This window comes from Belliella aquatica (assembly GCF_014637795.1).
Classification (GTDB): Bacteria; Bacteroidota; Bacteroidia; order Cytophagales; family Cyclobacteriaceae; genus Belliella; species Belliella aquatica.
This window is the reverse complement of record NZ_BMFD01000004.1, coordinates 142,356-229,820: the sequence shown is the minus strand read 5'-3', so window position 1 is coordinate 229,820 and position 87,465 is coordinate 142,356. Positions and strand designations below refer to the sequence as shown.

General features: G+C 36.4%; 71 protein-coding genes (1 of these 71 cut by a window edge). 21 read left to right on the top strand and 50 right to left on the bottom strand.

Annotated elements, in window-relative coordinates:
- Window positions 1-275: hypothetical protein (locus IEV57_RS07685; RefSeq protein ID WP_188441328.1), on the bottom strand; the 275-nt coding region annotated here is incomplete at its 3' end.
- Between the two features lie 302 nt (window positions 276-577).
- On the opposite strand from IEV57_RS07685, the gene IEV57_RS07680 reads away from it, so the two are divergent.
- Window positions 578-982 carry a helix-turn-helix domain-containing protein gene (locus tag IEV57_RS07680; RefSeq protein WP_188441326.1) on the top strand — a complete coding sequence of 135 codons (405 nt, stop codon included), beginning with the start codon at window positions 578-580 and terminating at the stop codon, window positions 980-982.
- A gap of 2,895 nt (window positions 983-3,877) precedes the next feature.
- Here IEV57_RS07680 and IEV57_RS07675 read toward each other — a convergent pair.
- The 24 genes from IEV57_RS07675 to IEV57_RS07560 all read right to left on the bottom strand — a co-directional run bounded on the left by IEV57_RS07675 (window position 3,878) and on the right by IEV57_RS07560 (window position 33,317).
- The gene (locus IEV57_RS07675; RefSeq protein ID WP_188441324.1) at window positions 3,878-4,177 is read right to left on the bottom strand and encodes a helix-turn-helix domain-containing protein; all 300 of its coding nucleotides are present in this window, start codon (window positions 4,175-4,177) and stop codon (window positions 3,878-3,880) included.
- A 122-nt stretch (window positions 4,178-4,299) separates the two neighbouring features.
- On the bottom strand, window positions 4,300-4,680 hold the full coding sequence (locus IEV57_RS07670) for a four helix bundle protein (RefSeq protein ID WP_188441322.1): 381 nt from the start codon (window positions 4,678-4,680) through the stop codon (window positions 4,300-4,302).
- Window positions 4,681-5,020: 340 nt separating this feature from the next.
- On the bottom strand, window positions 5,021-6,337 hold the full coding sequence (locus tag IEV57_RS07665; protein WP_188441320.1) for a UDP-glucose dehydrogenase family protein: 1,317 nt from the start codon (window positions 6,335-6,337) through the stop codon (window positions 5,021-5,023).
- Window positions 6,338-6,380: 43 nt separating this feature from the next.
- The gene (locus tag IEV57_RS07660; RefSeq protein WP_229744264.1) at window positions 6,381-7,994 is read right to left on the bottom strand and encodes a capsule assembly Wzi family protein; all 1,614 of its coding nucleotides are present in this window, start codon (window positions 7,992-7,994) and stop codon (window positions 6,381-6,383) included.
- Between the two features lie 70 nt (window positions 7,995-8,064).
- A complete protein-coding gene (locus tag IEV57_RS07655; RefSeq protein ID WP_188441316.1) occupies window positions 8,065-8,484 on the bottom strand; it encodes a hypothetical protein in 420 nt (139 codons plus the stop codon).
- Entirely contained in the window at window positions 8,481-9,137 is a 657-nt protein-coding gene (locus tag IEV57_RS07650; RefSeq protein WP_188441314.1) for a sugar transferase, read from the bottom strand. The genes IEV57_RS07655 and IEV57_RS07650 overlap by 4 nt, the downstream gene beginning before the upstream one ends.
- Before the next feature lie 6 nt (window positions 9,138-9,143).
- The gene (locus IEV57_RS07645; RefSeq protein ID WP_188441312.1) at window positions 9,144-10,343 is read right to left on the bottom strand and encodes a polysaccharide biosynthesis protein; all 1,200 of its coding nucleotides are present in this window, start codon (window positions 10,341-10,343) and stop codon (window positions 9,144-9,146) included.
- Between the two features lie 7 nt (window positions 10,344-10,350).
- Window positions 10,351-11,268, bottom strand: coding sequence for an NAD-dependent epimerase/dehydratase family protein (locus IEV57_RS07640; RefSeq protein ID WP_188441310.1), 918 nt, complete (start codon window positions 11,266-11,268; stop codon window positions 10,351-10,353).
- A gap of 14 nt (window positions 11,269-11,282) precedes the next feature.
- Window positions 11,283-12,356, bottom strand: a complete 1,074-nt coding sequence (locus IEV57_RS07635) for a glycosyltransferase (protein ID WP_188441308.1) — start codon at window positions 12,354-12,356, stop codon at window positions 11,283-11,285.
- 194 nt (window positions 12,357-12,550) lie between these two features.
- The gene (locus IEV57_RS07630; protein WP_188441306.1) at window positions 12,551-13,336 is read right to left on the bottom strand and encodes an O-antigen ligase family protein; all 786 of its coding nucleotides are present in this window, start codon (window positions 13,334-13,336) and stop codon (window positions 12,551-12,553) included.
- A gap of 505 nt (window positions 13,337-13,841) precedes the next feature.
- Window positions 13,842-14,891 carry a glycosyltransferase gene (locus tag IEV57_RS07625; RefSeq protein WP_188441305.1) on the bottom strand — a complete coding sequence of 350 codons (1,050 nt, stop codon included), beginning with the start codon at window positions 14,889-14,891 and terminating at the stop codon, window positions 13,842-13,844.
- A gap of 87 nt (window positions 14,892-14,978) precedes the next feature.
- Window positions 14,979-15,914, bottom strand: coding sequence for a glycosyltransferase family 2 protein (locus tag IEV57_RS07620; RefSeq protein ID WP_188441302.1), 936 nt, complete (start codon window positions 15,912-15,914; stop codon window positions 14,979-14,981).
- 1 nt (window position 15,915) lies between these two features.
- A complete protein-coding gene (locus IEV57_RS07615; protein ID WP_188441300.1) occupies window positions 15,916-17,055 on the bottom strand; it encodes a polysaccharide pyruvyl transferase family protein in 1,140 nt (379 codons plus the stop codon).
- Window positions 17,055-18,059 carry a nitroreductase family protein gene (locus tag IEV57_RS07610; RefSeq protein WP_188441298.1) on the bottom strand — a complete coding sequence of 335 codons (1,005 nt, stop codon included), beginning with the start codon at window positions 18,057-18,059 and terminating at the stop codon, window positions 17,055-17,057. Before IEV57_RS07610 ends, IEV57_RS07615 begins: the two co-directional genes overlap by 1 nt.
- Window positions 18,060-18,104: 45 nt before the next feature.
- Window positions 18,105-19,109 carry a glycosyltransferase family 2 protein gene (locus IEV57_RS07605; protein WP_188441295.1) on the bottom strand — a complete coding sequence of 335 codons (1,005 nt, stop codon included), beginning with the start codon at window positions 19,107-19,109 and terminating at the stop codon, window positions 18,105-18,107.
- Window positions 19,110-19,307: 198 nt separating this feature from the next.
- The gene (locus tag IEV57_RS07600; protein ID WP_188441293.1) at window positions 19,308-20,741 is read right to left on the bottom strand and encodes a lipopolysaccharide biosynthesis protein; all 1,434 of its coding nucleotides are present in this window, start codon (window positions 20,739-20,741) and stop codon (window positions 19,308-19,310) included.
- A 183-nt stretch (window positions 20,742-20,924) separates the two neighbouring features.
- Window positions 20,925-21,866, bottom strand: a complete 942-nt coding sequence (locus IEV57_RS07595) for a UDP-glucuronic acid decarboxylase family protein (RefSeq protein WP_188441291.1) — start codon at window positions 21,864-21,866, stop codon at window positions 20,925-20,927.
- A 66-nt stretch (window positions 21,867-21,932) separates the two neighbouring features.
- Complete coding sequence (locus IEV57_RS07590; protein ID WP_188441289.1) at window positions 21,933-23,243, bottom strand: nucleotide sugar dehydrogenase; 1,311 nt, start codon at window positions 23,241-23,243, stop codon at window positions 21,933-21,935.
- A 2,259-nt stretch (window positions 23,244-25,502) separates the two neighbouring features.
- Entirely contained in the window at window positions 25,503-25,940 is a 438-nt protein-coding gene (locus tag IEV57_RS07585) for a PIN domain-containing protein (RefSeq protein ID WP_188441286.1), read from the bottom strand.
- Window positions 25,940-26,143 carry a hypothetical protein gene (locus tag IEV57_RS07580; protein ID WP_188441285.1) on the bottom strand — a complete coding sequence of 68 codons (204 nt, stop codon included), beginning with the start codon at window positions 26,141-26,143 and terminating at the stop codon, window positions 25,940-25,942. The genes IEV57_RS07585 and IEV57_RS07580 overlap by 1 nt, the downstream gene beginning before the upstream one ends.
- A 1,475-nt stretch (window positions 26,144-27,618) precedes the next feature.
- The gene (locus IEV57_RS07575) at window positions 27,619-28,698 is read right to left on the bottom strand and encodes a Wzz/FepE/Etk N-terminal domain-containing protein (RefSeq protein WP_188441284.1); all 1,080 of its coding nucleotides are present in this window, start codon (window positions 28,696-28,698) and stop codon (window positions 27,619-27,621) included.
- Window positions 28,699-29,215: 517 nt separating this feature from the next.
- Window positions 29,216-31,810: an SLBB domain-containing protein gene (locus tag IEV57_RS07570; RefSeq protein WP_188441282.1), complete on the bottom strand. Its 2,595-nt coding sequence runs from the start codon at window positions 31,808-31,810 to the stop codon at window positions 29,216-29,218.
- Between the two features lie 350 nt (window positions 31,811-32,160).
- Window positions 32,161-32,532 carry a GxxExxY protein gene (locus IEV57_RS07565; RefSeq protein ID WP_188441280.1) on the bottom strand — a complete coding sequence of 124 codons (372 nt, stop codon included), beginning with the start codon at window positions 32,530-32,532 and terminating at the stop codon, window positions 32,161-32,163.
- A 272-nt stretch (window positions 32,533-32,804) separates the two neighbouring features.
- Window positions 32,805-33,317 carry a helix-turn-helix domain-containing protein gene (locus tag IEV57_RS07560; protein WP_188441278.1) on the bottom strand — a complete coding sequence of 171 codons (513 nt, stop codon included), beginning with the start codon at window positions 33,315-33,317 and terminating at the stop codon, window positions 32,805-32,807.
- 1,163 nt (window positions 33,318-34,480) lie between these two features.
- Here IEV57_RS07560 and IEV57_RS19355 point away from each other — a divergent pair.
- The 3 genes from IEV57_RS19355 to IEV57_RS07545 all read left to right on the top strand — a co-directional run bounded on the left by IEV57_RS19355 (window position 34,481) and on the right by IEV57_RS07545 (window position 38,525).
- On the top strand, window positions 34,481-34,633 hold the full coding sequence (locus IEV57_RS19355; protein WP_188441276.1) for a hypothetical protein: 153 nt from the start codon (window positions 34,481-34,483) through the stop codon (window positions 34,631-34,633).
- Window positions 34,634-34,812: 179 nt separating this feature from the next.
- A complete protein-coding gene (locus tag IEV57_RS07550; protein WP_229744263.1) occupies window positions 34,813-38,028 on the top strand; it encodes a S41 family peptidase in 3,216 nt (1,071 codons plus the stop codon).
- Window positions 38,029-38,297: 269 nt separating this feature from the next.
- Window positions 38,298-38,525, top strand: coding sequence for a hypothetical protein (locus tag IEV57_RS07545; protein ID WP_188441272.1), 228 nt, complete (start codon window positions 38,298-38,300; stop codon window positions 38,523-38,525).
- A gap of 847 nt (window positions 38,526-39,372) precedes the next feature.
- Here IEV57_RS07545 and pgi read toward each other — a convergent pair.
- The 5 genes from pgi to acnA form a co-directional block, all read right to left on the bottom strand.
- Window positions 39,373-41,019, bottom strand: a complete 1,647-nt coding sequence (gene pgi, locus IEV57_RS07540) for a glucose-6-phosphate isomerase (protein ID WP_188441270.1) — start codon at window positions 41,017-41,019, stop codon at window positions 39,373-39,375.
- Window positions 41,020-41,622: 603 nt separating this feature from the next.
- Window positions 41,623-42,000 (bottom strand): hypothetical protein, encoded by a 378-nt coding sequence (locus IEV57_RS07535; RefSeq protein WP_188441267.1) that lies wholly within the window; start codon window positions 41,998-42,000, stop codon window positions 41,623-41,625.
- Between the two features lie 2 nt (window positions 42,001-42,002).
- On the bottom strand, window positions 42,003-44,426 hold the full coding sequence (locus IEV57_RS07530; protein ID WP_188441265.1) for a penicillin acylase family protein: 2,424 nt from the start codon (window positions 44,424-44,426) through the stop codon (window positions 42,003-42,005).
- A 705-nt stretch (window positions 44,427-45,131) separates the two neighbouring features.
- Complete coding sequence (locus IEV57_RS07525) at window positions 45,132-45,503, bottom strand: GxxExxY protein (protein ID WP_188441263.1); 372 nt, start codon at window positions 45,501-45,503, stop codon at window positions 45,132-45,134.
- Between the two features lie 233 nt (window positions 45,504-45,736).
- Complete coding sequence (gene acnA / locus IEV57_RS07520; protein ID WP_188441261.1) at window positions 45,737-48,520, bottom strand: aconitate hydratase AcnA; 2,784 nt, start codon at window positions 48,518-48,520, stop codon at window positions 45,737-45,739.
- Between the two features lie 168 nt (window positions 48,521-48,688).
- Here acnA and IEV57_RS07515 point away from each other — a divergent pair, with 168 nt between their 5' ends.
- Window positions 48,689-49,732, top strand: coding sequence for an endonuclease/exonuclease/phosphatase family protein (locus tag IEV57_RS07515; protein ID WP_188441259.1), 1,044 nt, complete (start codon window positions 48,689-48,691; stop codon window positions 49,730-49,732).
- 3 nt (window positions 49,733-49,735) lie between these two features.
- Here IEV57_RS07515 and IEV57_RS07510 read toward each other — a convergent pair whose 3' ends face one another.
- The 5 genes from IEV57_RS07510 to IEV57_RS07490 all read right to left on the bottom strand — a co-directional run bounded on the left by IEV57_RS07510 (window position 49,736) and on the right by IEV57_RS07490 (window position 54,655).
- Window positions 49,736-51,562, bottom strand: a complete 1,827-nt coding sequence (locus IEV57_RS07510; protein ID WP_188441257.1) for a hypothetical protein — start codon at window positions 51,560-51,562, stop codon at window positions 49,736-49,738.
- A 153-nt stretch (window positions 51,563-51,715) separates the two neighbouring features.
- Window positions 51,716-52,684: an MlaD family protein gene (locus IEV57_RS07505; protein ID WP_188441254.1), complete on the bottom strand. Its 969-nt coding sequence runs from the start codon at window positions 52,682-52,684 to the stop codon at window positions 51,716-51,718.
- Complete coding sequence (locus IEV57_RS07500; protein ID WP_188441252.1) at window positions 52,684-53,445, bottom strand: ABC transporter ATP-binding protein; 762 nt, start codon at window positions 53,443-53,445, stop codon at window positions 52,684-52,686. Before IEV57_RS07500 ends, IEV57_RS07505 begins: the two co-directional genes overlap by 1 nt.
- Complete coding sequence (locus IEV57_RS07495) at window positions 53,438-54,235, bottom strand: MlaE family ABC transporter permease (protein ID WP_188441250.1); 798 nt, start codon at window positions 54,233-54,235, stop codon at window positions 53,438-53,440. The genes IEV57_RS07500 and IEV57_RS07495 overlap by 8 nt, the downstream gene beginning before the upstream one ends.
- 51 nt (window positions 54,236-54,286) lie before the next feature.
- On the bottom strand, window positions 54,287-54,655 hold the full coding sequence (locus IEV57_RS07490; RefSeq protein ID WP_188441248.1) for a response regulator: 369 nt from the start codon (window positions 54,653-54,655) through the stop codon (window positions 54,287-54,289).
- Window positions 54,656-55,206: 551 nt separating this feature from the next.
- Between IEV57_RS07490 and IEV57_RS07485 the strand changes: the two genes are divergently transcribed.
- The 3 genes from IEV57_RS07485 to IEV57_RS07475 all read left to right on the top strand — a co-directional run bounded on the left by IEV57_RS07485 (window position 55,207) and on the right by IEV57_RS07475 (window position 59,600).
- Complete coding sequence (locus IEV57_RS07485) at window positions 55,207-56,589, top strand: TIGR00341 family protein (RefSeq protein ID WP_188441246.1); 1,383 nt, start codon at window positions 55,207-55,209, stop codon at window positions 56,587-56,589.
- A 67-nt stretch (window positions 56,590-56,656) separates the two neighbouring features.
- Window positions 56,657-57,121 carry a YciI family protein gene (locus IEV57_RS07480; RefSeq protein ID WP_188441244.1) on the top strand — a complete coding sequence of 155 codons (465 nt, stop codon included), beginning with the start codon at window positions 56,657-56,659 and terminating at the stop codon, window positions 57,119-57,121.
- A 337-nt stretch (window positions 57,122-57,458) separates the two neighbouring features.
- Window positions 57,459-59,600 (top strand): glycoside hydrolase family 97 protein, encoded by a 2,142-nt coding sequence (locus tag IEV57_RS07475; protein WP_188441242.1) that lies wholly within the window; start codon window positions 57,459-57,461, stop codon window positions 59,598-59,600.
- 180 nt (window positions 59,601-59,780) lie between these two features.
- Here the strand turns inward: IEV57_RS07475 and IEV57_RS07470 are convergent, their stop codons facing one another.
- Both IEV57_RS07470 and IEV57_RS19515 read right to left on the bottom strand, forming a co-directional pair.
- The gene (locus IEV57_RS07470) at window positions 59,781-60,263 is read right to left on the bottom strand and encodes a CPBP family glutamic-type intramembrane protease (protein WP_308419872.1); all 483 of its coding nucleotides are present in this window, start codon (window positions 60,261-60,263) and stop codon (window positions 59,781-59,783) included.
- Window positions 60,264-60,559: 296 nt separating this feature from the next.
- Complete coding sequence (locus tag IEV57_RS19515) at window positions 60,560-61,120, bottom strand: CPBP family glutamic-type intramembrane protease (protein ID WP_373282248.1); 561 nt, start codon at window positions 61,118-61,120, stop codon at window positions 60,560-60,562.
- 338 nt (window positions 61,121-61,458) lie between these two features.
- Between IEV57_RS19515 and IEV57_RS07460 the strand changes: the two genes are divergently transcribed.
- From IEV57_RS07460 to IEV57_RS07445, 4 genes are all read left to right on the top strand, one after another.
- On the top strand, window positions 61,459-62,313 hold the full coding sequence (locus IEV57_RS07460) for an alpha/beta hydrolase (protein WP_188441235.1): 855 nt from the start codon (window positions 61,459-61,461) through the stop codon (window positions 62,311-62,313).
- 166 nt (window positions 62,314-62,479) lie between these two features.
- A complete protein-coding gene (locus IEV57_RS07455) occupies window positions 62,480-64,654 on the top strand; it encodes a penicillin acylase family protein (protein ID WP_188441233.1) in 2,175 nt (724 codons plus the stop codon).
- A gap of 343 nt (window positions 64,655-64,997) precedes the next feature.
- A complete protein-coding gene (locus tag IEV57_RS07450) occupies window positions 64,998-66,194 on the top strand; it encodes a hypothetical protein (protein WP_229744262.1) in 1,197 nt (398 codons plus the stop codon).
- Between the two features lie 6 nt (window positions 66,195-66,200).
- Complete coding sequence (locus tag IEV57_RS07445) at window positions 66,201-67,844, top strand: DUF8832 domain-containing protein (protein WP_188441231.1); 1,644 nt, start codon at window positions 66,201-66,203, stop codon at window positions 67,842-67,844.
- A gap of 142 nt (window positions 67,845-67,986) precedes the next feature.
- Here the strand turns inward: IEV57_RS07445 and IEV57_RS07440 are convergent, their stop codons facing one another.
- Genes IEV57_RS07440 through IEV57_RS07430 form a run of 3 tightly spaced genes read right to left on the bottom strand, consistent with a single transcriptional unit; the run spans window position 67,987 to window position 70,192 of the window.
- Window positions 67,987-68,418: a type II toxin-antitoxin system VapC family toxin gene (locus tag IEV57_RS07440; protein ID WP_188441229.1), complete on the bottom strand. Its 432-nt coding sequence runs from the start codon at window positions 68,416-68,418 to the stop codon at window positions 67,987-67,989.
- Window positions 68,419-68,420: 2 nt separating this feature from the next.
- On the bottom strand, window positions 68,421-68,663 hold the full coding sequence (locus IEV57_RS07435) for a DUF6364 family protein (RefSeq protein ID WP_188441227.1): 243 nt from the start codon (window positions 68,661-68,663) through the stop codon (window positions 68,421-68,423).
- A 59-nt stretch (window positions 68,664-68,722) separates the two neighbouring features.
- Entirely contained in the window at window positions 68,723-70,192 is a 1,470-nt protein-coding gene (locus tag IEV57_RS07430) for a cryptochrome/deoxyribodipyrimidine photo-lyase family protein (protein ID WP_188441225.1), read from the bottom strand.
- A gap of 39 nt (window positions 70,193-70,231) precedes the next feature.
- On the opposite strand from IEV57_RS07430, the gene IEV57_RS07425 reads away from it, so the two are divergent.
- On the top strand, window positions 70,232-70,525 hold the full coding sequence (locus IEV57_RS07425) for a TIGR03643 family protein (RefSeq protein WP_188441223.1): 294 nt from the start codon (window positions 70,232-70,234) through the stop codon (window positions 70,523-70,525).
- A gap of 52 nt (window positions 70,526-70,577) precedes the next feature.
- On the opposite strand, the gene IEV57_RS07420 is transcribed toward IEV57_RS07425, so the two are convergent.
- The 4 genes from IEV57_RS07420 to IEV57_RS07405 form a co-directional block, all read right to left on the bottom strand.
- On the bottom strand, window positions 70,578-70,913 hold the full coding sequence (locus IEV57_RS07420; protein ID WP_188441221.1) for a rhodanese-like domain-containing protein: 336 nt from the start codon (window positions 70,911-70,913) through the stop codon (window positions 70,578-70,580).
- A 65-nt stretch (window positions 70,914-70,978) separates the two neighbouring features.
- Entirely contained in the window at window positions 70,979-71,230 is a 252-nt protein-coding gene (locus IEV57_RS07415) for a hypothetical protein (protein WP_188441219.1), read from the bottom strand.
- Window positions 71,227-72,102, bottom strand: a complete 876-nt coding sequence (locus tag IEV57_RS07410) for a sterol desaturase family protein (protein ID WP_188441217.1) — start codon at window positions 72,100-72,102, stop codon at window positions 71,227-71,229. The genes IEV57_RS07415 and IEV57_RS07410 overlap by 4 nt, the downstream gene beginning before the upstream one ends.
- A 78-nt stretch (window positions 72,103-72,180) precedes the next feature.
- Window positions 72,181-73,626 carry an MBL fold metallo-hydrolase gene (locus IEV57_RS07405; RefSeq protein WP_188441215.1) on the bottom strand — a complete coding sequence of 482 codons (1,446 nt, stop codon included), beginning with the start codon at window positions 73,624-73,626 and terminating at the stop codon, window positions 72,181-72,183.
- 236 nt (window positions 73,627-73,862) lie between these two features.
- On the opposite strand from IEV57_RS07405, the gene IEV57_RS07400 reads away from it, so the two are divergent.
- Both IEV57_RS07400 and IEV57_RS07395 read left to right on the top strand, forming a co-directional pair.
- A complete protein-coding gene (locus IEV57_RS07400; RefSeq protein WP_188441213.1) occupies window positions 73,863-74,669 on the top strand; it encodes a universal stress protein in 807 nt (268 codons plus the stop codon).
- A gap of 189 nt (window positions 74,670-74,858) precedes the next feature.
- Entirely contained in the window at window positions 74,859-76,196 is a 1,338-nt protein-coding gene (locus IEV57_RS07395) for a PAS domain S-box protein (RefSeq protein ID WP_188441211.1), read from the top strand.
- 119 nt (window positions 76,197-76,315) lie between these two features.
- Here the strand turns inward: IEV57_RS07395 and IEV57_RS07390 are convergent, their stop codons facing one another.
- Complete coding sequence (locus IEV57_RS07390; protein WP_188441209.1) at window positions 76,316-77,152, bottom strand: alpha/beta hydrolase; 837 nt, start codon at window positions 77,150-77,152, stop codon at window positions 76,316-76,318.
- Between the two features lie 257 nt (window positions 77,153-77,409).
- Complete coding sequence (locus IEV57_RS07385) at window positions 77,410-78,249, bottom strand: 1,4-dihydroxy-2-naphthoyl-CoA synthase (RefSeq protein ID WP_188441207.1); 840 nt, start codon at window positions 78,247-78,249, stop codon at window positions 77,410-77,412.
- 94 nt (window positions 78,250-78,343) lie between these two features.
- Between IEV57_RS07385 and IEV57_RS07380 the strand changes: the two genes are divergently transcribed.
- From IEV57_RS07380 to IEV57_RS07370, 3 genes are read left to right on the top strand one after another with little or no spacing between them, the layout of a single operon-like run.
- Window positions 78,344-79,420: an AMP-binding protein gene (locus IEV57_RS07380; protein WP_188441205.1), complete on the top strand. Its 1,077-nt coding sequence runs from the start codon at window positions 78,344-78,346 to the stop codon at window positions 79,418-79,420.
- 23 nt (window positions 79,421-79,443) lie between these two features.
- Entirely contained in the window at window positions 79,444-79,836 is a 393-nt protein-coding gene (locus IEV57_RS07375) for a DUF2141 domain-containing protein (RefSeq protein WP_229744261.1), read from the top strand.
- A 28-nt stretch (window positions 79,837-79,864) separates the two neighbouring features.
- The gene (locus IEV57_RS07370; protein WP_188441200.1) at window positions 79,865-81,055 is read left to right on the top strand and encodes an ATP-grasp domain-containing protein; all 1,191 of its coding nucleotides are present in this window, start codon (window positions 79,865-79,867) and stop codon (window positions 81,053-81,055) included.
- Between the two features lie 74 nt (window positions 81,056-81,129).
- Here IEV57_RS07370 and IEV57_RS07365 read toward each other — a convergent pair whose 3' ends face one another.
- Window positions 81,130-81,561: a hypothetical protein gene (locus IEV57_RS07365; RefSeq protein WP_188441198.1), complete on the bottom strand. Its 432-nt coding sequence runs from the start codon at window positions 81,559-81,561 to the stop codon at window positions 81,130-81,132.
- A gap of 196 nt (window positions 81,562-81,757) precedes the next feature.
- Between IEV57_RS07365 and rluF the strand changes: the two genes are divergently transcribed.
- The 3 genes from rluF (at window position 81,758) to IEV57_RS07350 (ending at window position 84,106) form a co-directional block, all read left to right on the top strand.
- The gene (gene rluF / locus IEV57_RS07360) at window positions 81,758-82,495 is read left to right on the top strand and encodes a 23S rRNA pseudouridine(2604) synthase RluF (RefSeq protein WP_188441196.1); all 738 of its coding nucleotides are present in this window, start codon (window positions 81,758-81,760) and stop codon (window positions 82,493-82,495) included.
- Between the two features lie 155 nt (window positions 82,496-82,650).
- Window positions 82,651-83,409, top strand: a complete 759-nt coding sequence (locus IEV57_RS07355; RefSeq protein ID WP_188441193.1) for a hypothetical protein — start codon at window positions 82,651-82,653, stop codon at window positions 83,407-83,409.
- A 16-nt stretch (window positions 83,410-83,425) separates the two neighbouring features.
- Window positions 83,426-84,106, top strand: a complete 681-nt coding sequence (locus IEV57_RS07350) for a YiaD family glycine zipper/OmpA-like lipoprotein (RefSeq protein WP_188441191.1) — start codon at window positions 83,426-83,428, stop codon at window positions 84,104-84,106.
- Between the two features lie 1,011 nt (window positions 84,107-85,117).
- Here IEV57_RS07350 and IEV57_RS07345 read toward each other — a convergent pair.
- The 3 genes from IEV57_RS07345 to IEV57_RS07335 form a co-directional block, all read right to left on the bottom strand.
- Window positions 85,118-85,897 (bottom strand): XRE family transcriptional regulator, encoded by a 780-nt coding sequence (locus IEV57_RS07345; protein WP_188441189.1) that lies wholly within the window; start codon window positions 85,895-85,897, stop codon window positions 85,118-85,120.
- Window positions 85,898-85,908: 11 nt separating this feature from the next.
- Complete coding sequence (locus tag IEV57_RS07340) at window positions 85,909-86,154, bottom strand: hypothetical protein (RefSeq protein WP_014772841.1); 246 nt, start codon at window positions 86,152-86,154, stop codon at window positions 85,909-85,911.
- 562 nt (window positions 86,155-86,716) lie between these two features.
- Window positions 86,717-87,465: the 3' end of a Tex family protein gene (locus tag IEV57_RS07335; protein ID WP_188441187.1), read on the bottom strand. It continues 1,495 nt past the right edge of the window; the window shows 749 of its 2,244 coding nt (coding positions 1,496-2,244); the start codon falls outside the window, past its right edge; the stop codon is at window positions 86,717-86,719.

Below are 87,465 nucleotides of genomic sequence, written 5' to 3'. Positions count from 1 at the left end.
TGAGCAATGATGGTTATCTGTCCGTTTTGGTAATGATTGTTGACGAATTCCTGAATTTCGTAATCAACTCTGGTACAGCTTTCCGTACAGATCAAGAGGCAAAAGTGTTGTTCTACTATCTTCTTGCTGGCAAAACAACCCTTTAGCTTATTTTGAAGGGATAGCTTTCCAAAGGAAATAATTCTGGTAGGTTGAAATCTTTCCACCAAAAGTTGCAGAAATGCATTGAGATGTGCTTTTCTATCTTGGTCAGTATTTTTGAGTTGAATTTCCATGACTTTCTCTGTTTATTGCGAAAGCCAAATTGGGCTAAAGGACTGGGATAAAATATTCTAAATCAGCATATTCTAGTTGATATTAGGGATAAATTATTCAGTCTCACTTCACCCTTTCATTATAGCTGTGATGGCCTCAAATTATTCAGGTTAAGCTTGTTTTAGGTGGTCAAGGACCTAGATTAAGTATGGTTGGAAAGTGGTAAGTGTTTATTTTTCTTTGTTTAAATAAGTATTTAAAAATAAATTTGAGAAAGACATTCGTCAGAAATCATTAAATTAGCTTTATATAAAATTATACTATGAAGGAAAGCATTCATCACGGCAGAAACATCAAGCGCTTTAGAGAGATGATGGGTATCAAGCAAGAGGTTTTGGCTTTTGAGCTTGGTGAAGACTGGACTCAAAAAAAGGTAAGCCTGCTTGAGCAAAAAGAAGAAATTGAAGAGGATTTGCTTCGTCAGGTGGCTGAGGTTTTGAAGGTTCCTGCAGAGGCGATTAAAAGCTTCAACGAAGAAACTGCAATTAACTTCTTTAACTCTTCCTTTAATGGGCAGTTTAGCGGAGTAAATTATCATACTACTTTTAATGTTAATCCTGTAGAGAAATGGGTTGAAGCCTTGGAGGAAAACAAAAAGTTATACGAACGCTTACTGGAATCTGAAAAGGAGAAAGTTGAGCTTTTGAAAAAGATGCTTGAAAAATAAGTTAATTGACCTTTCTGTAAATCAGGAAGGTTTTTTATTTCAAAAGGAGATTTGAGGAATGGATATTCTTTAAATATACTTTTTTGCGTATCAAAGCTATTTTTGAACTGTATTGTATCTGAGAACATATATCAATATCCGCAATTACATCAGAATTTGAAAATTTCAATTGTAATCATGCGGAATCGGCAGTCGACAGTCAACTACGCCGTGGCGCACAACTGTCCTTTGCTGCTTATAATGAACAAGGAGAAAGACTGACCACTCCTGCCAACTGCAGGTAAAAATTAATCGAATTATCAGGATTATGATTTGTGGAATTTAGAAGCTGATTTTGGTTTTAAATTGCTTGATATCTTTTTAACAACTTTTTGAATTATGCGCTAGGGCGCTTCAAATTATTCGAAATGGTAAAAAAGTTAAAAGGTTAATTTGGTGAATAGTTAATTGGTAGAAAAAATCATTGGAGAGTTCCTGTATGGCGGATGAGTGCTGAGGAAGGAAACAAGCCGAAAGGAAAAAGAGGAAAGGAAAAAGGGGGGGCACGAATTTTATGACAATCTTGTGCAAGTCAGCGTTAAATTCAACCCTTTCAGGGTTGGTGGAGAATATCCTATTTTCTTTCTAACCCCGGGTTGCCACCCGCGGTTAATAACCTTCGGTATTAAATCCTTTCAGGATTCATGCTCTACAAACAAGTAGCCTCTACCCCATTTGGAGGAAGAGATCTATAATCTTTTGTTACACCGAGTGGCACAGAGGAGATTTGAAGGGAGAAAAAAGGGAAAAGGTTCCCGCCACGGCGGGCAAGAAAGGAGAAAAGAGAAAAAAAATATCGAACGCTGAATGTCGAATTTAAAATGTTGAATTGGATAAAGGATGACCACGCCTGCCTACTGCAGGTAAAAATTAAGCGAATTGAACGATCCCGATAGTTATCGGGAGACTTAAAGAATTTGGAAGACAGGGTAAGGAACTGATGAATTGAAATTTGATTTATGGGGATTATTAATTTCTGGCGCTGAAGCGCTAATGATTGACATGAAGAGTTTGAAGTATGACAGTTAAAATTTGGAAAATGAGGTAAAAAATGTACTTGTCAGGGAAAATAGCCCCCCGAAATACTTCGGGGCAGGCTCAGGGGGGCTAAATCATTATTAGCCCTCCCTAAAGGGAGGCAGGCATGTACTAGGCGCTAATATATGATTTGTAGTCACAATATTCGATATGCGCCGCCGTGCATGGTAAAGAAGGGTGCACACGTGACCCAGAGTCCCGGATGTGGATATTTTTAGAAATGTTAGTGTCTTTTGGGACGATAGGGTTCTTGTAAAATTAGACGGGAGATGAGATTGATTTTTAGTAGTGAGAGAATCTGTTTTGAGATGCATATATTATTTTCTCTTACTTTTTCTCCCGCAATTCTGCGGGACAGGCTATTGATGAAAAAGTAACAATCCCGAAAGCTTTCGGGACTAGGCCTGAGCTGATGCTTTTAAATTGGGATAACGGATGTTTTGATAATTTCAGTTATTGACCCAATTTAATTTTAAGTCAATTGTTCCAACCTAAAAATGGGTGGATCTCGCTGCAAGCTTCGCGAGCTAACCCATTTTCTTAACGGTTTTCACAATTACCTTAAAACACCAAGGGCCGTCCTTAAAGAAACCAGGAATCACGAGAGAAGGTGAAGTGTAAATATAAAAATCGGGTTGAAATTGTATTAAATGAAGGGTTTAATATTATTTTTTAAAGAATTGAAATTACGGGGTCTAGTCACGGGGTCTACGTATCCCCTACGTTACCCTAACGTTGATACTAGACTGCTACTACGCTGGTACTAGGGAGAAGGGGGAAAGAAAGCAGGAAGCAGGAGGGATTGATTAAGAGTCAAAAAATAAAGAATGTCTTTGAAATAAAACTAGTCGGGGAAAGTAGCCCCCCGCAATTCTGCGGGGCAGGCTCAGGGGGGCTGTATACCTTATAGCCCTCCCAAAGGGAGGGAGGCATGTACTAGGCGCTAATATATGATTTGTAGTCACAACATTCGATATGCGCCGCCGTGCATGGTAAAGGAATGTGCACACGTGACCGGGAGTCCCGGATGTGGATGTTTTTAGAAATATACGTGTCTTTCGGGACGATAGGGGGATGAGTAAATTTAGAAAGGAAGAAGGGTTGATTTTGATTAGTGAGAGAATTTGTTTTTGAGATGAATATATTGTTTTCTCTTACTTTTTGTCTTAACACAAAAAGTAACAAAAAAGTCAAGACGGAGATATCCTATCCACGCTCAAGGCCAGCGCCGGCCCGGATCTCCGTCGTCCCACCCGCATCAGACGGTTTGAGTGAAATTAAAAGGTTTTTCTTTAAACAAGATTAGGGCTTTCCTTTGAAAATCTAGGGGTAAAAGAAAGGATGAAGGAGAAGGGAGAAAGGGAAAAAAAATGTCGAACGCTGAATGTCGAATTTAAATTGTTGAATTGGAAAAAATATGGGAGCGTGGATGCGATCTAGACTTAGAGGAGAATCTAGTCAGGGATAGTAGCCCCCGCAATTCTGCGGGGCAGGCTCTGAAAAGGCTGAACTTTGAATAGCCCTGTATAAGGCGCTGATTGAAAATTTATAGTCACTACAGCCGTTATGCGCCGCAATGCAGGGTTAAGGGATGTTCACGTGTGACCCAGAGTCCCAGCGGTAGCTGTATTAGAAATATAAGTGTCTGATGGGACGATAGAAGGATGAGTAAATTTATAAAGGGAAAGGAAGCGTCTAATTGTATATTACACTCAGGTCCAAGTTAGAAGACTTGAACCAATCAGAGCTTATCTTGGTAACTTGTACTTCGTACTAAAAGAAAAGATGAAAAAGATGATGAATTTTGAATATCGAGTATTAAAAATCTTCCACCTGCCAATAGCCTCCTTTCGTAGAACCAATACGCTTGATTTTACCTTTTTCTTTCAGCTTTTCTATATCACGAATTATTGTGCGTCTATTAGCATTCAACATTGCTGCAAGTTGATCAATTGTCATCGTTCTATTCTTTTTAAGCTCAACTAGAATCAATCCATTTCTATTTTCAGTGACATTTTCAGTGACATTTTCAGTGACATTTTCAGTGACATTTTCAGTTATTCTTTGGTTTTCATATTCAAAACCACACCTAAACCCATCCTCCGCCTCTGAAAACACGCTAAATGGTGAGTATGTTAAGCGTTAAGGCTGGCTGTCGCCGAGCGTTAAAGCCGTTAAGCGTGAGATATTGCGTAAATGATGGTTTTTCTTACGTTTTAACGATTAACGCTGAACGAATTTTACTTATATCCTTTTCCTCCGCTATTCTTTAGCTTTGTTATTAATCCGTTAATTTTATATTTTAATTTTTCAGTCATTTTTAAAACTGTATCAAAAGTTTCATTTTCTATAAAACCAGCATCATATGCTCTATAAGATTGAGACCTTACTTCTCCGCAGGAACCCTTGGCAATATAAAGAAACTGAATAAACTCTCTATTCCCATCTCTTTCAAAACCTTCAGCAATATTATCCATTATTGAACCTGCCGCACTGTTTATTTGAGATACAAACCTAAAGTCATTGTTAAATGTCTGATTTGTTGCATTTAATCTGACATACTTTGCCAACTCTCTTGCCAACTTCCAAATTTCCAGATCTTCAAAGGAATTGATTACCATAGTGGTAGGATTGGTATGTTAAGCGTTAATGCTGGCTGTCGCCGAGCGTTAAGGACGTAAAGCGTGGAGTATTGTGTAATTGATGGTTTCTCTTTGTTTTAACGATTAACACTTAACGTTTAACCTTATTATCGTTAATGCTAGCTATTGCTGTGCGTTAAAGACGTTAAGCGTAGAGGATTCCATAAATGATATTTTAACTACGGTTTAACCATTAACACTTAACGTTAATATTGTTAATACTAGCTAGCGTTGCGCATTAAAGCCGTTAAGCGTGGAGTATTGTGTAATTGATTGTTTACTTACGTTTTAACGATTAACACTGAACGTTTAACATCCATCAAACCCCTATTCCGTAATGCACGAAACCCAAGTCTTCTAGGTATTTTTTGTCGTAGATGTTTCGGCCGTCGAAAATGACTTTGTTGGTGAGGAGTTTGCCGAGGGCTTCCCAGGAAGGGATGCGGAATTCGGACCATTCGGTCACTAAAAGCAAGGCATCTGCATCTACGCAGGCATCATAGGCGTCTTTGGCATAGGTGATTTTATCACCGATGTAGATGTGCTGGGCTTCTTTCATGGCGATGGGGTCATAACCTTTGACTTTGGCACCTGCAGCGATCAATTCATCGATGATGACAATGGCTGGGGCTTCGCGTAGATCATCTGTATTCGGCTTGAAACTCAATCCCCAGATGGCGAAAGTCATCCCTGAGAGGTCTTCACCAAAATGCGCTTTGATTTTCTTTACGAGTACATGTTTTTGGGCATCATTTACGTCCTCTACTGCTTGCAGGACTTTCAAGTCATAGCCATATTGCTTGCCTGTTTTAATGATGGCTTTGACGTCTTTAGGGAAACAAGAACCTCCATAGCCCACACCCGGATAGATGAATTTGGTACCGATACGAGGATCTGAACCAATCCCCTTTCTGACCATATTGGCATTGGCACCAACCAATTCACAAAGGTTGGCAATGTCATTCATAAAAGAAATTTTAGTGGCCAACATCGCATTCGCTGTATATTTGGTCATCTCTGCAGATGGGATGTCCATAAAAATGATTCGGTCGCCATTCAGCTGAAAGGGTTTATAGAGTCTTTTCATCATCTCCTCTGCCCTTTCGTCATCCACGCCGATAACGATTCTGTCAGGCTTCATAAAGTCTTCCACCGCTGCGCCTTCTTTTAGGAATTCAGGATTAGAGGCTACTGCGAAAGGCAAGTCTGAGTTTCTTTTCTCCAAAGCTGCTTTGATGGCTGCACGTACTTTTTCTCCTGTGGTAACAGGAACAGTACTCTTGGTAGCGACGACGATATAATCAGACATGGTGTTTCCGATTTCATCGGCAACTGCCAGGACATATTTCAAGTCCGCAGAGCCATCTTCACCTGGAGGGGTACCAACAGCGATAAAAGCCACTTCAGAACCTTGAATGGCTGCACCCAAGTCCGTGGTAAACTCTAACCTGCCTGAGGCATAATTTCTTTTGACGATTTCTTCAAGTCCGGGTTCGTAGATGGGCATGATCCCCTTTTTAAGTCCCTCGATCTTTTTCTGATCAACGTCAACACATACTACATGGATCCCTACTTCTGCAAAGCAAGCTCCTGAAACTAAACCGACGTAACCGGTACCTATAACTGTGATTTTCATAATTCTATAAACTTATTATTATGGATCTTTTAAAATTTTGATTCTACTTTTTCTTATCAAAAAGATAAATCAGACTCACTTGGGAGTGGACTGAAAATAGATTTTCTCCTTTGGGGTATTCAGGGGTGCTGTCAGGGGCGAGTTGCCATTGGTAATTGATTCCATTGATCAGCTGAAGTTTGGAGCTGAGAAGGAGGTTGTTCCACTGCTTATCAAAGAGGAAACCTACACTCAAGTCTACCCATGGCTGATGTTCTTTTTGCTGACCAAAAGCACGATAGTAAAAATCCTGATGGTTTTCAAGCCTTTCAAATAATATCCCCATTTTATTGAATTTTTCAACTAATGAGATTTCTAGAGTTTGGACATTTGAGCCTGTTCCTATCCCAACACCTAGAGGCTGACCATAATGAGTAAAGCCTCTCACTTGATAGTGAGTATGCCATGAAGTTCCTCCAGCTAATCCTGCGTATCTTATAAATCTATTCACAGATTCTTGCTGATGGGTTATTTCTCCACGAACTTGAATCATTTGATTTTCCTTTGGAAGGTCAAAAAGTTTTTTAAATCCAAATAAATAGGCTCGAGCATGTTCGGGGTTAATTATTGCTTCCCTCCAGTTAAAAGCATGATCTCTTCTCCCAAATTCAAAATAGACCTCAGCTTTCGCTTTTTGAGCTACATATCTAGCGAAAACACTCGCTTGTTGATCTCTAGCTTCACCATCTCTATCAAATCCAAATTCAACTTTTTGAAAAGGGTCAAAAATTGGGAAATAATCGCCAAAAGAATTCCCCATGTTTTTACTATACTGTTGATAGGTTCTTGATAAACCAACAAATAATCCTGGAACCCATTTCGGATTGTAGGAGATGGTTATCCCATTTAAATATCTCCAATCTCCAGTGAACCTTCTAAAAAACCTATTATTTAAATCATCAAATTGTGTAGGTGCAATACCAGAATTTTCAAGTCGACCTACTATGATTTGCCCTTCAAAATTCCCTAGAAAAGTCTTTGCAGGTTTGGTAGTATTGAAAGTCAGATGTGGAAACCCTTGCGCATTGTTAGAAAAAATCAAGGAGTTAAACTGCCCCGGACCCCACCAAATATTTTGGGTACTAATACCTGCTTCAAAAGCACCTACTTCAATACTAATTTTTGATTGACCCCAATTGAAAGATTGATAAACTCCTTCACCAAAACGCTCAGGTGCATCATCAAAATTTAAAATTCTAAAACGGTCTATAATTTCACTTTCAGTCCTATTATTTCCGAAACCATTATAAGATATATTTTGAGCAAAGACTGTTTCTGGTTGAATTTGAATTTTTAAAATGGAAAACTTAGCAAAAAACCCAGTGGATGTGTAGGATTGCAAACCCGCAGAAGGGATCATAGCTCCATCTCCCCATCCATAGGGTCTGTTAGTGTTATATTGAATCGTTTGAAATACAGGTAAAACTGAAACTTGTATTTGTTTAAATCCCTTATCTTGATTATTATTTACTAAGGAATAGCTGAATCCATTTAATGGATCGTTTTCAAACGGACGAAAGTTGAAGGAAGCATTAACAGAGTCAAAACCATTAGCAAGCTGATCTCTACGCAGGTACTCTTGTAATGGCCTGTTATTAGAGATTATATTTTGAGCCACTAAAGTTTGAACATTTAATGAACTTAAAACCAAAATTAAAAAAAGCAGACTTTTGCTCATATTTAGAACATTAGTTTAACCATTGATTGGCATCAAACTTAAAGTTATCACTTTTAGCTTCCTCCAAAATCAAATCAGAAAAAATAATTATTATCGAACCTGGTTCTAAGGATTTCAAACCATTTGGATATCCTTTAGGTATATGGACAACTACTTTATCCTTGGATTTAATCACTTTAAAATTTGCTAAAGTATAAGGTACTGGATTATTAAAATTATCAATTCTAGCATATTCTATTGAAAAACAACCTTTGATAAGATAAAACCATTTATTCTCTAACTTATGTCCTTGCCAATCACTTACCATACCACTATCTGGATGCTCTATTTGATACATTCTCTTAATTCCTTCTAGTGATAAGTCATTTAAAGCCAATATCTTACCTCTATCATCAATAAAAGATCTACTTTCAAAACTTATTCGATTCATAATAGATCAGTTTTTTTTGGCAAATCTTGATATAATGATTCATAGACCTTGGATTCTGGTGATAAAATCACCCATATCGTTAAGAAAGTTAACTGAAGATCAAGGAAAAAACTTTGATTATTTTTGTACCAAACTTCTAGCGAACCTTTGTAAGGAGCAATATCTTCCTCATAACATTGAAGATGTGGTTTCGGAGAACTTGCTAGAATACTTTCTTCATCTCTAAATACAATTGACCCTATTCCCGTTAAGCCAGGTTTAAGGTGCTTGATTTCTTCTTGGATATGTTTTGGATAGAAAGCAAATGTTTTCGGAGTAAGAGGTCTTGGTCCTACCACACTGATATCCCCTTTAAAAATATTAAGAAGTTGAGGCAATTCATTTATTTTAGTCTTTCTTAGAAATTTCCCTACCGGTAATACTCTTGGGTCATTCCCCATAGTCACATCACCTCCTGGTAGACTTTGACTATTTTCAAGCATGGTAGCAAACTTTAAAAGTCCAAATTGTTTCCCTCCTTTACCAATCCTTTGCTGTACATAGAATATTTTTCCTTCTCCGGTAAACCTTAATAAAATCATTAAAGGTATTAATAGAGGAGAAATGATGATTATAAATATTCCTGATGAAACGATGTCAAATATTCTTTTCATATTATACTACATTTTTTTATCTAACCCTAAACCTGTTTCAATATGCTCGAATTCAGGAATATATTTTTTTAACCAAGCCACGATCTGACTTTTTTCAAGCTTGGGATCATCTAATAAATTATATAATTCCTTAAATATAGCATCAAACTCTTTTGTTTTATATGTAGCAGATTTTGATATCACTCCTAAGGCTTTGAATTTATCAAGGTTAAAATCCTCCTCATCCGTATAAAACTCTTCATAAAGCTTCTCGCCAGAAGTATTCGTTTCAAAAACATATACGGGATATTTCCCTTCTTTGATTAAATTTATGTTTTTTCTTGCTTCAGCATCTGAATTAAAAACTATACCTTCAAATCCTAGCTTTTTCAAAAGCACAGGGAAAATATCAGCAAACTTGATTAGATCCCTTTCCATATCTAATTTAGGGAAAAAGATTTCTCTATTTTCCCCTAAAACACATGCCATCAAACAAATCTCTCCTGACTCTTGTGGTGAGACGAAGAATCTTTTGACGTCACTAGGGCAAGAAAGTGGTTGCTCTTTCTCTATTCTCTTTAAAAAACCTTCCAATAAAGATCCATTTGAGAAAGCTACATTGGCAAAACGAGCTGTGGAAACTTTCAATTTGTCACCGTAAGATAAAATCAATTCCTCCATCATCTTTTTACTTGCTCCCATAATATTCACCGGATTTGCAGCCTTGTCTGTGGAGACGCAGAAAAAGTGTTTCGGAGGATATTCTACTAATAAATCAAGTAATCCTTTGGCCTTGACCAAATTGTTTTCAATTAGCGCTTCAATAGAATAAATATCTTTCTCACTCCTAACGTGCTTATGTGCTGCAAAATTAGCCACAATGTCAAAAGGACCATGTGCTATAAATAATTTTCTAAAAGCAGGACTATCAAATGATAGTGGATAAGTAACAAAATCATCAGGAATATATTGACCTTCTACACTTCTTAAATCACGAACAAGTTCTGTAAGCCCATTTTCATTTATATCAACGACCACTAATTTCGCTGGCTTAAATTTCAACGCTGCTTTGATAAAAGAGGACCCAATAGTCCCTGCTCCTCCTATAATTATAAGGCTCTTACTTCGAATATTACTTTTAAGCTTTTCATTATTTAATTCTAGGTCTTTTGCGAAAAGACTTTCAGTTCTTTTAAGATAGTTTAAAACAAATTGATCTATATTCATATTAAAATTAGAGTTTTTTCAAAACTTGAGTTGGATTCCATTCAGTGGAAAGCATTGCTTTTTGAGTACTGAAAGTTAATGTAGATGTAATTTTTTTTAATTTCTCACTATTTAGAGGAAATTTATCTCCAAATAGGTCTCCAAATAGTGCTACTATTTTAGCTAATACTAATGGAATTCTAAGTGGTTTTGATTTGCTTAGATTTTTTGAAATTAGTAATTCTAATTCTCCAAATGTAGGATGATAATTATCAGTGAGATTAAATATTCCGCCTTTATCTTTTATTTTCATTATAAATTGTGGAATATCTTCAACCCAAACCATACTTTTCCTTGCATCTGCTTTACCAATACTAGCATATCTACCTGTTTTTATTCCATCAATCATTGATCCAAGATTCCCAGGTGGATTGGGTCCAGCTATCAATGGTAGCCTTAAGATGGTCAATGTAATATTGCGTTTTTTCGTCCAATCAACTAAAAAAGATTCTGCTTCAATTTTACTCTTGGCATAAGGTGATGTTCCAAGAAGAGGATAGTTTTCATCAATATCGACTCCTTCATCTAATCCATATACAGCTACAGTACTTATAAATATAAATTCCTTAGGCATGCAATGAATCCTTTCTAAACCTTTGCAAAGATTTATTGTTCCTTGTAAATTAACACTAAAAAAATCTTTTTCTTCTTTTTGAGTTTTTGGGACAGTATGTGCCTTGCCAGCTGTATGAATTACAAAATCCAATTTAGGAAGTGATGGAATCTCTGTTGAAATATCACAGTTAATTTCACCTTTTCCATTTCTTCCAAGTGTAAAAATTCTGAAATTATTCTTTAAAATATTTTCTTTTATGTGACTTCCTAAAAACCCACATCCTCCTGTAATTAGAACATTTTGATTAATTTCCTTTGTATAGTTTATCATAAATACAAGAAAATCTATTGAAAAATATTTCTCTTCTTTAATTCCAAATTTAAATCTTCTACAACTTTATCGTAATTCATATTTAAAATTTCAGTATTAAATTCTGGAATATCATCAGTTAATGACTTTAAAATTTTATCAGAGATATCAATAACATTGTAAGGATTGCAGAGATAGAAATGATTTGAAAATTTATAAAAATAATCTATTTGGCCGCCTGAAAATGGTGCAACTATTTTACAGTTAGCAAACAACGCCTCTAAATAGGCAATTCCAAATGGTTCGTGAGGATTCATCGAAATAAAAACCTCTGCAATTTTTAATTCATTAAATACTTCTTCATTACTCAAGCTACCCCTTAAATTAATTTTTAGATCATATTTTTCAATCTCTTCTTTGACTTTTTCACTTATAGGACCGTTTCCAATAATATGAAAATCAATCCCATTTAAGTCCTTAATTTGATCAAACTTAAAAGCTTCTATAATTTTCAATACATTTTTTTCATTAGCTAAACGGCCAGCATAAACAATTCTTCCTTTAATCTTATCTTTTGAATTAGACAGGTCATTATTTAAGAAGTTTTTATTCAACCCAATTGGAATAATAACATCGGAGCGAATTCCGAATACCTCCTTATTTACTAAAGATGTTATAGAACTATTTGAAACGACTAAATCAGAAAAATCGCCAATTAATTTCATAACATGATTTAAAAGAAATCTTTTCAAAACACCTGCCATGGAGACTGCAGGAAAGGCATGTAAAAAATGAACTTTTTTAGTGTTAGAATTTTTGATAAAAACTGAAACTATCCCGAACTCTAAAGAAGTAATAATTAAATCAAAATTTTCTTTTTTTATTTTTTTATAAAGCAAAAAAGGAAGAATAATTGATCTTCTAATTGGAACAGCGCTTACGGCATTTATATTAATACCACTACTTGTTGATTTTTTATTTGAATAATCAGTAATAATCTTAACTTCATTTCCTAAAGCTCCATAAGAATCCGCAATAGCTTCTACAAAAGTTGCAACGCCACCAAAATACTTATCTGATTGGACTGGACCAATAATCCCTATTTTCATAAACTAAACACTTTTTACGTAATTGTAAACTTATCATCGATTTTTTCAAGTGAAATAAAAAAGCTATTTTTAATTTCATACTCTAAACGAAAAAATAAATATTTAAATAATAATTTCTTGTTTCTTGTTTGAAGTGAACAAATTATTAGAAATTGATAAGTTAATATTTTTTTCTTTGATATACTTATCACATCCTAATTGCTTTTTAATTTTCCTAAGTGACTTGAATCGTTTTGATGAATATGAAATGCTAAAATTAAATAAAAAATCCTAAAAGACTGAAGATCTAAAATAAATAGTGGTACAACAATTAGAATTAAAATAGAGAACTTATTCCAATCAATCAATAGTGCTTTAAAAACTAAAAAATAAAATAACAATCCAATAATCCCAACATCTAGAATGATAGATAAAAAAGTATTGTGAGGAGGCATATAGAAAAAACTATTCCAATAAAAAGGCTTCTCACCCATCCAATTTGCCGAATTAATCTTAATCAATGAATAACCCCAAGCCAAAACTCTACTTTCTTCAGTTAAGGTTGCTGAATAACGTAGGCTATCTTCACGACCAATTAAAACAGTAAAATACCCTACGAAATCATTATAAAAATCTTTCATTAAATGAAATGTAGAAATAAATAGTACTAAGGAAGTTGACACAAATATTTTTAATGCTTTTTCTGAATATTTACCAATTCTTTTTTCGAAAAACTTAAAAATTATATACAAAAAACATATCAACATAGCAACTCTCGAAAAAGAGAGTAATAATCCTAAAAGGCAAATAAACCTTAATTCGAATACCTTTTTATTTCTATCATTAATTTTATCAACTAAAAATAAAATTACAGTAAAAAACAAATAAAATTTATTAGGATCAGAATAAAAAGAAGCCATTCTCAATTCCTTTTGAATAGAAAATAAAGTAATATCAAAAAAAACTGATTGATATTTAATATCAATCAGTTGAAATTTCATAAGAGTAAAAATTAAAAATCCGCTCAACAGATTAGAATAACTAAGTGTCTTTAAGTCATACAAAAAGTCATTATTTAATTTTGGGGGGTATAAAAGAAAAACATAAAGCAAAACAACTGAAAAGAATATGCGGAAACTTTCCAGTGCTGATTCCTTAAACAAAACAATATCACTCGATTTAAACGAGTATAACAAATATACTAGGAAAAATAAAACTGAAGATAATAATGTAAAGCCATGATTTTTTTTTATATGAAAAAAACTACTTTTCAATGTATAAACACTATAAACCAAAAGTGAAATTAAACATATATCATATATCTTAAAACTAATAAAACTTACACCAAAAAATAAGAAAGAATATAAATATATAAACCAAGGGAAATTTGAGTCCTTTCTTTTAAAATAAAAAATAAAAAAAAATTGAACTAATATTAGTAATACTAAATTTTCTCTTAAAAAAATTAATAAGAAAGGATTTATGATAGAAAAAAACAATACAAGTTTACTGCTTTTCAACTGTGAAATTTTTTAAAATTAAAAACAATTTTTGAGATGATAGCTCCCAATCAAATTCTAACAATTTATGTTTTGAAGTATTGATAGTTTCATATGAATTTAAAAATTTTATTAACACAGAATATAAATCTTTGTAATTCCCCACTGGAGCTAAATATCCATTTACAAAATTATCAACAATTTCATTTGAACCACCAACGTTGTAACCTATCACAAAAAGATTATTGTGTAGCGCTTCGACTAATGATATTGAAAGATTTTCCATTTTTGATAAACTCATATAAACATCAAAATTACTGAATTCTATATACGGCTGGTACCCATGAAAATTAACAAAATTATAAGAGTTTAATTTTTTGTATAACTCCCTATCAATAATATTTCCATAAATATGGAAATTGATGTCATCTATACCTTTCAAATTAATTAATTTAAATAATTTGAGCGCATCATTATATTTTCTTCCATCAATATTACCTATCATTAATATATCACAAACTCTATTCTTATTTTTCATATTTATCCTAACCTTTTTATGATTAATACCATTTCTTACAACAGAACTACTTGAATTTATGAGCCTTGTAAACCTATCCATATAAAAAGAAACATTAACAACATAGCTAGCGAATTTTAATGTTAAAAGATATAGTGGAATAAATATTAAACCTTTGAAGAAAAATATCCAACTTAAAAAAATAGCATCAGGCCAATTACCATGATAAATATGCAAATATTTAATTTTAAAAAATTTAAATAAAAAACCAAAATGATCATCACTTAAACCAAAGATGTTTTCTTTTCGAATTAAAAAAATTAGATATGCAGCATGAAATACATTTTTAAACTTTATAATCTCAATATTTCCGCTTTGCTGAGATAATTGATCCATTGAATCACCTAAATTTTTTGTGATGATTATAATTTTCTCATACTCACTAAATATTCTTTTCAAATACTCAAAAGTCGAATAAGTTGCACCTGTGAACTCTTTACCAGTATTTTTAGACAATAAAACTAAACTCTTTTTTTTCATATGATAAAATAAGTAATAACACTTAATAACTTTCGACTTAATATCTTCAAAAGAAAAAGTTATGCATAGAGCCTTAGTTAAAACAGATTAAATTTTCAATTCTCCTTTATGTTTAATTTTGAAATATAAAGAGTAAAAAAAACGTGTAAAAATAACTGGTGAATAATAAAAAGCCTTCCACTTTAAGTTCCAATTATATTCTATTAACGATAATATATTTTTTACCTTCATATCGTCAATACCTGCCAAATGATAGACTTTCAGCTTTTGTAATCTTAAGAGATCTAAGAGTTTTTTGAAATCTTGATTGATTAACTCATATTTAGAAAACTTTTCTAAATCAAAAACAAAATCATTTTCAGGATTTAATTTAAGATTTATAGATCTATTTTCTGCATCAAAATTATAAAAAACTAAATTTTCATTTATGAATCCAAAGCATTTGTGTTTTAATATTAATTTGAACCATACATCTAAATCTTCACCTATTTTAAGTTTTTCGTTAAACAAATTACTATCACAAATACCTCTTTCAATAACAATTGATGAAGATGTTAATAAGGTTTCAGAAGTACTATGAAATAATTTAAAATAATTACAAATCAGACCACTTTTAAATTCTGAAGATATCCCTAAATTAGGTCTAACAATTTTCTTAGAAATAATTTTTGAATAACCAGATGCATAAATTTTCATCTTTGGGTAGGAAAAAATCAAATCATTTATTTTTAATAAATAATCTTCTGCCCAAGTGTCGTCTGCATCTAAAAAACATATATAATTATTTTTTGCAAGGCTTAAACCTTTATTTCGCGCACTTGAAACTCCATTATTGGGTGTATTAAAAAGGAAAAAATTACTTTTACCAAAAATGAATTCTTCAACAATTACCCTACTTTTATCTTTTGAACCATCATTAACTATAATTACTTCAAAATCTTTATATAATTGATTATATACTGAATTTAGAGTTCTTGTAATTGATTCTTCCTTATTATAAAGCGGGATTACTATTGAAAACATATTACTTGCTTAAATTAAATTGCAAAAATTCAATCGATCTTTCTCTCTCTTTATCAAGTAATTTATTAACTAATTTGTAATCAATCTCTTGATCTAATAGGTTTTTGTTAATTTGAGAAAAATCATGAATTAATCTGCTTTCTAAATTTAATTTATTCAATAATGATTCAAATCTTGAAATACCACGAGATTTATTAGCAAATACCAAAAACTTCTTGTTAAAAATAATTGAAAAAACCATTCCATGAAAAGAATCAGTTAGTATGAATTCACTATTCCTAAAATGTCCAATCCATTCAATCACCGAGGGAAAAGGAAGGTTACTGTTTTTAATAATTCCTAATTTAGATTTACGTAAGGTCATGTTCAAGGATGACTTTTCTAAATTAAAAATTTCACAAATTTCATTTATTTTTTTTTCACTATAGTACTTATCGTCTAAAATGTAAGTAAACAAATGAGGATTCTTTTTTTTTGGTATTTTGAAAAAGCTTGTGTAAAATTCAGCATTTAACAATAATGTTGGGTCTAACACATCTATTGAATCAATACCAGTATTCTCAAGTAACAATTGTGCACCTTGATTTTCACGAAGTGATATACCATTAAACTTTAGTAGTAATTTTTTTATTATATCTGTTTCTTTTTTATTGAACTGCCAGTAGTCCAAACCAAAGGAAGCTGCATAAGCAATTTTCAAGACTTTATCATTTTTAGATAAAAAGTTAAAAAAATAATTAAAAAAATCTATGGATTTAGAATATTCTTTTCTCCAAACTTGGTCACTACCAACCACAAACCCTTCTATTTTATAATTATCAATCAAATTATAATCACTTAATGTTCTCACTTCATTAGTTTTATTAAAATAATCATCAATAAAACGAATATTATTAGAATATAAATGCTCCGTTTGAGTAATACTTGGGTAAATAATTAGTTTCTCTTTTTGAAATAAAAAGTTAAAAAAAAATTTAACTATTAACTTTGGTATTTCGACAAATTTATTGGTTTTAAACTGAATATTAATTAATAATGGTTCAAACCCTAAAGAACCAACTACTTTATGTAACGCGAAGGCTTGCATAATACCTCCATAATTTGACTTTAAAGGAAGAGTTAGTATACCAATCTTTTTCATTAATCTATTATTTTAAAATATTCATTTATATCTCTTCTCTTAGACATTGTATAAACCACTTCACTATTTGGATTTCCAATGGCAACTAAGCAAATAACCTTTTCACTTTTAGAAATTTTTAATTTATCTAAAATAAGTTTCTCATCATTATATGTTTTTGCCCAATTAGCTGGACAACAAGCAATCTTGAAATAGTGTAAACAATAGAGTAAATTCATTAAAAAAATCCCACCATCAACATAATATTGGTTTCTTTCGCCAATAGAGTAAAAATATTTTCTATCCGAGGTAAGAATCAAAATTTGGTTTATTGTATCCATGTATCCAGTTAGACCACCCTGAACCTTAAGTACAGAACGAACTAAATTTTTATCTTCAATCAAATAGATTTTACAGGTTTGTCTATTACAAACAGAGGGACTAGTTGAAGCCAATTTGACTGCATCAAGGATTTTTTCTCTACTCACCATGACATCTGAAAAATCTCTTATGCTTTTCCTTGATTGTGAAAACTCTTGAAAATTAGAATTAACATTAGCGTAAAAATCATTTAATTGAGATTTTATAACAGCACTAGAATTAAAATTATTAAGATAATTATGTTTTAAAAAATTAAAATCATCTTCGTTAAAATAATCATTTATACTAACATTAAGGTCTGAATGGAAGGAGTAATATTCGGTAAGAACTAAAGCAGCCTGCTTAAGTTGCGATCTTTCTCTTTGCAATAAGACCAATTCCATTTTTAAAAATTTCAAAATTGCCTCAATTTTTGCTTTTCCGAATCTCACTCGGCGTTCATCGTGAAGCATCCCCTTTTCTAAAGAATGATAATAAATAATTATGTGACTTTCAATTCTATTGAATTCATTCATAGTACCGAAAACACTTGAAAATCTTAAATAGGCCATCATATCAAAAAAGTAATTTTGAAAGATTAATAAAATTTTATAAAAAGGTAAAAATACAAAACCTAATTTTTCTTTTACGAATGATTTAATCATAATTTATTGGTTATAGGAAATTAACTATTGTTGCGAATTATGTATTTAATTCAAAATATTAATTAATCTAACAAATAATTTGTTTAATAGTATAGATTTATTGTTTAAAATCCCTAAAACAAAATTGAGAAATCTAATTGGTCTATTATCTAAAAAGTTTGATTTAATCTCTTTATAAAATTTGTTTATTTCTTCTGTTTCACCATAAAGGCAACTTAAAGAATATCTCTTATATAAATACTTTTTCTTAATTTGTAAATTGTAAAATTCTAATTCATCCTTCTTAAAATTAATTCTTTTTAAAGTTTCAAAAATAATTTCTTCATGAATAAATGTACGCTTTAGAGATAATTCAAACGAAATAGGTTGATTACAATAAGAGTCAGATCGAATTAAATAATTAAATAGGGGTTTGTCTATATAAAAACATTTATACCTATACAAGATCGGCAGAAACATTTGCCAGTTTTGTCCGTCAAAGTTGACAAATATATCTCTATTTTTAATAACTGAATCTAAAACAGAAGCCGATGTTAAATAACATCCAGGAGTAAACCAAAAATCAATTTCAAAAAGACAATCTTCAAATAATTTTTCTTTTTTAACATATGAATATTTATCAGAAAAAGTATTTATAGCTTGAAGAGTGTTTTCTTCTGTAAGCATAGCATCACAACGTACGATTCCATAATCATTTGAAAGATTCTCAAAAGCATTAACCATAATTGATATAGCATCACTAGATCGATAATAATCATCCGAATCAGGCCAAGTTAAGTACTCACCTGTAAAAAGTTTTAATCCACTGTTTAAAGCAGCAGCTGCTTTTGCGTTTTCCTGATATACATAAATAAGTTTAAAACCCCTTTTTTCATATTTAGGAATGTAATTATTGATAACTTCAGCAGTCTTATCAATAGAGCCATCATCAATAAAAATGTGCTCAATACTTGAATAGGTTTGATCTAATACAGAATCTAATAACCTATGAACAAACTTTTCACCATTATAACAAGGCGTTATTATACTTACTGTTTTAATTTGAGACATTTATTATATAAGTTAGAAACATTAAGTGGCGTCATAAATGATTTTAGGCTTAATCAATTATAAATAAATATAAAGTATTAAAGAAAACAAGTTTCTGAAAATAAAATAAGAAAATCACTTAAAGTGTATTTATATTTATTTGAGCTTATTAAGTATTTGGATTAAATAACACTTGATAATAAATTTTTTCTTTAAAAATTAAAAAAATCTATTTATTACTTTATTTCGCAACAATAAATAATCTTGTTGTTTAAAAAGCTCTAAAAACATTAAATAAATTAACGAAAGAACAAAAGGACTAAATAAAAGCTTCAAATAAATATCTTCAAAAAGATTAATTAAAAAGTAACAAATAAGAGTTGCTATTAGAGAACTAATAAATATTATCTTAATTTCTTTTAATTGATGTATAAACCCAAATTTAAGGATTTTTTCCAATGGATAAGCATTAACAAAGAAATTGAATGCAGTTGCTATAAGTTCTCCAATTGCAATCCATACGATACCAAAATTTATCGATATTAAAATAAAAACAAAACGTACTATCGATTTTAATATTTCTTGTTTTAGAGTAATATAACTAAATCCTAAACCATGTAGGACTTGTTGATTAATTAATGCCACCATATTTATCATCCTTGCCAGCACCAGATATTGAAACACGATTGCAGTAATTAACCATTTTTCAGTTAATAATGCTAAGATTAATGGTTGAGCTAATATTGAAAATAACATGAAAAAAGGGAATACAAACAATGAAACATATCGCAAACTTGTTTTAAAAATTGTTAATGTTTTCTCTTTATCATTTTTTATTTTAGAAAATGAAGGAAAAAGAACAGCAAAAATCACAGAAATAATTGTGTTTGACATTGTATTTGCAAAATCAACACCTTTAGTAAAAAACCCTAAATCTTTTGAACTATACAGCTTTCCAATAAATAAGCCACTAGAATTTCTAACCAAAACATCAATTAAAGAGGATGCTAATAAATTACCTCCAAACCTGTATAAGTTTTTTAGTGAGTCAAAAGAAAAAACTAAAGAAGGAAACCAATTTGATTGATACCATTGGCTTATTGTTCTTATCAGACTACTTGTTAAAGTCATGAAAGCTAATGCCCAAACTCCAAATCCACTATATGCTGCCCAAACACCAACTCCTCCACCAATAATTGTAGCTATACTATTTGAAATTGCAAGTGGTCTAAAATTTATATTTATACTAAAAATAGCATTTGGTACAATATTAAAGGACTGGATAATCAATGTTAGAGCAATTAATCTTATTAAATTTTTAAGTAAAGGCATCTCGTAAAAGAGAGCTATATAAGGTGATAAAAGAAAAATTATCCCATATAAAAGACAACTAATTAAAAAATTAAAATAAAAAACAGTGGAAAAATCATTTTTGTTTGGATTATTATATTGAACTAAAGCTTTTCCAAAACCACTATCAACAAATACCTGTGAAAAAGCAATGAAAACAGCAGCCAATCCAACTAATCCATAATCTTCTGGAGATAATATCCTTGCTATAATTATGCTTAATACAAACTGAATAAATTGAACACCAAATTTATCAATTGAGGTCCAGAAAACACCGCTTACAATGTTTTTATTTAAAGACATATTTTTTTAAAAACAATGATGATTTTAAATCTCTTTGAAAAATTATCATATTAATTACGCTTAATTTCACGTTAGTTTGACAAAATATTTATGAATGAAGTATCGAATTAATAGATAAATTATCACTATATCCTTTACCCTAATTCTCCTGTCCAAGATTTATGTAGCTAAAAGAATTAATCCTTAGTCCTTATTCAATAATTCTTCAAAATAGGCAACCGTATCAATCAAACCACTTTTAAGATTCACCTTAGGCTCCCAATTTAATTCCGTCTTTGCTAAATCAATTATTGGCCTACGTTGCATTGGGTCGTCTTGAGGTAGGGGTAAAAAAATCAATTTGCTACTACTTCCTGTTATTTCTAAAATTAAGTTAGCTAACTCAAGCATTGAAAATTCACCAGGATTACCAATATTTACTGGTCCAGTGAAATCTTTTCTTGAATTCATTAACCGAATCATTCCTTCAATATTATCATCAACATAACAGAAACTACGGGTTTGTTCTCCATTACCATATATAGTAATATTTTCTCCTTTTAAAGCTTGTACTATAAAATTTGATACTACTCGACCATCTTGCGGATGCATTCTGGGACCATAAGTATTAAAAATACGCATCACCTTAATTTCTAAGTTGTGTTGACGATGATAATCAAAAAAGAGAGTTTCTGCACATCTCTTACCTTCATCATAACATGCGCGAATACCTGTTGTACTTACACTTCCTTTATATGACTCGGGCTGAGGGTGAACTTCAGGATCTCCATAAACTTCAGAAGTACTCGCTTGTAAGATCTTAATTTTTAATCTTTTTGCTAAACCAAGCATATTTATAGCTCCTATTACAGATGTCTTTGTAGTCTGGACAGGGTCAAATTGGTAATGAATTGGACTTGCTGGACATGCTAAATTGTAGATCTCATCAACTTCTACAAATAAAGGGTGAGTAATATCATGTCTTAAAAATTCAAAATTCTTATTATCTAAAAGATGATGAATATTTGATTTTCTCCCTGTAAATAAATTATCAACGCATAAAACTTCATTTCCTTGATTTAAAAGCTTTTCACATAAATGCGACCCTAAAAAACCAGATCCCCCAGTAACCATTATTCTTTTCATCTTGAATTAATTTTTAAATTTAAACTTTAAGATATTTGTTTATTTAATCAAAGTTATAATTTACACCTATAACCTAGCATCTACACTTTCTTTTGGTAGGACAGATTTTACATCAAAGATAACTTGATGATCAGATTTTTGGATGTTCCAGTTTCTGAACTCTTTGTGTGCCACAGCCAAGATAATAGCAGGATATTCTGCTAGATTGGGTTGTTCACTTTTATTTAAAATAGTAATCCCGTATTCATGTTCCACCTCTTCCTTACTTGCCCAAGGATCATAGATATCCACATCCATATCGAATGATTTGAGTTCTTGGTAAATGTCAACAACCCGCGTATTTCTTACATCAGGACAATCCTCTTTGAAAGTAAATCCAAGGATCAATACTTTGGAGTCTATCACCTTTAGATTTTTGCGCATCATGTGTTTGATTGTCTCCGTAGCGACATGCTTGCCCATAGAGTCATTGAGTCTTCTACCAGCTAAGATGATCTCAGGATGGTAACCTACTTCTTGCGCTTTTTGAGCCAAATAGAAAGGATCTACACCTATACAATGCCCTCCTACTAATCCTGGTTTGAAAGGAAGGAAATTCCATTTTGTTCCCGCTGCTTCCAAGACTTCTTGGGTGTCGATATTCAGTAAGTTAAAAATTTTAGAAAGCTCATTGACAAAAGCAATGTTGATGTCTCTTTGAGAGTTTTCTATCACTTTTGCTGCTTCAGCTACTTTGATTGAAGATGCTTTGTGTGTACCTGCAGTGATCACAGACTTATAAAGGTCATCTACATACGTTGCTACTTCAGGTGTAGAGCCCGAAGTTACTTTTAGAATCTTGGTTACTGTATGTTCCTTGTCTCCTGGATTGATTCTTTCTGGAGAATAACCTGCAAAAAAATCTTCATTGAACTTTAATCCTGAGACTTTCTCCAATACTGGAACACATTCTTCTTCTGTTACTCCTGGGTAAACTGTGGATTCATAGATCACTACATCCCCTTTTTTTAAAACTCTAGCTATCGCCTCTGAAGCTTTGAGCATTGGAGTGAGGACAGGCTTGTTATGCTTGTCTGTGGGTGTGGGTACAGTGACTACATAAATATTGCAGGTAGAAATAGGAAGTACTGCGTCAGTTATTTGCAGACCGATTCCTTTTTCTTCTAATTCTACTGGTGTTTTGACCAAGACTTTTTGTAGTTCCTGATCTTCGACTTCCAAAGTTCTGTCATGGCCTTTTTGTAGCTCGTCAACTCTTTTCGAATCGATGTCATAGCCAATAGTTTTGTACTTTTCGGCAAAAGCAACCGCCAAAGGCAGGCCTACGTAACCGAGGCCAATGATGGCGATTTTTGATTCTTTAAGTGGTGTGAGCATGATTTATTTTTTTTTGGGACACAAAGAACTCAAAGAATCCTCCCCCCGCAATTCTGCGGGACAGGCTGAAGTGAGGCAGGCACAAAGAGCTCCAAGATTTTTTTCTGTGGGTATTGAGGGACTTTGGGAGCTTTGTGACGCTTTATTTTTTTTTGGGGAACACAAAGAACTCCAAGTAACACAAAGAGCTCTAAGAATTTATTTTTTTGTGGACTTTGAGGGATTTTGGGAGCTTTGTGACGCTTATTTTTATATACTTATTTGAGAAGCTCAGTTAAGCGATTAAACAATTAACCTTTTAAACACATAACAGCTTCGCCCTTTCAGTCACAGGACTTAGCATTTTGGGAGGACCCTAAAGTGAGTAACAAAAGTACTCGGTAGGTTTTGAGTTTGCAAGTTATGGGTGAGATTTATAAGATTATTTGGGGATATTTTTGGAACAGTGAGGATCTCGCAGAGGAAGCTAAGGTGCAAAGGGGGCAAAGATTTTGGGTTTAGGAAAAAGGAGAAAGGGGTTGACTGGTTAATTGAGTTGAATAAGTCAATTGAGTATTGGGTTTAAAACTTGTTCTGTAGTATTTTTTGGGAAGGTTAAAAGGAGAAGGAGAAAGGATGAAAAAAAGGGAAAAGGTTATAGGAAAAAGGTAAAAGAAAGGATGACCACGGATTTTACGAATTGAACGATCCCGATAGCTCGGGAGGATTTGGGGGCTGATTTGGGTTTGAAACTGGTATTTATTTCTTTAAAATCATTTTGAATTATGCGCCAGAGCGCTTCAAATTATGCAAATTGGAGGAAGTAATAAAAGGTTTAGATATAAAAATGATGAATATAGAATGTTGAATTAAAATTATCGAAGGGGAAAAGATGTGTAAAAGTATCTATACTTTAATGAGAATCTAGTCAGGGAAAGTAGCCCCCGCAATTCTGCGGGGCAGGCCCTGAAAGGGCTGAACTTTGAATAGCCCTCCCTAAAGGGAGGCAGGCATGTATAAGGCGCTTCATAAACATTTATAGTCAATAGATTCGTCATGCGCCGCAATGCAGGGTTAAGGGAGGTGCACATGCAACCCAGAGTCCCGGAGGTAGCTTTTTTTAGAAATGTTAGTGGCTTTCGGGACGATAGGGGGATTTGTTTATTTAGAAAGGAAAAAAAGGGGAGATTTTTACTAGTGAGCGTATTTTATTATAGATGTGTGCATTTTTTCTCTTACTTTTTCCATTGATGAAAAAGTAACAAAAAATCTAGGCCTGAGCTGATGCTTTTAAATTGGGATAGCGGATGTTTTGATAATTTCAGTTATCGACCCAATTTAATTTTAAGTCAATTGTTCCAACCTAAAAATGGGTGGATCTCGCTGCAAGCTTCGCGAGCTAACCCATTTTTTTAACGGTTTCCACAATTACCTTAAAACCAGCCTCACCAAGGGCCGTCCTTTGAGAAGCCTGGAGTCAGTAATTATATCAGTAATAAAGACAACTTACATTAAATAAAACTACTCTCGAAAATCTAGTCAGGGAAAGTAGCCCCATCGGGGCTATTATGCTTATTAGCCATGTACAAGGCGCTTCGTGCATATTTATAGTCACAACATTCGATATGCGCCGCCGTGCATGGTTAAGGTATGTGCACACATAACCCAGAGTCCCGGCTGTGGATATTTTTAGAAATGTTTGTATCTCTCGGGACGATAAGGGGATTAGTTAATTTAGAAAGGAAAAAAAGGGGAGATTTTTCTTAGTGAGAGAAAGTATTGAAGTATTTTATATTTCTTTCTCTTACTTTTTGTTCCCGTGATTCCACGGGACAGGCATTAACACATCCGCCACAGCGGACTTTTTGAGAAAAGTAACCAACCCCGATAGCTATCGGGGCAAGACGGAGATATTCCCGATATTAAGATCGGGACAGGCTCTATCCGCGCTCAAGGCCACCGCTGGCCTCCCGAAAAAAGAGGGAATCCATCCCTTTATGTGAGGCAAGCCATCCCTTTCGGGAGACAGGCCCGGATCTCCGTCGTCCCGCCCGCATCAGACGGTTTGAGGAAAATTGGATGGTTTGCATATTTTAATCTAGCCTCAGCAAAGGCCGTCCTGATGTAAGAATACTAGCTATTAACTTATTTTGATATCCTATTTAGCAGACTGCACCGTGACAATGCATTTTTTATTGATTCCTGCACTATGATAGTTCGTTTTGATTCGTGGGATCGTGTTGAATATGGAAAGAATTGGTCAATAAAAATGAAGGATTATTAAAGAATAGCATAATGAAGAAGCTGATTGGTATCAACGAATTTAGTCCAACCTTGCTTTGACATTCCTTTTATTAGTTTTTTATCACCTATCCATAATGACGCCCCAAGATAGTCAGTCAAGGCAATGAATTCGGTATCATCTTCATCAACTTCCTTTGTTAAATTATAAGCATTAAAGAGAAAATCTTTTGGTATTAGCAAAGGATTAGTAAAATTGATATTTTTAGTTAAAAGATTAAAGATTCTAAAAAACTCGAATTCTGAATAACCAGCTATTTTCTTAAGTTTTTCAGCGTGAGAATATATCTCTTCTTTTAGTGATTGCGAAGAATAAAAAGTCAATTTATTAAAACTCAGAAGCAGAACTTTTGCGAGATTACCATCACTATTAAGCATTCCACTAAATACGATATTGGAATCTACAACAATGTTCATTAGTCAATTTTTGATTTTAACCTCTCCCATCTTCCTCTTTTTTCATCACTTACTAAATTCTGTACTTCATTACTATCAGAATTTTTAAAACCTGACAACTCCAAATATTCAAGCCAATCACTAATAGCTTGAATTTCAAGTAGACTGAGTTTTTTTGAGTCTAACTTGAAAGTAATCTGATCTTCATTTCTTTTAATAATCATGATTTTGATTTTTTCTTTATCCAGTTTGATAACTTATATTGAAGATAATAGGTTTTTTGTAGTTTTTCAAGTACAGGATTTACTAATGATGTAGGTTTGTTTGGTTAATTTGAGGTGAAAGAAGAAAGGTTTGTTATTTAGTTATTTGTTTAGGAGTGAAATAATTTTGGGACACGAAGATTTATAGTCAATAGATGCATAATGCGCCGCCGTGCATGGTATAGAAATGCACACACCTGACCCAGAGTTCCGGCTGTAGATGTTTTTAGAAATGTTTGTATCTCTCGGAACGATAAGGGAATTAGTTAATTTAGAGCGAGGAAGAGGTCAAAAATCTTTTATTACACCGAGTGGCACAGAGGAGTCACCGAGTTACACAGAGGGGATTTGAAGGATGAATTCGGCAGGAGGAAGGATGAAAAATGTCGAATTTAAAATGTTGAATTGGAAAAATATGGGAATGTGGATGCGATCTAGACCTAGAGGAGAATCTAGTCAGGGAAAGTAGCCCCTACGGGGCTATTATGCTTATTAGCCCTGTACAAAGCGCAGGGAAAGCATTTATAGTCACTTGCTCTTGTGATGCGCTGCCGTGCAGGGTTAAGGTATGTTCACACATAACCCAGAGTCCCGGCTGTGGATATTTTTAGAAATGTTTGTATCTCTCGGAACGATAAGGGAATTAGTTAATTTAGAAAGGAAGGGGGTTGATTTTGATTAGTGAGAGAATCTGCTTTGAGATGAATATATTGTTTTCTCTTACTTTTTTGCCCCGAAATAATCGGGACAGGCTTTGATCAAAAAAGTAACCAAAAAATCAAGAATTTCGAATCCTTCCCTGCTCCTGCCACCGCCCCCCCGGTCGAAATTCGTCCCGCCCGCATAAGACGATTTGAGGGAAATCGACGATTAGTATATTATTTTATAGGGCAGCAAGATCCGTCCCTTTAGAAGCCTGAGGTAAGTAATTATATCAGTAATAAAGACAACTTACATTAAATAAAACTACTCTCGAAAATCTAGTCAGGGAAAGTAGCCCCATCGGGGCTAAATCATTATTAGCCCCGTATCAGGCGCTGAAAAACATATATGGTCAATTCTCTCGCTATGCGCCGCAATGCGGGGATTAGGAGTGTGCACACCTACCCCAGAGTCCCGGCTGTGGCTGTATTAGAAATGTAAGTGTCTTTCGGGACGATAGGGGGATGCGTAAATTTAGAGCGAGGAAGAGATCAAAAATCTTTTGTTACACCGAGTGGCACAGAGGAGTCACCGACCTGCCTGCTGCAGGCAGGGTTACACAGAGGGGATTTGAAGGAGGAAAAAAAAGGGAAAAGGGAGAGGAAGCGTTTGTTAGTTTTTGACAGTCAGGTCCAAGTCAGAAGACTTGAATCAAATAGGGATTACCAAGTCTTAGGTCTTGGATCTTATATCTTACGTCTTACAACGTCGTACACGTAACCTTTAAAATTCCTCTAAGCCTCGTTCCATTGCTCTTTTACTCCTTTTAGGAATTCGGAGCCGAAGATGTAGGCGAGGGCGAGGATGAGGCCGAGGATGGTGAAGATGACGAGGATGAGGGGGCGTTTGGGGGCGGATTTCTCTGTGGGGATGGTGACGGGTTGGATCACGGAAAAAATTGGGGTGTCTTTGGAAACTTGGAGTTTGGCTTGCTCAAGTTGCTTGGCCAATTCGGTGTAGATATTGAAAGCGAAGTTGTACTCTGCTTCTAGTCTTTCCATTTGGTTCATCGCTGTGGCAGAGGAGATATTTTGGTTACGGTCTCGGAAATTTGCCAGTCGAGATTGGATTTGATCAAACTCTGCTTTTTTCTCCTTGAATCTTTCTTCTGTATAATTTAACTGTTCGCGTGCATTAGAAATTTTATATGCAATGACTTCATTTTGAAGGAGTTCTTGAGCATACTGTGTCATCTGTGCCGCCATTAAAGGTTCTGGCATGACAAAAGATAAAGTGACAAATCCTTCCTTTACATTAGGAGAAACAGACAATTGGCCTTCTAGTCTTTTAAAATGTTTCACCTCTTCCTCATTTAATCTAATCAAATCTCCTTCTTCAGTTTGGATTACGGTCACTTCTGATTTTCCTTTTATTGCTTGAATAATCAAATCAGGAAGTCCAAAGGTATATTTCTTAATATTTGCCAAAAGCCCTGGTTGCGCTACTTCTTCATAATATTTGGAATAAGTAACCGTTTCATTCAATCCTTCCACATTGATTGGTGCATTTAATAGTGCTTTTCTGAATTGGACTGATGAGACAAATTTTGGATACAAGGCAGGTGGAATTTCTGAACCTCCACTCATTCCACCCAAGGAGCCTCCTCCTTTTCCTGATTCGGAGGTTTGGGGGATAAAGGTAGAAGAAGCTGTGAATTCTTTTGGGGAAAGCAATGCAACTGCTAGACCAATAAGCATAAAGACGAGTGTAATGCTGATCACTTGCCTGCGTTTAGACCAGACGGTCTTGGCTAGAGCGAGGAGGTCGATTTCGTCTTCGTCGTTTTGGGGATTTGAGGAAGGGTTTGTTGACATAGATGGAGTATTTTAATTTTGCCTCTCGTAGAGTTCACAAAGGTGCATAGGAATTAATGGTTGCACGCGGAGACGCAAAGAGTAATGTTTTAATTTAGTTGAATGGTGATGGTGATTAAGACTGTTATTGTGGGTACACTGTTAAATATGCTTGAATAAAACTTTTTAGTCATATCGAACGAAGTGAGATATCTCCCTTTGGTCGATATGACTTAGGGGTTGAAAGACGCGTTGAGATATCTCCTTGTGGTCGATATGACTTGGGTGTTTATATTTTAGTGCTGCTAATTGTTTAGAATGTTCTTATGATTACTTTTTAGTCATATCGAACGAAGTAGCCTGTCCCGAAGAAATTCGGGAAGATATCTCCCTATGGTCGATATGACTTAGGGGTTGAAAGGATGCGTTGAGATATCTCCTTGTGGTCGATATGACTTAGGGGTTGAAAGACGAGTTGAGATATCTCCTTGTGGTCGATATGACTTGTTGTTTGAATGACAATTCTTTGTCAAGAAGCTTATTGCGTCAGGTTATTGATTAGGAGGGCTAGGGTGGCGAGGCTGGTTCCGATACCTATCCATGCTTGTGCAGACATAGGTTCCTTATCTGGCTTCGGAGGAACAATAATTTCTGCTCCGGGTTCTATGTGAGGATAGAAATTAAAGAAAAGGACTTTTTTTGTTCTTTGGACATCTCCATTTGCATAGACTACATAGGACCTGCCTTTGCGAGATCGATCTGTAAATCCTCCTGCTCTTGATACATAATTTTTGAATCCTGAATTACTTCTATATCTTGCTGTAGTAGGATAAAGCACTTCTCCACGCATTCTTACAGTTTGGAGCTCTTTTGGAATCGAAATCACATCTCCTTCTTGTAAAATCAAATCATTCGCTCCTCCAGGATTTTCCAGAATGGCTTGTAAGTTGATTCCTACCATTTCCATAGTTTTTATTTCTACATCTCCAGAATCTCTCTCCGCGATAGTTTGAATCGTCTGCCTTCTGAAATCATCAGAAATCAAACCTCCTTTTTTATTGGCTTGATCCCCTCCTCTTTCAGCAATCTTGTCATCAATTCTTTCTAAAAGGATTTTATCAAACTCTGTTCTATCCAAGCTATCTCTTGCTATGTTTTCTTTTACTGAGGTTAGGTTTTGCGTTTTAATTTCATTTTCACTCGGTGCATTGTAGAATTCATTTTTTCGAATTAGCGTTGCCCCTTTAGCATAGGCGAATTGGTTTAATCCACCTGCTCTTATAAGTACATCTGAGATTTTTTCGTTGGCATTGGCTAGCGCATATTCCCCTGGATAGAATACTTCTCCTTCAACTCGAACTAATCTTTCTCTTTGAAAGCCAGGACTTCTCCGAACGATCACATGGTCAAAAGGCTCCAAAATTACATCCGAATTTGAACCGTTTATTTCCAAGTCTTTACTGATATCAATGCGAATGATTTCTGCGAGTTTACCAGAAATATCGTTTTTGACTCTTCTAGCGATCTCTATTTGAGAGGCTGAGGCAGATTCTTTGAATCCTCCAGCTTTGAGCACCATGTCAGCCACTTTCATATTTTCCCCAAAGGCAAAAGCTCCGGGCTTGTTCACCTCTCCTGAGATTTTGATGTAGTATTCTTCTCTGAGGTCATAGATACTTGGGATATTTAAGACATCTTCTCTTCTGAGTATGACGTCTTCCGCATTGCCGTTGACCACAGCACTGATATCTACTGGTAGGATTTCCAGAGAGAAATCAGCTTTTGTTCTGTATAGTGTTGCACGATTTAAGAAAGCATCCTCCCTTAGACCTTCTGCTTTGGCTATCAATTGGGTAAGCGTCATTCCTTCTTGTAAGGCGAAAGTTCCTGGACGCATCAATGCACCTGAGATTTGAACTCTATTTTCAAACCTATTTAAGATCTGCCCTACCCTGTACAAATCTCCGTCTTGTGGCATAAATGCTTGGTAATTTGCTGCATCTACGTCCTCGACTTTAAGTTCTGCGCCTGTTTTACGGGTCACTGTCAACCTTTCTTTATATGCTTCAGATTTGAACCCACCTGCAAAGGCGATGATCTCCGCAATGGTTTCTCCTGATTTCACTTCAAAGAGTCCTTCCCTTCTTACAGGCCCCACGATTTCCACTCTATTTCTCACTGGTGGAACGATGATCACGTCATTGTCCTTGAGGGTGATATTTGCCGTATTTTCCCCGTTTACCAAAAAGTCATAGACATCAATTTCCGTCAGGAGTTTGCTGTCTCTGTATACTTGAATGTGTCTAAAAGAACCATTTTCATTAGGTCCTCCTGCTGCAAAAAGCGCATTGAAAGGTGAGGCAAAGGATGGGAGTGTGTAATTTCCAGGATTGGTTAATTCCCCTGCCATGGCGATAGACACCGTCCTTATATTTCCCAATCTCAATTCCATAAAGACATTAGGGTTTGAACCTCCAAGTCCTGAGTAAATTCTTGTTAGGGCAGTTTTGATTCTAGCTGTTGCAGAAGCAATTGAAGACCCTCCTACTTGGATGGACCCAACATTGGGAACAAGGATTCTTCCTTCTGGGCTTACTTGTAGGTCATAGGACTGTGAAGAAGCACCATAAATATCAATCAAGAGTTGGTCTCCCCCACCGATGGTATAATTCTGAGGAGTGGGGATGTTCAAACTTGGGTTGAAATTGAGTTCCTTATTGTGAAAAAGTGTATATCCGAAAATTTTCTTTTCCTTGGGCGTCAAGTTTCTGAATGGGTCTTGATTACGGATATCCTCAAAACTCATATCCTCACCCATTTCCATCCCTTCTACCTGTCTCCCTTTTACTAGGTTTCCTTGTCCTTGATTATTCGAGGCTCCTCTTCCACTTCGAATTGCGGAGATGCGTTGTTGGAGTTTGGAGATTTCCTGAGCAGGCATTCCACGTTCACGGGCCATGGATATGAGTTGCTGCTCGTTCATCCCTGAGGACTCTGCTCTTTTGACGAGTTGTTCTACCTGTGCATCGGAGAGGTTATCCACTTTGATGGAGCCTATATCAGAGATTGATTGGGCAACCACTAAACTTTGCATAAAGAAAAACAAAAGAGGAAGGACGTATCTTTTTAACATTGAATTATTTGATGAGGGCATGGGAAATGATTTTACCAAGAATGAAATATATTTTTGGTGACCACGAATTATTCGAATTGAACGAATTATGGAGGTGGTTGATTTTTTGCTCTTGGATGCCCAACGTTTATGATTGAACTCCTTGGCTTTTTTATGAATTAATTGAGCTGAAGCTCAGGGATTATACGAAAGGGTGACCACGAATTATTCGAATTGAACGAATTTTTAGGAAGATTTACTTTTTACATTTTAAGGTTCAATGTTTTTAAGTGAACCACTCAGATTTATGAATTAATTGAGCTGCAGCTCAGGGATTATGCGAAAATAAAATATTTTCTAAAATTTCTTACTTACAATACAATCCTTTTGTACTGCAATGACATTGCACCAAAGTTTATTAGAATACCTAACTTAAACCCTGTAGCTTTTAGATAATTGAATACTTGAGAAGTGTGTTCTGGTGACAGATCTGATATTGCTTTTAATTCCAAAATTATTTTATCGTAGCAAATAAAGTCTGCAACAAAATTCTTAGTAAGCTTTCTGTTTTTGTAGCTAATTGGAACTGATGCTTCCCTTAAATGTGGGACTTTAAAAGCTGTAAGTTCTATTTCAAGCGCTTCTTGGTAAACACTTTCTAAAAACCCTTTACCTAGTTCTTTATGAACCTCTATTGCAGCTCCTATGATGTTGTATGATTCATTCTTATAAATTAAAGCCATCTTTTCTTTATCCAGGTAAAAGCATTTTGAATTTACAACTCAACAAACAATTTAATTAGTTTAATTCTAAAAATTTATTTTTGAAAGTGGATAGAATATATTTTACTTTTTTTAGAAATTTAGGTTTAAATAATCGTCATTTTCCCAAAGTCTCAAGTCTTTTGTCTCATGTCTTATATCTGTTTTTAAACAGCTTCGCCCTTTCAGTCACATGATGGTACTTAGCGGGTGTGGTTGAAGAATATAAAACGACTGTTGATCTTAGGGGAAAATCAGTCGGGTATTTGGTAAATCAAGAGGGCTTCAGGATCTGTGATTTGCTGCTCAATCCTGAAAACAACTTTTTTATTTATGATAGTTTTGAGTTTTTCAGAAATACTCTCAAGGTAGTCTTCGTCCAAATCGAAGCCTGTGATCTCTACTTCAATATTTCCTGAGTCAATTCCTCTGGCATAATCGCCTACAAGAGCTACTTGATAAACTTTTCCCATTCGCTCCAAAACTGCTGCCAAAAGTTTGTCTAAACCTAAGTATTTTCTGATGATATCTTGTAAGTTCGAAAAAAGAGGGTGGTTGATATTTGCTTGGTAGTCGATTTTATTTTTATCGGCCACTTTCATTAAAAGTCCAGCTTCAGAAAGGTTATTGAGTTCCTTTCTTATGGCGTTGGTAGATTCTCCAAACTCATCGGCTAGTCCTCGCAAATGCCCTTGATTTTTAGGATTGCTAAAGAACTTAATTAAAAGTTTCAGTCGAGTCTTAGATGTGATCAAATAATCTAACATTAAGCTTTGTCTAAGCGAGTAACAAAAGTACTCGGTTGAATATAATTAGCAAAGGAAATATTTAGATTTTTTGGTTACTGTGTTAGAAGGGGGAAAGTTAATTGGGTTGAATTGGTTAAATGAGGTTAAAGGGAAAAGGAGAAAGGTTCTCGCCAAGGGCGGTGAGGGGCAAAGAACGCGAAAGGTTGAATTGAGTTGACTGAGTTAATTAAGTGATTCGTTAACTAGGGGAATTGGGTAATTGAATAACTGAGTAATTGGTTAGAAGGTGTAAGAGATTAAAAGGGTTAATTGGTTATGTGCTTAACTGATTAAGGACACAAAGAGCTCAAAGTATCCACCCTCAAGTGAGGTGGGCACAAAGAACGCGAAAGGATTAAATGTTTATGTGCTTAACTTTGCTTGTTCAAGATAAAAATTACACTAATAAGATGAATTAGGATAAGGAAAGAAGCCACAAAATCTCGATAAGAATCAAGAGTGGAGCAAGCCTGAAGGGCTTTAACATTTTAATAGCCCTGTATAAGGCGCTTCAAAAACATTTATATTCAATACTTTCGTGATGCGCCGCAATGCAGGGTTGAAAAGTGTGTACACCAGACCGTGAGTCCCGGCGGTAGCTTTTTTTAGAAATATAAGTGTCTTTCGGGACGATAGGAGGATTAGTAAATTTAGAAAGGAAGAAGGTAGAAAAAGAAAGGATGAAGGTGAAAGGAAAAAGGAGAAAGGAGAAAGAAAGGATGAAGGCAGAGGGATGAAGGATGAAAAAAAGGGAAAAGGTTAAAGGAGAAAGGTGGGAAAGGTTGAAGGAGGAAGGATAAGGGATTAAGGAAAAGGGGAAAAAATGTCGAACGCTGAATGTCGAATTTAAAATGTTGAATTGAAACTAGTCAAGGAAAGTAGCTCCCCGAAATACTTCGGGGCAGGCTCAGCGGAGCTATATGCCTCTTAGCCATGTACGACTTGTCCCGCAGCATTGCGGGAAGGCGCTACTGATAGATTTATAGTCACTAGGGCCGTTGTGCGCCGCCGTGCATGGTTAAGGGATGCGCACACGTAACCCAGAGTCCCGGCGTTGGATATCTTAGGAAGAAGAGGTTTCTCTCGGGACGATAAGAGGATTAGTAAATTTAGAAAGGATGAAGGGGGATTTTTGTTAGTTTATGACACTCAGGTCCAAGTCAAAAGACTTGAACCAATCAGATTTTGAAGAGGAAAAAGAGATCAATAATCTTTTATTACACTGGATCCGAATAGGAAGTACAGTAGCTTCACCGAGAGTAAAGGATGAATTAGGAGGAATAAAGGAAGAATAGCTTAAATTTTCAGATTTTCAGGACGCTCAATCTTGTGCCTCGAAATAATGTAGATGTTCGCTTTTGGAGATAAAAAACCGCTTGTAAATTCTGTTGACTTTTTTTCGAGGGAATAATTATATTTGATTTTAAGGTGAGTCCCAAAAACATTCCTTCACATAATCCCTCAAAATATGAAAATGAAATCTTTACTCTTCACACTCTTACTGAGCGTTACGCTATCAGGGCTTTTTGCTCAGGAAAATCAAGGTTACTACATGCATCCGGATATCCATGGAGATGTGATGGTTTTTGTTGCCGAGGGTGATATTTGGAAAGTTGCAAGTTCGGGTGGTCAAGCGAGTCGACTTACTACCCACCAAGGGGAAGAACGCTCTCCAAAGATCTCTCCTGATGGAAAATGGGTTGCTTATGCAGCTTCCTACGAAGGACCAATCGAAGTGTATCTGATTCCTATTCAAGGAGGAGTTCCGAAAAGATTGACTTATGAAGCCTCAGCTTCTGTGCCTACAGCATGGAAATCAGCAACTGAATTGGCCTATGTGACCAATCAATATTCTACCTTGCCTAGGCTTCATACGGTTACTATTGATATTACAACGGGGAAAAGCACCATACTTCCATTGGAAATGGCTGCGGAGGGGAGTTTCTCTGATGATGGCGAAACGTATTTTTTTGTAAGACCTACATTTCACAATAATGTCACCAAGCGCTACGAAGGAGGTACAGCAAGGCAAGTTTGGAAATATACGGCAGGTCAAGAAGAAGCTGTCAAACTAACCAAAAATTACAAAGGAGAAGATCATCATCCCGTCTACCATGATGGGCGCGTGTATTTCCTTTCTTCCAGAGATGGTATTGTGAATGTTTGGTCTATGAATGACAAAGGTGAAGACCTGAAGCAACATACCAAACAAGAGGTGTATGACGTGCGTGAAGCTTCTTTTTCTGAAAATCAAATTGCATATCGTGTAGGGGCTGACATTCATATTTTTGATATCAAAAGTGGAACAGATAAGAAGTTGGCTATCTCCCTAAACTCTGATTTCGATCAAATGCGTGAGAAGTGGGTTGATAATCCAGAGAGTTATATTACAGGAATATCTGTTAGCAACGAGGGTGACAAAGTTGCTCTCACTGCTCGAGGTAGGTCTTTTATATTTCCCACAAAAGAAGGCAGAACTGTTAGGCTGGATAGAAAAGATGGCGTTCGCTACAGAGACGCTACTTTCTCTGTTGATGGAAAAGAGATATATGTTTTCTCAGATGAAAGTGGAGAGTTTGAGATTCACCAATACAATGCATTAGGATTAGACCAAGGGAAACAGGTCACTAAAAATGGCAATACGCTACGCTTCAACCTTATGCCATCTCCTGACGGGAAAAAGCTAGCATTTACAGATCTAAATAGAGATTTATGGGTATTGGATTTGGCTTCTGGAAAGCAGAGCAAAGCTTCAACCAACCGCGAAGGTGTCAGTGGATCTTTTGCTTGGTCGCCAGATAGCAAGTGGATTGCTTTTTCTCAATCAGCATCCAATACTTTCAATCAAATTTTTGCTTTTGAAATCAATTCTGGGAAACATATAGCCATCACTTCTGATCGTGCAAACAGTGTATATCCTCAATGGAGTACAGATGGGAATTGGATTTACTTTATGTCTGACAGGAATTTTGAGACGAGAGTTAGCTCCCCTTGGGGTACGAGACAGCCGGAGCCATTCTGGGAAAAACAGATGAAAATCTATCATATTTCACTCAAAAAGGACTTGGTATCCCCTTTTCACTACAATCATGAATTGAAAAAAGAGGAGAAAAAATCAGAGGGTGAAGTCCATGTAGTGATTGAAGAAGCTGGCTTGATGCAGCGATTGAGAGAGGTGCCTGTTCCAGCTGGAAATTACAGCAATTTGGTCTTAACTGACAAAGCACTTTATTATCAAAGTGAGGTCAACGGTGGTGGAAAGAATTCCATTATGATGACGCCATTGAGTTCGAAGGTAGAACAAAAAGTATTCGCTGATAACGTCCGTCGCTTTGTTACATCTGCCAACAACAAATACATGTTGATCACCATTGGGAGCAATCATCACGTGGTGGAGATCAAAACTTTCCCTGTTGGAGATTTGGCGGAGAGCAGATTGAATTTGAGCAATTGGAAATTCTCGATTGATCCAAAGGAAGACTGGAAGCAGCTTTATACGGATGCTTGGAGGATGGAGCGAGATTATTATTATGATCCAAACATGCATGGTGTAGATTGGGATAAAATGTATGAAAAATACCTTCCTCTAGCTGAAAGAGTGACGACTAGGTCTGAACTTTCGGATGTGATTGGAGAATTGATCGGGGAACTGAGTGTGCTGCATACAAGTGTTGGCGGCGGAGATTTAAGAAGAGGTGATGATCAGATCAGTCTTGGTCTGCTTGGGGCAAGATTTACCAAAAATGATGGATTAAAAGGATTCCAAGTCGCTTATATTTACCAAAGTGATCCAGACTATCCTGATGAAATGTCACCACTCTCCCACCCTGATATTCAGATCAATGTTGGAGACGTAATTACGCATATCGATGGTGAGGCGGTCTTGTCTGCTTCTGATATCAATTATTATTTGAGAGACAAAGCTGGGAAGCAAGTAAGATTGGGTTTGGTTTCTGATAAAGGGACTAAACTGGATGATAGAATCGTCATCCCGATGAACACCAGGGCTGAATCCAATTTGAGATATAATGATTGGGAATACACCAGAAAACTTGCCGCAGAGGAAGCCTCAAATGGTGATATTGGCTATGTCCACCTTCGGGCGATGACTGGTGCCGATATCAGCCAATGGTACAGAGATTTCTACCCTCAATTCAAAAAATCAGGTTTAATCATCGATGTGAGAAATAATAGAGGTGGTAATATTGACAGTTTCATCTTGGAAAAACTGATGCGTGAGGCTTTCTTTTATTGGAAAAACAGAGAAGGAGAGCCCTATTGGAATATGCAATATGCTTTCAGAGGCCACTTAGTTTTGTTAGTGGATGAATTTACTGCTTCAGATGGAGAAGCTTTTGCCGAAGGCTTTAGAAGGTTGAACCTGGTTCAATCCATAGGAGCGAGAACATGGGGCGGAGAAGTTTGGCTTTCCGGTTCCAACACCTTATCCGACAATGGCGTGGCAAGAGCGCCGATGATGGGTGTGTATGGAGAAGAAGGCGAATGGCTGATCGAGGGAGAAGGGTTTATTCCAGACATTGAGGTTATCAATTTACCAAAAGCTACTTTTAAGGGAAAAGATGCGCAAATGGAAGCTGCAATCAATCACTTAAAAGAGTTGATCAAGGAAGACCCAAGACCAGTTCCAAGTCCACCTGCCTACCCTGATAAGTCGTTTAGGAATAACTGAATGAAAGGTGAAGGTTTTTAAAGGATGAATTTAGAAGGATGAAGGATGAAAAAAAGGTGAATTGGTTAAATGAGGTTAAAGGGAAAAGGAGAAAGGTTAAAGAGCTCTCGCTAAGGGCGGTAAGGTGCAAAGAGCGCAAAAGGGTGAATTGAGTTGAATAAGTTGATTGGGTGATTTGTGGTTTAATTGGGTAAGAGTTTAAGGAGGATAAAAAAATTAAGAGATCTTATTGATTTGGATGTACCCCTTCCATTTTGTAAATTTAAACTATGTTTATCAGAGCTAAAAAGAATCAATCGGGGACAGTTTCGGTACAGGTTATAGATAAAAGTTCGGGTTCCTATAAAGTTGTCAAGTCGATGGGCAGTTCCCTTGATCAAGATGAAATCAAAAGACTGAAGGTACAGGCCAGAGATTTTATTATGAAATTTCAAGGTCAGCAGAGCTTGGCTTTTATCACGCCAACAGACAGACACGCTGTTAAATGTGAAAAATAAAAGCGCCATAGGTGCGGACGATATCATAACCGTGGGTGGCTGAACCCACGGTTTTTAATAGTCTCATCTTGGTTACAAGTCCTGTAGGGACGACCGATATAAAAGAGCAAAGTTGTCAAAAATCTTTTATTACACCGAGTGGCACGGAGAAGTCACCGAGTTGCACAGAGGATTTATAAAGGAGGATGGCGAAGGGGCCGAAGATAAAAAAATGATAAACGCTGAATTTCAAATGTTTAACTAGAACTAGTCAGGTAAAGTAGCCCCCCGAAATACTTCGGGGCAGGCTCAGGGGGGCTATATGCTTATTAGCCCTCCCAAAGGGAGGCAGGCCGTCCCCTACGGGAGGTAAACATGTACGACTTGTCCCGCAGCATTGCGGGAAGGGGCTACTGATAGATTTATAGTCACTAGGGCCGTTGTGCGCCGCCGTGCATGGTTAAGGTATGTGCACACATAACCCAGAGTCCCGGCGGTGGATATTTTTAGAAATATTAATTGTCTCTCGGGACGATAGGGAGAGGATAAAATTAGAAAGTAAAGAAGAGATCAATAATCTTTTATTACACCGAGATCCGCAGAGGAGGCACAGAGCTTCACCGAGGATGAAGGATGAAAAAAAAATGAAAAAATGATCAATGTCGATCCCAAAGGCTTTCGGGAGAACTTCAAATGTCGAACGAAAAAACAGGAATGGAAATGATATGAAAGTGTAGATGCACCTACACTTAAGATAAGGTCACCATATGAATATCGAACTTTTAATTCGAAATTAACTAAATAAAAAAACCGTTGAAACATGGCTGTTTCAACGGTTTTTTTTATCGTTTTAAGGGTATTTTTAAGCTTACTTCCTCATTTTTTTGAAGGCATTGATCAGACCATTGGTTGAAGAGTCGTGGGAGGTAACTTGTTTATTGTCTTGTAATTCGGGAAGGATTGCGTTGGCTAGGACTTTGCCAAGTTCTACACCCCATTGATCAAAACTCAAGATATTCCAAATCACTCCCTGAACAAATATCTTATGTTCGTACATCGCGATTAACTGTCCAAGCGTATATGGATTGATCTCTTTTACCAAGATGGAATTCGTAGGTCTGTTGCCTTCGAAAACACGATGGTTTGCGATTTTCTCAATCTCTTCATTTGATTTTCCTGCTTTTTGCATTTCTGAAAGCACTTCTTCAAATGTTTTTCCGTTCATCAAAGCTTCTGTTTGTGCAAAGAAGTTTGAGAGTAACTTCACATGATGATCTCCGATTGGGTTGTGAGAATTTGCTGGAGCGATGAAATCACAAGGAATCAAATGCGTTCCCTGATGAATCAATTGATAAAAAGCGTGTTGCCCATTTGTTCCTGGCTCTCCCCAAATAATCGGACCTGTTGCATAATTCACCTTCTCTCCTGCCCTGCTGACGTATTTTCCATTTGACTCCATATTGCCTTGTTGGAAATAGGCAGCAAATCTATGAAGATACTGATCATAAGGTAAGATTGCTTCAGAAGTGGCCCCTAGGAAATTTGTATTCCAAATCCCTATCAAAGCCAAAATCACTGGGACATTCTTCTCAAAATCAGCAGTTCTGAAATGCTTGTCCATGCTGTGAGCACCTGCCAAGAGTTTTTCGAAATTCTCGAAACCAATGGCACAAGCAATCGGCAATCCAATAGCTGACCAGAGTGAGTATCTTCCTCCTACCCAATCCCAAAATGCAAACATGTTTTTGGTATCAATTCCAAATTCTGCTACGGACTTGGCATTCGTAGAAAGTGCCACAAAGTGCTTCGCTACTGCATTTTCATCTTTTGCAGCTTCTAAAAACCAATTTCTAGCGCTGTGCGCGTTGGTCATGGTTTCCTGTGTAGTGAAGGTTTTTGAAGCAATAAAAAATAAGGTAGTCTCTGGATCAACCTTATTCAAAGTTTCAGCGATATGTGTTCCATCTACATTGGAAACAAAGTAAATTTCAAGCCCTTTTTTCTGATAAGGCTTCAGCGCTTCTGTAACCATTACTGGACCGAGGTCAGAACCACCAATTCCAATGTTTACCAAGGATTTGATAGGTTTCCCTGTGTAACCGAGCCAAGTTCCATTCTGGATTTGGTCGGCAAAAGCCTTCATTTGATCTAAAACCGCATTTATGTCAGGCATCACATTTTGACCTTCAAAATCAACAGGTGTGTTGCTTCTATTTCTTAGGGCTGTATGCAGAACGGCTCTGTTTTCTGTCAAGTTGATCTTTTCGCCTGAGAACATCGCCTCTATTGCTGACTTCAAGTCAACTTCATTTGCTAGATCAAAAAGGGATGTTTTGATCGTGTCATTGATTCTATTTTTGGAGTAATCGAGTAGAATATCTTCCAATTGGATAGAATAATCATCAAATCGATCTGGATTAGCAAAAAGAGATTTTATAGTTGTTTGTTCGTTGTCTTTAGCAAGTTTGCTCAGATTTGCCCAAGCTTTGGTGTGTGTAGGGTTGACTTTATTCATGGTTTTTTGATTTAATAGGAAAAGCAAAAATAGGGTTAATATTTGAAAAGGGGGTAATGATTGAGTTATTTCCGCCACGGCGGATAAGTGGTTGACTGGGGGATTGGGGGATTGGGTTATTTGGTTAATTGGGGGGTTGGGGGATTAGGTGATTGGGTTATTTGGTTAATTGGTTAATTGGGGGATTAGGGGATTGGGTTAATTGGTTATTTGGTTAATTGGTTAACTGGTTAATTTGAGGGATTGGGAATTGAGTGTTTATTTGTTAGTTCAAGGGCAAAACCAAATTCAACTCCATTGGAGTTGGTGAAATGAGACGATTAATCAGCATTTTCCCCGCGTTGTAATGCGGGGAAAATCAAGATTTATTCCCATTCGGGAATTTTTCACTGACTTCTACGTCATCTCTATGGCATGAGAGATCTCTGCTTGTTTAACATGAAAAGGGTTAAATAGTAAAGTCACATTGTAAAAGTACAATTGAGATTTCTCCCCATAATTCTACGGGTCAGGCTCCTTTGGACGAAATGACTAATACTAGTATTACGATGTGCATCACTCTTGGTACTTTGTACATCATACTTTGTACTTTGTACAGTTTAGCTAATACCTGTAAATTCCTTGGTCTCTTTTTTTCTTGAAAAGATTGCGGAGTAGTGAGCCACTGAGGGCACTAAATCCTCCTAAAAGGAATCCTAACAATCCGGTAGCTACCCAAAGTAAATTGCTTTCTCCCAAACCCATCAACTCCGCCATTTTTTCTGGAAGTGAGGAGTTCGTTTGGACGGCTATATAAACTGCTTGAAAAAACCATATCAATCCAAAGGATAAACCTCCTGCAAAGAAGGAGATTCCTCCACTTCCACCGACCAAATAAGCAAGGATAAATACTCCTATCATCAGAACAGGATACGAAAAGAAAGGTCCTAAAATCAGAATAAATAAAGCTGACAATATCAATAAAGCTGTAAATCGTATCATGGTTATGGTTTCAAGGTGGTTTTAAATAAAACTTGCTGCTGATCAGTAGCCTTTCTTAATTTGAAATTGACATACTCCCCATTCGCCCACTTCTTCAGGAAGCTATCATAGAATTTACTTCCTGGGTTACCTGATTGCCCGCCTGGATAGATTCCGAAAGCAGATGGCTCATCCCCTAATTCAACCACCATTCTCCAACTTGCTCCATGTCTTTCTGAGGTTGCATTGATGATATTAGCCCCTCCACCTGTCTGGATTCCTTCGTATGAAAAGGACTTGAAATTGGGAACAAGATGCTGGATCGTTGTATTTTTAAAAGTAGCCCATGAAAGTTCCCCTTTTTCAGCTTTAAACTTCTCTACAGCTACAATCATTGAATCAAAACTCGCCAAAACATGATCCTTTGCTATTTCTAATTTATCGGTACTTTTCTTATCAAAAAGAGGACTTTGAGATTCGTTTTGTAGCAATTTGACAGTTTGATATTTATTCGGAAGAACAACGGGCTTCTCAGACTTTATATACTCCTCCCAAACGCTCCTATTCAAATACCTCCACCACAAATCGAACATGGAAGGTTCCGTTTGGCTAGGATTGGTATAAAAATCCCATGCCATTAAGGATTTCAAATAGTCAGAATTTGGATTTCCTTGCGCAATCAAAGTATCTGCTTGAATCAAATTCAACATCACAGGAAGTGCTTCAGCTGCATGCAGGTGGTAGTTATCAAACTGCAACTCCATCATGTCCTCGATTCGGATATTCCCCATCAGCCTCAATCTTTCATTCAGCCTTCTATTTCTATAATGCTCAAAACTGTTATCAAAAACATAATATGGATAGGAAGGATCTACCGAGTGTTGGTTGGCCGAGGAAACAAATCCTCTCGCTGGATTGAGCGTGGCAGCATTGTGTTCATTTGGAATAAAGTCTTTCCATTCCATCCTAGGATCATTTCCATCCATTAGGAATTTGCCTTGACCCTCCCATTTGAGTGGGAATTTCCCCTGAACTTTGATGGCTATATCTCCTTCGTTTGATGCAAAAACAAAATTTTGAGCTGGTGAAGTGTAGTGGTTTAGTGCTTCGATGTAATCGTTGTGATTTTGACCCTTATTCAAAAGCAGAAATGTCTTTTGCTCGTTGGAAGGAAGGTGAGCAGTCCATTTGAGCGCAAAATTCACATCTTGACGTTCTGCTCTAAAGTTTTTATCATACACGATCGGTCCATGATGCGTGTACACAACCGTATCCATAAAAGGAGCTTGACCTTTGACCTTTATTTCTTCTATTCTAAAAGTACTCTGAATCCATTGATCATTGTACAGGTATTCGAGTCTATCCGCTTGTTTGAACTGAATCGCATACCAATCTCTCGTATCTCTCGTGGCATTGGTGACACCCCAAGCGATATTTTCATTAAATCCTGAAATGATCCCCAAGGCACCGGGCAAAGTCGCCCCTTTTACGCTATATTCTGGCGTAGTAAGTTGCATTGCATACCAAAGAGAAGGCAAGTTTAAGCCCAAATGTGGATCATTGGCTAAAATTGGTTTTCCACTTTGTGTTTTCGTACCTGACACAGCCCAATTGTTAGATCCTATTCCTGGTACAGGTTGCGGCATTGTTTTCACAAAAATATCTTCTTCTGGATAATTGATGCTATCAGGCCGAGAGATCTGAAGCGGTTCAAAATCCCAAACCTTTTCAGCTTCTATTACGGGATCATTTTCTTCTGGAAAAAGTGGGAATAGCTTGTTCAAAAGCTCTTCTCCGAGCATGTTTCTTAGATTGGTGTACTCCAAATCCCTATCTCCTACTAACATGTCTGCCATGTATTTGAGGAGTAAAATAGATTTGTAAGCTGACCAATTCTCAGGTCTATAATTGAGGATTTTATATTCTATGGGAAGTCTCGCTTCAGAGAGTTCGTTGATGTATAAATTAACACCTTCCGCATAAGCATTGAGAAACCTGAGGGATTCTGTGTCGGAAGTTTCAAGGTATTGCAATCCTTGTTCCGCTGCGAATGGGAGACCTTTTCTTCTTGTCATTCTGTCAAGGTCGAGTGCAATAGGTCCCACAATTTCGGAAACCCTTCCTGCAGCGGCCATGGTTTGAAATTCCATCTGCCAAAGTCGGTGCTGCGCGGTGACATATCCTTGTGCCCTGTAGAGGTCTTCTTCATTTTCAGCAAAAATATGTGGAATCAAATCTTCATCGTAAGTGATGGTGACTTCAGCTATCAGGCCATCAAAGAAGATTTCTTCTTTTGCAATTTGGTCTTCAGTAAATGAATTCTGCCAAAAGCCGTGGTTTGGATCAAGTAATTTTCCTAAAGGAGGGATAGAACCAAACTGTAGAGAGAGTGCCACGCCAAGGGATAGGGTGATGATCAAGGCAAAGGCAAAACCGATGTATTTCATAAAGCTACTTTTATAAGCTGTTAAGATATAAAATTTTGATAAGGAAATAAATAGTAAGGAAGTTGATTGGGCAAATAGCGCACGCAGATTCCGCTGATTTCTCAGATTATTTTAAGTGTTAAAGGTTAGAATAAAATAGCGCTAAAGCTTTGTTTACACAGAGTGCCACTGAGGAGGCACAGAGATACACAGAGTTTATCATTATTGATCAAATGCTCTGTCAATCTCGGTGACTTCTTATTGCTTTCTGTAATATCAAGCGCTTGAGATGATTTACCTTTTTTTTTCACAAAGGTAGAGAGAGGTTCTTTCTATCTTATCAGTAATCAATGAATAACTTACCAGAAATAAATTGTATTGCTTTATGTAAATAGCGCTAAAGCTTTGTTTACACAGAGTGCCACTGAGGAGGCACAGAGATACACAGAGTTTTTAATTATCGATCAAATGCTCTGTCAAACTCGGTGACTTCTTTTTGCTTTCTGTAATATCAAGCGCTTGCGCCGATTTACCTTTTTTACACAAAGGTAGAGAGAGGTTCTTTCTATCTTATCAGTAATCAATGAATAACTTACCAGAAATAAATTGTATTGCTTTATGTAAATAGCGCTAAAGCTTTGTTTACACAGAGTGCCATTGAGGAGGCACAGAGATACACAGAGTTTTTAATTATCGATCAAATACATAGTGCTTGTTAGAGAATTACTAAAGTACAACTCTTTTTATGCCATCTTTTAAGACTTTTACATCAAAATTCAAGAGTATACCTTTTTTATAACCTCCAAATTTCATGTAAGTGAGAATTTGCGCTAGATGAACATCTGTTAAAAATTCTACAGTTTTCAATTCTATAACTAATTGATTTTCTACAAGTAAATCAATTCGGTAAGCATGATTTAAAACAACTTCTTTATATCTAATTGGAAAAATAAGCTCTTTTTTCACTTCAAGCCCAGAAGCAAGTAATTCATACTCCAAACATCTTTGATATGCAGACTCTAATAGTCCAGGTCCTAATTCCTTATGAATTTCAATTGCTGCACCAATTACCTTTCTTGTTAATAAGTCTTCCACCATTTTAAAACATTTAAAACGAAAAAAACGAAAATCAATGATCTAAACTCTACCCTATAACTTGTGGACGAAGCCATGATTAGATAACGCTAATGCTTTTTTTACACAAGTTGCCACTAAGGAGGCACAGAGATACACAAAGTTTTTAACTATAGATCAAATGCTCTGTGAAACTCGGTGACTTCTCTGTGGTTCTCTGTGAAATCAAGCGCTTGCGCCAAAATAATTTATTCCATTTACTTCGAGAGGAATTCTCTGAGGACGTAGTGAAGGATGCCTCCGTTTTTGAAATACTCGATTTCGATGGCTGAATCCAATCGGCAGACAACTTCAAAAGAAGTGGAAAATCCATCTTCTCGTCTTGCATCAACTTGAAGCATTTTGAGTGGTGATAATCCATCACTTATACCTTTTATGGTAAAGCTTTCTTTACCTGTCAGGCCTATTGAATCTGCGGTTTCTTTCTCTGCATATTGCAAAGGCAAAACGCCCATTCCTACTAAATTACTTCGGTGTATTCTCTCGTAGCTTTCTGCTAAGACAGCTTTAATTCCCAGCAAAGTAGTGCCTTTAGCTGCCCAGTCTCTAGAGGATCCACTCCCATATTCCTTGCCTGCAAGGACAATCAGAGGGGTGTTGTTTTCTTGGTATTTCTGAGAAGCATCAAATACACTCATTTCTTCTCCACTTGGAATGAACGTGGTAAATCCGCCCTCTTTATTTGCCAATTGATTCTTGATTCTCACATTGGCAAAGGTTCCTCTTACCATCACTTCATCATTGCCTCTTCTAGAGCCGTAAGAATTGAAATCTTTCTTTTCTACTCCTCTATTGATCAAGTATTGCCCTGCAGGACTATCCTCTGCAAAAGAACCTGCTGGTGAAATGTGATCTGTAGTGATAGAATGCCCTAACTTCAGTAAAACATTTGCGCCAATAATATCCTTTGGCTCGGCAACTGACTCTGATAAACCCTCAAAGAATGGGGCTTCTTTGATATAAGTGCTTTCAGAAGACCATTGATAAATCTCATCTTTTGGGGCTTGAAGGTTTTTCCATTGTTCGTTGCCTTCGAAAATTTCCCCATAACTTTTTTCGAAATCTGCTGGTGAAAGCACGCGGCTCATCACTTCAAATATTTCATCATTGCTTGGCCAGATATCTTTGAGATAAACAGGTTCTAGGTTTGGATCGTAGCCTAATGGTTCGTTATTCAAATCCACGTCGACTCTACCAGCAAGCGCATAAGCAACCACCAACATCGGAGACATCAGATAATTCATTTTCACCTGAGGATGAACACGGGCTTCAAAATTTCTATTTCCAGAAAGCACCGAGCTGACCACAAGGTCATTTTCTTCTACTGCTTTGGCGATGTGTCTTGGCAATGGTCCAGAATTCCCAATGCACGAGGTACAGCCATAGCCGACCACATGGAATCGCAATGCTTCCAAATCATCCAATAAGCCTGCTGTTTCCAAATAGTCTGTTACTACTTTAGAACCTGGTGCCAAGGATGTTTTCACCCATGGTTTGACATCCAATCCACGTTCTCTCGCTTTGCGTGCGACGAGACCCGCTCCGATCATTACCGAAGGGTTGGACGTATTGGTACAAGAAGTAATGGCAGCAATTACAATCGACCCATCATAAAGCGCAAACTTTTCATTGTTGAGCTTGACGACAACTGATTTAAGACCATTTTTTACTTTAGTTTCATATTCGACAGTGGCGGCTGTTGCAGAAGTTTCTTCTTTTTGCTCAGTGGGCAAACTCCCTCCTTCTCCAAACCAGCGACCTTCTTCTCGTTTATCTATAGGAATATATTCTCTTCCGTGAACCTCTTTAAGCAGTTCACCGAATTTTTGCTTGAATTCTCTTACTAAAATCTTATCCTGCGGCCTTTTAGGTCCTGACACAGTAGGTTCTACTGTTCCTAAATCCAACTCCACTACGGAGCTGTACTTGATTTTATCCTCCCCAGCTCTCCAAAGCATATTGGACTTGGCATAATCTTCTACCAATTTGATTTGCTCTTTTTCACGGTTAGTTTTCCCCATGTAGTCGAGCGTTCTGTCATCTATTGGAAAATAGGTAACCGTACAACCGAATTCGGGAGACATATTAGAAATCGTCGCACGATCAGGAACTGTCAAATGATCTAAGCCTGAACCAAATACCTCCACAAATTTCCCAACGACACCATGCTGTCTCAGCAATTGAGTAATGGTCAAAACCATATCTGTGGCAGTGGTTCCCAAAGGTAATTTGCCTGTGAGTTTCAATCCCACCACTTGCGGCATGATGAAGTAAATGGGTTGCCCAAGAATAGCTGCCTCTGCTTCAATTCCACCCACTCCCCAAGCGACCACACCAATACCATTGACCATGGGTGTATGAGAATCAGTTCCTACGAGCGTATCTGGAAAAACATTCCCATCTCTAGCAATCACCCCTTGGGCGAGGTATTCTAAGTTTACTTGGTGACAAATTCCCATTCCAGGAGGCACAACAGAAAAATTATCGAAGGCTTTTTGAGCCCATTTCAAAAATTGGTAGCGTTCACCATTCCTTTCGTATTCTACATCCACATTTTTTTGATAGGAGTAATTGGTCCCAAAATAATCTACCTGAACAGAGTGATCTATCACAAGGTCTACGGGGATTAGCGGATTGATTTTATTAGGATCTTTCCCTTTTCTTACTGCCTCTGCTCGAAGAGAAGCAATATCCACCACAGCGGGTACCCCTGTGAAATCCTGCATCAAAACTCTAGCTGGCTTGAATGGAATATCTTTATCAGAGGGATCGGGAGACCAATTGGCAAGGGTTTCAATATGTTCCTTGGTGATTGCAAAATCGTCAAAATTTCTAAGTGCATTTTCTAATAAAATTCTAATAGAAAATGGGAGTTCCTCGATTTTGTAGCCTGAATCTTGCAAAGATTGTAAACTCCAATAATTGAACTCTCCCTTGTCTGACTTGATTGTTTTTTTAGTATTAAAAGGATCAACTGTCATAGAATAACTTTGATTTAAGTGAATAAATAGATTAAAAATAATACATTTAAAGAACCCAGTATTTTGGGTAATAATTCCAAGCGTGCGGTTTGTCCACTCTTGTGAGCTTTTAATTTACAAAAATTATACCTTAAAGACATCAGAATTACTTTTCAAAAAGCAATAATCATGAATATTATTTTAACGAGTCTTTCTACACTCCTTTTGATCTCTGCAGTTTTGCCAATGATCAGGCATGACAATTGGGTTTTTAGAGTTTTTGAATATCCTCGGGTTCAGAAATTGATACTTGTTGTCATCTTTCTTGTCCTGTGGATCATAGAAGCTATTGGCAGTTTTAGCTATTTGGAGTCTTTTTTTATTCTGTCGTTGAGTGGATTGGCTGTTTATTTATTGATTTGTATTTATCCATTCACCAGATTTTCACCGAAAATGATTGTGGATTTCAAAAGCAATTCAACTGACTCTATCCATCTTTTTGTATTGAATGTCTATCAATACAATCGGGAATATGAAAAGACCATCAATCTCATTAAGCAAGAAGATCCTGATGTATTTTTTTTAGTAGAAACCGATGCTGCTTGGGCTGAAGCTATTTCATGTTTCAAAAATGATTACCCCTACCAAATTGAAGTCCCGCAAGACAATACTTATGGCTTGCTCTTTTATTCTAAGTATGAGATTTTTGGGGAATCGGTTCATTATCTTATCGATGAGGAAGTTCCCTCCATTGAACTTGACTTAAAAATCAGTGATTCATCAATGATTCATGTATTTGGAATTCATCCAACTCCACCTGTTCCGACTCAAAACCCAAGAAGTACAGATAGGGATGCGGAGATTCTTCTTGTTGGAAAACAAGCCAAAAAACATCATGGACCATGTATAGTTTTCGGCGATTTGAATGATGTGGGTTGGTCTTACACCAGTGAGTTATTTTTGAAAACGAGTGGTCTCTTGGATTTGAGAAGAGGTCGGGGAATGTTCAATACCTTTCATGCTAAATATTCCTTGATGAGATGGCCTTTAGATCACATCTTTGTTAGCAAACATTTTACGCTGAGGTCTATCGAAAGGCTTTCTGCTGTCGGATCAGATCACTTTCCTATCGGCACAAAACTTTGCATTCAGCCTCTAAATGGAAATAAATCAAAGGAAAATACCGAAGAAGCAGAAGAGCAATCAAATAAAAAAATCAAGGCGGGATTCTAAATTTTAGCGATCCCCTCTGCTTAGCACTAGGATTTCCTTGGCATTTTTAAAGTTTGAGGTGTAAAGATTGATATTCTTTTCTTTGTCGACCATTCCAACGTAAATCAAGCTATTTTGGGACAGCAGCGCTTTGAGTTGATCTGCATTTTGAAGGACTTCTGATGGAATATGCGTACCGACTTCTAAAAGATTGAACTCCGAACCCTCGGCAAACGCTAATTCCGTAAATAACCCCTCTAAATTTTTCTGAAAAGCCAGCTGCGCAATGTACCTTGCAGCCAATTTGTGAGAAAGTACCGTATTGATTTCTGAAGAGTAAGCATTCAACAACTGTTCTGTAGTAGGGTCACCCAATACCGTGATGAATTTGGTTTGGAGCTTTTCTCTATTTTGCATGAGTTGAGATAAAATCAAACTTAATCTAAATCCTAGTTCATCGGAAAGGTTGATAACGATGTTATCATATTTTTCTTCAAATAGGGTTTTGTGGAATTCTTTTTGGAAATATTCCTTCTCATTTTCAAAAATAAAATGGGATTTAGATAAGCTCGTGATGCTTTTTTCATCGATAAACTCCTCAATGTTACCCAAAGGCCATTGTTCGCCTATCACACAAATTTTTCTACTGTCATACTCTTCTGGGGATTTTAGGGTATGGATAGGAGTATTCGACAAATCAATTTGAACTGATTTAAATTTAAGCGCTTTGATATTTTCTGCTAAAATAATCAACCATTCACCCTGCTTCAATTTTGATTCAAAAGGACAAAGCTGAATATGAAATTTACCATTTTCTACTCCTGAAAATCCAATTAAACTTGCTCCAGAAAAAGAAAGTAAAAGTTCCTGAAAACTCTTACCAACAAGATCTCCAGCATTTTTGATTTGCTTGGGATCCACAAAATGAATGGTAGGTCCTGCGAAAGACAGCGTTTCAAAGAAAATCTTGTAGTAAACGATATCGACCATTGCCCTTGACATCACACTTCCGATCACATCGCCGGGAGTGGTCACAGCGAAAAGATTTCCTGACTCGTTTGAGGTAAGGTTTTGAGCAATAACTTTACTCTCGGGATTCACAGAGAGTTCCACCAGACATTTCATGGGTTGTTTTTGCCTCTGCCTGTCTTGCAAATGCTTTAAAAACTTTAGGTTACTCACTAGTAACGTCAGGAGCTTTAAGTTGAAATTATCCGATTCTAAAGGACTTTTGAATTGATCAGAATGAAGTATTACTAGACCTAAAGCCTTGAATATACCCTGTCTCAGATAGGTGTGAAAAGAGAGTAAATCACCTTGTCTGAGAAAAATATCGAGATTTGGCCATCTATCTTTATCCAACTCAGCTCTAAAATTGGCCACCGTCTCAGAGTCAGGAAAAAGTAAAACCACATTTTGCGTTTTTTTCGTTTGGCTTGATTTGATATCAAACTCATCCAAAATCATGGGAAGTTTGATATTGTAATTCACAAAGAGAATGTGCCCTTTTTTATTGTATGCAAGTGTGCCGCTTTTGATTTTTTCTATCAATTCTACCAAAGCCGCAGAGAGAACAGAAATTATAAATGAAAAAAGTACCAGACCGAATAGTACCTGAAATAATCCGAATATTAATTGATTATCCGTTTCAATATAAGCGTAACTCGAAGGATCAGCAAACAACCTGTAGCTCATCGCCAAATCTCCTAAGACAAATGACATCCCGAAAATAATCAGCGAAGACACCAAAAAAATCGCTGCCAATTGGACCCATACAGAAGAAAGTGCAAAACCATCTAATGTAAAGACTCTAAATATTCTCCTGAACAAAAGTAAAAATTTACGCCACATGGGTAAAAAGAATTAAGATTTAGGCAGTTAATATAGGTATTGATTCAGGAAATTACAAAGCTGTTGATTTTGGGAGTTCTTTCTATTTTCTAGCAAAGAAAAAAGCCCTTCCAGTTAGGAGGGGCTTTTGCTATTTTCAGAACATAAGATATTTTAATTTTCTTCTGCTTTATTTAATCTTTTGAAACCTCTTCTAAAGGGCCAAGTGTATTCCAAAGCCTCTAGCCCTCTATTCAAATTCATGGTAGAACTATCTAGATTCACTAAAGTACTTTTCAAGGTTCTATTGAAAGCTTGATCATTTAAAAGCGTCCCGATGGCATTGTCAGTACTATTGAGTTTTGTAGTGACAGTGTTTAAGTTTGCCGTCATTTGCTTGGCATTGTCAGCTGTAGCTTGTAAATCTGTAACGGAAGATTGAAGCTTATTGTAAAGTTCAGTATCGGTAGCCAAATCATTAAACAAAGTGCCTTCTCTGTTCAAATTAGCAGAGAACTTCCCTAGGTCAGCAACCATCCTATTACTTTTCACAGAAGTACTTTCAAGATTAAGAAGGATACTTCTAAAATTCTCAGCTAGCGTACTGTCTGTTAATACTGCACCAATGATGCCTTCCCCTTCGGCTATTTTACCAGTCAGTACTTTCAAGTCATTTGTGATGGATACCAAGTTCTTATTATTTTCTTGGAGTGTTTCCATCATTTTATCAGTATCCAAAGGCATTTCAGAAATCAATCTATCTCCGTCTTCTACCATCGGCGCTTGCGTGGTGCCTCCATAGATGACGATAATTTTGTTCCCGATCAATCCATCAGAGCTTATTGTAGCTTTAGAGTCCTTGCGGATATATTCCAAAGATTTATTCTCTACATTCATTTCGATTTCCACTTGGGAATCACCATAGAAATTGATTTTTCGAACTGTCCCGATTTTTACACCAGAAAACCAAACATTGTTTCCTGCCTGAAGACCTGCCACATCGTCAAAGACAGCTTTTAGGCTTGTGCTTTTGACAAACCTTTTTTGTTGTCCCCCAAGGGTCAATATACCAGCAACCAAGATTGCAATCCCAACTAGGACGAATACACCTACTAAAACTGTTTTTTTATTATCGTTTCTCATTATTTGATGAAATTATAGTCATAGAAAGATTTTATTTTTGGATCAGAAGCAGTGGTAAATACTTCGTCAAAAGTACCCACGGCCTCGAATTGGCCTTCAATCAATACGGCCATGCGATCACCTGTTACCTTTGCACAAGTCAAATCATGGGTAATGACTATGGAGGAAGTGTTGTACTCTTCTCTTACTTGATTAATCAGGTTATTGATATCAATACAAGTGGTTGGGTCCAATCCAGCCGTCGGTTCATCATAAAGCATGATTTCTGGTTCAAGTATCAATGTTCTCGCAATACCAATTCTCTTTTTTTGCCCCCCAGAAAGTTCCGCAGGCATTTGGTTGATCGTATTTGGAAGACCTACAGAGTCTAACAAGCCTTCAACTTTCAGGTTGATTTCTTTCCTCGTCAGTCCTTTTATATTTCTTGTCAGGGGAAATTCTAGATTTTCTCTCACTGTCATACTATCGTACAATGCAGATGCCTGAAAAGCGAATCCAATTTTCAACCTTAATTTATTCAGCTCTTTCAATTTGAGCTTTTCAGTATCCTTTCCTAGGATTTTGATCGTGCCTTCATCTTGTCTCAATAAGCCTACCATGAGTTTGATCAAAACGGATTTACCACTTCCTGATTTACCCAATACGACTAGATTTTCACTTTTAAAAAGATCAAGATCGACTCCCTTCAAGACGTGATTTTCATCAAATGATTTCTTGAGGCCTCTAATTTCTACGACTTTTTCTGTGTAATCACTATGCATATCTGATGGCGTTTACAATTTGAAGTGCTAGCAATTCTTCGATAAAGATCAAAAACATAGACATTACAACGGATGCATTTGCAGCTTTCCCTACCCCTTCAGTACCATTGGATGAATTATATCCTTTATAACAACCCACAATACCAATGGTAAACCCAAAGACAAGAGACTTGATAATGGAAGAAAAAACATCAAGGAAGGATACTGCTTCAAAAACCTGCACGAAGAAAGTTGATAGACTGACGAGTTCATTCTGATTGACATTGATAAAGGAACCCATCAAGGCAACAAAATCTACATAGAGTACCAAAATTGGAATCATCAGTGTGGTGGCGATCGTCCGAGTGACGACTAGATATTTGAATGGATTGATTGCAGATACTTCCATCGCATCAATCTGTTCTGTTACTTTCATCGAGCCAATTTCAGCTCCAATACTAGAACCAACTTTTCCCGCTGCAATAAGTGCGGTAACCAAGGGCCCCATTGCTCTAATAATTGCAATTGAAATCAAAGCAGGAAGCCAAGATGCAGCCCCAAATTCTGACAAAGAAGGTCGAGACTGATTGGTAAATACGATGCCGACAATAAAGCCCGTTAGGGAAATTAAAGGAAGCGATCTGTAGCCAATTTCATAGCATTGCCTAAGGATTTCTTTGAACTCGTATGGGGGGAACCATACCTCTTGGAAAAACCGTTTTACAAAGTTGAAAGCATCCGCCAAGCCAACGAAAAACTTATCTATCTTTTTTGAGATGACGGGTCTGTTTCTTTCAATAGTTTCTGACATAAAATTCTAAGTTCTAAAGCACGAAAGTAATCATTTTAAACCAAACCAAATTTATGGATTGAGCAAGCGCTCGATCACATCAAGTTGCAGGGGTTTGATCAAGAATCCAGACACGGAAGTAAACTCATTACTTTTTTGAAAATCGTCAGGATCCATGGAGGAGCTAAGCATGTTTACATTTATTTCGATATTCTTTGCAGCGAGCAATTCGAGGAATTCCCAACCGCTCATCTCTGGCATATTGATATCCAAAAGAAGAAGATCTGCTGAGTTAGACTCAAGCCAATCCAATGCCAAAAAAGGATCAGCAAAGAAAATTAGTTCCAAGTCAGGTTTTACTCGGAGCATATTTTTCTTATTGATCATGTGTTGGATTTTGTCGTCATCCACAAAAATAATTTTATTTAAATTTTTTACCATTTTCAAAAAAGAGTTATTGGTGAAATACTCAACTGATTTTTATTACTAGACATTATACGGTGTAAATCAACTCACGGATTTTTAGAGTTCATTACCAACTCTACTATTCAAAATTAAGATTTTATCTATCTAAGGACATGATTTTATAGGAAAAACATTATTAGACTAGACTAAACTATTTAGCTTAAGCAAATTTAGATTAGTCTAAATATAATTTATATCATTTATAATCAATGATTTAATACTGCTCACCAAAACTTTTGTTTACCATATCTGAGTCTATCCTCTTATTCCACCTCTACTTGATTAAATCTTGAATATGTTCGAATTCTCAGTGGTTTTAAGCCTGTTCCATTTGGTTTTTACCCTCCAAAAAACCCCAATTAATTAAAAAACTAACTTCTACAGAATCCCTAATTGAATCGAAAATTTGACCTTCACTCCTACTAGCCTAGGGTCATGAATTAAAATAAGTGCTACTCACTTGGGTAATGAAATGAGTCTGCATTTTAAAAATTTCTTTATCTTGGTACGTTTAAATCAATCAACTCATGAATCAGAATCGAGAGCAAAAACCTACTGGGTTAAGAGATAAAATACTTCATGTCTTATTATTTTTCAGAGACAGATTTGATCTTCATGAAGGGAAAGAAGACGAACTCGAGACCATAGATTATGTTAAAAAGAACATTGAATTTAGAGGAGCTAATCTTTGGATTTTGATCTTCGCCATCTTCGTGGCCTCTGTCGGATTGAACGTAAACTCCACTGCAGTCATCATCGGTGCCATGTTAATTTCTCCCCTTATGGGTCCGATCATGGGTATCGGAATGGCCGCCGGAATTAATGATTTTGAGCTGCTCAAAAGGTCTCTGAAAAATCTTGGGATTGCAGTTTTGATTAGTATTCTCACGAGCACAATTTACTTCTCTTTTACTCCTTTGATCGATGCACAATCTGAACTTTTGGCTAGAACAGAACCGAGTATTTGGGATGTACTTATTGCACTATTTGGAGGGCTTGCAGGAATCGTCGCAGGTTCCAGAAAAGAGAAGAGCAATGCCATTCCTGGTGTGGCCATAGCGACAGCTTTGATGCCTCCACTTTGTACCGCAGGCTATGGTTTGGCTACGGGAAATCTCTATTACTTTTTCGGAGCATTTTATCTCTTTTTCATCAATTCAGTTTTCATCAGTTTGTCTACCTATCTGATTGTTCGATTTATGAAATTTCCTAAAAAAGAATTTCTGGATAGGGATCGGGAAAAAACTGTAAAAAGATACATTACCATTTTCACTTTGCTTACTGTAGTACCGAGTATATACCTCGCCTATAATATTGTGACACGCACGATTTGGGAAAAGAGCGCCAAGCAATTTGTTGCCATGGAAATGGATTTTCCAAGATCACAAGTAATTGCTAGCACTTTAAACTACGATGCTGACAGCAGTACAATAGAGATCTCGATAGTGGGAGAAAGAATTGAAGAGGAGGATTTGTCCCGACTTCAAAATAAACTGAAGGCCTTTAGTCTCAGTAAAACGTATCTTAAAGTCAAACAAAGTGGAGACGGAACTCCTGATTTGAATATGTTGCGTTCTGATGTCCTCAAGGATCTTTATGAAAGAAATGAATTACTGATTCAAAATAAGGACCAAAAGATTTCCTTCTTAGAAAATGAACTCTTGCAATACTCTGAATCCAGCAAACAGGTGATGGATTTGGCAAAGGAAGCCAAAATCAATCATTCCAGTTTGGTTAGTTTCTCTTTGAATAGAGCGATTATTGCAGACGTATTAGAAAACAAACAAGATACTATCTTGATGGCTTATGCCAAATTCCGACAGCGTCCAAATGCTCAAGAGCGAAAAAGATTTGAAGATTGGCTAAAAATCAGAACTAAGGCAGATACGGTTTCTTTGATAATTCAGTAGGGGGGATTGTAGATTTTAGATTGTAGATCTTAGATTTATGTAGGGCATTCAACATTAATAAAAACACATGAAAAAGCTAGTGTCTATTTTATCTCTTGCAATCCTGTTGATGGGATTTTCAGTTGGTTCATTTGCTCAGAAGGCAGCGTATGATTCGGTATTAGCTGCACAGCTTGGGGCAGATGAATATGGCATGAAGCGATATGTGATGGCTTTTCTGCTTGCAGGAGACCGTGTTCAGGAGTATTCTACCGAAGAGCGAGCAGAAATTCAAAAAGGTCATATGGCCAATATCACCAATTTGGCTGATGAAGGAAAACTTATTGTTGCCGGACCATTTATCAATGGTGGTGAGAAAAGAGGAATTTTCATTTTTGACGTTGCTACAAAAGAAGAAGCTGAGGCACTCACTAATACAGATCCAGCAATCAAAGCAGGAGTCTTGAAAATGGAATTGGTTGAATGGTATGGAAGTGCAGCATTGATGATGCTCACGGATATTTATCCAAAGCTTCAGAAAAAGGATTTTTGATGATTATCCGTAATGACACCAGAATATGAATATTTCACTTATAATTAAGCGGATAATTGTCAACCCTCGACTGTCAACAGCAGCTGGAAAGAAACTGAAGACATTATTTTTAGCATAATCTGATAGGAGGCGCACAAACAATAACTTTTATCAGATTTTCTATTTTTTGACTTGGTGATTTTTTGAAACACAAAATATCAAACGTTTGCACAATTTATTTACTTCGAAAACACGCTAATATTCATTGAAAAGCTTTTTTGGGTAGTTTGTAAGCGCTAATTTCGGTAAGAAAGCCAAAAATTTTTGGCTGATTTGAATCTGAAATAACCCTATTGATATGAAAAAACTATTGAACCTTATCCTCCTATTTAGTCTAAGTTTTTGGGCAATGGGACAGCAATTTAGTTCTCCAAATGGAGAGCTACAATTGAATTTTGAATTAAAAGAAGGAGTTCCTTACTATTCTTTAAGCTACAAAAACCAACCTGTCATTTTACCAAGTAAATTGGGACTTGAATTAAAAGGAAAGCCTGATTTTACATCGGGGTTTGAAAGTCATGAAGTGACTTATGCTGATTTTGACGAAACTTGGGAGCCTGTTTGGAGTGAAGAGAAAAGTATTCGAAACCATTACAAAGAAATGACCGTCACGCTTCAACAGGGTGACGATTTCGAAAATAGAACTTTGGTAGTCAGGTTCAGACTTTTTGATGATGGGCTTGGCTTCAGGTATGAATTTCCATCACAGCCCAATTTAGCTCATTTTATTATTTCTGATGAGAAGACTCAGTTTGCTATGGCGGGAGATCACACCGCTTTTTGGATTCCTGGTGATTATGACACACAGGAATATGACTACGTAGAGTCAAAACTTTCCGAAATTAGACCTTTAATGACGCAAGCCATTACCGCCAATGTTTCGCAGACTTCCTTCTCTCCTACTGGCGTGCAGACTTCTTTGATGATGAAAACAAATGAAGGCTTGTATATCAATTTGCACGAAGCAGATTTGATCGATTATGCAACGATGCACTTGAATTTGGATGATGAAAAGATGATTTTTGAATCCTGGTTAACGCCCAATGCCAATGGAGATAAAGTATATCTTCAAAGTCCATCTGTCAGCCCTTGGAGAACAATTATTGTATCTGATGATGCGAGGGATATCTTGGTCTCAAGAATTACCTACAACCTCAACGAACCCAATAAAATCGAAGATACTTCTTGGATTAAGCCCATGAAATACGTGGGTGTTTGGTGGGAAATGATCACAGGAAAAAGCACTTGGTCTTACACTGACGAATTTCCTGCGGTAAAATTAGGAGAAACCGACTACAGCAAAGCCAAGCCAAATGGAAAACATGGCGCAACTACTGCCAATGTGAAAAAACACATAGATTTTGCCGCAGAACATGGTTTTGATGGGGTTTTGGTAGAAGGATGGAATATCGGTTGGGAAGATTGGTTTGGCAATGCCAAGGATTATGTCTTTGATTTCGTCACTCCGTATCCTGACTTTGATCTGGAAGGTGTGAGAGATTATGCGAAAGCAAAAGGTGTAGAAATGATCATGCATCACGAAACTTCCTCCTCTGTCCGAAACTACGAAAGACAATTAGATAAGGCTTACCAATTCATGAAAGACAATGGCTACAATGCAGTCAAAAGCGGCTATGTGGGTACCATCCTCCCATTTGGAGATAATCATTACAGTCAGTGGCAAGTAAACCACTACCAATATGCCGTAGAAAAAGCAGCAGAATATCAAATCATGGTCAATGCCCATGAGGCTGTTCGTCCTACAGGAATCGGTAGAACTTATCCAAACCTAATCGCCAATGAATCTGCGAGAGGAACAGAATATCAGGCATTTGGAGGCTCGAAACCGAATCATGTGACCGTCTTGCCATTTACCAGACAAATTGGAGGGCCGATGGATTACACGCCTGGAATTTTTGAAATGGATATCAGTAAACTCAATCCGGATAATAATTCTTGGGTAAACAGCACGATTGCCAATCAACTTGCACTTTATGTGACGATGTACAGCCCACTTCAAATGGCCGCAGATTTACCAGAAAACTATGAAAGGTTTATGGACGCCTTCCAATTCATCAAAGATGTCGCTTTGGATTGGGACAAGAGTGTCTATTTGGAAGCTGAGCCAGGTTATTATCTCACCATCGCAAGAAAAGAAAAAGGAACTGGCAATTGGTTTTTGGGAAATGTCAATGGAAATGAAGGAAGAACAGCTGAGATTAAATTTGATTTTCTTGAAGAAGGAAAAAGCTATATCGCAACCATCTACTCAGATACCAAAGATGCACATTTCCGAAACAACCCTCAAAGCTATGAAATTAGAAAAGTAACTGTGACTAAAAAGTCCAAACTTTCTCAATACAGCGCCCCAGGCGGAGGTTTTGCAATCAGTATTATGGAAGCAGAGAAGGCTGATCTGAAAGGGTTGAAGAAGTCGTAAGTTATCGCTGCAACTTTTTATGATGTGAAATAAATAGTTATTTTTTAGGATCTTTGAAAAAACGGTGGGTAAAAACTCACCGTTTTTTTAAATCAAAATCCCAAGCAATTTTTTTAGAAAGAATGTTTTAAGAAACCATTTTCAAATAACCCAGTCTACAATTCGTATATCCCTTTCTGATTAATAAATCAACGAATCACCAACGATCGAGAATAATATTAATATCAGTGAAATTAAAGTAAAATTCCAAAGGCCATGAAAAAAGACTCCATACCAAAATCCAAATCTTATCCGAATGTAAGCCAGCATGAGTCCGCCAATAAACTGAGGTAATACTGCGAGCAAGATAGATAAATATTCTACACCATTTAGCTCACTCAATTCATAATTAAAGGAGTGAAGTAAAGCAAAGAATATGGTGGTTCCAAAAATATCTATTTTAGGGTTTTTAAAATCTCTTTCTTTCCTAAAAAATATAAATACTAGAAATATAAAATAAGTAGAGTAAATAGAAAATTTAAGCCAGCTCACATTATCTAAAATTTGAATTAAGATAAATGATAGAGTAATTAAAATTGGAAATATAAAATGCTTTCTTTTCTCTGATAGTGGAAGTCTAAATTGTAACTCTTCAAATAATGGTGCTATTATCGTTACCAAGATTAAAAATAATACTTTTTAATCTAAAATGGATTGAGGGTCGTATTTAAAATCTTCTTCAAAATCCAAATTGAATAAATTTAAAATCGAAAAATTAGCGAAAACAAGGAAAATCTTCAAAATGAAAAGATTTGCAAGTTCCTTCTTCGTAATTTTTCTTTTTGTAAATGATGGATTCCTCAAAAATTCAAGTAACTCAGAAGATGTGTTTAGAATTCCAGAAAATAGATTTAAGAAATATTTCATACTACTATTAAATCAAATCGTTTTTTTTCTAAAATAATTTTACTTTTTCCAGATTAAAACTCCAATAATTTAGTTTTCAAAAGGAAACTTAAAAAACCAACAAGATTCCAAATTATATGGAGCATAATAGACACAAAAATTCCCTTTTTAAAAAAGACGTAACAGTAAACTAGTGCCCCAAAAAAGTGTGGCAAAAAAACGAATATTGAATATTCAAATGAGATATAACTTTCAGCAAAATCCAAATGTAAAACCGCGAACATAAATGAAGAAACAAAAACTAAAATCAATCTTTTAACCTCAATATCGGATTTTAAGAAAACAAAAATAGTTAGGAAATATAAAAGAATGAGAGAAAGTTTTAAGAAGCTATCATGAAACAATACAATAGAAGCTATAGCAGAAAAAACAACATTTTTAAATTTTAACCTAAGATGATATCTAAAAACAAATTCTTCTATAAGTGGGGCTAGGATAACCACATTCAAGAAAATTTTATAAATATTTTCCCCATCAAAAACTGAGTTCTGAGTATTGATCCTTGAGTTGAATAAAAGATTTTGAATCAAAATGATAAAAAAGACAAAAAGAAACTTAAGAAAGAAGGCATGCATCAAAAATTTTTTATTTGAAATAATTACTTGACTTGATTCCGTTCCAGTTAGTAAAAACTTCCAAAAATCTTTTATAAAAATTATCATCATTAAAACTATCTCCTATGTTTCACTTAAAATCTAAAAAACTATTTCATCTATTCTCTTTTAGAAAAACTTAGACTTGGTTAAAATTAACACCTTTAGTTTTGACTTTATTCAGATTTTTTATTGTTTTACTAAGTGGGAAAACTAATCCTAATTTAATTTTTATCCAAATTTAATTATTCAAAATATCCATTTTAAATTAATTTAAGACTGAATTCATTAAATTGTCAATCTTGAAAACAAAAGAGTCCATGAAATTTTTAAAATTCACCCTTCTGCTCATAATTATTAGTACAAGTTTTATCCAAGCCAAGACAGATACAATTGAAGTCTTCAGTAAAGCGATGAATAAATCACTCAAAGCAACTGTAGTATTGCCGAGTGGCAGTGAAGATAAAAATCAGGATTTCCCATCAGTCTATGTCCTTCATGGAGCTTGGGGGAATTACTTGGATTGGCATAAAAATGTCACCAAACCCAACCTCCTTCAAAATCTCGCTGATCAATATCAAATGATTTTGGTTACTCCTGGTGTGGCTCCTTTTTCCTATTATTATGATAGCCCATTAATGGATTCCGTTCAGTATGAAACTTATATCAGCAAAGAATTGATCCCATTTGTTGACCAAAATTATCCAACCAAAAAAGACAAAAATGCTAGAGCAATTACTGGGTTATCCATGGGAGGACATGGTGCAATGATGATTGCAGCCAAACATCCTGATTTATTCAGCGCTGCCGGATCGATGAGCGGCGTGATGAATATTGATGTAAGAACTTGGATTGGAAATGAATCCACACAAGAAGAGCGTAAAAAAAGTCAACAAGAAATGCTTGGAAACATCAATTATGATTATCCTTTTAGCCCCTATACTGCTGTTGGATTGATTTCAGAGATGAAAGAAAATAACATTGCGCTATTGATAGACTGTGGCGTTGATGATTTTCTGATAGAGACAAATAGGCAACTTCATCAACTGCTTCTGGAAAATGGCACCCCACATGAATATACAGAGCGTCCGGGTGCTCATACTTGGGACTATTGGACAGAAGCACTTCCCTTTCATCTCCTTTTTATCAATCAGGTTTTTGAGAAAAATAATTGAAATAGGTTAAGACTATTTAATTTTCAAGGAAATAATATTACCACCCAAAACCTATTTTGTCCATCTCAAATTCTATCAGCTTTTGATTTCGGATCAAATGATTATTTTAGCTTTTGAAGGTGTTCTATGCACTTAATTCAAAAATCAGAGAAATAACCTAATCACCATGTTTAAAAGACCTTTATTGCTACTTGTTGGAATCTTTTGTTTTGTACAAGCTTTTGCACAAGTTGAGCTAAGTAAATGGGAATCCTATGCCCAAAACACTGAAATCATCCGCGATCAATATGGAATCCCTCATATCTATGGCAAAACAGATGCTGATGCGGTATTCGGGATGATCTACGCGCAATGTGAAGATGATTTCAATCGTGTAGAAACAAATTTTATCAATGCAATGGGTCGCATGGCAGAAGTCGAAGGGATTTCACAGCTCTACGTTGATTTGAGAATGAAGCTCTACATCGATCCTGAAGTAGTCAAAAAAGAATATGAAAATAGCCCTTCTTGGCTCAAAGATTTGATGAATGCATGGGCGGCAGGCATCAATTATTATCTCCATACCCATCCTGAGGTGAAACCAAAGCTTTTGACGAAGTTCGAACCTTGGATGGCGCTTACTTTTAGTGAAGGAAGTATAGGCGGAGACATTGAGAGCATTTCTCCCAATGGATTAAAAACATTTTATGATAACAAAGCGCATGCGTTTTTAACTTACACCGAAAGAGATTGGGAAGAAGAACCAAAAGGCTCCAATGGTTTTGCGATAGCGCCGAAATTGACAAAAAGTGGGAATGCGATGCTGATGATCAACCCACATACCTCTTTTTATTTTCGTCCAGAAGTACATGTTGTCAGTGAAGATGGATTGAACGCTTATGGCGCAGTGACCTGGGGTCAATTTTTTATCTACCAAGGTTTCAATGAGTACAATGGCTGGATGCACACTTCAGCCAAGGCAGATGCAATTGACCATTTTGCGCTAACCGTCGAGAAGAAAAATGGCAAATTCCACTATAAGTTTGGCAACGAATGGAGACCATTTACAGAGAAGAAAATCTCAGTAAAGTATAAAAAAGGTGAGCAAATACTTGAGCATGAGTTCAATGCTTACTACTCTCATCATGGGCCAGTGATCCGGGAGGATGATGGAAAATGGATTGCGATTGCCTTGATGGTGGAGCGAGAAAAAGCGCTTACACAATCCTACAAAAGAACAAAAACAAAAAACCATGCGGAATTCAAAGCCAATATGGACTTGAAAACCAACTCTTCCAACAGCACGGTTTACGCGGATAAAGATGGAAGTATTGCTTATTATCACGGAAACTTCATTCCAGTCCGAGATCCTCAGTTTGATTGGAGAAATGTCGTTGATGGCAGCAATCCAGCTACTGATTGGAAAGGTTTGCACGAGGTGGAAGAGATGCTTTTTATCCATAATCCTGAGAATGGATGGATTCAGCATTGCAACTCAGATCCATTCAATGCTTTGGGAAAAGACAGTCCAAAAAGAGAAGATTATCCTGCCTATGTCGCTTGGGATACAGAAAATGCACGTGGACTGAATGCGGTAAGAATTCTTTCAGAAGCGAAGGACCTAACTTTAGAAAGTTTGATTTCAGATGTAGCTTACGAGCCTACTTTGATGGCATTCAAACCGATGGTTCCTGCACTTGCGCAGGCTTATCGTAAACTTCCTTCTAGTGATCCAAGAAAAGAAAAATTAAAGGAGCCAATCGGGATTTTGGCTGATTGGGATCTCAAAACAGGCATTCATTCTGTTGGTACTTCCTTGGCCGTGTTCTGGGGAAATCAAATGATGGCTGAAGGAAGAAGAATGGAAAGAGCATGGGATACCTATATTTTTGATTTTCTAGCAACCGAAACTACGGAAGAGCAGAAAATATCGGCATTCGAAAAAGCAGTAGAAAGATTGGCAGAAGATTTTGGGACATGGAATACGCCTTGGGGAGAAATCAACAGATTCCAACGTGTGACCAATAAAATTCAAGGGAAATTCTATGATGACCTACCGAGTTTACCAGTTGGCTACAACTCTTCGCTTTGGGGTTCACTAGCTGCTTATGGCAGTAGAGCCTATCCAAATACCAAAAAATGGTACGGAAATGTCGGAAATAGCTTTGTGGCAGCTGTTGAATTCGGAGAAAAAGTTAGAGCTAAATCCCTACTCGCGGGCGGTCAAAGTGGAAATCCTTTCTCCCCCCATTTTGTAGATCAAGCGGAAATGTACAGCAAGGGAGAATTTAAGGAAGTAAGTTACTACAGAGAAGATGTCTTAAAAAATGCCAGAGTAATCTATAAGCCGGGGCTTTATTGATAAAAAGTTGATTAAGGGATTAGATGATTGAGTTAATTGGGGATTGAGTTATTGGTTAATTGAGTTATTGGGAGATTAGTTTAACAGATTATTGAGGGATTGGGTGAGTAGGTGATTGAGGGATTGATTGATTAAGCTATGAAGTTACTTGTTAATTAAGTTATTGGGAGATTAGTTTAAGAGTTGATTGAGTTACTGAGTGAATGGTTGAAAAAGTTTTCAAGTAATTCGTAATTGATATAATACACTATTCTCTATTTTCAATTATTACTTTATTTACTTGTATTTCCATTCTGAAAATATTAATTATCTTCATCTTATTCTTCATCAGAGACTTACTACTATGAACCACTCCGATACACTCGTTCTATCTCCTTCGATAGAGCAAATTGAAACCAAATCAAAGGTAATCCCAACTTACATTTATGCTTCTGTTTTTGCATCCTTTTGCATCGCTACGGGATTACTTTGGGATATTTCTTGGCATATGACTGTGGGCAGAGATGGATTGTTGTCTCCTCCACATATGGTGATTTATTTGGGTGCTGTGATTTCTGGAGTTTTCTCAGGGGTAAAAGTTCTTAAGAACAGCTTTTGGGCTTCCAAGGAAGAAAAAGCTGAAAACATTAAGTTTTGGGGGATTTTCCATGGCTCTTTGGGTGCGATGTTTTGCATTTGGGGCGCTTTTGCCATGCTGACTTCCGCTCCCTTCGATGATTGGTGGCATAATACATATGGGTTAGATGTGAAAATTCTTTCTCCTCCACATGCGCTCTTAGGCCTTGGAATGATTATGATTCAGTTTGGAGCAATGATTTCTGTGATTTCTACGCAAAATAGAATGAAATCTAAAATGAATGGTCAAACAAAAACTCACTTACAATGGCTTTTTGCATTAAGCTCGGGGTTTCTTTTGGTGATGGTCTATACGCTGACATCAGAATATTTCAATCCTAATTCCATGCATCAGGTATTTCCTTACCAAGTAGCGGCGATTGTTTTTCCTTTGTTTATTGTTTCAGTGGCCTTGGCTTCACCATTCAAATTCGCAGCTACAAAGATGGCTGTCATCTATATGTTGACAATGGCAGGAATGGTTTGGTTGCTTCCATTATTTTCTGCAGAGCCTTTATTAAGCCCTGTTTTGAATCATGTTGATCGCTTTCAACCTTACCATTTCCCAATGCTGCTAGTCATTCCTGCATTGGCAGTAGATTTTGTGATGATAAAATATAAGGATAAGAATAAATGGCTTTTAGCAGCCATGTTAGCAGTAGCGTTTTTGATTCTTTTCCTTCCTACACAGTGGCATTTCTCAGAATTTCTATTGACAGAACAGGCAAGAGGTTGGGTTTTTGGGAGATTCTCTCTCCCCTATTTTGTCAATCCTGACGGAAACTACCGATATATGTTTTATCCTGGATCGGTTGATTCAATCTTTAACTTAGGAATCGGTTTATTGTATGCCTTGTTGATAGGAATCTTGAGTTCGAGAATTGCTTTGGCTTGGGGAAATTGGATGTCACAGGTAAAGAGATAAGATTTTATGAAAAGATTCGCCAGCATTTGTTCAATATTATTTGTCTGCATTCTTATCAGTAGCCATGTGGGAAGTCCTGGGGTGACTTTCGAAGGACTCCTTGGCAATTACAGAGTGCTTGCCAATATCAATCCACCTGACGTGGTTCCCGGAACTGCCACTTTAACGATTGTTCTTCCTGATGCTCCAGCTAATCTCAAAGTTGAAGCTCGACCAGTATATTGGTCAGCAGGATTGAAAGGAACTCCAAAAGCAGATCAGATTCTACCTGTTGAGGGTGAAGCAGGACGATATGAAGGTGAGCTTTGGTTTATGGAACCCGGTACATCAAGTGTGCAGATCATGCTGGAGGAAAATGGAGAAGTCTACGAAACCATCATTCCTGTTATGGCTATGCCTACCGCACAAAGAGATATGCCTCAAGAATTGGGGATGATTTTAGCTGCTTTAGGTATATTTTTGGTGATTTTAATGGTCACGATTATTAGTTCGGCCATGAGTGAAAGTATCCGAGAACCTGGCGAAATCAGAAGTAAATCTTCAATTAGAAGAAATCAAATTGGGATTGCGTTGGGATCGATCTGTATGCTTTTGATTCTATGGGCTGGGAAAAGTTGGTGGGATGCAGAAGCAGAAACTTATTCCAGATACCTTTTTCAACCCCTATCAGCAAGTACTACTTTAGAATCCACTTCTGAGGGCAATAAATTATTACTTTCAATAGATCCAAAAGAACTCAATCAGGGAAGGATTACCAGAAAATTGAGCTACATGGTGCCGGATCATGGCAAATTGATGCACATGTTTTTGATTCGGAAAAATGACTTGGATGTATTTGCTCATATTCATCCGGAGCGCATCGATACTTTAAATTACCAAGTAAGCATTCCCGATTTACCTGCCGGAAATTATCATATTTTCGCAGATATCACGCGTTTTACAGGCTTTTCAGAGACTATTGTTTCTGAATTGACGATTCCTGAAAAGGGTGCTTTTTCATTTGCCAGTCAAAAAGAATTCGTGTTAGGTAGAGACGACACTTTCACTTTTTCTAATCCGGTTTCTGATCAAAAGCCTCAGATGCTAGATGCAGCGATTATGATTTGTGGCAAACCAGGAATCAAGAAAGATTTACCCGGTGGCTATTCAGCCATTTGGGAATCTGAAACTGGTGAATTTGATGCGGGAAAGCTGTACACGCTTGATTTCGCACTCTTTGATCCTGAAGGGCAACCTGCGGACTTAGAGCCTTATTTGGGAATGATGGGCCATGCAGTGGTATTAAAGCATGATGGTTCTGTTTATATCCACCTCCATCCTACTGGAAACTATTCCATGGGTTCACAACAAATGCTCAAAGATCGCTTTGCTTCAGGAAAGATCGGTTTTAATAACCTTCCATCTGGATTGAGTTTTCCGGACAGCATCGATAATGTTATCCGCATTTTGAATGACTTAACAGATGAAGAAAGAGATGAATTACTCATGGCGGATATGGACCATGAAAAATTCTACGGTGAAGAGCACGAAGAACACAGCATGGTAAGTTTCCCTTACTCATTTCCTGAACCCGGAAATTACAGAATCTGGATCCAAGTCAAAATCAATGGAGAGATTGTCAATGGTGCTTTTGATGTAGAAGTGGGGTAATTGAAATATATGATTATCCACAATGAGGCCAGCATGGGAATTTATCACAAATAATCTTGCTGATAATTGTTATCGGTTATCAGTAGATTAGTTATCAGTGCATCAAATTAAATTTTGGAAAGCGGATTTACGTAACCTGACACTATACTATCCCTCTTTGGAGAATAAAATTTAATGGATCGATAACTTCTAATTTCGAAGCAAAAAAATCTTTAGAATTGGTTGTTATGATTACTTCTGCATTGCAACTCAGTGCAGATGCATATTGCAATCCGTCTTCGTAATCTGGCCAATAATTGTAAGAAATTCCCTTAAGAGTTTCAGGTTCGAATTTTCCGATTTCTAACAATTCTAGATAGGCATACGCCCTATTTGAGGCAATTTTGGCACTAGCATATTTCTTTTCTAAGAAATAAAGCAACTGATAAAAAGTTACAATACTGATTAATCCTTTTAGCTTATTTTCTTGAATTTCTTGAAAAATCAGATCAATAGCTTTTTGCTGAATGGGCTCTGCATCACAAAAATGAAAGGAAAGAAGCACGTTGGTATCTAAAAAAATTCTTTTCATCATAATCACATTTGACGTTTTCTTCTTTTAGACAAATGTTTTTCAATTTCTTTTTCACTAGGTCTCAGACCAGCATCCTTCAATGATTTTAATCTATCAGATAAAATCAATTCTCTTTCATTAAATTTTTTCAATGAAAGGAGATACTTCTCCACTAATGAACTCACACTGGTGTTGTTATCTTTTGCAAATGATTTAGCCCAGTCGATTACTTCTTGATTGTCGATACTTAAAGTTAGTTTAGACATACGTGCAAATAATTAAATTATCAATAACAATATACGTGAAATAATTTAAAATCAAAAGCTCAAGGCCAGCGATTTGGCACTGTATGGAAGTTCAAAACTCTGTTGGCTTCTTCGATGACCGCTGGATGTTTTTGTGCATTCCAAATTTGATCACGCGCGTATTTACCTGATTGATCCAAATTCACAATAGGGAAAGGATAATCCTCTCCTAGCCTAAAGCACATCATTTCTTGTTCTATACCTGTAATTTTCCATGGCTCGTGAAGCAACGTAGCTGGAAGCTTTTCTAATTCAGGAACCCATTTCTTAATAAAGACACCCTCTTCATCATGATCTTCGGACTGTTTTACTGGGTTGTAAATTCTGACTGTATTGATTCCTGTTACACCTGCTTGCATTTGCAACTGTGGATAATGAATCCCTGGTTCAAAATCTAAAAACTGTCTCGCTAAAAAGTCTTTTCCCACACGCCAATCTTGAAAAAGATGATGCGTCAAAAAGGATACGACCATGGCCCTCATACGGAAATTGAGGTAGCCAGTTTCTTTGAGGCAGCGAATACATGCATCCACCAAAGGATAACCAGTCTTTCCTTCTTCCCATGCTTTGACTTTCTTTTCATCAAGTGGCTTTGCTAAGTGCTCAAAACCTGTGTTCACGTGCTCCTTTTCCATGCGACATTCCATCTCAAATTTTTGGATGAAATGACAATGCCACCTTAATCTAGATTGAAAATTAGTAAGATTTCTACTTTGAAAACCTTCCTTTTTTCTTGCTTCGGCTGCTTGAAAAACTTGTCTAATAGAAAGATTTCCCCAAGCGATATACGGGGACAAACGACTACAGCCTTTTCTACTCAACTCAGGTTTTGAAATGTGCTTGTTGTAATTTTTGACCCTTTCAGCGAAGAAGGATTCGAAATATTTATAAGCCGTGAGTTCTCCTCCTTTTTGCATCATTGGATTGGTTGCCTTCCATGCTTCTGGAATGACTTCCTGCTGAAGTATACTTTCAAATGCTTTGGATAAGGTATAGAATTTCCCTTTTCTTAAATCTGGATTCTGAACAGGCTGAGACATCATCGCATACCATTCCTGTGACCAGTTTTTTCGATTTGTTCTTCCCCTCTTTACTCCTTGCTGTGCATATTCTTTCCAGACAATATGATTCTCTTTAAAAAACCGCTTCATTCTTAAATCTCGGTCAAAAGTGATTTTTATACCTGTTTCAATATGAGAATAGACTGTTTTGACCTGATAGGTTTGCGAAAGTTTTTCGAAGAATTCTAAAGGATTAGTGAAATAAAAATGGACTTTGGTGTCATAAGAAGCCAATTGTAAGTTAATGTCCTGCAAACCTTGAAAAGCAAATCGCCAATGACGGTCATCACTTTGGGGTGCCGCTACAAGTTCTGGCTCAAAAAAATAGACTAGAATCACTGGTAAACCCGACTCAATGGCCTTTTTTAAAGGTTCGTGATCTCTCAATCTCAAATCTCTTTTGAACCAAACGACATTAACTTCCTGCATAAATTGAAAACATTTGAAGCTAGGCAAAGTTTCAAAAGTATGAATAAAATTCAGACACTAAAAGACGAAGAAATAGATAGAATCGTAGAGATGGCTTGGGAAGATCGCACTTCTTTCGATGCCATTGAACGACAATTTGGGATTCCAGAAAAAGACGTCATCAAAATCATGCGCAGAGAGATGAAGCCTTCCTCCTTCCGCATGTGGCGAGCGAGAGTTCAAGGTCGAAAAACAAAGCATGCTGGGAAAGCTTCCGAAGATGTCAATCACTTCAAATGCAGCAGGCAAAAAGTAATTACAATGAATAAAATTAGCAAAAGAAAAGCCCAGTAGAAACTACCGGGCTTAATTCAATCAACCTACTTCTATCAATCAAAAATCAATCTTATACGATGTCATAAGGCCAGCCCATGATTCCATCGGCTAGGTTATTTAAATTTTCAAAACCATTTTTTGCCATCAATGAACAAGCTTGGCCACTTCGATTCCCACTTCGACAATACAAATAGTAGGTTTTGTCTTTTGGTAGGTTTTGAATTTGATTTACAAAACCAGAACCCATTATATCAATATTCCTCGCCCCTTTTATTTTGCCAGATTTGAATTCACCTTGGCTTCTTACATCAATCAGAACAGCGTCTGAAGCGGTCATCCCATTTTTGAAATCCTCTGAACTGAGATCCTTATAGTTTTTTGGTTGTGCTTTAAAGAAGTTAAACATATTTCTATTTGTCTTTAATGTGTTACAAAATTAAGGCAGTACTCTTCTTGAAACAGTAACCTTTATCACTTAGCTCTTAGGATTGATTTATCCTGTTTGAATTTGTCTCTAAGTTTCAGGAAGATTAACCTCAGCAACAGAAAAAAGGGAGTTCCATGAAAGAAGAAATCAAACCAATCCATCATTTGCATGCCATTTGCCCCACCCAAAATCCATTTGACCTTTCCAAAAATATGTGGCTCTGGTACAAATGGTGCTAATCCTAGCGTAAGTGAAAGGAGAATTACGAATCTCCAATTGTTAATCGTTTCTTTCATTTTTTCTTTTGTATAAAAGGGTAGGAAATCTGAGACCAGAAGGTCTTTGGAAAATCTTCCATTCCATCAAATCCAAGAGGCTCGTTTTTTCCTTCATTGGGAATATAAGCTGTACCAAAGAGGTAATCCCAAATACTCAGTGTCAAACCATAATTGACTCCTTTTGAACCTTCGGGAAGCTTCTTCGCATGATGCCAAATATGCATGATTGGATTATTGAAGATATATTTCAAAGGACCATAAGTAATCCTAAGATTGGCGTGATTCAGGTGACCAATAGCGGTGGTGAAAATATGTACTATAAAGAAGTCAATCAACCCAAAACCGATCATTGCCAAGGGGATATATTGCACAGTCTTATAGATGATGGTTTCCATCCAGTGAAATCTGAGATGTGCTGCAAAGCCCATTTCTTCGACAGAGTGATGCACTTTATGAAACTCCCAAAGCGCTGGATATTTGTGTAAAGCTCGGTGAACGTTCCATTGAATAAAATCAGCAAGGACAAACAGAAGAAGAAATTGTGCCCACGTAGGCCATGTATCCACATGGAGTGAGACCATATTTTCTAAGCCAAAAAGACCCAATAAATCATTGAATGCTTCAACAGCTATATTTGAAATGGCATTGTAAGCCACTAATGAAAATAAGAAGAAGTTGAAGAACATGTAGAATCCATCGAGCCAAAAGTCCTTTCGTAATATCGCTTGCTTTTCTCTCCAAGGAAAAAAGATTTCCAAAAGCCAAACTGCTAAAGACAAGCCAACAAGCCACCAAAAGTAGTTGGTCCAAGATGGATATAAAATTTCATTTTTGAGATAATCAAAGTAGCCAAAATAGGCATCCTGAACGATTTTGATATATTTTTCCATAGGTATTGACTCTTATTTAAAAGAGAGGACTACCCAGAAGATAGTCCTCAATCAAAATCCATAAACCACAAACTGTCTTTATTGATTGTATTCTTTAATTGCAGAACCCATATCAATTATTTTTGTTCCTTTGAGGATTTGATGTACGATGCTACTCCCTGCCGCAGACCTATAGCCTGTGCCACAATGTACTACGATCGGCTTGTCTGTTGGGAGTTCTTTGGCTCGCTCCATCAATTCAGGTAATGGGATGTTGATGGCATTTTCAAATACTTGGTTTTGCTCCACCTCTCCTCTATTTCTAATATCCAAAATAGTAAAGGCTTCTGGATTGCTATCAAAACTCGATTTATCAAATGTTGGCATGCTTTCTCCTTTTTTCCCAGAATACACAAACGCTCCTTTGATAAAGGGTTCATAGCCAATTTTTGTAGTTTTTGAGATCAAATCAGCTACTTCTTCTTCTGAATCAGCTACCAAATAAAATGCTTCTGTTGGCGCCACAAGACTTCCCAACCAGGTCTCGAACTTTGCTCCGTTCATGATATTAATAGCGTCGGGAATGTGGCTTGCTTTGAAATCTGCTTGATTTCTTCCATCAATGATGATTACAGCCTCTTTTGGCTGCACGTTTTCCGCTAAAATCTTTACACTTTCTTTTGCTTTCTGATATGCCTCAGCTCCTTCTCGGTTGACTTCTACGCTGTAAGGAAAATATTTTGGAATAAATGGCTGATCCTCTAGTAAGACAGCAACAAATTGCTCTTCAGTCATTTCCTGAAGTGCATAATTACTGAGTTTCTCTTGTCCGATAGTACTGACCTTGTCGGTGCTTAATGACTTTCCACACAGTGAACCTGCACCATGTGCTGGATAGACAAGCACACCATCATCCAATTTCATTAATTTTTCTCTGGTGCTATGGTACATCATTTTCGCCAATTCCGTACGCTGTGCCTGAATGCTTCCAGCTGACTCTCTCAAATCAGGTCTACCCACGTCACCTATAAAAAGTGTATCTCCAGTAAATACAGCAATATCAACCCCATCTTCTTCCAAGACTATGGAAATTCCATCTGGCGAATGTCCCGGCGTAAATAAAGCCTTCAACTTTACTCCTTCAGCTAAAGTAATTACATCCCCTTCATCAAAACCTACAAAATCATAATGAACATTGACAAGCTCACTAATGTAAATTGGCGCGCTGGTAGTCTGATGTATTTCAAGGTGAGAACTTACAAAATCCGCATGTGGATGAGTCTCTATTACGCCAACAATTTTGGCGTTTTTTTCCTTAGCATAATCATAATATTGCTGAGGATTTCTCCCTGGATCTACCAGTATAATATTTCCTTCAGCATAGATTGCATAGCTAAAGTGTGCAAGTCCATCATCTTCAAATTGTTTGATTTCTGATTTTTGAGGTAACCTTGCTTTGATTAAATTTTCAAATTGTGCATTAGATTGGAAACTAATTGCCAATCCAAAAATTAATGAAAATATAAATTTTAAGTGCTTTTGCATATTTGTGGCTTATTTTTCAATTCAATTTTACGTATTCTGACTTCTTATAATCTCAAAATTACATTTTATAAATAGGGAAAATTGTGATCTATGTTACAATAGCCGCGTCCATTTACCCTGTTATTTGTAAATAAAAATGAAAGATTTTTGGAATCAAAAATTTAATGGTTCACTGACCTTAATCATAGTTCTTAAATTGAAACTTTCATATATTGTTGTTCTAACCTGATAAGACTATGAAAATCCTCGTTCCTACTGATTTTTCTGACAATGCCAACAATGCATTAACATTCGCCAAACACTTGGCAAAATCTCAGGGAGACACGCAAATCACTTTGCTTTTTGCATTTTATGCCGTTTATGATTTTGCATCTAATGCCGCGCAAATAGTGGATAGCATAGAGTCGGACGCCAAAAAAGCCATGAAAAAAGCTGTAGAATTGGCTTTAGACGAAGGTCTTAAAATTGATTATCAAATAGTACAAGGAACAGTTTCCACAGCGGTGACGTCAAAAGCTTTCCGAGAGGATTATGATTTGATTATCATGGGAACACAAGGAGCAAGTGGTATTCAAAAAGCACTTTTTGGTTCTAACACAGGACACGTAATTAAGGAAAGCCAAGTTCCTGTAATAGCTGTCCCTTCAGAAGCAAAATGGGAGAATATCTCTAGAATGGTCGTTGGGACTGAACTTGATCAATCAGAAAATAAATATTACCAAAAATTAATTGGGATCACCAAAAAAATGGGTTTCCACTATGAATTTATCCATGTGGATACAGAAAGGAATAAAGAAACTCAAGCGAATTTCAACAGTTTAGAAAGTTACCTTTCAGCTAATTCTCAAAAAATTCAGTTTACTACCAAAATCGTACAAGCAAATTCCGTTCTTTCTGGAATAGAAGAAACATTGCATGATAAATTAGACGCAATGGTAGTCATGTTTTACAAGAAAAAAACCTTCTTCGAATATTTATTTGACGAAAGTGACTCTGTAAAAATGTCTTATCATACTCATCTCCCTCTGCTTGTTATTAAATAAACCACAGTAAAACATCTAGTTAAATCTATATGTAATTAGTTGATATTACTTTTTTTGTATTACAAAATAATACAACTGTATCTTATTTTTTTATTATTCAAAACGTTCTAAATAAGGATTTTATATCCTATTTTTAAAACAAAATAATAATCTTAAGGATTAATTACCCACTGAGTAGGAGCTTAATAAATGGAGTCATTAACAAAGTTTGAAAATTATTTGCCTGATTGGTTACAGAAATCAGGACTTTTTTATGTTGTGATTACGGACATGGAAGGGAAGTATGTATACGTGAATGATTTTTTCAGTAAAAAATTCAACAGCTATGATGACATTCATGAAAGAAAATATTTTACTGAAACGGTAGTTACGGAAGATATTCAAAAAGCAATTGAGACAGCAACAAGTTGCATCATAAACCCAAACAAAAGTTATGTAGTAGATCTCAAAAAACCGTTCGGTAAAGATACAATTGATAGTCAATGGGCTTTTTCATTATTATCAAATCGTCACAATAATCCTCTTGGTATTTTTTCAATTGGGTTTGAAAAGGGACTAGAAGAAAATAATTCCACCCAATGTTTTGAGAGTTTTAAAAATCCATTTAAAGTTCTTGAGTCTGTTTCAGATGGCTTTATACTTTTAGATAAAGACTGCAAAATTGTCTCACATAATCGGTCAGCAGAAAGATTTCTCAATCTAAATTCTGATTCATCTTGTCATGATTTGGTAAACTTATTATCGGAATCAAACATAGAAGGTGGATTTTTAGATGCTTCCTTGGCAGCACTGAAAACCCAAAAAATAAGCGATTTTAAGGCTTATAATAAAGAATTAGATCTTTTTTATGTTGGAATCACCATTCCTTTTGATGAAGGTGCTTTCATGATTTTTAGAGAAAATACAAAAGATCAAAAATCACGAATTAGACTACAAGCCTCAGAAAACAAACTTAAAGCTATACTTGACTGCACTCCTGATTGTATTGTGTTAATTGATAAAAACTTCAAAGTGTTGGCCATGAACAAAGTCGCTGGTGAATTTTGTGTGAGCGCACATCAAAAGACAATGGATGAGGGTGATGATTTTAGGGATTTTATTTTTCCAGAAACAAGTATAGAATTCAATATCAACTTTAAAAAAGCGCTCGAAGGCGGTATCTCAAAGTTCGAAAAGGAAGTTAACCTTTCAGATAGTCAGAGGGTTTGGTTAGAATTTACACTTTATCCAGTCTATGACACCAAAAATGAAATGATTGGAGTCAGTCAACTTGTGAAGGATATATCCGAATACAAAAAAAACCAAGGAGATTTAGAGCTGCAATACGATAAATTAAAGAAAATCGCTTGGGTTCAAAGTCACGAGGTGCGTCGCCCACTAGCTAACTTGATGGGACTAGTGCAGGTCTTGTTAGCGGAAAGAGATTGTCTTGAAGAAGAACAAGTAAATGAATTTTTCGAAGCCATCTTAATTGAATCTGAAAGACTAGACGGAAAAATCAGGGAGATAACACAGGCAACAGAATAAAACAATGAAAAATAATAATCATTAGTCAACTGCCAACAAACTACAGCTGATTATAATGGACTTCATATAATATTATAAATGGCTACTGTTAAGAAAGCCGATAGATATGAAAATAATATTTATAACCTTTCATTGATCCATTTTAATATATCTTCTAGGACTTTTTCTTTCTCAAATTCATTGAGTAATTCATGATAAAGGCCAGGATATTTAAGAAAAGTCTTGTCTTCCACATTCGCCTTTCTGAAAAGCATTTCGCTACCTTGTGGGTTGGTGAGTTGGTCATCCGTTCCATGTAGAATCAGCACTGGAAGGTTAAACTGATTAAATTTATCTTCCGTTTCCCGCATCAATCTCAATAATTCATAACCAGTCCTTGCCGGTATAGCCTCTGAATATACCAGTGGATCTTCATCATACTTTTTGACTTCTTCTGGATCATGTGAGATCAATTTACTATCAAGCTTGAGTACTTTTAATTTTGGAGCCAGCTTACTTACAAAAGAAGAAATGGCAATCAAAGCCTTGGATATATTATCTGCAGGTTTCAATGCCGCAGCACTCAAAATGACTCCATTAGCATTTGAATTATAGTCAAGAACATATTTTGCAACAAGTCCACCTCCCATACTATGACCGAAGATAAAGGTGGGTAAACCCTTACAAAACGATTTTACTTTGTAAAATAAGGCATCAATATCTTTGAGATAATCTTCATAATTTTCAAAATAAGCAGTCGGTTTCGGTAAAGATGATTTACCATGACCTCTCCCATCAAAAGTAAATACAGCAATTCCTTCTCGAACCAGCCTCTCAGCAAAATGCTGATACCTACTGCTATGTTCCCCCAATCCATGAACCAACAACAGTGCAGCTTTGGGAACCTCCGGCATCCATGCTTGTAGGTACAATTCCTTCTTATCGTGGGTTGTGTAAGCTGTTTCGAAGTGCTTCATGTGAGTACGGGTTTATGATTTAAGATTGTAGAGTTTAGATTTTAGATTTTAGATTTGGCTAAAGCCCCTTTTGAATCTTGACATTTATATTTACTCCAGCTAAAGCAGGAGGCAATTGAAATAAAGAAAGCTTTTTTAAATCAATTGGGATGGTGCTTTAGCCCATCCTTTAGAGTTTTACAGAGCTAGCTTATGGCTTTAGCCAAACTACTTTCCTTCCATTACAATCTGAAATCTACCTTCTAAAATCTAAATTTTTAAGGAATCCATTTGACATCTTTGAAATTCGGCTTTCTCTTTTCCAAGAATGCATTTCTACCTTCTTTGGCTTCATCAGTCATGTAAGCTAAGCGCGTTGCTTCACCTGCAAAAACTTGCTGACCAACCAAACCATCATCCGTCAAATTAAATGCAAATTTGAGCATTTTGATAGAAGTTGGAGACTTAGCTAGAATTTCCTGAGCCCATTCATAAGCCGTATTTTCTAATTCATCATGAGGAATGACCGCATTGACCATACCCATGTCGTAGGCTTCTTGTGCTGAGTAGTTTCTTCCTAAGAAAAATATTTCTCTCGCTCTTTTCTGACCTACCATTTTGGCCAAATACGCTGAACCGTATCCCCCATCAAAGCTCGTCACATCAGCATCCGTTTGCTTGAAAATCGCATGTTCCTTGCTAGCCAAAGTCAAATCACACACCACATGAAGTGAATGCCCACCTCCTACTGCCCAACCTGGTACAACTGCGATCACTACCTTTGGCATAAATCGAATCAAACGCTGCACCTCAAGGATATTCAATCTGTGATAGCCATCTTCGCCCACATATCCCTGATGTCCTCTAGCACGCTGATCGCCGCCGGAGCAAAATGCATACCCCCCATCTTTCGGAGAAGGACCTTCACCCGAAAGTAAAACTACACCGATCGAAGTGTCTTCCATCGCATTGTAAAAAGCATCATACAATTCGCTTGTGGTTTTTGGACGAAAAGCATTTCTTACCTCAGGTCTGTTGAAGGCAATTCTGGCTACTCCGTTACATTTTTTGTAGGTTATATCTTCGTATTCCTTTTCGGTTTTCCAATCGATAGTCATGATTTTTCCTTTTTTTATTTTTCTGCAAGATAACAGGCTTGCTTGAATTTTGTTGAATTTTAAGAAAGGCATTATCTTGTGGCAATCAAAAATTATGGGCAGCTTCATCTACAACAATCAGAATTATACATTTGAGCAAATAAAGACTGGAAATTGGTTTGTTAAAGACGAGTATATTGATCAAACTTTGGCCTTTTGTCAAGATTGGCTGAATGGTAAAGAAGAATTTGAACTCCAAACCTCTGGATCTACAGGAACTCCAAAAAAGATCACTATCAGCAGATCTCAAATGGAAGTTTCAGCATCGGCTACTCAATCATTTTTTAAAATTGAATTAGGTTCAAAAATATTAGTTTGTCTCAATACTCAGATGATTGGTGGGAAAATGATGTTGGTAAGAGGAATGAATTGGGATGCTGACATCTATTTGACACCACCTGAAATGAATCCTTTACAGAACTTTGATAAAGCCCAAAAATTCGATTTCTGTGCCATGGTTCCTCTTCAAGTAGAAGCCTGTCTCGCTGATAAAGATGCTAGAGAAAAACTCCCCAACATCAAAATCCTTATTATTGGCGGTGCTCCTTCTTCAGCTGATTTGATTGATAGAATCATTCAATCAGAAATCAATGCTTATCAAACTTATGGCATGACTGAGACAGTTTCCCATGTAGCCTTAGCCAAAATTGAAGGAATCGAATTAGTCTATCGAATTCTACCTGACGTAAGCATTGGAACTGATCATGAAAATAGACTATGGGTTGAAGCTCCAATGGCTAAGGAAAAACGCTTGCAGACGAATGACTTAGTTCAGTTAATTGATATGCATTCCTTTAAATGGATTGGGAGAGCTGATTTTACTATCAATTCAGGCGGGATAAAAATCCAAGCGGAAAGTTTAGAAGCTCAATTGGGTAAGTATATCAATCCTATTTATGGAGATGTTTCCTTTTTTGTCATTGGGCAAAGAGATCAAAAGTTAGGGGAAAAGGTAGTTTTATTTGTTGAGACCTCCTCAAAAGAGGAAAAAAAGGCGCAGGAATTGCTAACTGAGCTTAAAGGTAAATTACAAAAATACCATTGTCCGAAAAACATCTATTTCTTACCTGAATTTGTCAAAACTGACTCAGGAAAAATTAACCGAACAAAAACTTCTCAAATATGCTTTTGAATTTATTGCTGACTCTTTTTCTTATGTCTGGAACTAACTCTTCAAATGATCATCAAGAACTCACTTTGACAGTCAACAACATTTCCAATTCAAATGGGGTGATCAGAATACTGCTTTTCCAAGGACCTGAGGGTTTCCCTGATCAACCTAAACTGGCTTTTCAAAATGCCTCTATCAAAATCATAAATAATAAAGCCACTCACACTTTCAAAAATCTTCCAGAAGGGACTTATGCCATTTCACTTTTTCACGACAGCCAAAATACAGGAAAGCTGAGAACAAACACATTTGGAATCCCTAAAGACGGCTATGGTTTTTCAAATAATGCAGCGAGCCTTGTCGGTGCTCCAAGTTTTGAAAAAGCCGCATTTAAACTTACCAAAGATGTAAAACAAATCAACATTAAATTAAGATAATATTACCTTTACAGGAAAATTCCCCCATATGATTTTATTAGATTACCCATTTGTTTCCGATTTTCTTTTAGAAACCATTGAGCAATTTCAATTTCCAGTAGTTGCAACATCCGAGGCTAAGGAATTGGCTAAAAACCGAAACATCAACTGGATTTCTGAGGATGCTGCAAAAGCTCAGATTCAAGAAAATGAAGAAATCTCCATCTATACGAACTCAGAAAACTCCATAAGCTGGGTTCAGCGAAATGCAAGCGGCACGAGATTCCCTCAGTTGATTGAACTTTTTAAGAATAAATACAAATTCAGGCAGTTGATCAAAGATATTTACCCTGATTACTTTTTTCAATCAGTTCCATTTGGTGAATTGGAATCATTAGATGTTTCAGAATTGAAATTTCCTTTGATTGTAAAACCTGCTGTGGGTTTTTTCAGCATCGCTGTACACAAAGTTGATCATGCCGATGATTGGCCACAGACTGTAGCTGAAATTCAACAAGAGATAAAAAACACGCAAGCACTTTATCCAAAAGAGGTCATTGACAATACGGATTTTCTATTGGAGGAATATATTCGAGGGGAAGAATACGCTTTTGATTGCTATTTCGATAAAAATGGAGAGCCTGTTATCCTAAATATCCTTCATCATGTCTTTATCTCCGAAAAAGATGTCAGCGACCGTTGGTATTATAGTTCGGAGGAAGTCATCAATCAACTTCATGATCAATTGATGGAGTTTTTGCGTGCCATTGGAAGTAAGAAGACGATCAGAAATTTCCCCTTGCATATCGAAATACGTGTGGATTCAACCGGTAAAATTATCCCAATTGAGGTCAACCCTATGCGATTTGGAGGTTGGTGTACGACTGCTGATTTGACTTGGTTTGCTTACGGTGTGAATTCCTATCAATATTTCTTTGAGTCCAAAAAACCTGATTGGAAAGCAATTTTCCAAAACAGAAAAGATAAAAAATACAGTCTAATTCTTCTAGACAAGCAGGCCAAATTCAAATTGGAAGAAATTGAATCATTCGATTATGAGGCGATTGCTAATGATTTTGAAAATCCACTTCATGTAAGAAAATATCCTTTAAATCAATTTGGAGTTTTTGGGTTTCTTTTCACCGAGACGAGGAAAGAGAATGAAAAGGAATTGCGGGATATCCTTCACGATGACTTGGAGAAGTATATCAAATTTAAAGAAGTTGATTTATTGAGTTAATGAAATTCTATAAGCCTTCGCATAAAAGTAAATATTATGATTTAAAAGAACGCGAAGGCTTAATAGTCTATTTATCAACTTTTATAAAACTCTCTTACAAAAGCCAAAAGCTGATTATCGGTCATTTTATCAGCATTCTGTACAGAAATCCATTTTTTACCGAATGCTTTATTCTCTCCTAACCTGTTTTTGAATTGATCTTTAGCTGTTCCAGGTCCAAAAAGAAGGATATCATCAAACTTACCAATTTTGTCTTCTAGCATCTTATAATATTCATTCAGTTCGTTTTGGGTGATGTTATTTTTTCGATACTCGTTATTTGACAAATATGAAGGATTTGGAGAAAACCTTGAAGTATCATTCTCTTCACCTTCCTCACGCTTTATTCTTTCGTGGGGGGAAATGAGTGTTTCTATAAACGTAGCCTCACCTTCCTCGAAACCTATAAAATGGGCTTTGGACTGATCCAACCAAATTCCAACAGACTTAAAATTCTTGTTTTCCATAGTGCGTTATTTTGTGATTTATTAAGAATTAATTTAAAAAAATTATAGGGATCAAACAAAAGAAAATGATGCAAATGGTAAGTATTCTTGATAAGTTTTAAGAAGCGTTATCAAATCTAGTATGGAATAGAATGAGATGATGGGATTCTTATGTAAAGATTCAGAATATGCGAAAATTAGGTCTAAATTTGCATCGATGAATGAATCACAAGCGACAAGGGTCAACAAATATCTCAGCGAAGTGGGTTTTTGCTCAAGAAGAGGAGCCGACAAGCTTATAGAACAAGGAAAAGTGACCATCAATGGCAAAGTTCCTGAGATGGGAACGAAGGTTTTTCCTGGTGATGAAGTTCGAGTTGACGGAAAATTGATCAGTCCTCCAAAAGATGATTTTGTATATATCGCATTCAACAAACCCGTTGGAATAGTCTGTACGACAGATATCAAAGCAGAAAAGGATAATATTATAGATTACATCAAGCACCCTAAAAGGATTTTTCCAATCGGAAGATTGGACAAGCCGAGCGAAGGGCTCATCTTATTAACAAGTGATGGAGATATCGTCAACAAAATACTGAGGGCAGGAAATAATCACGAAAAAGAGTATATCGTCACCGTCAATAAGCCAATTACTTTTGAGTTTTTGGAAAAGATGGGAAATGGAGTTCCTATTTTAGACACCATCACCAAAAAGTGTGAGGTAAAAAAGATCGGAAAAAATAAATTCAACATCATCCTTACCCAAGGCCTCAACAGACAGATTCGTAGAATGTGTGAGTATTTGGGTTACGAGGTAACAAGACTTAAGCGTGTCCGAATTATGAACATACAGCTTGATTTACCTTTAGGAGAGTGGCGAGATTTGAGCAAATCCGAAATGGATGAAATCAATCGAATGGTAGCGAATTCTTCTAAAACTTTTGAAGAGAAATGAGACGCGAGACAATAGATTACACAACTTGACGAATAAAAAGCTTACTACATAACAAGTCAAAAAGAGCCTAAAATTGAGGAACTGATTTTACGGTTTATAACTACAACTTCAACCTAGAAACCTAATCAACCAATTCCTATTTAACCTTACAGAAAATGCATTTAAAGACAGAAGACCTAACAAGAATTGAAATAGATTTTGACTCAGGGAGTATTCCTCCACCATTTAGTCATACGTTTAAGTTGAAAATCAGCTTTGAAAAAACTTTTCTCAATATCCAACTTGATTTGGAATATACCCATCGTGAGGACATGAGTGATGAAGAAATTTTGGATGAGGGGTTTACTTTGGAGGACAACTACAACTATGTTGGTGAATTGCATCAAGCTTGGGAGAAGCCATTGAAAAATTTATACGCTACTTCAAAATGGTCGAATAAGAAACTTGACGACGAAGAGGGAGGTGTGAGATTGTTAGCAAAAGACTTGCATGGAAAAATCACAAGAACAGTCCCTTTAAATCAAGAGGAATGGCAATATATGTCACAAGAAATCATTCAGGCCATTTATGAAACGAGTAAAAAAGAAGCCCCTTTGATCATTAATTTTCTAAAGATCGATCATGAAGAAACTTTGGAAATTGCTTTAACCATGAAATTTTCTATCAGAAAAGCGCTTGCAACGATCAATGGAAAGGAGAAAGAACTGAATTGGGAAAAAACAAAAGAATTATTATCCTATGTTTTTTTACCTGATTATGACTACGACAAGGCTAGGGAAGGCAAACCAAGTAAAAGAGGAACTTTCATAGACTGCGGTGATGGTTTTTGGCATGAATTTGGGAAAGGTATCTATAACATTGATTCTTCCTATGATGCCGTTTCGAAAATCAAGGAAGGATTTTTAAAACTATAACCAAGTATTATTTATTATGAAAAATCTAAAGTCTATGAAAAGTGTTTTCGCTCAAATTTTGGGTGCGGTATTTTTGTTCAGCTGTGCTAGCTGGAATAACACGGAAAAGGGAGTTGCAATCGGAGGAGGTACCGGTGGAGCTATTGGTGCTGTTATCGGAAATAAAAGTGGTGAAGCTGGAAAAGGTGCAGCTATTGGAGCCATCGTAGGTGGTGCTGCAGGTGCTGCAATTGGTATCTACATGGATAAGCAGGCCAAAAAAATCGAAGATGAAGTCAAAGACGCTGAAGTAGAAAGAGTTGGTGAAGCCATTAAATTGACTTTCGATTCAGGGATTCTATTTGGTTTTGATTCGTTTTCATTGACACCACAAGCGCAAGAAAACATCATGAAATTTGCCGAGATTCTTAAAGAGTATCCTGATACAGATCTTTCTATTGAAGGCCATACTGATAATAGAGGCGCATATAACTACAATTTAGATCTATCTGAAAAAAGAGCTGCATCAGTAAGAAATTATTTGAAGATGCAAGGAATTGAAGATCCAAGAATGGTAACCATCGGATATTCATTTGACAAGCCTGTAGCTTCGAATGAAACTGACGAAGGAAGAGCTAAAAATAGAAGAGTAGAGATCTTGATTACTGCTAATGATGAATTAGTAGAAAAAGCTGAAAAAGGAGAGATTAAAAATTAATCCAACTTATTTATAGATTGAATAAAAAGCCGACGAAAGTTGGCTTTTTTTATTGCAGTCATTTCGACCAGAGGGAGAAATCTCGAAATGTACTTTTTACTCTAACTTCTTTATGATATTATTTAGTGTAATTAATAGGACGAGACCTCTCCTCGCGTCGAGGTGACATGGAGATCATTTCGACCAGAGGGAGAAATCTCGTGGTGTACTTTTTACTCTAACTTCTTTATGATATTATTTAGTGTAATTAATAGGACGAGACCTCTCCTTGCGTCGAGGTGACATGGAGGTCATTTCGACCAGAGGGAGAAATCTCGAAGTGTATTTTATACTCTAATTTCCTTATCATACTTTTTTGTGTAATTAATAGGACGAGACCTCTCCTCGCGTCGAGGTGACATGGAGGTCATTTCGACCAGGGGGAGAAATCTCGAAGTGTATTTTATACTCCAACTTCTCTATGATACTCTTCTGTGTAATTAATAGGACGAGACCTCTCATAGGGTCGAGGTGACATGGAGGTCATTTCGACCAAAGGGAGAAATCTCGAAATGTACTTTTTACTCTAACTTCTTTATGATATTATTTAGTATAATTAATAAGACGAGACCTCTCCTTGCTTCGAGGTGACATGGAGGTCATTTCGACCAGAGGGAGAAATCTCGAAATGTATTTTATACTCTAATTTCTTTATGATATTATTTAGTATAATTAATAAGACGAGACCTCTCCTTGCTTCGAGGTGACATGGAGGTCATTTCGACCAAAGGGAGAAATCTCGAAATGTATTTTTTACTCTAACTTCTTTATGATATTATTTAGTATAATTAATAAGACGAGACCTCTCCTTGCGTCGAGGTGACGTAGTAGTCATTTCGACCAAAGGGAGAAATCTCGAAGTGTACTTTTTACTCTAATTTCCTTATCATACTCTTTTGTGTAATTAATAGGACGAGACCTCTCTCCCGAATGCTTTCGGGATCGAGGTGACATGGTAGTCATTTTCACTATTTATAATTTCTCACCCTTCATTTTCACAATTTCAGTTTTCAGATCTAAAATCATTTTGGAAAGATCTTCATTGGTGATAGGGTTATTGCGGTCTTTGGGATTGGGGAAATCTGTGCTGATAAATGCTCGTGCTTCCCATACTTCCATCACATCCTCGCCTTTTATTTCATAAGGTTTGTAATGTTCGTTGTCCGATACTAAAAATAATTTGCCATTCTCAGACAGGTAGTTAAAAACACGTTTGTAAACTACCCCTTCTGTTGTGGTGACCAAGATATATGTCTTGCCACTTTTGATATCCTTCAATTGCTCTACATATCCACCAATGATCAATGTTCCTGGGACCAAAGGCAGCATACTGTCTCCTGCAATCTCAAATGCTCTGTAAGTTTGATTGGTTGATAGATTTGGTAATCTGAACTGAGGTAATGATTCCATGTATTCCGGATCAGCAAAACCATTGAGGTAGCCTGCCGAAGCTTTTTGACCTACCATGGTAATATTTTCCTGATCATCTTCATTTACAGCAATGGTAAGTATTTTAGTTGACCTATTTTGGATAGCCTTCCTTCCCTTCTCCTGAATATCATGGTAAAGCAACTCGTCCATCGTCACATCAAACAATTCCGCGATTACGGTCAAGGAAGACAACTTCGGCTCCGAGCGACCATCTTCGTAGGCAGAGATCATCGATCGCTGTACACCTAGCTTTTCGCAAAGTTCAGCTTGCGTGATATTTTGAGATGTACGCAGGAATTTGATGTTTTTGGACAGGAACATAAGCAGTAAGATTAAGCTGAATAAAGATAGAAATTATGATCGTCTTTAAGCGGCTGCTTTACTGAAAATGGATTTGCCATTCTGCGCTGCTCCATCCTACTTTTGATCTCTTCCAATATCTCTCCGACTGACTTGGGTTCATTGACCAACAAATATCCGTATTGTGGCTTTTGCTCGTCTTCAATAAAAAATTTCACTTGACAATTCCCTGATGGCAAGGTCTTTTGTGTGAGGCTGATTTTTGTGATGTCTTCCATAGCTTTATTGATTTAACAAGAGCTAAGATAATAATGTTATTTTAAATAACATCTATATGTTTATTAAATAAACCTTATAATGACAGTATTTGTCTGAAATAGATTTGAGACGTGAGAAATGAGACGTGAGACTTAAAACGCAAGATACTTGTCCGCTGTGATTGACGAGATAGTTGTCCATACTGGTAATAAAGTGGAAAGGTTGATTGAGTTATTGGTTAATTCCATCATGGTAGACAAGTGAGGAATCGAGGAAGTGGGTTTTTGATTAGGAGTATAAAACGAATAGTATAAAGCTATAAAAGTGTAAACAACATTATATTTTATTAGACAAATGGAGTTTCTTTTTTGTGAAAAACTGAAGTGTCTCAAAAAAAAGCCTTCAAAACAGCTGTTTTGAAGGCTTTTAGAATTACTAATTTATATCCGCTTTCACAGCAGTAGCTACTTAGGATATTTTTTGAAGTTCATTTCAATCAGCTGTGGTCAGATGACTGTTGCCGATTATTCGCGTAATTATCATTGATATATTCACCTAATGGTGTCATTTCGAATAATCAAGTTATCTAAATTTTCCTTTCAGCATGGCCAATTTTGCGGCTAAATCTCCCTCTGCTTCTTTTGGTTCTTCTTTTTTATCTTTTGCTTTGATCTTTCCTCGCTCGGCAAAAGGATCAGACTTCATACTCAAACCTATTCGCTTTCGCTGAATATCGACTTCCATCACAGTGACCTCCACTTTTTGATTTACAGTGACAACCTCATTGGGATCATTGATGAATTTATCTGCCAAATGGCTCAAATGCACCAAGCCATCCTGATGAACTCCAATGTCTACAAATGCACCAAATTTGGTGATATTCGTGATAATCCCAGGCAGCTTCATGCCGACTTTTAAATCCTTCATCTCATTCACACCTTCCTGAAAGCTGAATAATTCAAATCCTTCCCTTGGGTCACGTCCGGGTTTCGAAAGTTCTTCCATAATATCCTGAAGTGTAGGTAAACCCACTGTCTCAGAAACATAATTTTTCAGAATAATCTTAGATCGCAACTCCTCCGAACTCATCAAATCTGTAAGCTTTGCCCCAATATCTTTGGCCATTTTCTCAACCAATTCATATCTTTCAGGATGCACTGCTGAGGAATCTAATGGATTTTTGGCATTTCTGATTCTTAAGAAACCTGCGGCTTGCTCATAGGCTTTATCTCCCAACCTTGGAACTTTCTTGATTTCAGATCTGCTTTTGAAAGGACCATTTTCTGTTCGGTATGCTACAATATTTTGAGCCAAAACAGGCCCCAAACCTG

What these genes read in the sequence shown, in the direction of transcription:
- IEV57_RS07680 (WP_188441326.1), top strand. Translation starts at nt 578, where the DNA reads ATGAAGGAAAGCATTCATCACGGCAGAAACATCAAGCGCTTTAGAGAG.
- IEV57_RS07670 (WP_188441322.1), bottom strand. Translation starts at nt 4,680, where the DNA reads ATGGTAATCAATTCCTTTGAAGATCTGGAAATTTGGAAGTTGGCAAGA.
- IEV57_RS07665 (WP_188441320.1), bottom strand. Translation starts at nt 6,337, where the DNA reads ATGAAAATCACAGTTATAGGTACCGGTTACGTCGGTTTAGTTTCAGGA.
- IEV57_RS07655 (WP_188441316.1), bottom strand. Translation starts at nt 8,484, where the DNA reads ATGAATCGAATAAGTTTTGAAAGTAGATCTTTTATTGATGATAGAGGT.
- IEV57_RS07650 (WP_188441314.1), bottom strand. Translation starts at nt 9,137, where the DNA reads ATGAAAAGAATATTTGACATCGTTTCATCAGGAATATTTATAATCATC.
- IEV57_RS07645 (WP_188441312.1), bottom strand. Translation starts at nt 10,343, where the DNA reads ATGAATATAGATCAATTTGTTTTAAACTATCTTAAAAGAACTGAAAGT.
- IEV57_RS07640 (WP_188441310.1), bottom strand. Translation starts at nt 11,268, where the DNA reads ATGATAAACTATACAAAGGAAATTAATCAAAATGTTCTAATTACAGGA.
- IEV57_RS07635 (WP_188441308.1), bottom strand. Translation starts at nt 12,356, where the DNA reads ATGAAAATAGGGATTATTGGTCCAGTCCAATCAGATAAGTATTTTGGT.
- IEV57_RS07630 (WP_188441306.1), bottom strand. Translation starts at nt 13,336, where the DNA reads ATGAAATTTCAACTGATTGATATTAAATATCAATCAGTTTTTTTTGAT.
- IEV57_RS07625 (WP_188441305.1), bottom strand. Translation starts at nt 14,891, where the DNA reads ATGAAAAAAAAGAGTTTAGTTTTATTGTCTAAAAATACTGGTAAAGAG.
- IEV57_RS07620 (WP_188441302.1), bottom strand. Translation starts at nt 15,914, where the DNA reads ATGTTTTCAATAGTAATCCCGCTTTATAATAAGGAAGAATCAATTACA.
- IEV57_RS07615 (WP_188441300.1), bottom strand. Translation starts at nt 17,055, where the DNA reads ATGAAAAAGATTGGTATACTAACTCTTCCTTTAAAGTCAAATTATGGA.
- IEV57_RS07610 (WP_188441298.1), bottom strand. Translation starts at nt 18,059, where the DNA reads ATGATTAAATCATTCGTAAAAGAAAAATTAGGTTTTGTATTTTTACCT.
- IEV57_RS07605 (WP_188441295.1), bottom strand. Translation starts at nt 19,109, where the DNA reads ATGTCTCAAATTAAAACAGTAAGTATAATAACGCCTTGTTATAATGGT.
- IEV57_RS07600 (WP_188441293.1), bottom strand. Translation starts at nt 20,741, where the DNA reads ATGTCTTTAAATAAAAACATTGTAAGCGGTGTTTTCTGGACCTCAATT.
- IEV57_RS07595 (WP_188441291.1), bottom strand. Translation starts at nt 21,866, where the DNA reads ATGAAAAGAATAATGGTTACTGGGGGATCTGGTTTTTTAGGGTCGCAT.
- IEV57_RS07590 (WP_188441289.1), bottom strand. Translation starts at nt 23,243, where the DNA reads ATGCTCACACCACTTAAAGAATCAAAAATCGCCATCATTGGCCTCGGT.
- IEV57_RS07585 (WP_188441286.1), bottom strand. Translation starts at nt 25,940, where the DNA reads ATGAACATTGTTGTAGATTCCAATATCGTATTTAGTGGAATGCTTAAT.
- IEV57_RS07580 (WP_188441285.1), bottom strand. Translation starts at nt 26,143, where the DNA reads ATGATTATTAAAAGAAATGAAGATCAGATTACTTTCAAGTTAGACTCA.
- IEV57_RS07575 (WP_188441284.1), bottom strand. Translation starts at nt 28,698, where the DNA reads ATGTCAACAAACCCTTCCTCAAATCCCCAAAACGACGAAGACGAAATC.
- IEV57_RS07570 (WP_188441282.1), bottom strand. Translation starts at nt 31,810, where the DNA reads ATGTTAAAAAGATACGTCCTTCCTCTTTTGTTTTTCTTTATGCAAAGT.
- IEV57_RS07565 (WP_188441280.1), bottom strand. Translation starts at nt 32,532, where the DNA reads ATGGCTTTAATTTATAAGAATGAATCATACAACATCATAGGAGCTGCA.
- IEV57_RS07560 (WP_188441278.1), bottom strand. Translation starts at nt 33,317, where the DNA reads ATGTTAGATTATTTGATCACATCTAAGACTCGACTGAAACTTTTAATT.
- IEV57_RS19355 (WP_188441276.1), top strand. Translation starts at nt 34,481, where the DNA reads ATGACACTCAGGTCCAAGTCAAAAGACTTGAACCAATCAGATTTTGAA.
- IEV57_RS07550 (WP_229744263.1), top strand. Translation starts at nt 34,813, where the DNA reads ATGAAATCTTTACTCTTCACACTCTTACTGAGCGTTACGCTATCAGGG.
- IEV57_RS07545 (WP_188441272.1), top strand. Translation starts at nt 38,298, where the DNA reads ATGTTTATCAGAGCTAAAAAGAATCAATCGGGGACAGTTTCGGTACAG.
- pgi (WP_188441270.1), bottom strand. Translation starts at nt 41,019, where the DNA reads ATGAATAAAGTCAACCCTACACACACCAAAGCTTGGGCAAATCTGAGC.
- IEV57_RS07535 (WP_188441267.1), bottom strand. Translation starts at nt 42,000, where the DNA reads ATGATACGATTTACAGCTTTATTGATATTGTCAGCTTTATTTATTCTG.
- IEV57_RS07530 (WP_188441265.1), bottom strand. Translation starts at nt 44,426, where the DNA reads ATGAAATACATCGGTTTTGCCTTTGCCTTGATCATCACCCTATCCCTT.
- IEV57_RS07525 (WP_188441263.1), bottom strand. Translation starts at nt 45,503, where the DNA reads ATGGTGGAAGACTTATTAACAAGAAAGGTAATTGGTGCAGCAATTGAA.
- acnA (WP_188441261.1), bottom strand. Translation starts at nt 48,520, where the DNA reads ATGACAGTTGATCCTTTTAATACTAAAAAAACAATCAAGTCAGACAAG.
- IEV57_RS07515 (WP_188441259.1), top strand. Translation starts at nt 48,689, where the DNA reads ATGAATATTATTTTAACGAGTCTTTCTACACTCCTTTTGATCTCTGCA.
- IEV57_RS07510 (WP_188441257.1), bottom strand. Translation starts at nt 51,562, where the DNA reads ATGTGGCGTAAATTTTTACTTTTGTTCAGGAGAATATTTAGAGTCTTT.
- IEV57_RS07505 (WP_188441254.1), bottom strand. Translation starts at nt 52,684, where the DNA reads ATGAGAAACGATAATAAAAAAACAGTTTTAGTAGGTGTATTCGTCCTA.
- IEV57_RS07500 (WP_188441252.1), bottom strand. Translation starts at nt 53,445, where the DNA reads ATGCATAGTGATTACACAGAAAAAGTCGTAGAAATTAGAGGCCTCAAG.
- IEV57_RS07495 (WP_188441250.1), bottom strand. Translation starts at nt 54,235, where the DNA reads ATGTCAGAAACTATTGAAAGAAACAGACCCGTCATCTCAAAAAAGATA.
- IEV57_RS07490 (WP_188441248.1), bottom strand. Translation starts at nt 54,655, where the DNA reads ATGGTAAAAAATTTAAATAAAATTATTTTTGTGGATGACGACAAAATC.
- IEV57_RS07485 (WP_188441246.1), top strand. Translation starts at nt 55,207, where the DNA reads ATGAATCAGAATCGAGAGCAAAAACCTACTGGGTTAAGAGATAAAATA.
- IEV57_RS07480 (WP_188441244.1), top strand. Translation starts at nt 56,657, where the DNA reads ATGAAAAAGCTAGTGTCTATTTTATCTCTTGCAATCCTGTTGATGGGA.
- IEV57_RS07475 (WP_188441242.1), top strand. Translation starts at nt 57,459, where the DNA reads ATGAAAAAACTATTGAACCTTATCCTCCTATTTAGTCTAAGTTTTTGG.
- IEV57_RS19515 (WP_373282248.1), bottom strand. Translation starts at nt 61,120, where the DNA reads ATGCATGCCTTCTTTCTTAAGTTTCTTTTTGTCTTTTTTATCATTTTG.
- IEV57_RS07460 (WP_188441235.1), top strand. Translation starts at nt 61,459, where the DNA reads ATGAAATTTTTAAAATTCACCCTTCTGCTCATAATTATTAGTACAAGT.
- IEV57_RS07455 (WP_188441233.1), top strand. Translation starts at nt 62,480, where the DNA reads ATGTTTAAAAGACCTTTATTGCTACTTGTTGGAATCTTTTGTTTTGTA.
- IEV57_RS07450 (WP_229744262.1), top strand. Translation starts at nt 64,998, where the DNA reads ATGAACCACTCCGATACACTCGTTCTATCTCCTTCGATAGAGCAAATT.
- IEV57_RS07445 (WP_188441231.1), top strand. Translation starts at nt 66,201, where the DNA reads ATGAAAAGATTCGCCAGCATTTGTTCAATATTATTTGTCTGCATTCTT.
- IEV57_RS07440 (WP_188441229.1), bottom strand. Translation starts at nt 68,418, where the DNA reads ATGATGAAAAGAATTTTTTTAGATACCAACGTGCTTCTTTCCTTTCAT.
- IEV57_RS07435 (WP_188441227.1), bottom strand. Translation starts at nt 68,663, where the DNA reads ATGTCTAAACTAACTTTAAGTATCGACAATCAAGAAGTAATCGACTGG.
- IEV57_RS07430 (WP_188441225.1), bottom strand. Translation starts at nt 70,192, where the DNA reads ATGCAGGAAGTTAATGTCGTTTGGTTCAAAAGAGATTTGAGATTGAGA.
- IEV57_RS07425 (WP_188441223.1), top strand. Translation starts at nt 70,232, where the DNA reads ATGAATAAAATTCAGACACTAAAAGACGAAGAAATAGATAGAATCGTA.
- IEV57_RS07420 (WP_188441221.1), bottom strand. Translation starts at nt 70,913, where the DNA reads ATGTTTAACTTCTTTAAAGCACAACCAAAAAACTATAAGGATCTCAGT.
- IEV57_RS07415 (WP_188441219.1), bottom strand. Translation starts at nt 71,230, where the DNA reads ATGAAAGAAACGATTAACAATTGGAGATTCGTAATTCTCCTTTCACTT.
- IEV57_RS07410 (WP_188441217.1), bottom strand. Translation starts at nt 72,102, where the DNA reads ATGGAAAAATATATCAAAATCGTTCAGGATGCCTATTTTGGCTACTTT.
- IEV57_RS07405 (WP_188441215.1), bottom strand. Translation starts at nt 73,626, where the DNA reads ATGCAAAAGCACTTAAAATTTATATTTTCATTAATTTTTGGATTGGCA.
- IEV57_RS07400 (WP_188441213.1), top strand. Translation starts at nt 73,863, where the DNA reads ATGAAAATCCTCGTTCCTACTGATTTTTCTGACAATGCCAACAATGCA.
- IEV57_RS07395 (WP_188441211.1), top strand. Translation starts at nt 74,859, where the DNA reads ATGGAGTCATTAACAAAGTTTGAAAATTATTTGCCTGATTGGTTACAG.
- IEV57_RS07390 (WP_188441209.1), bottom strand. Translation starts at nt 77,152, where the DNA reads ATGAAGCACTTCGAAACAGCTTACACAACCCACGATAAGAAGGAATTG.
- IEV57_RS07385 (WP_188441207.1), bottom strand. Translation starts at nt 78,249, where the DNA reads ATGACTATCGATTGGAAAACCGAAAAGGAATACGAAGATATAACCTAC.
- IEV57_RS07380 (WP_188441205.1), top strand. Translation starts at nt 78,344, where the DNA reads ATGGGCAGCTTCATCTACAACAATCAGAATTATACATTTGAGCAAATA.
- IEV57_RS07375 (WP_229744261.1), top strand. Translation starts at nt 79,444, where the DNA reads ATGTCTGGAACTAACTCTTCAAATGATCATCAAGAACTCACTTTGACA.
- IEV57_RS07370 (WP_188441200.1), top strand. Translation starts at nt 79,865, where the DNA reads ATGATTTTATTAGATTACCCATTTGTTTCCGATTTTCTTTTAGAAACC.
- IEV57_RS07365 (WP_188441198.1), bottom strand. Translation starts at nt 81,561, where the DNA reads ATGGAAAACAAGAATTTTAAGTCTGTTGGAATTTGGTTGGATCAGTCC.
- rluF (WP_188441196.1), top strand. Translation starts at nt 81,758, where the DNA reads ATGAATGAATCACAAGCGACAAGGGTCAACAAATATCTCAGCGAAGTG.
- IEV57_RS07355 (WP_188441193.1), top strand. Translation starts at nt 82,651, where the DNA reads ATGCATTTAAAGACAGAAGACCTAACAAGAATTGAAATAGATTTTGAC.
- IEV57_RS07350 (WP_188441191.1), top strand. Translation starts at nt 83,426, where the DNA reads ATGAAAAATCTAAAGTCTATGAAAAGTGTTTTCGCTCAAATTTTGGGT.
- IEV57_RS07345 (WP_188441189.1), bottom strand. Translation starts at nt 85,897, where the DNA reads ATGTTCCTGTCCAAAAACATCAAATTCCTGCGTACATCTCAAAATATC.
- IEV57_RS07340 (WP_014772841.1), bottom strand. Translation starts at nt 86,154, where the DNA reads ATGGAAGACATCACAAAAATCAGCCTCACACAAAAGACCTTGCCATCA.